Source organism: Methylobacterium terrae (genome assembly GCF_003173755.1).
Taxonomy (GTDB): domain Bacteria; phylum Pseudomonadota; class Alphaproteobacteria; order Rhizobiales; family Beijerinckiaceae; genus Methylobacterium; species Methylobacterium terrae.
Window position 1 is genome coordinate 1512501 of sequence record NZ_CP029553.1, and the last position, 108912, is coordinate 1621412.

Genomic DNA, 108912 nt, shown 5'->3' on the forward strand with positions numbered 1-108912 from the left:
ACCGGCTCGGCCCCGCGCCGAGGGGCAGGTGAACGCGAAAGCAGCTCCCCTCGCCCGGGCGCGACGTCACGTCGAGGCGGCCGCCCATCCGGTCGACGAGCCGCTTGGTGATGGCGAGACCGAGCCCGGTGCCCTCGTGCCGTCGGCTGGCGCTGCCGTCGCCCTGCTCGAATTCCTGAAACAGCACCGGCAGCCGCTCCTCGGGGATGCCCGGACCGGTATCGTGCACGGCGAGGACCAACCCGTCCGCATCCCAGGCCGCCGTGACGCCGACGCCGCCGGACTCCGTAAACTTCACCGCGTTGCCGGCGAGGTTGATCAGGATCTGGCGCACGCGGTCGGCGTCGCCGACCACGGCGGCCGGCAGCGCCTCGATGTCGGCGGCGATCTCCAGGCCCTTGTCCTGGGCGCGTGGGGCGAGCAGCTCGACCACGCTCTCGACCAGGGCCGCCGGATCGAACGGCTCGGCCGCGAGGTCGAGCCGCCCGGCCTCGATCTTCGAGAAGTCGAGGATGCCGTCGATGAGCGACAGGAGCGCCTCGCCGGAGGTCTTCACCGCCTCGGCGTAGGTGCGCTGCTCGGGGCTCAGGGGCGTGTCGAGCATCAGGTCGGCCATGCCCATGATGCCGTTGAGCGGCGTACGGAACTCGTGGCTGACGCTGGCAAGGAAGCGCGACTTCGCCACGCTCGCGGCCTCGGCCCGCAGGCGGGCCTCCTCGAGGGAGCGTGCGGATTCGACCCGCTCGGTGACGTCGCGGCCCGCCCGCAGCACCTCGGCCCGCCCGTCGCGCCCGACCGTGACGGTCTCGACGAAGGCGAACCAGCGCAGCGGCCCACCGCCCACCGGCATGATCGCGACGTCGGCGAGGCGGGCGCCGTCGGCGCGCTCGCGCATCGCCCCGGTCTCGACGACGTCGGCCTCCCGGGTGGTGCCGAGCAGCGCCTCGGGCGTGGTACCGAGCAGGGCGGCGAAGCCGGGATTGGCGAAGGTGATGCGACCGTCGCCGTCGCGCTGCACCACGAGGTCGATCTGGCCCTCGACCAGGCTGCGGTAGCGCTCCTCGCTCTCGGAGGTGCGCCAGACGAGGTCGTGCAGGCGCTCGACCTCGCCCTCGCGCCGGCTCAGGGTCCGGCAATGGCCGCTCCAGCGCCAAGCCAGCCCGGCGAGCGCCGCCAGGGATCCGATCGCCACGCCGAGCCACACCATCCCGCATCCTCCAGCATCCGGACCAGGTTTGCCGGACGAAGCTGAAAGATGAGTGGGGAAAGTCACTTAGCCGACGGTTCGCCCGGTCCGCAGGATTCGACGGGTGGGCATAACGATCCGCTAACCGCAACCCGTCACGCCGCGGCCGGGCGCCGGTCGCTCCGGCTGCGATAGGACAGGGCTTCGGCGAGGTGCAGCCGGCGCACCTGCGCCTCGCCGTCGAGGTCGGCGAGCGTGCGGGCGACGCGCAGGACCCGGTGGAAGCCGCGGGCGGAGAGCCGCATCGCGTCGGCCGCGTCGCGGATCAGGGCCATGCCGTCGGCGTCCGGCCGGGCCGCCTCCTCGATCAGCGTCGCCGGGCAGGAGGCGTTGGTGGTGCCGGGGGGCTGGCCGGCCTCGGCGTAGCGCCGCTCCTGGCGGCTGCGCGCCGCGGCGACACGGGCGGCCGCCTCCGCCGAGCCCTCGTCCGGCGGCGGCAGGATCAGGTCGGCGGCGGTGACCGCCGGCACCTCGATCTGGAGGTCGATGCGGTCGAGGAGCGGGCCGGAGAGCCGGGCCTGGTACTGGGCGACGCAGCGATCGTTGGGCCCGCGCCGGCAGGCGAAGCCCGGCTCCGTCGCCTGGCCGCAGCGGCACGGGTTCATCGCCGCCACCAGCTGGAACCGGGCCGGGTAGGTCACCCGGTGGTTGGCGCGGGCGATCATCACGGTGCCGGTCTCGAGCGGCTGGCGCAGGGAATCGAGCACCTGCCCGTTGAACTCAGGGAGTTCGTCGAGGAACAGCACGCCGCCATGGGCGAGCGAGACCTCCCCGGGCCGGGCGCCGATGCCGCCGCCGACGAGCGCCGCCATCGAGGCGGAGTGGTGCGGGGCCCGGAACGGCCGGCGGTTCGACAGCGCGCCGTCCTTCAGCGTGCCGGCGACCGACTGGATCATCGAGACCTCGAGCAGTTCGCGCGGGCCGAGGGGCGGCAGGATCGAGGGCAGCCGGGCGGCGAGCATCGACTTGCCGGCGCCCGGCGGGCCGTTCATCAGGAGGTTGTGCGCGCCGGCCGCCGCGATCTCGAGCGCCCGCTTGGCGCCCTCCTGGCCCTTGATCTCGCGAAGGTCCGCCAGCGCGCCGGCGGGCGCCGCCACCGCCGGCACGGGGCGGGCCATCACCTGGCTGCCCTTGAAATGGTTGGCGAGCTGGATCAGCGAGCGCGGCGCCAGCACGTCCATGTCGCCGGCGGCCCAGGCAGCCTCCGGGCCGCTCGCCGCCGGGCAGATCAGGCCCAGGCCCCGGGCGTTGGCGGCCATCGCCGCCGGCAGCACGCCCGCGACCGCCGTGAGGCTGCCGTCGAGGGCGAGCTCGCCGAGCACGCAGTAGCCCGACAGAGCGTCCGCCGGCAGCGCCCCGATGGCGCACATCATGCCGAGCGCGATCGGCAGGTCGTAATGCGAGCCTTCCTTCGGCAGGTCGGCCGGGGCGAGGTTGACGGTGATGCGCTTGGCCGGCAGCGCCAGGCCGGAGGCGATGAGCGCCGAGCGCACCCGCTCGCGCGATTCGGCGACCGCCTTGTCGGGCAGGCCGACCACCGTGAAGGCGACGGCCCCGGGCGTGATCTGCACCTGCACGTCGACGGCGCGCGCCTCGATTCCCTCGAAGGCGACGGTGGCGACGCGGGTGACCATGCGGGGGGAGGCCTTCGGGCTGGCTGCCTGCCGCAACGTTAGTTCGCGGGGCGCACCGGCACAACCCGCATCCGCAAAAGACCTTTGCGCATACGAAAAAGCCCGGCGTGGAGCCGGGCCATTTCCTCTCGTCCCGCGGACCTCGAACGCCGTGGCGGCGCGGATCCTGGCGGGCTGGCGCTAGCGCGCAGGCGTCAAGCCTGGGCGGCCTGCAGGCCCTTCACGCGAGCGGCGAGGCGCGAGACCTTCCGCGAGGCGGTGTTCTTGTGCACGATCCCCTTCTGGGAGGCGCGCATGATCTCCGGCTCGGCGCTGCGCAGGGCGGTCAGCGCGGTGCCGTGATCGCCGGACTCGATCGCCTCCTCGACCTTGCGGATGAAGGTGCGCATGCGGCTGCGGCGCGAGCGGTTGACTGCCGTACGCTTGGCAATCTTGCGGGTCATCTTCTTGGCCGACACGGTGTTGGCCATCGGCGTTCCTCATTCAAAAAAGCGAGGCCCGAGCGACCCCGGCGGGATCGTGGCGTCGCGTGTCAGGGCATGGAAGCACGGGCAACCCGCCGGGCGAAAGCCCGCAGGTCCGCGAGCCGCGGTCTATAGACGCGACCGGCCGGAACGTCAACGCCGGAACGCATGCCCGGCTCGGAACGGTATGCCCCGCCAATGGTTGAGGTTCTCAGACAGCCACGGGAGATCCCCATGATCCGTTCCGCTTCCCTCCTCGCCGCCGGCCTCCTCGCGCTGGGCGCGGTCGCGGTGCCGCACCAGGCCGAGGCCAAGGGCTGCATCAAGGGCGCCATCGTCGGCGGCCTCGCCGGCAAGGCGGTGGGCCACGGCAAGGCGGGCGCCGCCGCCGGCTGCGCGGTGGGCCACCACAACGCCAACAAGAAGGCGAGCCAGGCCCAAGGGCAGTAGTGCGCGAGGGCGGTCGCTCGCAAGGCGGTAGGCCGAGCGCCTCGCCGGGCCTATATGGGGGCGGCTCCGACGGGGCCGCCCCTTCCTGTTTCGCGGGAGCCCGCATGACGTCCCCCGACGGTGCCCTGGTGTTGTTCTCCGGCGGGCAGGATTCCGCCACCTGCCTCGCCTGGGCCCTCGACCGCTTCGCCCATGTCGAGACCCTCGGCTTCGATTACGGCCAGCGCCACCGGATCGAGCTCGATTGCCGCGACACCCTGCGGGCCGCGCTGACCCGGATCGTGCCGGCCTTCGCCGGGCGCCTCGGGGAGGACCACACGCTGGACCTCGGGGCGCTCGGCGCGGTCTCCGAGACCGCGCTCACGCGGGAGACCGCCATCGCCATGGAGGCGAACGGTCTTCCCAACACCTTCGTGCCCGGCCGCAACCTCGTCTTCCTCACCTTCGCGGCCGCCCTCGCCTACCGGCGGGGCCTGCGCCACATCGTCGGCGGCATGTGCGAGACGGATTTCTCCGGCTATCCCGATTGCCGCGACGACACCATCAAGGCGCTGCAGGTCGCGCTCAACCTCGGCATGGAGCGCCGCTTCGTGCTGCACACGCCCCTGATGTGGATCGACAAGGCCGAGACCTGGCGGCTCGCCCGCGACCTCGGCGGCGAGGCGCTGGTCGACCTGATCGTGCGCGAGAGCCATACCTGCTACCTCGGCGAGCGCGGCGCGCTGCATCCCTGGGGCCATGGCTGCGGCACCTGCCCGGCCTGTTCGCTGCGGGCCGCCGGCTATGCGCGCTTCCGCGCCGAGGATGCGTGAACCGCGCTTGCGGGACGACCTGCCGTTGCGCAGAGTGCGCCGCAAATACGGGAGGAGAGAACCATGACCGCCTGCATCGTCGGCTGGAGCCACACGCCCTTCGGCAAGCACGACGCCGAGACCGTCGAGAGCCTGATCGTCCGCGTCGCCAACGAGGCGCTGGCCCATGCCGGGATCGGCCCGCAGGACGTCGACGAGATCGTGCTCGGCCACTACAACGCCGGCTTCACGCCCCAGGACTTCACCGCCTCGCTGGTGCTCCAGGCCGATGACGGGTTCCGGTTCAAGCCGGCGACCCGGGTCGAGAATGCCTGCGCCACCGGCTCGGCCGCGGTGCACCAGGGCATCAAGACCATCGAGGCCAAGCGTGCCCGGGTGGTGCTGGTGGTCGGCGTCGAGCAGATGACCCGTACCCCGGGCCCCGAGATCGGCCGTACCCTGCTGAAGGCCTCCTACCTGCCGGAGGACGGCGACAACCCGGCGGGCTTCGCCGGCGTGTTCGGCAACATCGCGGGCGCCTATTTCCAGCGACACGGCGACCAGTCCGACGCGCTGGCGATGATCGCCGCCAAGAACCACCATAACGGCGTGCAAAACCCCTACGCGCAGATGCGCAAGGACCTCGGCTTCGAGTTCTGCCGCACCGAATCGGACAAGAACCCCTTCGTCGCCGGCCCGCTCAAGCGCACCGACTGCTCGCTGGTCTCGGACGGCGCCGCCGCGGTGGTGCTCGCCGACACCGAAACGGCGCTCCGCATGCGCCGCGCCGTCGCCTTCCGGGCGACCGCCCACGCGCAGGACTTCCTGCCGATGTCGAAGCGCGACGTGCTGAAGTTCGAGGGCGCCGCCACCGCCTGGGCGCGCGCCTTGGGCCAGGCCGGCATCACCCTCGACGACCTGTCGCTCGTCGAGACGCACGATTGCTTCACGGTCGCGGAGCTGATCGAGTACGAGGCGATGGGCCTGACCCGGGAGGGCCGCGGCGCCGACGCGATCCGCGAGGGCTGGACCACCAAGGAGGGCAAGCTGCCGGTGAACCCCTCCGGCGGGCTCAAGGCCAAGGGCCACCCGATCGGGGCCACCGGCGTGTCGATGCACGCCCTCTCGGCGATGCAGCTCTGCGGCGATGCCGGCGGCATGCAGATCCCGGACGCGACGCTCGCCGGCGTGTTCAACATGGGCGGCGTCGCCGTAGCGAACTACGTCAGCGTGCTCGAGCGCATCAAGTAACCCTCGAGGGAAGCGGGGCCGTGACGGCGTAACGATGACGGCGTTCCTGGTCCTGCTGCTCGCCTACACGATCAGCCAGTTCGACCGCGGCTTCCTGGCGATGGTCGCGCCCGATCTCGGGCCCGACCTCGGCCTGGTGCCCTCCGACCTCGCGCTCCTCTCGGCGGGCTGGTTCCTGGCCTTCGCGGCCGGCCAGGTGCCGACCGGGCTCCTCCTCGACCGGATCGGCCCGCGGCGCACCGTGGCGGGGTTCATGGTGCTGGCGGCCCTCGGGGCGGCGGTCCTCGGTCTCGCGCGCGATTTCTCCGGCGCGGCCGCCGCGATGGCGCTGATCGGGCTCGGCTGCGCGCCGGCCCTGATGGGCGGGCTCTACCTGTTCGGGCGGGTTTACCCGCCCGAGCGCTTCGCCATGCTGTCCTCCTTGCTGATCGGCCTCGGCACCTCGGGCGACCTCCTCGGCTCGACGCCGCTGGCGCTCGCGAGCCACGCCCTCGGCTGGCGGACGATCCTGTTCGGGCTCGCCCTCGTCACCCTGGCGACGGCCGGGCTGGTCCTGTGGCTGATCGAGGATCCGCCCCGGCTCGCCGATACGCCCGAGAACCCGGTCGGGAACTCGGTCTGGCAGGGCTTCGCCGAGGTCGCGCGGATGCGGGCCCTGTGGTCGATCTTCCCGGTCGTGTTCGTCAGCTACGCCGTGGTCATCGCCACCCGCTCGCTCTGGGTCGGCTCCTACCTCGGGAGCGTCCACGGCCTCGACGCGCTCCAGCGCGGCAACGGCACGCTCGCGATGAGCGCCGCCATGGCGGCCGGCGCCATCGGGTACGGTCCGCTCGAGCGCCTGATCCGCGACCCGAAGCGAACGGCGTTGGCCGGCTGCCTCGTCACCGGCCTGGCGCTCGCGGGCCTCGGGCTGTTCGGCGCGGGCTCGACCGCGCTCGCGGTCGCGGCCCTGGCGCTGATCGGCGCGGCGGGCCTGAGCTACGGCATCCTGATGGCGCATGCCCGGCGGTTCTTCCCCGCCCACCTGCTCGGGCGCGGCGTCGCCTTCATGAACATCGTCTTCATGGGAGGCGCCGCGGCCGTGCAGGGGCTCTCGGCGCTGTTCGCGCTGGAGGCCGGCGGGCTCAGCCCGGACGCGCTCTACGGCCGGCTGTTCCTGGCCTACGGGCTGTCGCTGCTGGCGGCGACGGCGGTGTACGCGTTCGCGCCGCGGGAGCCGGTGGCGGGGGCCCCCGTCGATCCGCGCCGGAACGAGACGGGCGCTACCCCGCCTCCCCGGGCGTCCGCGCCCGCAGGGCCAGGGCGTGCAGGCCGCGCTTGAAGGCATCGTCGAGGAGCGCGTTCACCATGCGGTGGCGCTCGACCCGGCTCTTTCCCTCGAAGGCGGCCGACACCACATCCAGCCGGAAGTGAGTTTCCCCGCCCTCCCGCCAGCCGGAATGGCCGGCATGCTGGTGTGATTCGTCGACGACGCTGAGCGCCGTCGGCGCCAGGCGCTCCTCGAGCGTCGTCCTGATCCAGTCACCCAGGCTCATCGCGCACCCGTCCTTAACCTGCTTCGGCGTGACTGGCCGGAGCGGGCACCGCCCGTCAAGACGTCCGGTTCCGCCTGCGGCATCAGGCCCGGAGCCCTTGTGCCCGTCCTCCCGCCCCTCATAATCGCCCCATCATGGATCTGAACTCGCCCCTGTTCGACCGCATCCGCATCCGGCCCTCCTGCGACGAGCCGAAGAAGGCCGAGGGGCCCGCCTGCGATCGGCCGGGCTGCACCCAGCCCGGGCTGCACAAGGCGCCCAAGGGGCGCAAGCAGGAGGGCCAGTACTGGCGCTTCTGCATGCAGCACGTGCGCGAGTACAACGCCTCCTACAACTACTTCGACGGGATGAACGACGCCGCCGTCCAGGCCTACCAGAAGGACGCGGTGATCGGGCACCGGCCGACCTGGGCGATGGGCGTCAACCCGGGGGCGAAGGCGGGCGCGAAGCCCGAGGCGCCGCAGCGCGACTGGGACTACGTCGACCCCCTCGGCATCCTGCGCGGCGAGGGCGCCGGCCCGGCCTCGCGCCGCGCCCGGGCCGAGCCGCCGCCGCCGCGCTACTCGGCGCCGATCCGCAAGGCCCTCGACGTGCTCGGCCTCGACGAGACCGCCGATTCGGCCGCGATCAAGGCGCAGTACAAGGTGCTGGTGAAGCGCTTCCACCCCGACGCCAACGGCGGCGACCGGTCGTTCGAGGACCGTCTGCGCGACATCATCAAGGCGCACGACACCCTGCGCGCCGCCGGCCTGTGCTGAGCGGCGCGCGACGGGGCGACGGCCCCGCCGGAGGGGCACGGTTCTCGCATCCCTGATCCGCCGCGAGGGGGGCTCGAAACCGGGCGCCTTGCCCATATATCGGGGTCAGGCACGTTTGCGCCGGCTCCCCCCGCAGCTTAAGGACAAGCGGCGCCCGCCGGTCTCTCCCGCGCCGTCGCGACATTCGCAGGCCGCCCATGGCGGGCCGGCCTGCCCCGACGAGGCTCCGTATGCTTGCTGAAGACACGCCACCCGCTCTCCCGGACACGACCGTCTCGGTGCGCAAGGTGTTCGGGATCGATTCGAACCTCGAGGTGCCGGCCTTCTCGTCCACCGACGAGCACGTGCCGGATCTCGATCCGGATTACCTGTTCGACCGCGAGACCACGCTGGCGATCCTGGCGGGCTTCGCCCGCAACCGCCGGGTGATGATCACCGGGTATCACGGCACCGGCAAGTCGACCCACGTCGAGCAGGTCGCCGCCCGGCTGAACTGGCCCTGCATCCGCATCAACCTCGACAGCCACGTCTCGCGCATCGACCTCGTCGGCAAGGACGCGATCGTGCTGAAGGACGGCAAGCAGGTCACCGCCTTCCAGGACGGCATCCTGCCCTGGGCGCTGCAGAACAACGTCGCGCTCGTCTTCGACGAGTACGATGCCGGCCGGCCGGACGTGATGTTCGTGATCCAGCGCGTGCTGGAGGTGTCGGGCCGCCTGACGCTGCTCGACCAGAAGCGGGTGATCCGCCCCCATCCCGGCTTCCGGCTGTTCGCCACCGCCAACACGGTCGGCCTCGGCGACACCTCGGGCCTCTATCACGGCACGCAGCAGATCAACCAGGGCCAGATGGACCGCTGGTCGATCGTCACCACGCTCAACTACCTGCCGCACGACCGCGAGGTCGACATCGTCCTGTCGAAGGCGCAGCACTATCGCGGCGAGGGCGGGCGCGACATCGTCAACAAGATGGTGCGCGTCGCCGACCTCACCCGCAACGCCTTCATCAACGGCGACCTCTCGACCGTGATGAGCCCGCGCACGGTGATCACCTGGGCCGAGAACGCCGACATCTTCAACGACATCGGCTTCGCCTTCCGGGTCACCTTCCTCAACAAGTGCGACGAGCTGGAGCGCGCGCTGGTGGCCGAGTTCTACCAGCGCTCCTTCGGCAAGGAGCTGCCCGAGAGCGCGGTCAACGTCGCGCTGAGCTAGTCCTTCCAGGAGATCGTCCGATGGCGGACCCGGTCTTGAGCGAACCCCGTCCCGACGAGGCACGGCCGTCGCGCGACCGGGTCCGCTACGAGGACGACACCCACGCCTGGGCGCTGGAACAGGCGCGGCTGCTCCGCTCGGGCCGTCTCGACGCGGTCGATGCGGAGCACGTCGCGGAGGAGCTGGAGAGCTTGGGTAGAAGCGAGTTCGCCAAGCTGCGCAGTTCCTTGCGCGTGCTCGTGATGCACATGCTGAAATGGGACCAGCAGCCCGAGCACCGGACGGCGAGCTGGATCTTCTCGATCCGCGAGCAGCGGCGGCGCTACGAGCAGGTCCTGCGTGAGAACCCCAGCCTCACGCCTCGCCGAGCGGCCGCTCTCGCGGAAGCCTACGAGGAGGCCCGGCTCTGGGCCGCCAACGAGACGCATCTGGAGCCGGACGAGTTTCCGGATTCCTGCCCCTACACTTGGGACGATATCGTCGATCGCCCCTTCGACTTCGACTCGCTGAAGAAGTAGCCTCGCCATGTCCATCTCCAACCGCAAGCCCGGCGAGAAGCGCGAGTCCGTCGCCGAGCCGCTGAAGCGCTCGGTGGCCGGGACGCTGCGGGCCATCGCCCGCAAGGCCGAGATCGAGGTCACCTTCGCGACCGACCGGCCGGCGCTGACCGGCGACAAGGCCCGCCTGCCCGAGCCGCCGCGCAAGCTCAGCCCCGGCGACGTCGCGATCCTGCGCGGCCACGCCGATTCGATGGCGCTCCGCCTCGCCTGCCACGACAACGCCGTCCACCGGCGCCTGGCGCCCGAGAACGCCGCCGCCCGCGCGGTCTACGACGCGGTCGAGCAGGCCCGGGTCGAGGCGATCGGCTCGCGGCGGATGGCGGGTGTGGCCGGCAACCTCACGGCGATGCTGGAGGACCGCTACCACCGCGGCGGCAAGTACGAGGAGATCACCGACCGCGCCGACGCGCCTTTGGAAGACGCGGTCGCCCTGATGGTGCGCGAGCGCCTGACCGGCCAGGCCCCGCCGCAGGCCGCGCAACGCATCGTGGGCTTGTGGCGCGAGTTCATCGAGGACCGGGCCGGGCGCAACCTCGACGGTCTGACGGGCAGCATCGAGGACCAGCGCGCCTTCGCCCGCTCGGTGCGCGACCTGCTCTCCTCGCTCGACATGGCGGACGAGGCTCCCCTCGACCCCGACGACGAGGAGAACGACGACGAGAACGAGGCCGAGTCGGACGAGCAGCAGGCCGGCGAGGGCGAGGCCGAGCAGCAGAGCCAGGGCGACCGGGCCGAGATGGAGGTCTCGGACGAGGCTTCCGACGAGATCGAGGATGGCGCCACCGAGGCCGCCGACGCGCCCTCGGGCGAGCTGCCGGAGGATGCCGAGGACGCCGATTCGGAGGAGGCCTCCGAGTCCTGGCGCCCGCCGGGCCCGCGGGCGAACGAGCCCCGGGGCCCGGACTACAAGGTCTTCTCGCAGAAATACGACGAGGTCATCCACGCCGAGGACCTGTGCGACGCCGACGAGCTGGCGCGCCTGCGCTCCTACCTCGACAAGCAGCTCGCCCACCTGCAGGGCGTGGTCGGGCGCCTCGCCAACCGCCTGCAGCGGCGCCTGCTGGCGCAGCAGAACCGCGCCTGGGAGTTCGACCTCGAGGAAGGCCAGCTCGATCCGGCCCGCCTCGTGCGCGTCGTGATCGACCCCTACCAGCCGCTCTCGTTCAAGCACGAGAAGGACACCAACTTCCGCGATACGGTCGTCACCCTGCTCCTCGACAATTCGGGCTCGATGCGCGGCCGGCCGATCACCGTCGCGGCGACCTGCGCCGACATCCTCGCCCGCACGCTGGAGCGCTGCGGCGTCAAGGTCGAGATCCTGGGCTTCACGACGCGGGCCTGGAAGGGCGGGCAGTCGCGCGAGGCGTGGCTGCAATCGGGCAAGCCGCCGACCCCGGGCCGGCTCAACGACCTGCGCCACATCGTCTACAAGTCGGCCGACGCGCCGTGGCGCCGGGCGCGCAAGAATCTCGGCCTGATGATGCGCGAGGGCCTGCTCAAGGAGAACATCGACGGCGAGGCCCTGGACTGGGCCCACAAGCGCCTGCTCGGCCGGCCCGAGCAGCGCCGGATCCTGATGGTGATCTCCGACGGCGCGCCGGTCGACGACTCGACCCTCTCGGTCAATCCGGGCAACTACCTCGAGCGCCACCTGCGCTACGTCATCGACGAGATCGAGACCCGCTCGCCCGTCGAGCTGCTCGCCATCGGCATCGGCCACGACGTGACCCGCTACTACCGCCGCGCGGTCACCATCATCGACGCCGAGGAACTCGGCGGCGTGATGACCGAGAAGCTCGCCGAGTTGTTCGACGAGGACGGCGGCCCGGTGCCGGTGCGCCGCATGGCGGCGGGCGGGCGGCGCTGACGATTAGTGGCAATCCCATTCGCGACCTCATCCTGACGTGTCAGTCGATTGAAAATCGACTGGGAGGGCTCCAGAGGTCCCGGCGAGCGCTGGAGCCCTCCTTCGAGGCTCCCTCCGGTCGCACCTCAGGATGAGGTCCCAGATGGGATGAACGATTTCGTCGGCATGCCACGTGTCCAATACAAAAAGCCCCCGGGCGCCGCTGGCGCATCCGGGGGCTTTTTTCGCAACAGTCCGTAACGAAGGAGGCGCCGGGCGCCTCCGCCGACGACTCAGGCCGCCTCGGCGAGCTTCTTCTCGATCTCGCGCTTCAGCAGGCGGGCGTTCTGCGACAGGTCGGTCTCGCCGGCCTTGATCAGGAACGCGTCGAGACCGCCGCGGTGCTCGACCGAGCGCAGGGCGTTCGCCGAGACGCGCAGGCGCACCGAGCGGCCGAGCGTGTCGGAGAGCAGCGTGACGTTGCACAGGTTCGGCAGGAACCGGCGCTTGGTCTTGTGGTTCGAGTGGCTCACGAGGTGGCCGGTGAGCACCCCCTTACCGGTGAGCTCGCAGCGACGCGACATGGTCTGTATCCTCAACTGGTCTTCGTTCGGCGAGGGACCACGCAACGCGAGAGCCGGGCGTGCTGCGCACCCCGGCATGGACCGGACCCCGCGAAGTCCCTGGAAAGCACGCGCCTATAGAGTCGGAAGGCGGGTCTCGTCAAGGTGCGGGTACCGGCGCGGGCCGGACGGCGCCGGCCTCGGTCCCCGGGTCCGAGACGATCCGTTAACCCTGATCGCGTCACGATAGGGCCGGATTTTCCCCGCTTCATCGGCGACGGTGATCGAGATCGGTTCCACGATGCGTTCCAAGGCTCTCCTCTCGCTCGCCTTCGCGGCGGGGCTCGCCCTCCCGGCCGGCGAGGCGGCGCAGGCCGCGCGGGGCCGCGCCCCGAAGGCCGGCGAGACCGCCGTCACGGTGGATTACGGCATCATGCTCGCGGGCGTTCCGATCGGGACCGCGCAGGTGTCCGGCGCGATCGAGGGCCAGCGCTACACGATGGATGTCAGCGCCCGCCTCACCGGGCTCGTCGGGGCGATCACCGGCGGCTACGGCTCGGGACGGGCGAGCGGGACGGTCGCGGCCAGGCCGGTGCCGGCCGCCTTCGCGCTCTCCTCCCACAGCGCCAGCGCCTCGATCACCGTGCGCATGGCGCTCGCCCGCGGCAACGTGGTGGCCTCCGACATCGCCCCGCCGCTGGTGCCGGATCCCGAGCGGGTGACGGTGAGCGAGGTCCACAAGCGCGGCATCATCGATCCGGTCAGCGCCCTGATGATGCCGGCGCAGGGGCGGGGCGACCTCACCGACCCGCAGAACTGCAACCGCACCATCCCGGTGTTCGACGGCGCCAGCCGGTTCAACGTCGTGCTCAGCTACGGCGAGACCCGCAGCATCCAGAAGCCCGGCTATGCCGGCCCGGTCCTGGTCTGCAACGCCCGCTACCAGCCGATCGCCGGCCACCGGCCGGACCGGCCGGGGGTGAAGTTCATGGAGGACAACACCGAGATGTCGGTGTGGCTCGCCCCCGTCGAGGGCGCGCGGGTGCTGCTCCCTCTGCGCATCGCCGTGCGCACCCAGCTCGGCCTCAACATCATCGAGGCGACGCGCTGGTCGCAGAGCGGCGGCCGGGGCGCCCCGGACGCCACCGTCCAGGCCGCCGCGCAGGCGCCGGAGACGCCGACGGACGGGCGCTGAGCCCCGATGCGCGCCCTCGCCCCCCTGCCCCTCCTCCTGGCGCTCGCAACCCTTCCGGCGCTGGCGCAGGGGCCCGTACCGGACTTCGCGCCGGGGCCCGATTGCGGCGGCGACGCCTATTCCTCGGCGACGATCGGCACCAACCCGCCCGGGCCCCTGACCGCGGTGCCGGACACGCTCTGCCCCGACCTGGACCAGGGCCGGGCGCCGAGCACGCGCATCGAGATCATCGCCCCCGGCCTGGGCCCGCAGGGTCCTTATGGCGATCGCTACGCCCCCGCCCCATATGACGGGAGGCCGCTGCTCGGGCCACGGCCGCGGGGCGGCCGCGATCCGGTGCGCTGAAGGGGTCGCGCGACGATCCCGGCGCCGGCCCCGGGACGGCGCGGCGATCCCTGCCGGAGCCTTCAGCCCCGAGGATGTCTGTCCCGCCCGATGACGCGCCGCTCCCTCTCACCGCAGGCCCGCTTGCACGGCGCCACGGCGGTGCTCGGTCCCACCAATACCGGCAAGACCCACCTCGCCATCGAGCGGATGCTCGGCCACCCGACCGGGATGATCGGGCTGCCGCTGCGGCTGCTCGCCCGTGAGGTCTATCACCGCGTGGTCGAGCGGGTCGGACCGGAGCGGGTCGCCCTCGTCACCGGCGAGGAGAAGATCAAGCCGAACCGGCCGAGCTACTGGATCTGCACCGCCGAGGCGATGCCGCGGGACAACCCCGTGGACTTCGTCGGCATCGACGAGATCCAGCTCGGCGCCGACCGCGACCGCGGCCACACCTTCACCGACCGGCTGCTGCACCAGCGCGGCCGCGAGGAGACGCTGCTGATCGGCTCGGCCACGATGGAACCGCTAGTCAAGTCGCTGATCCCGGGCATCCACGTCACCACCCGGCCGCGCCTGTCGCAGCTGAGCTTCGCCGGCAGCCGCAAGCTCTCCCGCCTGCCCCACCGCAGCGCCATCGTGGCGTTCTCGGCGGAGGAGGTCTACGCCATCGCCGAGTTGCTGCGGCGCCAGCGCGGCGGCGCGGCGGTGGTGCTCGGGGCGCTGTCGCCGCGCACCCGCAACGCCCAGGTCGAACTCTACCAGTCCGGCGAGGTCGACTACCTGGTGGCGACCGACGCCGTCGGCATGGGGCTCAACCTCGACGTCGACCACGTCGCCTTCGCGTCGAACCGCAAGTACGACGGCACGCGCTTTCGCGACCTCTCCCCCTCCGAGATGGCGCAGATCGCGGGACGGGCCGGGCGCCACCTGCGCGACGGCACCTTCGGCACCACCGGCCGCTGCCCGCCGATGGAGGCCGAGATGGTCGAGGCGCTGGAGGGCCACACCTTCGAGCCGCTGCGGGTGCTGCAGTGGCGCAACCCGGACCTCGATTTCGGCTCGATCGAAGGCTTGCGCCGCAGCCTCGCCGAGCATCCGAGCGAGCGCGGCCTGACCCGGGCGCCGACCGGCGACGACGAGGCCGCCCTCGACCTCCTGGCCAAGGAGGACGACATCCGCGACTACGCGACCTCGCGCAGCGCGGTCGAGCGGCTCTGGGCGGTGTGTGGCGTGCCGGATTACCGGAAATCCGCGATCCAGACCCATGCCGACCTCATCTCCCAGCTGTTCCGCTTCCTGATGCGGGGCTTGGCCGGGCGGATCCCGGTCGACTGGTTCGCCCAGCACGTCGCGATGGTCGACCGCACCGACGGCGACATCGACGCGCTGTCGCAGCGCATCGCCCACGTGCGCACGTGGACCTACGTCGCGAACCGTCCCGACTGGCTCGCCGACCCGGAGCATTGGCAGGGCGAGACGCGTCGGGTAGAGGACAGGCTGTCCGACGCCCTGCACGAGCGGCTGGCGAGTCGATTCGTCGATCGGCGCACCAGCGTGCTGATGCGGCGCCTGAGAGAGAATACCATGTTGGAAGCTGAGATCACCGCGGGCGGCGACGTGACGGTCGAGGGACAGCACGTCGGCCACCTGCACGGATTCCAGTTCGTGCCGGATCCCGGCGCCGAGGGCCAGGAAGCCAAGACCCTGCGCAGCGCCGCCGAGAAGGCGCTGGCGAGCGAGATCGAGGCGCGGGCCGACCGGTTCGCCGCCGCGGCGGACGCGGCTCTCGTGCTCTCGAACGACGGCACGATCCGCTGGACCGGCAACCCGGTCGCCAAGCTCGTCCCGGGCGAGAAGCTCTACGCGCCGGGCCTGCGCCTGCTCGCCGACGAGCAGCTCGCGGGTCCCGCCCGCGAGAAGGTCGAGACCCGGCTGAACGCCTGGCTCAAGGCCCACATCGTGCGCCTGCTCGGCCCGGCCCTCGAGCTCGAGACCGCCGCCGACCTGACGGGGCTCGCCCGCGGCATCGGCTTCCAGGTCGCGGAGGCCCTCGGCGTGCTCGAGCGCGCCAAGGTGCTCAACGAGATGCGCAGCCTCGACCAGGAGGGCCGCGGGGCGCTGCGCAAGCACGGCGTGCGCTTCGGCGCCTACCACATCACGATGCCGGCGCTCCTGAAGCCCGCGCCCCGCACGCTCGCGGCGCAGCTCTGGGCGCTGCACAACGGCGGCCTCGACCAGCGCGGCCTCGACGAGATCGCGCATCTCGCCGGCTCCGGCCGCACCTCGATGCCGGTCGATCCCGAGATCGCCAAGGGCCTCTACCGCGCGGCGGGCTTCCGGGTCTGCGGCGGCCGGGCGGTGCGCGTCGACATCCTCGAGCGCCTGGCCGACCTGATCCGACCGGCGATCGCCTACGTGCCCGGCACCACCCCGGGCGAGCCGCCCCCGGGCGCGGCCGACAAGGACGGCTTCGTGCCGACCGTCGGCATGACCTCGCTCGTCGGCTGCTCGGGCGAGGACTTCGCCTCGATCCTGAAATCGCTCGGCTACGTCGTCGACCGCCGGCCCGGCCCGGCGATCACCGTGGCGCTCCGCCCGTCCGCCCCGACGGTACCGGTGCAGCCGAAGACGGCGGAGGGCGCCGAGCCCGAGGCTGCGGCGGACGCCGCGACCGCCGAGGAGGCCCAGGCCGACGCGTCGGCCGAAGCGCTTCCGGCAGAGGCCGAGGACGGTGGCGCCGATCCGGCGGGCACGGAAGCGCCGGCCGGGGAACTCCAGGCCGAAGCGGCCGCGACCGGGGAGACTGCGCCCGAGGAAACTGCGACCGGGGAGACCTCGACCGAGGACGCCCCGGCGGCCGAAGCCGAGGCCGTGCCTGAGCCGGTCCAGGCCGAGGCGGCGGCTCCGGCCGAGGCAAGCACCGGGGCGGCTCCCGAGGAGCAGGCGCCCGCAGAGCAGGCTTCCGTGGACGCGGCCGAGGCCGCGCCGGCGGAACCGGTCGCGGAAGCCGGCACGGACGAGGCCGTCGCGGCCGCGTCCGACGAGGCCGCCGAAGCCGCGGACGCGCCGGGCGAGCCCGCCGCGCCGGCGGAGCCGGTCGTCATCGAGGTGTGGCGGATGCACCGCCACCAGCGCAGCCACGCGCCGCGCCACCAGGGCCGCGGCCGGCCCGAGGGACAGGGACAAGGACAGCGCGACGGCCAGCGCGACCGCTTCCGCGGCGTCCCGCGCCCGGAGGGCGGCGAGGGTGCGCCGGCCGAGCAGCGCGCCCACCGCTCCGGCCCGCGCGAGGGCCAGCGCTGGGGCGACCGGCGTCCCGCCGACAATCGTCCCGCCGGCGAGGGGAGGCCCGAGAACCGCGTCGAGGGCCGTGGCGAGAACCGGGGCGGCGAGGGCCGTCGCGACGGGCGTCCCCCGCGCGGGCCGCATCCGGGCGGGCGCGACGGCGGTCGGCCGCCCCAGGACCGGCGCGACGCCCCGCGCAACGGCGGCATGCACGACGCGCGCCCGCCCCGGCGCGAGCGCGCCCCGGACCCGGATTCGCCCTTCGCGAAGCTCCTCGCCCTCAAGGCGCAGATGGAGTCGCGGGACGGCGACAAGCGCTGACCAGCGATGCGCGCGGACCGTCAGCGCCTCGACAAGTGGCTGTGGTTCGCGCGCTTCGCCAAGACGCGCTCGCTCGCCGCGCGCCTGATCGCGGACGGTTTCGTGCGGGTGAACGGCCAGCGCGCCGACGCCCCCTCGAAGGCGCTCGCGGTCGGCGACGTCGTCACGGTCGCCGCCCAGCACGGGACGGCGGCGGTGCGGGTGGTCGATCTCGGCCTGCGCCGGGGGCCCGCCCCCGAGGCCCGGCTGCTCTACGCCGACCTCTCGGCCGACCTCTCGGCTGATCGCCTGGCCGACGAGGCCGGTCCGCGCTGAAGCGTGACGCGAAGGCGACGCCCGCCCGCAACGCGTGCCCGGCGCGCCTCCACGACCACGGGGCGGCTTGCAAGCCCGCCCTGCCGGGTCTAAGGCCCGCCGACATGCCCGGGCGCCGCTGCCGAGCGCTCATCCTGCCTTCGAGGTTTCACCGGCCCATGACCTACGTCGTCACCGACAACTGCATCAAGTGCAAGTACATGGACTGCGTGGAAGTGTGTCCGGTCGACTGCTTCTACGAGGGCGAGAACATGCTCGTCATCCAGCCGGACGAGTGCATCGATTGCGGCGTGTGCGAGCCCGAATGCCCGGCCGAGGCGATCAAGCCCGACACCGAGCCGGGCCTTGAGAGCTGGCTGAAGCTCAACGCCGACATGGCGAAGAGCTGGCCCAACATCACCCAGAAGAAGGCCGCGCCCGCCGACGCCAAGGAGTGGGACGGCAAGCCCGGCAAGCTCGAGGCCCACTTCTCGGCCAACCCGGGTTCGGGCGACTGAGCGACGGGGCGGGATCGCCGAGGTCCCGCCGCGGCCTCCGTCCGGCGGTCCCTTCCGGGATCGCATGGCGGGTCTGCGAAAGCCTCGCCAAGCTGGTGATATAGGGTGCAAGGTGCCTGCGCAGCCATGCCGGGTGCCTGAATTTTTTTGATTTTCAGGCCTCTTCGTGCTAGGTTCCTGATCGCCGTCGCTTTTCGTCCGACGTGCTGCCTTCGTCCACCGAGCGGGAATTTTTCGATGGGACGAGGCGGCATGCGATCAGCCGAGGTGGATCTTATCCGGTCCGCAGCGCGTTCGGACGTTCCTTAGCTATGGTTTGACAGGGACTGGCGGGCGGCCCTCGGGACGTCCGGCAGGCGCGTATTTTTCGCCGGGCGCCCTGACCCGGATGAACGATCCGGTCGCGGACATTGCCGCGAACGGTGACCTGGAGGCCTCCCCCGCATGACGACCGCCAAGAAGACGACAGCCGCCCGGCAGGGCTTCAAGACCGGCGAAGCGATCGTGTATCCGGCTCACGGCGTCGGCCGCATCACGGCCATCGAGGAGCAGGAGATCGCCGGGTACAAGCTCGAGCTGTTCGTGGTGTCGTTCGAGAAGGACAAGATGGTCCTGCGGGTCCCGACCGCCAAGGCGAACTCGGTCGGCATGCGCAAGCTCGCCGAGCCCGAGCTGGTCAAGAAGGCGCTCGACGTGCTCACCGGCCGCGCCCGGGTGAAGCGCACGATGTGGTCGCGCCGGGCCCAGGAATACGAGGCGAAGATCAATTCCGGCGACCTGATCGCCGTCACCGAGGTGGTGCGCGACCTCTTCCGCTCCGACGCCCAGCCCGAGCAGTCCTACTCCGAGCGTCAGCTCTACGAGGCCGCCCTCGACCGGGTGGTGCGCGAGATCGCGGCGGTCAACCGCATCACCGACACCGAGTCGCTCAAGCTCATCGAGCAGAGCCTCGCCAAGTCGCCGCGCCGCGCCAAGGGCGCCGAGGCCGAAGCCGAGGCCGACGGCGAGGATCTTCAGGACGAGGCCGAGGCCGCCTGAGCCTCCGCCCGCCCCCATCGAGACGAACGAGAGCCCGGCCGTTGCGCCGGGCTTTCGCGTTTTCAGGCTCCGCGCTCCCGAGACGCCGTTCCATGAGGCCCCACCAAGGCTGCCGCCACCGGTTCGGCCAAGGTCCGAATCCCGGTCGTCGTGCCCGCGAGGGGATCGCACCGCCGAGGATTTTTTCGCGGTGCGGGAACCGCGAGGCCGGTCGCGCCGTTGTCGCAGGCCTTGCGGTGTAACGGGCGCGCTCCATGTCGCGCACCGGCCTCATCGCGACACACAGCGCTCACCAAAGCGGCGGAGGCGGGGATGGCGGAAATCGCAGGCATACGTCGGCAGTTCGTACGAGTTGCGATGGATGCCCCCTTCCTCGAGCGGGAAGAAGAGCGCGGCCTCGCGGTGCGCTGGAAGGATTCGCGCGACGAGCAGGCCCTGCACCGCCTGATCTCCGCCCATATGCGCCTCGTGATCGCCCTGGCCGGGCGGTTTCGCCATTACGGCCTGCCGATGGCCGACCTCGTCCAGGAAGGCCATGTCGGCCTGATGGAGGCCGCCGCCCGCTTCGAGCCCGAGCGGGAGGTGCGCTTCTCGACCTACGCGACCTGGTGGATCCGGGCCTCGATCCAGGACTACATCCTGCGCAACTGGTCTATCGTCCGCGGCGGCACCTCGTCCGCCCAGAAGGCGCTGTTCTTCAATCTCCGGCGCCTGCGCGCCCGCCTGATGCAGTCGACCGACGAGCGCGTCGGCGACGAGATCCACCGCCGCATCGCCACCGCCATCGGCGTGTCCCGCGAGGATGTCGCCCTGATGGACGCCCGTCTCTCCGGTCCGGACATGTCCCTCAACGCCCCCGTGGGCGACGACGGCGAGGCCTCGGCCGAGCGGGTCGACTTCCTGGTCGATTCCTCGCCCCTGCCGGACGAGACCGTCTCGGAAGCCGTCGACGGCGAGCGCCGCCTGACCTGGCTGCGCCAGGCCCTCACCGTCCTGTCCGAGCGCGAGCTGCGCATCCTGCACGAACGGCGCCTCGCCGAGGATCAGGCTACCCTGGAGGCCCTGGGCCACCGCCTCGGCATCTCCAAGGAGCGCGTGCGCCAGATCGAGAACCGCGCCCTCGAGAAGCTCCGCCGCGCCCTTGCCGAGCGCTTCCCGCAATCGAATGCCGGCATGAACGCCTACGTCTGAGGCATCGTTCGACCGCCCCACGGCTTCGATCGTCTCCACGTCGCCCTGAGCCTGCGCAACGCGAGCCCGGGACGGACGCGGAGATGATCGAAGCCGTTCGATCGACGGATCGACGAGCAGGACGTCCGTCCGGCCGATCGGGTCCGGTCAGTCCGCGACCACGACCTCCACCACCGCCCTCTCCTCCGCCGCCCAGGCGAAGCGTGCCCCGTCACCCACGGTACGCGACGCGGCACGCAGCGACAGGCCCGCCCGCTTCAGCCGCCACCCCGATCCGTCCGGCATCAACCGGACCGAGTGCGGCTCTGCGACGAGTCCCTCCCCGGTCGCCTTCAGGCAGGCCTCCTTGACGGACCAGAATTCCAGCGCCCGGCGCGGCCGCGTGCCGGCGGGCAGGCCGCGATACTCCGCGAGTTCGGCCGGGTGCAGGAAGACCGGTGCCAGGCCGTCCCAATCGACCGGCCAGGCCGCTCCCTCGACGTCGACACCGATGCGGCCGGAGGTCGACACGCCGACCGCGACCCAGCCGGCGCCGTGGCTGAGATTGAGGTCGAGGCCCGGATGTCCGGGCAGGAACGGCCGGTCGCCGTCGTCCCGCGCGAGCACGATCCCGGCGGGATCGCGGCCGAGGAAGGGCGCGAGCAGGTGACGCAGCAGCCCGTGCGCCGCCTCGCGCTCGCGCCGGTCCTGGACCTGCCGGAAGCGGGCGATGCGGGCGGCCTCGTCAGGCGGCAGCTGCAGGCGCCCGGCCGGCAGGCGGACCACCCGGGCCGCCGGCGCCGCCACCGCCAGCGCGCCGCCCTCGAACGCGAGGGCCGGGAGCTGCGCCGGATGCTCCGCCCACTGGTCCATCGTGCCCGCCCCGCCTGCCGCTCCAACCGAGCTAAACCACGGCCGGGTAGCCGGCGTCACGCCTCCTGCAGCTCGTACAGGGCGGCGAGCTCGGCCTCGTCCAGGGTGACGCCGCGATGCATCAGCTGCTCGGCGAGGTGGCGCGACGCGAAGGCGATGAAGCTGCGGGTCTTGGCCGGGAGCAGCCGCGAGGTCGTCACGATGAAGACCGGGCTCGGGCTGCCCCGCCACTCCGGCAGTACCCGTTCGAGGCGGCCCGCCTCCACGTCCGGCTCGACGTCGATCGCCTGCAGGAGGGCGATGCCGTGCCCCGCGACCGCGAAGCGCCGGGCCATGCCCTGGCTGTTGCTCGACATGGTGCTGCCGACAGCGACCGACACCACCTCGTCGTCCCGCTCCAGCGGCCAGGCGCTCGACGCCGAAGGCTGGCCGACCAGCACCGCCCGGTGCCGCGCCAGGTCGGCCGGGGTCTCAGGTCGTCCGGCCCGGCCGAGGTAGTCGGGCGCCGCGAACAGGCCGTTCTCGAGCTCCGCCACCTTGCGGGTGATCATCGAGGTCTCCCGCGGCGCGCCGACGGCGAGCGCCAGATCGTAGCCGTCCTGGGCCAGGTCGACGAGGTGTGGCCAGAGGTCGAGATGTACCCGCACCTGGGCGTAGCGGGCCGAGAACTCCGCCGTGACGACCGAGAGGTGGTCCACGACCCAAGGATCCGGAGGCGCCGCGACCTTGAGCAGGCCGCTCGGCCCCTTCGCCTGGGCGATCAGCTCGTCGAAGGTGCGTTGCGCCTCCTCCACCAGCCGGGTCGCCTGCTCGTAATAGGCTTCCCCGTGCGGGGTGAGCACCAGCTTGCGGGTCGTCCGGTCGAGCAGGCGCAGGCCGATCGACGTTTCGAACTGGGTGATGCGCCGGGAGAGGGACGAGATCGGGACGTCGAGCGCCACAGCGGCCTGGCTGAAGCTCTTCCGTTTCGCGACCTCGACGAAGAGCGCCATGTCGCGAAGGACTTGCGGGTGGGCCAAGCGGGAACCTCCGGGCGACGGACGGGATGCGCAGCGCCGCGCTTCCCGCATCAGATCCTCTAGATGATAAGGTGCAACTCTAGATAAGGGAACTCCGCGACGTCCCTGCGTCAGCGTCCGCGCGAAAAACAATTTTTTCGAGGGCCCGCAACGCGGCGGCCCCGGTGGGGGAGCGGGCGGCTTGAACAACCCTGGCCTGCACAACCGCTCATACAACCGCCCGCTCCATCCATCGACGCGGCCGTGCCGCGCCCATCGTCTCGCGCCCGCGACCGCCCCGGTTGACGCAGGACGCCTTCGCGGGGCAACACCGCGGCGCCGACGCGGACGACGCGGCGTCGGCGGACCGGAGCCCCGCATGTCTCATCCCGTCTCGCCGCTCGCGCCCAAGCACCAGCCGGCGCTGCCGCCGATCGCCGGCGTGCGCCTCGCCACCGCGCAGGCCGGCATCCGCTATCGCGGCCGCACCGACGTGCTCCTCGTCCTGCTCGATCCGGGCACCCGGGCGGCCGGGGTCTTCACCCGCTCGAAATGCCCCTCGGCCGCGGTCGACTGGTGCCGCGAGACCCTGCGCGGCGGGCGCGAGGCCCGGGCGCTCGTGGTCAATTCCGGCAACGCCAACGCCTTCACGGGCCTGAAAGGACGCGACTCGGTGCGGCTGACCGCCGAGATCGCCGGCAAGGCGGCGGGCTGCGCGCCGGGCGAGGTCTTCATCGCCTCGACGGGCGTGATCGGCGAGCCGCTCGACGCCACCAAGTTCGACGGCGTGCTCGCCGAGTGCGCCGGCCGCACCGGCGCGGCCGCCGAGCGCTGGACCGAGGCCGCCAGCGCCATCATGACCACCGACACCTTCCCGAAGCTCGCCACCCGCCGGGTGCGGCTCGGCGAGGCCGAGGTGACGATCAACGGCATCGCCAAGGGCGCCGGCATGATCGCCCCCGACATGGCGACGATGCTCTCCTTCGTGTTCACCGACGCCGACCTGCCGACGGAGGTGCTGCAGGCGCTGCTCGCGAACGGCGTGGGCAAGAGCTTCAACTGCTGCACCGTCGACGGCGACACCTCGACCTCCGACACCCTGATGCTGTTTGCCACCGCCAAGGCCGGCAACGCCCCGGTGGCCTCCGCCGAGGATCCGGCGCTCGCCGGGTTCGCCGAGGCCCTCGACGACCTTCTGTGCGAACTCGCCCAGCTGGTCGCCCGCGACGGCGAGGGTGCGCGCAAGTTCGTCACCGTCGAGGTCGGCGGTGCGGCCGACGACGCCTCGGCCCACCGGATCGCGATGTCGATCGCCAACTCGCCGCTGGTGAAGACCGCGGTGGCGGGCGAGGACGCCAATTGGGGTCGCGTCGTGATGGCGGTCGGCAAGGCCGGCGAGCCCGCCGACCGCGACCGGCTGGCGATCTGGTTCGGCGACGTGCGCGTCGCGGTCGAGGGCGCCCGCGACGCCGGCTACGACGAGGAGGCGGCCTCGGCGGCGATGCGCGGCGACGCGGTGACGATCCGGGTCGATCTCGGCCTCGGCGCCGGCACCGCGCGGGTGTGGACCTGCGACCTCACCAAGGCCTACGTCGAGATCAACGGGGATTACCGCTCGTGAGGGCGGTCGCGGCAGGCCTTCTCGGGCTGCTCCTGGCGGGGCCCGCGCTTCTCCCGGCGGGGCCGGCCTCGGCGGAGGAAGCGCCCGGGCGGATCTCCGTCGTCGGGCGGGCGAGCCGCGAGGTCGCGCCCGACTTCGCCACCGTCGAGGTCGCGGTCGAGAGCCGCGGGGCGACGCCCGCCGCGGCCCTCGACCAGAACTCGACGGCCGCCCGCAAGGTCGCGGATCTCGCCGGAGAGTTCGGCATCCAGGGGCCGGACCTCGCCACGGCCGCCGTCTCCCTGCGCCCGGCGAGCAAGACCGTGCGCGAGCCCGGCGGCCAGATGAGGGACGTGCCCGACGGCTACCAGGCCACCAACGCGGTGAGCGTGCGGGTGCGCGACCTCAAGCGTCTCGGCGCCCTGATGCGGCGCCTCCTCGACGGCGGCGCCGACCGGATCGGCGGCGTCGCTTTCGGCCTCGCGGATCCCGGCCAGACCGAGAACGCGGTGCGGGCGGATGCGGTACGGGACGCGCGGCGTCAGGCCGAGACCCTGGCGGAGGCCGCCGGCACCCGCCTCGGCCGCCTCGAGAGCCTGGTCTCGCCGCCGCGGGAGGGGGCGCCGGCGCCGATGCACGCCCGCGCCTTCGCGGCCAAGGCCGGCGGCGTCGCCGTCCCGGTCGAGCCCGGCACCCTGACGGTCGAGGCCGCGGTCGAGGCCACCTACCTGGTTGCGCCCTGACGGGCGCGACCACCCTCCCCCAAGCGAGCCGACCCGCATGGCCGATCCCGTCAAGCTCCTCCTCGTGGTGGCGGTCGCCCTCGTCGATCCGGACGGGCGCGTGCTGCTGGCGCAGCGCCCGCCCGGCAAGCAGCTCGAAGGGCTCTGGGAGTTCCCGGGCGGCAAGATCGAGCCCGGCGAGCGGCCGGAGGAGACGCTGATCCGCGAACTGGCTGAAGAGCTCGGCATCGCCGTGAAGGCGGAGTGCCTCGCGCCCCTCACCTTCGCGAGCCATCCTTACGAGACCTTCCACCTCCTGATGCCGCTCTACGTCTGCCGGCGCTGGGAGGGCTTCGTGCAGTCGCGGGAGGGCCAGGCGCTCAAGTGGGTGCGCCCGCGCGACCTCGCGGGCTACCCGATGCCCCCGGCCGACCTGCCGCTTCTGCCGGCGATCGTCGACCTGCTGGGACCGTGACGCTCAGTCCGTGAACTCCTCGATCGCGTCGACCTTGCTCGGGTAGAATGCCAGATAGCCGGCGATCGCCGCGACCTTCGGGAACGGCGCCTCGTAGCTCCAGACCGCGTTCGCCCGCTCGACCCCGCCGGCGGTCAGCGAGTAGTAGCTCGCGTCGCCCTTGTGCGGGCAATGCGTGCGGTGCTCCGTGCGCTCCAGGAGGTCCATCTCGGCATCCTCCCGCGGGATGTACTGCACCGGCGCCATCGCGCCCTCGCGCGGGGTCAGCGCCCGGGTGGTCTCGGCGACGATCGTGCCGCCGAGCATCACGCGGATGCGGTGCGGGTTCGGCGTGATCGTGATGGAGGTGTCCGTCATGACGGCTCCTTGCGTTCGACGGTGCCGAGGGCGTCGGCCAGCCGCGCCTGGGCAGTCCCCGGCCGCAGCGGCTTCTGCTGGCTCTCGTGCGGCACCCAGCCCGAGAGCCAGATCATCTCGAAGGTCGCGCGCAGGCGCCCGTCCGGGTCGGCGAAGCGCTCGGCGTAGAGGCCGGCGGCCCGCATCAGGGTCTCGCGGCGTAGACGTCCGCGCCGCTCCCGCAACGCGTTGGTGAGCCCCATGGCGCGCAGGTCGCGCATCAGCCCGAAGGGATCGCCGTAGCGCACCGTCACGGTCTCGACGTCTGTCACCGGCAGGGCGAAGCCGGCGCGCTGGAGCAGGCCGCCGATGTCGCGCACCTCCGCGAACGGCGCGACCCGGGGACTGGCCCCGCCCTCGACCTCGCTCTCGGCCTGGGTGAGGACCTGACGCAGCTCCGTCAGGGTGCGCCCGCCGAGCAGGCAGCCGACGAACAGCCCGTCGGGCTTCAGCGACCGGCGCACCTGCACCAGGGCGCCCGGCAGGTCGTTGGCGTGCTGGAGCGCCATCAGCGACACCGCGAGGTCGAAACGCCGCTCGCCGAACGGCAGCGCCTCCGGATCGCCGACCGCGACCGCGACGCCGGGGCTTGCCGGCTCCGGAACCGGGGCGAGGCGCGCCACGCGGGCGGCGCGGCCGCTCGTCGCCAGCCAGGACGCGGCCGCCGGCACCGGGGTGCCGAGATCGAGGGCGTCCGGAAACTCCCGCAGCACCGCGCCGAGGCGGTCCGACAGGTCCTCGACCGCCCGCGCGACCAGGAAATCGGCGAAGCCGGCGCGGCGGGCCCGGGCGAGGCGCCGGCGGATCAGGGGGGTGTCGAACAGGAGCGGCGAGGACATCGCCCGCTAGATGGCGCGGCCGCCGCCCGCGCGCCAGAGGCTCCGCGACGATCGCACCTTGCCGAATCGTTCAGCGAATCGGGGTAAGGATGGCCCGTGACCCGCTTCCTTCTCCTCCTCCCCGTCCTGGCCCTCGTCGGCCCGGTTCCGCCCGGCCCGGCCCTCGCCGCCCCGGCGGCGCCCGCGCCCGCGGCCGAGAGCAAGGAGGAGACGGTCGAGCAGGCCCTGTGCCGGCTGATCGAGGGGGCGGCGCAATCCAAGGGGCTGCCGGTCGCCTTCCTGACCCGTCTGATCTGGCGCGAGAGCAGCTTCCGGCCCGGCGTGGTCAGCCGCGCGGGCGCGCAAGGGGTGGCGCAGTTCATGCCCGGCACGGCGCAGGAGCGCGGCCTCGCCGATCCGTTCGATCCCGAGCAAGCGATTCCGGCGGCGGCGCGCTTCCTCATCGACCTGCGCGGGCGCTTCGGCAATCTCGGCCTGGCGGCGGCGGCCTACAACGGCGGGCCGGGCCGGGTCTCCGCCTGGCTCGCCGGCACCGGCGGACTCCCGGCCGAGACCCGCGCCTACGTGGCGGCGATCACCGGGCGCAACGCCGAGGACTGGGCCGCCGCCGCCAGGGCGGAGCCGAGAAGCGACCTCTCCGAGCCGGAGGGGACGCGCTGCCTGCAGGTCACGGCGTCGCTGCGCATCCGCGGGCGCACCGAGACCTTCTTCGCCGAGACCGCCGCGGCCCTGGCACCCTGGGGCGTGCAGCTCGCCGGCAACTTCTCGAAGTCGATCGCGCTGGCGAGCTTCGGCCGCGCCCGCGACCGCTACGCCGCGATCCTCGGCGACGTGCGCCCGATGATCATCGGCACGCGGCTGCGCCATCGCGGCACCCGAGCCTTCTACCGCATCCGCGTGCCCTCGGAGACCCGCGCCAGCGCCGAGGCCCTGTGCACCCGCATCCGCGGCGTCGGCGGCGCCTGCATCGTGCTGAAAACCTGAGGTTGGGCAGCGTCACCCAAATGGGTGATGACAGGGGGCGACAGGCTTTGGATCGTTCACGAAGCGACATGGACGGAGCCATGGCGCGCAGTGGGCGAGCAGGGAGGGAGCCCCCATGACATTCGGCGACGGCGTACCCCGGTGGGCGCGCAGGCGGGTCGAGCGGCACTTGGCGCGTCACGGTGACGGCAAGGTGGTTCGCTGGATGACGTTCGAGACCGGGAACCGGCGCGTCAAGGCCGACGGGACGCCCGCCGAGATCGGCGGGAACGTCGTGCCCTTCGCCCGCAGGGCGCCCGCCACCGCGCCCGCCGACGCCCCTGCCCTCGACGCGACGGGCTCGTGATCCTTACCTTGAGTGAGGATGCGGACCCGGTGCTCCTGCGGGCACCGGGCCCGTCCGGTCAACCGCGCGGCTGGCCGATCCCGTCGAGGAGCGCGGCGAACCACGGCGCGCCCGGGTCGAAGGCCTTGCCCCCGCGGATGCGCGGGAACTCGATCGCCCGCAGCCGGCCTTCCCGCTCCTCGTCGTGGCCGATCACCCCGGAGACGCCGTTCAGGCCGCATTCGACCGCGAGGTCGACCATGCCCTGGATCAGCCGCAGGTCGTCCGGGTTCGGCGCCGCCGAGCGGCAGAAATGGCCCGACTTCAGCACCAGGGTCTTCTCCGCCCCGATCATGGGCGCGAAGCGGTCGGCGAACCACTTGCCGACGTTGATCGTGTCGATCTTGACGTGGCCGAAGGGATCGCGGCCCAGGACCTCGCCGCGGCCCTCGATCTCGGCCACGATCTCGTCGAGGCCCGCCCCCTCGCTCAGGAAGACCGTGACGCAGTCCTTGGCGTCGAGCCGACCTTTGAGCCGCGCGGCCTCCCGCTCGATGTCGAGGGGAAGTTCCGGCAGGTAGACCGCATCCACCTCCTTGTGCGCCCGGTCCGACCCGAATTCCGGCAGGAAGGCGGTGCGGTCGAGGCGCTCGCGGTAGGCGCGCGCCGTCGCGGCGGTGAGCCAGCCGCATTTGCGGCCCATGATCTCGTGGACGATCAGCATGCGCGGGTTGGCGCTCTGCTCGTTGACGATGTTCTCGGCGAAGATCGCGCCCTGCTCGGCGGCCGTCCAGGCGCCCAGCGTCTGGCGGATCGGCACCACGTCGTTGTCGATGGTCTTCGGCAGTCCGACCACCGTCAGCTGGTAGCCGTTGGCCTCGAGATAGGCCGCGAGGTCGGCCGCCGTGGTGTTGGTGTCGTCGCCGCCGATCGTGTGCAGCACCGTGACGCGATCGCGGACGAGCTGGTCGGCCGCCACCTTGAGCGGATCCTGCCCCTCCTTCACCAGGCCGCGCTTGACGCAATCCTCGACGTTGGTGAGCTTGATCCGGCTGTTGCCCAGGACTGAGCCGCCGTGGCGCAGGAGCACGTCCGCGCGGGCCCGCACCTCCGGGGTGACGGTCAGGTGGTCGCCGAGCAGCAGGCCCTTGTAGCCGCTGCGATAGCCGATGATCTCGGCCTCGGGCGCGAGGTCGGTGTAGCGGGCGATCAGCCCGCCGACCGCCGCCGACAGGCACGGCGCGAGGCCGCCGGCGGTGAGCATGGCGATCTTGATCGTGGACATCGTGGGCTCCGCGTTGCGCTGCGAAGCCCATAGTGGGCGGAACGGCCCGCGGGTCCAGCCCCGACCGTCGATCCGGCCCCGGCAGGCTCGGTCCGGCCCCCGGCAGCCTCAATCCTTGTCGAGGCTGAGGTCCGGCGCCTCGGGATTCTTCATGCCGACGACGTGGTAGCCGGCATCGACGTGCAGGATCTCGCCGGTCATGCCGCGCGACATGTCGGAGATCAGGTAGGCGGCGGTCTCGCCGACCTCGTCGATCGTCACGGTGCGCCGCAGGGGAGCGTTGTACTCGTTCCACTTCAGGATGTAGCGGAAATCGCCGATGCCGGAGGCGGCGAGCGTCTTGATCGGGCCGGCGGAGATCGCGTTGACGCGGATCTTCTGGGGGCCGAGATCGGCCGCGAGGTAGCGCACCGAGGCCTCGAGCGCCGCCTTGGCGACGCCCATGACGTTGTAGTGCGGCATCCACTTCTCGGCGCCGTAATAGGTCAGCGTCAGGAGCGAGCCGCCGTTCTTCATCAGCTTCTCGGCCCGCTGGGCGACCGCGGTGAACGAGTAGCAGGAGATCAGCAGCGACTTGGTGAAATTCGCCTCGCTGGTCTCGATGTAGCGGCCGGTCAGCTCGTCCTTGTCCGAGAAGGCGATGCAGTGGACGACGAAGTCGATCCCCTCGGGGAAGTGACGGCCGGTGGCCTCGAAGGCCGCATCGATCGAGGCCGGATCGGTGACGTCGCAATGGCCGACGACCGCGGCGTCGAGCTCGCGGGCCAGCGGCTCGACGCGCTTCCGCAGGGCTTCGCCCTGGTAGGTGAAGGCGAGCTCGGCACCGTGCTGGCGGGCGCTCTTGGCGATGCCCCAGGCGATCGAGCGGTTGTTGGCGACGCCGAGCACGAGGCCGCGCTTGCCGGCGAGAAGCCCGGTCTTCAGGGATGCGGCCTGCCCGTCATCCTGTACCTGTGCCCGGTTCGAGTCAGCCAGGTTCGAGTCAGCCATGAGTCACCCAAAGAACAGCCGCCACGGGGAACGCGCGGCGGCTGGTTGGACCCGGCCGTGCATGGCTCCCCAGCCGCTTCCTTAACCGACGCCCGCGGGAGACGGAAGTGCGCCGGCTCCGGGAATACCGCCCGCAGGGTCCGCCCGGCGCGTCGTCACCTCGCCGTCAGCTCGTGGCGGCGGCGGCGCGGCGCTTGCGGGCGAACTCGGTCAGGGCCTCGTCGGCGGCCGCCGGCAGGGTGACGGCGATGGTGGCGAGCAGGTCGCCGCGGGTGCCGTCCTTCTTCGGCAGGCCCTTGCCGCGCAGGCGGAAGACCCGGCCCGAGCTCGTCATCGGCGGAATCTTCATCTCGACCGCGCCGGTCAGCGTCTGGATCCGGATCGGCCCGCCCAGCACCGCGTCCTCGAGCGGGACCTCGGCGGAGGTGCGCAGGTCCACGCCCTCGACCTGGAAGCGGGGATCGGGCGCGACCCGGATGGTGAGCAGCGCGTCGCCCGGATCGGCGCCGTGGGCGCCCGGATAGCCGAGGCCGCGCAGGCGGATCACCTGCCCGTCGACCACGCCCTTGGGCACCACCGCGTCGACCTCGCGCCCGCTCGGCAGGCTGAGGCGGAGCTTCGCCTCCGAGGCGATCTGCTCGAGGGTGACCGTCAGCTCGGCGGCGACGTCCTCGCCCTTCTGGGGCGCGGCGCGCCCGGGCCCGCCGGCGGAGCGGAACGCCTCGCCGAACAGGTGCGAGAAGATGTCCTCGCCGAAGCCGCCGGCGCCACCGCCGGCCCCGCCCCGGGCGCGGGCCATCGATTCGAAGTCGAAGCCGCCGCCACCGCGGCCGGCGCCGCCGCCGAAGCCCTCGAAGCCGCCGGTGAAGCGGGGCTTGCCCTCGCCGTCGATCGCGCCGCGGTCGAACTGCTCGCGCTTCTTGGCGTCGCCCAGGATCTCGTAGGCCTGGTTGACCTCGGCGAAGCGGTCCTGCGCCTTGGCGTCGTTCTTGTTGCGGTCGGGGTGGTAGGCCTTGGCGAGCTTGCGGAAGGCTTTCTTGATCTCCGCCTCGTCGGCCGAACGGCTCACGCCGAGTACGTCGTAGGGGTTGCGCATGGCGATCCGATGGCGATTCGGGCGGTGGCACCCCGGAGCAGCGCGCTCCCGGGGCGACGTCGCCTCGTGAAAACAGGATGAGCCCTATCTGGCGACCGTGTTGCCGGATTGCAACGCCGGCCGCACCGGGAGACGGCAAAGTTACGTGACTTCCCGCGACGGCGCCACGTCCGCCTCTAACCCGGCTTCGCCGCCGCCTTCAGGCTCTTCAATTCCCAGGCGCCGCCCGACGGCCGGCAGCCGGTGCCGCGCACGAAGCGGTTGCCCGTCGGCCCGATCACCGAGGCGAGGAAGCCGCGGCAGATCTCGTCGTTCTTCACGAAGGGCAGCCCGGTCGGGTTGACCATGCCGCGCATGCCGGAATCCGGGTTGTCCCACTTCACCGGCTGGCCGTTGCCCTGCGGATCCAGGGCGACCCCGAGCGCCGCCTTGGCCCGGCGCCAATCCTCGCCGGAGAGGTCGGAGCCGAAGCTCTTCGGCGCCGCAGGCTCGATGCTGCCGGTGCTCTCGGGCTCCGGCGGGGCCGCGTCCACCTGCGGCGTGAACATGATGAGCGGCTGGCTGCAGCCGCCGATCGCCAGAACGCTCACCAGGGCGCTCGCCGCGAGGGCGAGGCCGAGCGTCACCGAACCGACTTTACACGCACCGCGACGCATTACACCTGTTCTCACGACCGGGCGGCCCGTCGCGACGCATGAGGATGCGACGCCGGCCCGCCCCCGGTTCCGGTTGTCACACTGGCGCATAGCCACTTGGGTAAGGACGATGCCGTGGACGGGTTAACGAAGGATGATTTCACCCAGAACCCGGATCCCTGGGCGCTGTTCCGGCAATGGTTTGCCGAGGCGCAAGCCTCCGAGCCGGAGGATCCGAACGCCATGGCGCTCGCGACCTGTGACGCCGACGGGCTGCCGGACGTGCGCATCGTGCTCCTGAAGGGCGTCGACGAGCGCGGATTCGTGTTCTACACCAACACCCTGTCGATGAAGGGGCTGGAGCTCGCGGACAACCCGCGCGCGGCCATCGTGCTGCACTGGAAGAGCCTGCGCCGCCAGGTGCGGGCCCGCGGCACGGTGACGAAAGTCGATGAGGCGGAAGCCGACGCCTACTACGCGACCCGCGCCCGCGACAGCCGCCTCGGCGCCTGGGCGAGCCGGCAGTCGCAGCCGCTCGACAGCCGCGAGACGCTGATCCGGGCGGTGGAGGAGGTCGGCGGCCGCTTCCCCGGCGAGGCCGTGCCGCGTCCCGCCCACTGGACCGGCTACCGGATCGCGCCCGTCACGATGGAGTTCTGGCAGGACGGCGCCTACCGCCTGCACGACCGGGTGCGCTTCACCCGCCGCGGCGGCGACTGGGAGGGGCAGCGCCTCTATCCGTGAGCGCGGCGGGGCGCGCGAGCTTTGCTGCGGCGCGGCGAGCCCTGGATTTCCGGGCCGCCGAGCCCTAACCTGACGGCTCTTCGCGCCCCTCCAAGACGGCGGCGCTCCGCACCGGACATCCCGAGGAACGGCCGTGGCCCATCCGTCGAACGAACGCCGCCGCGTGATGCTGCTCACCGGCGCGAGCCGGGGCATCGGCCACGCCACCGTGAAGCGCTTCTCGGCGGCGGGCTGGCGCGTCATCACCTGCTCGCGCCACGCCTTCCCGGAGAACTGCCCGTGGGAGATGGGGCCGGAGGACCACCTGCAGGTCGACCTCGCAGACCCCGAGGACACCGTCCGCGCGGTCCAGGAGGTGGCCGGGCGGCTCGAGGCCGAGGGCGGCCTCCTGCACGCGCTCGTCAACAATGCCGGCATCTCGCCGAAAGGATCGGGCGGCGCGCGGCTCGGCGCCATCGACACCCCGTTCTCCGACTGGCAGCGGGTGTTCCAGGTCAATTTCTTCGCCCCCATCCTGCTCGCCCGCGGCCTGTGCGGCGAGCTGACCCGGGCGCGCGGCTCGATCGTCAACGTGACGTCGATCGCGGGCTCGCGCGTCCACCCCTTCGCGGGGGCGGCCTACGCCACCTCGAAGGCGGCGCTCGCCGGCCTCACCCGCGAGATGGCCTCCGATTTCGGGCCGCTCGGCGTGCGGGTGAACGCCATCTCGCCCGGCGAGATCGACACCTCGATCCTGTCGCCCGGCACCGACAAGCTGGTGGCGCAGATCCCGCAGCGGCGGCTCGGCACCCCCGACGAGGTCGCCAAGGCGATCTACTTCCTCTGCACCGAGGCCTCGTCCTACGTGAACGGCGCCGAGCTGCACATCAACGGCGGCCAGCATGTCTGAGCGGGCGGCGCGCGCGCTCGCCCGCGGCTGCCTCGCCGCCCTTCTCGTCGCCTCGCCCGCCGCCGCCGAGCCGCGCGTCACCCTGCTCGACCTGCCGTTCCGGGTGACGCAGCTGCGCGACGCGGGCAGCGAGGCGGCTTTGTCGGTCGCGACCGCCGGCCTGCCGCAGCTGCCCCGCACGCCCGGCCCGATCGCCGTCGCCTGGGGCGAGACCGGTGCGGCCGTGCTCATGCTCTCGGGCGATCGCGTGACGGTCGTCCCGCTCTCCCTCGACGCGATCGAGGGGCTGACCGCCGGCGAGACGCCGAAGGGAGCCCTGCCGGGCTCGCGCCGGGTTCTGTCCGGTCCCGTCAGCGCCTACCTGTCGGGTCCGGCGACCGGGCCGGACGGGCGCCCGGGCGCCGCCGGCGTGACTTTGCGCGAGCGCCAGAAGGTGTCGATGAGCGCCGACCCGAAGCCGGTGCCGGTCGCGACCGCGACGGTGCCGCCGGGCGCCGGTGCGGCCTTCGCCCCCGACACCCTGCGGCCGGTCGAGATCGACGGGTCCCTCGCCCTGCTGGCGCTGAGCGAGCACCCGGAGGGCACGCGCCTCGCGCTGATCGGGCGTCAGGACGGGGCCTGGCGGGTGCGGGCCGAGACCCCGGCCGAACCCGGACGGGCGAGCCTCGCGGCCGAGTGGCCCGGCGCCCGCCCCGGGGCCGTGCTGGTGCGCGGCGACGCGGGCCGGCTCGAACACTGGAGCCTCGCCGGCGGCAAGCTTGCGCAGCAGGCGGCGGGCGGCCGGAGCGCCGACGGCGGGGGCTTCTCCGCCCCCGGCGCCGCCGTGGCGGACGGCGAGGTTGTGCTGGCGACCCGCGACCGCGGCGCCCTCGCCTACGTCTCGCTCAACGACCTCGCCGAGCGTGCGCGGGCGGCCCTGCCGGCGCCCGTCGGCGCCGGCCTCGCGGTCCTCGGATCCGGGCGCGGCGCCCAGGTGGTCGTGGCGCTGGCCGACGGGCGCCTGGCGGTCGTGCATGACGGCGGCGCGCGGCCGTGAGCGGGACCGGGACCGACGATACGGGTCTGCGCCGCCGCTATCCCGTGCGCCCCTTCGTCGCCGCCTCCGCGGCGGTGGTGCGCGACGGACGCGTGCTGCTCGCCGCCCGCGGCCAGGCGCCGATGCGCGGGATCTACACCCTGCCGGGCGGCCAGGTGGAACCGGGCGAGACCCTGGCCGAGGCCGCCCTGCGCGAATTGCACGAGGAGGTCGGGGTGGTGGCCGAGGTGGTCGCGGGCTTGACGCCCCTCGAGGTGATCGAGCGCGACGCGCAGGGCGCGGTGCTGCACCATTTCGTGATCCACCCCCACGCCGCCCGCTGGCTCTCCGGCGAGCCGACGACCGGGCCGGAGGCCCTCGACCTGCGCTGGGTGACGCCCGACGAGGCGCGCGCGCTGCCGACCACCCGGGGCCTGCACGCGGTGATCGCGCAGGCCCTGGCGGCGATGGACCGCAGCGGGGTGGGAGATGTGGTGGGAGATGCCGCGGGCGACGCGACGGGAGGCGAGGCATGAGGCGCGTCGCGATCCTGGCGGCCTGCCTGCTCGCCGCGGCGCCGGCCCTTGCCCAGACCCGGCCGCGGCCCGCCACCCGGGGGGCCGAGACCAAGCCCGCCGAGAGGGAGGCTCCCGCCCCGCCGCCGGACGCGCCCGCGCCCTACGACCGCGACCTCCTGCGCCTGTCGGAGATCATCGGCTCGCTGAGCTTCCTGCGCGAGCTGTGCGGCAATCCCGACGCGCCGGAATGGCCGGCGCGGATGAGGGCCCTGCTCGATTCCGAGGGCACCAGCCCGGGGCGGCGCGACCGCCTCGCCGGGGCCTACAACCGCGGCTACGGCGGCTACGCCGTGACCTACCGCGTCTGCACGCCGTCGGCGGTCGAGGCCGCGACCCGCTACATCGCGGAGGGCGAGCGCCTGTCGGTCACTCTGGCCGGTCGGTTCGGCGGCTGAGGGCGCCGTGTTGCGGGTGCGCCACAGGCTTGGCACCCGCGTCGAGGCGAGGGGCATTCTCGCTTCGCCGTTAACCTCTTCGCAATTCCTTGCTGGCCCGGGGCCGGCCGAAACCCTATGAATCCGTCATCACCCGAGGCCGCTGCGGACCCGAGACCGCCGTTCTCCCCCCAGAGACTCGATCTCAAGGCTGTCGATGACCGATTTCGAAACCCACGACCCCGCGCTCGACTCCGACCAGGAGGCGAAGCGCGTCGCCCTGAGCTACGTCTCGGAGGCCTTCGCGGAAGGTTGCCTGGACGGGATCGACGGCGACTGCATGGCCCAGGCCGCCCTGTTCGCGGCCTTCCAGGAGCTGGTCCAGACTTACGGCGAGGAAGCCACCGCCCGCTACGCCGAGGGCTTCCCCGAGCGCATCCGGAGCGGCACCTACACGGTGCGCCCGCAAGGCCGGCATTGACGATCCGATCGCCCGGTCCCGCCCACCGACGGGCGGGATCGGGCGATCGGGACCCTTGACGCCGCCCGCGCGTTCGCCGGGCATGACCTTTCACGATCCCGCCCCCACTCGCACGGCCCGTCTCTGGCGCCCGCGCCGGGTCGTCATCACCGCGGCGGCGCGGGAGCACGCCCACGGGCGGGCGATCGCCGCGCGCGCCGAGGCGCTGGGCCTCACCGTCGAGGCCCTGCCGGGCAACCGCCTCACCGGCCTGCGCCATCCCGATCCGCGCCGCGCCTACATCGAGGCCAAGAACACCCTCGCGGTGGTGGTGGCGCCGCCGACCAAGCTGAAGCTGCAGCCGATCCCGCCGAGCGCCGACTGGCGCGTCGACCTCGCCGAGGGCTGCCCGGCCCATTGCCAGTACTGCTACCTCGCCGGCTCGCTGTCGGGACCGCCGGTGACCCGGGTCTACGCCAACCTACCCGAGATCCTGGACAACCTCGCGTCCTACCTCGGCCAGGGCGGCGTCACCTCGGCGAGCGCCGAGCGCGCGCACGAGGGCACGACCTTCGAGGCGTCCTGCTACACCGACCCCCTCGGCATCGAGCACCTGACCGGCTCGCTCTCCGCGGCGATCCGGCATTTCGGCGCCTGGGACGCCCCGGTCGCCCTGCGCGCCACCACGAAGTTCGCCGCGGTGGAGCCGCTGCTCGGCTTGGGGCACGGGCGCCGCACCCGCCTGCGCTTCTCGGTCAACGCCGCGGCGGCCGCCCGCTACGAGGGCGGCACCGCGCCGTTGCGCGACCGCCTCGCCGCGATGGGGGCGGTGGCACGCGCCGGCTACCCGGTCGGGCTCACGGTGGCGCCGATCCTCCCCGTGCCGGAGTGGCGCGAGGCCTACGCGGCCCTGTTCGCCGAGGCCGCAGCCGTGCTCGACGGCGTGCGCGACCTCGACCTCACGGCGGAGCTCATCACCCACCGCTTCACCCCCGGCTCGAAGGAGGTGCTGGAGGGCTGGTATCCCGGCTCCGACCTGCCGATGCGGGAGGACGAGCGCAGCCGCAAGCTCACCAAGTTCGGCTCGGTGAAGTACGTGTTTCCCGCCGAACTGATGCGGGAGATGAGGCAGTGCCTGACGCGGGAACTGGCGGAGCGGCTGCCGGCGGCGCGGGTGCTCTACTGGACGTAGAGCACCGAGGCGCGGAGCACGCCTATTCCTGTGGCTCGAACCCCATCGCCGCGCCGTTCATGCAGTAGCGCAGGCCGGTCGGAGCCGGGCCGTCGTCGAAGACGTGGCCGAGATGGCCCTTGCAGCGGGCGCAGTGCACCTCGGTGCGGGTCATGAAGAACGAACGATCGCTCTGCGTCTCCACCGCACCGTCGAGGGGCGCGTAGAAGCTCGGCCAGCCAGAGCCCGACTCGTACTTCGTCTCGGACTCGAACAGCGGCTGGCCGCAGCCGGCGCACACGAAGGTGCCGGCGCGCTTCTCGTGGTTGAGCGGGCTGGTGCCGGGGCGCTCGGTGCCGTGCTCGCGCAGCACGCGGTACTGCTCGGGCGTCAGCTCCCGGCGCCACTCCGTCTCGGTACGGGTCTCGGCAGCGTCGGTCTCGTGTCCGGCCATCGGGGCCTCTCCTGATGATTCCCTGGTTCCCAAGGCCCCAAGATGGTGGTGGGCGCGGCATCTGGCGAGATGCTGCGGCGCTGCGCGCAGCCCGGCGGCTGCGCAGAGCAACACCGCCACGGGCCTTCGCGATCCGGCCCGGGCGCGCCATACTCGGGCCGTGCGGGAGCGAGGCCGGCATGTCAGATCACCAGCACAGCGGCCCGATCGTCGTCTACGACGGGCAATGCGGCTTGTGCTCGCATCTCGTGCGCTTCGTCCTGTGGGCGGATGGCGACGGCAGGCGGCATCGGTTCGCCTCGTCGCAATCGATCACCGGGCGCGCATGCTACGCCGGGCTCCCGGACGGACTCGGCCCGGACGAGACCTTCCTGTACGTTGCCGATGGCGCCGTCCTGACGAAGAGCAGGGCCGTCCTCGCCCTCGCGGCCGGCCTCGGGCAACCCTGGCGCGGGCTCGCCCGCGTGCTCGGGCTCGTGCCCGGCCGCCTCCTCGATGTCTGGTACGACAAGGTCGCCCGCCATCGCTACCGCATCTGGGGCCGGCACGACCATTGCCCGCGCCCCCCGCGGGACCGGGAGACGAGGTTCCTCGCGTGACGTCGCCGCTTCCGGACCCTGCCCCTCCGCCCTATCCCTACGGTCCCGATCCGCTCCTGCCGGCCTGGGGCAGCGTCAAGGCGCGAGCCCTCGCCGTCCTGGCGCTGCTCGGGGCGGGTCTCGGCGGCGGGATCGGCGCCGCCGCCGGGGCGCCGGTGAACGAGATCGCGCTCCTCGCGGTTCTGCCGGGAATCCTGGCCTTCACCCTCGCCTTCGCACCGGAGCCCGCGACGCGGCTCGGTACGATGGCCAAGGACCTCCTCTGCCTCGGCACCGCCGCGGCGCCCCTGTGCGGCACCGGCATCCACTACGCCGTCGCGGCGGTGCCGGTCCTCCTCGCCGTCGCGGTCGTCCTGGACCGGCAGCTGCCGCCGGGCCTGCGGGTTCCCGCCCGCTATCGCCGCATGCGAGGGGGACCCCCGCGATGATCGCGAGCCTGACGGGTCTCGACCTCGCGACCGCCGTCGCCTGGGAGCGCACCGCCCTCCTCCTGCTGCCCGTGCTGCTGGCGGCAGGCCTGACCCTGGGATGTCGGCCGACGCCGCGCGAGGCCTCGGCCGCGATGCTGGCCTTCCTCTGGCAGGTACCGGCCTTGCTCGCCCTCAACCTCCTGGCCCGGGAGGCCGGCTGGTGGTCCTTTCCCGGGACCGACGGCCCCCGGGTGCTCGGCCTGCCCGTCGACATCTGGATCGGCTGGGCGTTCCTGTGGGGACCGGCGGCGGCCCTCATCGAGATGCGCGCCGGCCTTCCCGCCCTGCTGGCCGGGGCGGCCCTTCTCGATGCGGTCACGATGCCGCTCCTCGACAGCGTCGCGCTGTCCGACGGCTGGTACGCGGGGGAGCCCGTCTGCCTGGCCGCCGGCCTGCTGCCGGGACTGCTCCTCGCCCGCTGGACCCGCCGCGATGTCCGTCCGCTCGCCCGCACCCTGGTGCATGCCGGCGGCTGGGGGCTCTACATGCTGTTCGCCTTGCCGGCCGTCGCGCTCACGGTCGAGGGCGGGGACTGGACGGCTGCCCTCCACCTGCCAGCGGGACCGCTCGGGTGGCTCGGCCTCGCGGCGGCGCTGCTCTGCCTCCTGGCGGGTGCCGCGGCGGCGTTCGAGTTCGCGACGGTCGGGCAAGGAACGCCGGTCCCGGTCGATCCGCCGAAGCGGGTGGTGATGTCCGGTCCCTACGCCTACATCGCCAACCCGATGCAGGTGACCTCGGCGGTCGTGATGGCGCTGCAGGCCGCGCAGTACCGCTCGCCGGCGCTCGCCGGCGTGACCGTCGCGTTCCTGCTCTTCGATGCGGTCTACGCGGCGCATTACAACCGGGTCCACATCGCCCGGGCCATGCCGCGGGACTGGGCCGCCTACAAGGCGGCGGTGCCGGATTGGCGCGTCCGATGGCGCCCCTACCGGCCCGGAACCCCGACGGTGATCGCCCGCACCGGCGACGAGGCGCGGCGCAGGATCGCCGCAGGCTTCGCGCTCGATGCCGGGATCGCGCTCCGGCGCCGACGGGCCGGCGGCGCCGGGCGCCTGGTCTTCTCCTGTGCCGAGACCGGCATCCGCGCGCGGGGGATCGCCGCCCTCTCCCGCATCCTCGAGCGGCGCAGCCTGCCCTGGGCCGTCCTGGCCTGGACGATGCGGATGCCGCTCGTCCTGCCGCTGCTCCAGGCCGCGACCTACGCGAGCATCCGGGGGATCGTACTCGTCCGCGGCGGCGCGGCCGCACCGCATCGGCCGTCCTCGCACGCGCGCTGATCCCGCTTCCGAACGGGTTCCTCCGGAAGCGGGATCGGCCGGGCCTTCCATCGGAACCGCGCTGAATGGCACGGCTCCGGCGCGGACTCACGCCGGCGCCCCGACCGTGTCGGCCATCCGCGCCCGGCGGGCGCCCATCGGCTCCTCGGGCCCGGTCGTGGTGTCGCGGGCGGTCTGGTGCTCGAGCTCCGCGTTGATCTCGCCGCCGAGCAGCACGATCGTGGACGAGATCCAGATCCAGGTCATGAAGCCGATCGCGGCGCCGAGCGAGCCGTAGGTCTCGTTGTAGCTGCCGAAATGCGCGACGTACCAGGAGAAGCCGATCGAGGCGACGAGCCACACCACCCCGGCGGTGATGCTGCCGGGGGTGACCCAGCGCCAGCGCGGCAGGTCGCGGCTCGGGCCGTAGCGGTAGAGGAGCGCCAGCACGAGGAGCAGGACCGCGAGCAGGGCCGGCCAGCGCAGGAGCGCGATGTACCAGGCCGTCGGGCTGATCCGGATGCCGAACGTGCCGAGGAAGTTCAGTGCCACCGGCAGCACCACGATGCAGCCGATCGCCACGATGACGAAGACCAGCGCCCCGAAGGTGAACGTGAGCGAGCGCAGGTTGAGCTGGATGAAGCTGCGCTTCTCCTCCTCCTCGTAGACGATGTTGAGCGCGTCGAACATCGCCTTCATGCCGGCATTGGCGCTCCACAGCGAGATCGCGAGGCTGGTGAAGAAGGTGATGCCGAGCGTGGTGCCGCCCTTGGCGGTGATGCGCTTGACCTGGTCGCCGATGATCTCGAGCGCGCCCGACGGCAGCACGCCCTGGAGCAGGGACAGGTGGTCGTTGATGGTGCTCGGATCGGTGAACAGCCCGTAGAGCGAGACCAGAGCCGCCACGGCCGGGAAGATGGCGAGCAGGGTGTAGAAGGTCACGCCGGCCGCCACCGACAGCACCCGGTCCTTCTGGAACTCGAGGTAGACGCGGTAGAGCACGTCCTTCCAGCCCTTGGCCGGGATCTCGGTCGGCGTCTCGGCCTTGCGGCCGCGGTCGCCCTCCGTCTCGGCGACCCACTGGGCCGGGCGGCCGGAATACGACTTGGCGCCGCCGCCGAGATGCCGGGTCGGGTCTGGGGCGGCGTCCTGCACGCCGTCGGGCCGGCGCGCGGTGACGAGGCGCACCAGGGCGAGGCCGAGGAAGACGGTCCACAGGGTCGAGGTCACGCCGGACGAGGCGGGACCGGAGCGGGGTTCGGGCGGCATCACGGCACCGGGGGGAAGGAGGATCGTCGGGGCGCGCCCGCAAGCGTGAGCGCTCCCGATCACAACGTCGCGTCCCGGGGGTCGTTCCGAGTCGATGAAAGCGCCGCAAGGTCAAGGGGTTGACCCGGGTCAGGGTCAGGCCGCCGCGCTCCCCCCCGGCAGGCTGCGGATCAGCTCCGAGAATCGGTCGCCCTGTACCAGCACGTGGGCGCGCAGGCGCTCGCCGGCCAGCGCCTCGTCGCCGGCCAGGATCGCCTCCACCGCCCCCTCGTGCTCGGCGAGCGACTGGCGCAGCCGGTTGCGGACCCGGAGCTGGATGCGCCGGAACGGCGCCAGGCGCCGGCTCAAGCCGAGCGCCTGCTCGTACAGGAAGCCGTTCTGCGAGGCCCGGTAGATCACCGCGTGGAAGACCGCGTTCTCGGCGTAGTACGCCTCGGTGTCGCTCCCGGCGGCGGCCGCCCGGCAGGATTCGAGCGCCGCGATGAGATCGCGCTGGTGCGCGTCGGTGAGCCGTCTCGCGGCCAGGCGCCCGCAGGCGGCCTCGAGCTCCGCCATGGTCTCGAACATCTCGATCAGCCGCGCCGGCTCCGGCGTGCTCACCACCGCCCCGCGGCGCGGCTTGACCTCGATCAGGCCGGTGACGGCGAGCTGCAGCAGCGCCTCGCGGATCGGGGTGCGCGAGACCCCGAACCGGGCCGCGAGCTGGACCTCGTCGAGCCGGTCCCCGGGCCGCAGGACCCCGTCGACGATCTCGTCCTCGATCGTGCGCCGCAACCGCTGGGCGTGGCTCAGGGTGCCTGGTTCGTTGCGCATGGCCATGGCGCCTTCCTCCGCACGGCGCATCCGGTACCGACTTCCGCGGAATATGCACGACGGTTGACAAAATATACAAGATAGGAGTCTTTTCCAAATGAGCCGCGGCGCGCCACGTCCGCCCGCCGCGCTCCAACGACAGAAGCGGAGCCGAACGGCCCCCTCCGGAGGAAACCCCATGGCCTTCACCCGTCGTTCCCGCTTGAGCCGTCGTTCCCTCTTGGGCGCCGGCCTCGCCGCCCCCGCGCTGATCGGCCTCGGGCGCGCCGCGCAGGCCGCCACGGTCCTGAAGCTGTCGCACCAGTTCCCGGGTGGCACGATCGACGAGGGCGATTTCCGCGATCGGATGTGCCGCAAGTTCGCCGCCGCGGTGAAGGAGCGCTCGAAGGGGGCGGTCGAGGTCCAGGTCTATCCCGGCTCGTCGCTGATGAAGACCAACGCCCAGTTCAGCGCGATGCGAAAGGGCGCGCTCGACATGAGCCTCTACCCGCTGCCCTACGCCGGCGGCGAGGTGCCGGAGACCAATATCGGGCTGATGCCGGCGCTCGTGACCTCCTACCCGCAGGCGATGGCCTGGAAGGCGGCCCCGGTCGGCCGCAAGCTCACCGAGATCCTGCTGTCGAAGAACATCGTGCTGGTATCCTGGGTCTGGCAGGCGGGGGGCGTGGCGAGCCGCGAGCGCCCGCTCGTGCGGCCCGAGGACGCCAAGGGCCTGAAGGTCCGCGGCGGCTCGCGCGAGATGGACCTGATGATGAAGGCCGCCGGCGCCGCGACGCTCAGCCTGCCCTCGAACGAATCGTACGCGGCGATGCAGACCGGGGCCTGCGACGCCGTCATCACCTCCTCGACCAGCCTGATCTCGTTCCGGCTCGAGGAATTGTCGAAGTCGCTGACCTCGGGCCGCGGCCGCTCGTACTGGTTCATGCTCGAGCCGATCATGATGTCGAAGACCGTGTTCGACGGCCTGCCGAAGGATCATCGGGACCTGATCATGGCGGTCGGGGCCGAGATCGAATCCTTCGGCCAGGAGGGTGCGCAAGCCGACGACACCCGGGTCGAGCAGATCTTCTCCAAGGCCGGCGCCAAGGTCGAGGGGCTCGACGAGGCGACGCTCGGCCGCTGGCGCGACATCGCCCGCGACTCCGCCTGGAAGGACTACGCGGCGAAGTCGTCGTCCTGCGCCGAGATGCTCAAGCTCGCGGAGGCGGTCGCGTGAGCCACGCCTTCGACGCGGCCTCCGCCGCCGCGGAGCCGGAGCGCGCCGCCGCGAGAGCCCGCCTGCCCGGACCCCTCGCGGCGATCGAGGCCGCGATGGGCGGCCTCAACCGGCTGATCCTGCTCATGGGCGGGCTCGCCCTCGTCGCCGCCTGCCTGGTGCTGAGCTACAGCGTCGTCGTCCGCTACTTCCTGAAGATCCCGACGGAGTGGCAGGACGAGACGGCGGTGTTCCTGATCGTCGGCGCCACCTTCCTGTCGGCGGCGGGCGTGCAGGCGCGGCGCGGCCACGTCGCCATCGAGGCGCTGACCGGGCTCCTGACGCCGCGGGCGAACCGCGCTCGCCTGATCGTCGCCGACGTGGTCAGCCTCGGCTTCGTCGGCTTCTTCGCCTGGAAGAGCTGGACGCTCCTGCACGAGGCCTGGGTCGACGGGCAAATCTCGCAATCGACCTGGGGCCCGCCGCTCTGGATCCCCTACTCGCTGATGGCGCTCGGCATGACGCTGCTCTCCCTGCAGTTCCTGCTCCAGATCGCGGAAGCCGTCGCCCGCGGGCCGCAGGCCGCCGGCTTCGCCGATCCGAAGATCGGCCTCGGGCCCGACCTCGAACGCGCCAAGAAGCAGGACGGCAAGAAGCAGGACGGGAAGGAATCCGCCCGATGAGCACCGCGATCATCGGCACGCTCTACGCGGGCGCGACCCTCGGGGCGATGCTCGCCGGCATTCCGATCGCCTTCGCGCTCGGCGCGGTGGCGCTCGTCTTCATGCTGGCCTTCATGCCCGGCGCCTCCCTCGATACGGTGGCGCAGAACGTCTACGAGGAGATGGCCTCGATCACGCTCCTGTCGATCCCGCTCTTCATCCTGAAGGGCGCGGCGATCGGCCGGTCGAAGGCGGGCCAGGACCTCTACTCGGCGATGCATGCCTGGATGCACAGGATCCCGGGGGGTCTCGGCATCGCCAACGTCTTCGCCTGCGCGCTGTTCGCCGCCATGGCGGGGTCGAGCCCGGCGACCTGCTCGGCGATCGGCTCGGCCGGCATCCCGGAGATGCGAAGGCGCGGCTATTCCGGGGGCTTTGCCGCCGGCATCATCGCGGCGGGCGGCACGCTCGGCATCCTGCTGCCGCCCTCCATCACCATGATCCTCTACGCGGTCGCGGCCGAGCAGTCGCTCGGGCGGCTGTTCCTCGCCGGCATCGGACCGGGGCTGCTGCTGGTCCTGCTGTTCGCCGCCTACGCCGCCTGGCGCTTCCGGCGCGAATTCGCGATGGCGCGCGCGGCCTACGTCACCGGCGGGCCGGAGCACCCGATCCTGGCGCAGGACCGCTACTCGATGGCGGAGCGCTTCTCGACCCTGCCGCGGGTGCTGCCCTTCGTGGTGCTGCTCACCGGCGTGATGGTGGCGCTCTACGGCGGCTACGCCACGCCCTCCGAGACCGCCGGCCTCGGCGGCCTCCTGGCGCTGGCGCTGATCGCGGCGATCTACGGCGTGTGGCGGGCCCGGGACGTGAGCCCGATCCTGGTCGCGACCTTGCGCGAATCCACCATGCTGATGCTGATCATCGGCATGTCGCTGCTCTACGCCTACGTGATGAGCTACCTCCACATCTCGCAGGCGGCGGCCGCCGCGATCGTGGCGATGCATCTCTCGCCCTGGCTCCTGCTGCTGACCATCCTGCTCCTGGTGGTGGGCCTCGGCTTCTTCCTGCCGCCGGTCTCGATCATCCTGATGACGGCGCCGATCATCCTGCCGCCGCTCAGGGAGGCCGGCTTCGATCTCGTCTGGTTCGGCGTCGTGATGACGATCACCATGGAGATGGGGCTGATCCACCCGCCAGTCGGCCTCAACATCTTCGTCATCAAGAACATCGCCCCCGACATCCCCCTCTCCGACATCATCTGGGGCACCCTGCCCTTCGTGATCCTGATGGCCGTGGCGATCCTGGTCCTCTGCGTCGTTCCCGGCATCGCCCTCTGGCTGCCGGATCTGCTCTTGCCCTCGACCAAGTAGAGGCGTCACCATGGCCCGGACGGCTCCCGACCGCGACGCGCGACGGCGCCGCCCCTCCCTCTCCGCTGCCCGGGCGGAGCCCAATTTCCCGAAGGCCGGCGCCGTCCCCGATCCGCGGGGGTTGTCCGGTCATGAGCAGAGCGACAGTGAGCAGGGCCCCATGGCGGCGATCTCGTTCCTCGGCGACCTCCTCCAGAGCATCTCGGACCGGGGCCGCGGGCTGATCGCCTTCGGCCGCGACGATCCGGCCAAGGCGAGCGTCGCCGAGGTGGTGAAGCTCGCCGAGGACCTGATCTCGCGCCGCGGCGAGGCCTCGGGCGTGGCGCTGGCCCGCATCATCCTCGACCGCTACGACAGTTTCGGGCGGGACGACCGGCACGACTTCCTGCGGCGCGTCGCCCTCGAGTTCGGGGCCGATCACGCCGCGGTCGCGAGCGCCATCGCGGCCTACGGCAAGGCGCCGTCCCGGGCCGCGCTCGGGCGCCTGCACGAGGCGGCCGAGCCGCGCTCGCAGGAGCTGATCCGCCGCCTCAACCTCGCCCGCGACGGCACGATCGCCCTGGTGCGGATGCGCGAGGACCTGTTCGCCCTGCGCGACGCCACCCGCAAGGCCGACAAGCCGGACGCGGCGCTGGCGGAGGCGGTCGACAGCCTGGACGCCGATTTCGAGCACCTGTTCGCCTCGTGGTTCAACCGCGGCTTCCTGGTGCTGCGCCGGATCGACTGGACCACGCCGGCCCACATCCTGGAGAAGATCATCCGCTACGAGGCGGTGCACGCGATCTCCGGCTGGGACGACCTGCGCCGGCGCATCGAGCCGCCGGACCGGCGCTGCTTCGCCTTCTTCCACCCGGCGCTCCTCGACGAGCCGCTGATCTTCGTCGAGGTGGCGCTGACCGCCGGCATCGCCGCGGCGATCGCCCCGATCCTGGCCCACGAGCGCCAGCACACCGCGACCCGCGAGGCGACGACCGCGATCTTCTACTCGATCTCGAACTGCCAGAAGGGCCTGGCCGGCATCACCTTCGGCAACTTCCTGATCAAGCAGGTGGTGGAGGACCTCTGCCGCGAGATGCCGGCGCTGAAGACCTTCGTGACGCTCTCGCCGGTGCCGGGCTTCCGCACCTGGCTCGACCGCGAGCGCCGGGCCGACGCGCCGCAGGGCCTCACCCGCGAGGACGTCGAGACCCTGCGCCTCCTCGACCAGCCCGACTGGCACGCCGACAAGGCGAAGGCCGAGGCGGTGAAGAAGGCGCTGCTGCCGGCCGCCGCCTACTACTTCCTGCGGGCGAAGACCCCGCGCGGCAAGCCGGTCGATCCGGTGGCGCGCTTCCACCTCGGCAACGGCGCGCGGCTGGAGCGCCTCAACTTCCTCGGCGACGTCTCGCCGAAGGGCCTGTCGCAGGGCTACGGGTTGATGGTGAACTACCTCTACGACCTCGCCGCGATCGAGAAGAACCACGAGACCTACGCCAATCTCGGCACCGTCTCGGCCTCGCTCACCGTCAACCGCGAACTGCGCCAGAACCTGCCGCCGGCGCGGTCGGTGGCGCTCGCGGAGGCGTGAGCATTCCCCTCTCCCCGCGGGCGGGGAGAGGGCTGTGCTCCCGTCCAGGGAGCACAGCGAGGCGGCAGCCGAGGGTGAGGGGGAGGTGCCGGATGTGGCTCCTCCGGAAATACCCCCTCACCCTCGCCCTTCGGGCTTGCTGCATCTCCTGAACAGAGATGCAGCCCTCTCCCCGCCCGCGGGGAGAGGAGACACCCGCGTTCTTCGAGTGGACGGCGTGGCCGCCATCTCGCCGCTGACTGAAGAGTTTCCTCCATGTCCAACCACTTCTTCGACATCGTCCGCTCCCGCCTCCCCGCCGACCCGGCGGGCAAGGTGTTCCTCGAAACGCCCGAGGGCCTGCGCTGGAGCTACGCGGATCTCATCGCCGAATCCGGCCGCTACGCCGCCGCCCTCGTCGGGCTCGGGGTCGCCCCCGGCGACCGGGTGGCGGTGCAGGTCGAGAAGAGCCCGGCGGTGATCGCGCTCTATCTCGGGTGCGTGCGGGCGGGCGCGGTCTTCCTGCCGCTCAACACCGGCTACACGCCCGCCGAGATCGCCTACTTCCTCGGCGATGCCGAGCCGGCCCTGTTCGTCTGCGATCCGGGCAAGCTCGACGCCCTGAAGCCGGTGGCGGAAGGGGCGAACGTCCGCCAGGTCGGCACCCTCGACGCGAAAGGCGAGGGCACGATGGCGGCCGAGGCGGCGGGCCAGACCGGCGACTTCGCCGACGTGCCCCGCGCCTCCGACGATCTGGCGGCGATCCTCTACACCTCGGGCACCACCGGGCGCTCGAAGGGTGCGATGCTGACCCACGACAACCTGGCGTCGAACGCGCTCACGCTCGTGGATTACTGGCGCTTCACCGACCGGGACGTGCTGATCCACGCGCTTCCGGTGTTCCACACCCACGGCCTGTTCGTCGCCACCAACACGGTGCTGATGTCGGGGGCCGCGATGGTGTTCCTGCCGAAGCTCGACCCGCCGCTGATCCTGTCGCTGATGGGCCGGGCGACCGCGCTGATGGGCGTGCCGACCTTCTACACCCGCCTGCTCAAGGAGCCGGGCCTGACCCGGGAGGCGAGTGCCGGGATGCGCCTGTTCGTCTCCGGCTCGGCGCCGCTGCTGGCCGAGACCCATCGCGAGTGGCAGGAGCGGACCGGCCACGCGATCCTCGAGCGCTACGGCATGACCGAGACCAACATGAGCACCTCGAACCCCTACGACGGCGACCGGGTCGCCGGCACGGTCGGGTTCCCGCTGCCGGGCGTCTCGCTGCGGGTGGTCGACCCCGAGACCGGCCGGGCGCTCGCGCCCGACCAGGTCGGGATGATCGAGGTGCGCGGCCCCAACGTGTTCAAGGGCTACTGGCGCATGCCGGAGAAGACCGCCGCCGAGTTCAAGGCCGACGGCTTCTTCATCACCGGCGACCTCGGCAAGGTCGACGAGCGCGGCTACGTCCACATCGTCGGGCGCGGCAAGGACCTGATCATCACCGGCGGCTTCAACGTCTACCCGAAGGAGGTCGAGACCGAGATCGACGGGCTGCCCGGCGTGCTCGAATCGGCGGTGATCGGGGTGCCGCATCCGGATTTCGGCGAGGGCGTCACGGCGGTGGTGGTCCCGCGCGGAGCCGAGGCGCCGAGCGAGGCCGCGATCCTCTCTGCCCTCGAAGGGCGGCTCGCCAAGTTCAAGCTGCCCAAGCGCGTGATCGTGGTCGACGAGCTGCCGCGCAACACCATGGGCAAGGTGCAGAAGAACCTGCTGCGGGAGACGCACAAGGGGCTGTACGAGGGCTGAGCGGGGATTCCTGTCCCTCCACCGAATTCATGCCCTCCGGGCCATCCCGGGGCCGCGAAAGCGGAGCCCGGGATCCAGAACCGCCGATGGTTCAGAAATCAGCGATGAGTGTTCCGCCCGGTTCCTCTCAACCTGCGTTTCCGGTTTCCGGGCTCCGCTTTCGCGGCCCCGGAATGCCGCAGCGAGCGGCATTGCTGCCCGGGTCAGCCGACTGGCCTGAGGCTCTCGCGACATTTCGTCGAAACCCGGCCTCATCCTGAGTTGCCGGCGCCGGCCGCCCCGGAGATCCACCATGTCCGCCCGCTTCGCCCTGATCGACGTGTTCCACGACGGCGCCTTCACCGGCAATCCGCTCGCCGTGGTGAGCGGGGCCGACCTCGACACCGCGACGATGCAGGCGATGACGCGGTGGTTCAACCTGTCGGAGACGGTGTTCCTGCTGCCGCCGACCGACCGGCGAGCCGATTACCGCGCGCGCATCTTCACCCTCGCGCATGAGCTGCCCTTCGCCGGCCACCCGACGCTGGGTGCCTGCCATGCCTGGCTCGCGCTCGGAGGCCGGCCGCGCCAGGCAGGACGAATCGTGCAGGAATGCGGCGCCGGCCTCGTGCCGATCCGGCAGGACCGGGATCGCCTCGCCTTCGCGGCGCCGAAGCTGCTGCGGGAGGGAGCGGTGGACGAGGCGACGATGCGGGAGGCCGTGGCGGTGCTGCGCATCGCGCCCGAGCAGATCGTCGAGGCGCGCTGGGCCGATAACGGCCCGGGCTGGATCGGGGTGATGCTGCGTTCGGCCGAGGCGGTGCTGGCCGTCGAGCCGGTCCGGCGGCACGAGGGCCGGGTCGATATCGGCCTCGTCGGCGCCCACGCCCCCGGGAGCGAGGTGGCCTGGGAGATCCGCACCCTGTTCAGCGACGGCGCGGGCGCCCTCGTCGAGGATCCGGTCACCGGCAGCTTCAACGCGGCGGTGGCGGGCTGGCTGCGCGAGACCGGTCGCGCCACCGGCCCCTACGTGGCCGCGCAGGGCACCAGGCTCGGGCGCCGCGGCCGGATCTTCGTCGATTACGACGGCGCCGACTGGATCGGCGGGCGCACCCTCACGGTGGCCGAGGGGACCCTGCCCCTCGACCTCGGCCCAGGTCTCAGTTCGCGTAGGTGAAGACGCCGTCGCGCCAGACGTAGAGCACGTAGCCGGGCGCCGTCACGTCGCCCTTCTGGTCGAACCCGACATTGCCGAGCACAAGGTTGAACCGCTCGGAATGCAGCGTCTCGGCGATCGCCTTCGGGTCGGTGGACTTGGCGAAGTTGCCGGCCTCGACGAGCGCCTGGAGCGCGGCGTAGCCGTAGAGGGTGAAGCCGGCGGGGTCGATGCCGTCGGCCTGCAGCGCCTTTACGGCGGCGGCGGCCTCGGGCTTGCGGCGCAGGTCCGGGTTGAAGGTCATCAGCACGCCGTCGCTCGCAGGGCCCGCGAGCGACCCGAATTCCTTGGTGGCGATGCCCGACGTGCCGAACCATTGCGGGCGGTAGCCGGCTTCCGCCGCCTTGCGCACCAGCTTGCCCATCTCCTGGTAGTGGCCGCCGTAATAGACCACCTCGATCCCCGCCCCCTGCAGGCGCTTGATCAAGGCCGCGTCGTCGGTCTGGCCCGGGACGATCGCGGCGAACAGGGTCTCGTTCTGGCCGATCTTGTTGAGGTTGGCCTTGGTCGATTCGGCGAGGTTCCGGGACAGGGGGGTGTCGTCGTACAGGATCGCGATCTTCTTGTCGCGGAACCGCTCGGCCAGGACCGTGGCCGAGAGGCGGCCCTGGTCGTCCTCGCGGCCGGAGACCCGGAAGATGGTGGGCAGGCCGCGGTCGGTCAGGCGCGCGGCGTTGGAGGCCGGGCTGATCATCACCGCGCCGGCCGCCGCGTAGACGTCCGAGGCGGCGAGCGAGGCGCTCGAGCAGACGTGGCCGATCACCAGCCGCACGCCGGCGCGCACGAAGCGCTCGGCCACCGCCATCGCCTGGCTCGGGTCGCAGGCATCGTCCTGCACGTCGAGCACGATCGGCTCCCCGGCGATGCCGCCGCGGGCATTGGCGTCCCGGACGGCGGCCTGCACGCCCTGGAGCACCTGCTCACCGATGCCGGCGACCGCCCCGGTGCGCGGCACCGCGACCCCGATGGTCACGTCGGCGCGGGCGGCGCCCGGCCCGTACAGCAGCGCTCCGATCGCCAGCCACAGGGCGGCGACGGCCCTGGTGCGCGTCATCACCGGCGCTCCCGCATGGTTCGAACCACTCCGTACCTCCGGCCCTGCTTCCCAGGTCTCTCGCCCAGCCTCTTGCCCAGCTTCTTGCCCGGCCTCTCGCCGGCCGCTTACCACGGCCGCCCCTCCCTTGTCCGCGCCGACCTCCGCGAAGGCCCCGCGAGGGCGCCCGCTCTATCGGGCGCGAGCCCGCAGGGGCGCAAGGGGGCGACAGCGCGTAAGAGGGCCGCGGCGCGTCGGGATGCTGGGCTCAGCATAGCACGGTGACCCGGGCTGGAACGCCCGTCCGGGGCCGGATATTGACGGATTTCGAGGGGGATCGTGCGATGAATCAGGCTGACGGCATCCGGGTCGCGGTGCTCGACGACTACCAGGGCGTGGCCGAGGGCCTGGCCGACTGGTCCGGCCTCGGCCGCGACGTGACCGTGGACTTCTTCCGCGAGCCGGTGCCGCAGGCGGAGGCCGCGTCGCGGCTCGCGCCCTATGGCGTGCTCTGCCTGATGCGCGAGCGCATGCCCCTCGACGCCGCGCTGATCGCCGCCCTTCCGAGCCTCCGGCTCGTGGTGTTCACCGGCGGGCGCAACCCCTCGGTCGACGTCGCGGCGCTCAAGGCCCGCGGCATCACCGTGTGCAACACCCGCAACGGCGAGGGCGGCATCGCCACCGCCGAGCTGACGGTCGCCCTGATGCTGGCCTGCGCCCGCAGCCTGCCGCGGGAATTCGCCAACATGGCGGGCGGGCGCTGGCAGGAGACCCTGGGCGAGGGCCTGGAGGGCCGCACCCTCGGGCTCGTCGGCCTCGGGCGGATCGGTGCGCGGGTGGCGGCGGTGGGCCGGGCGCTCGGCATGCGGGTGACGGCCTGGAGCCCGAACCTGACGCCGGAGCGGGCCGAGGCCGGCGGCGCGGTGCTCGCCACCCGCGAGGCCCTGTTCTCGGAGAGCGACGTCGTCAGCCTGCACATGGTGCTGGCGCCCGCGACGCGGGGCATCGTCGGTGCGGCGGAGATCGCCCGGATGCGGAAAGGCGCGATCCTGGTCAACACCTCCCGCGGTCCCCTCGTCGACGAGGCGGCCCTGATCGCGGCCTTGGGCGAAGGCCGCATCCGGGCCGGGCTCGACGTGTTCGACCGCGAGCCGCTACCCGCCGACCATCCCCTGCGCGGCCTGCCGAACGCCGTGCTGACGCCGCATCTCGGCTACGTCACGGAAGGCACGTTCCGGATGTTCTACGAGGACACCGTCGAGGCGATCGCCGCCTGGCGCCGGGGCGCGCCGGTGCGGGTGGTGGAGGCCTGAGGCGGGAGCGGGCGCCCTCTCGGCGCCCGCCCCTGTCAGCGCACGCCGGCGTAGACCGAGGCGCCGGCCGTGACCGGGGCCGTGATGGTCGAGAACACGCCGAGCACCTTCTGGACCTCGGTGAAGGGCGCGTTCGAGACGTAGACGAGGTCGCGGTTGCGCATCCGGAACGCCTGGGAGACGAACAGGCTGTTGGGATCGCGCATGTTGATCCGGTAGACCACCGGCACGAAGTTCGCGGTCAGGAGCGGGCTTCCCGGGCGCAGGCGGCGCACCACCGAGGCCGGCTCGAACCGGAACAGGAACACGCCGGCCGGATCGGCCTGCAGGTCCGACAGGCCCCGGGCCTTGGCGAGCGCCTGGGCGAGGGTGATGCCCTCCGCCGCGAAGGGGATCTCCGCCTGGGCGCCGAGCGCGCCGACCGCCAGGAAGGTTTGCGGATCGCGCACCAGGGTCAGGGTGTCGCCCGGGCGCAGGAAGATGTTCTCGCGCGGGTTGGAGACGATCGCGGTCAGCGGAACCGTCGCGGTGGTCGCGCCGCGCGACAGCCGCACGAAGGTCTCGGAGACCGGAGCGCGCACGCCGCCGGCCCCCGCCACCACGTCGAGCAGCCGGTCGCCCTTGGTGGAGAGCGGCACGCGGGCGCCCGACGTCACCTCGCCGGTCACCGTCACGGCGGTGCTCGTCGGCTGCACCACGGTGACGATCACCTGCGGCTCGATCGCCTTGCCGGCGAGTTCCTGCTCGATCTGCGCCTGCACGTCCTGGACGCGCTTGCCCGCCACCTGGACGCGGCCGGCATACGGCACGGTGATCGAGCCGTCGCGGGTCACGACCTGCGGCGGGATGGTGGCGGATTTCGAGCCGGAGGAGAACCGGTCGATCGACAGGGAACCGGAGAACAGGCCGCCGGTGCTGGCCTCGTAGATCGTCACCGCCACGGTGTCGCCGACGCCGATCACCGGCTCGACGGAGGGGCGGCGGTCGCCGAACGAGGCGAGGAGGCTGTCGAGGGGCCGGCCGCGCAGGGCCTCGACCACGGCGGCATCGACGTCGACGATCTCGTAGCGGGCGAGCAGGCCCTGGTCGGTCGCCACGTCGGCGCCCTTCTCCACCGCGCTCGCCGTGGGACCGGCGGCGGGCAGGAAGTTGGAACAGCCCGAGACCGCGAGCGCGGCGCAGAGGGCGATCGGGAATGCGCGCATCAGGGAGATTGCTCGTCCTTAGCTTGAGAGTGGTCCCTAGCCGAGTCGGGGGCCCGTGTCCGTGGCCCTCGTGTCACAGTGCCGTCGGGAGCCCTCCCCCCGCGCCGCCTTCCCCGCTAGACACAGGGCAGGGGACCGGGGAGTCGGCCGTCACCGTCGTGCCGTCCAAGCACGACAAGGGTTACGAAATCGCGGCTTCAGGATGGCGTGACGCGGAATGACAGGGCAGAGATGACCACACAGATCGGCTTCACGCCGCCCGATCCCGCCGCGCAGGCCCCCGGGCCGGTGCGGCGGCGCCACGTCGTCTACCTGCCGGGCTACGACCCGGAGGCGGGCAAGCGCTACCGGGCGCTGTTCGCCCGCGAGTTCACCCGCTACGCCAAGCGCTTCGACCTGGGGCAGCGAGCGATCAGCCGGGCCGAGACCCGGCCCGACGGCCTGGTCCAGACCTGGACGGTCGAGGCCGGTCGCGGCGGCCTCACGACCCACACCACCTACCAGGTGCTCCTGTGGGACGACGTCGTGCGGGCGGATTTCCGGCGGCCGCTGATCGCCTCGATGGCGCTGCTCACCGCCGGCATCCTGCACAGCCTCCTGACGGGCAAGCTCTTTCGGCTCTACGGCCTGAACTGGAAGTACGGCAACGTCATCCTCTATCCCTTCGGCATGACGGTGATCCTGGCCGCCCTCGCGGCCCTGCTCGGCACCGGCGTCGCCCACCTGCTGGCCGGCTGGCTGCCGGGCTTCGCCGCCGCCGGGCTCGGGGCGCTCGCCGGCATCGGGCTCGTTCTCGCCGCGACCCCGCTCCTCGACCGCATCTTTCTGCGCCAGCTCATCAACGACTGGGTGTTCAACTGGCAGCACAGCAACGGCTGGCGCCGGGACTACGAGGACCGCTTGGGCCTGTTCGCCGACCACGTCGCCGGGATCGTCCGGGCCGGCGCGGTCGACGAGGTGATGATCGTCGGCCATTCCTCGGGCGGGCTCACCGCCGCCGAGGTCGCGGCGCGGGTGCTGGAGCAGGACCTGCCCGACGCCCCGCGCCTGTCGCTCCTGACCCTCGGGGCCGGGCTGCCGCTCGTCACCATCAACCCGCGGGCGCGCCGGGTGCGGGCCGACGTGATGCGCCTCGTGGCGAGCGGCCGGCTGGTCTGGGCCGACTACCAGGCGCCGCAGGACTGGATGAACTTCCCGGGCTTCAACCCCGCCCGCGACCTCGGCGAGACCCCGGCCGGCCCGGTGCGCAACCCGCTGATCCGCTCGACGAAGTTCCGCGAGATCATCGACCCGGCGGTCTACCGCCGGATCTCGTTCCGGCCGTTCCGGATGCACTTCCAGTTCCTGATGGCGAACGACCTGCCGGGCGAGTACGACTTCTTCGCCCTGACGCTCGGCCCGCAGGCCCTTGGCGCGCGGGTGCTGGCGCCCGAGATCGTCGGCCTGAGGCCCGAGACGCCGCCCGAGCCGGTGCCGGTGCACAGGGAAATATGAGGACGCCCCTCCGATGCCCATCTCCCTCGTGGTCACCGACGTCGACGGCACCCTCGTCACCGGCGACAAGCAGCTGACGCCCCGGGCGATCCGCGCCGTCGACGCGTTGCGCGCCCGCGGCATCGCCTTCACGGTGGCCTCGAGCCGCCCGCCGGTCGGCCTGCGCCCGCTCGTCGCGCCGCTCGGGCTCGACCTGCCGATGGGCGCCTTCAACGGCTCGACGGTGGTGCGGCCCGACCTCTCGCTGATCGACGAGACGCTGATCCCCGAGGAGGCCGCCCGGACGGCCGCGGCGCGGTTCTCCGCGGAAGGGATCGACCTCTGGGTCTTCGCGGAAGGAGCCTGGCTCCTGACGGATCCGGACGGCCCCTACACCGACCTCGAGCGCCGCACCCTCCAGGCCGGCCCGCGCGTGGTGGACGACCTCGCGCCCCACCTCGCCCGCGCGGCGAAGCTCGTCGGCGTCTCGCGCGACCACGCGGCGCTCGCCGCCCTCGAACCGCGGCTGGCACGGGAGGTCGGCAAGGGCGCGGCGGTCCACCGCTCGCAGGCCTACTACCTCGACGTCACCCCGCCCCACATCGACAAGGGCCACTTCGTGGCGCGCATCGCCGGAGAGCTCGGCATCCCGCTGTCCCGGGTGGCGGTGCTCGGCGACATGGCGAACGACACCGCGATGTTCGCCAAGGCCGGCCTGTCGATCGCGATGGGCAACGCGAGCGACGCGGTGAAGCGGGCGGCGAGCCATGTGACGGGGACGAACGAGGCGGAAGGGTTCGCGGAGGCGATCGAGCGGTTCGTGCTGGGTTGAGATCGCGAACGACGTCGAGCGAGGCGCGATGTCGCGCGCGCGGGACACCGAACCCGCCGATGTCGTCCCGGGCGCCGCTTTCGCGGTCCCGGATGACGGGGAGGGCGCGAGTGCCGCCGGGGCTGGCGAGACCCGCTCATGGTTCCTCGTCGGGCGCAGGTGCACCCGTGAGACCCCCTCGTCCCGGAGCCGGACCGGCCCGGGCCCTCAGTGAAGCCCGACGTGATAGCGCAGCCGCTGCGCATTCCCCAGGGGATCGACGATCTCGATGATGAACTGATCGTCGTCCGGCCCGCCGGGAGGTGCGCTGTAGAGGATCCGGGTCGCCGGGACCTTGCGCTTGTTGCAGGCCGAGCGCGGATTGTTCGGGGAAAATCCGGGATATTCCGATCCCTGCTCGACCATGACCTGTCCCTTGCCGGGCGGCTCGATCATGTTGACGGCCCAGGGGCCGACCGAGCGGCAGGTCGGATCGAGGGAGACGAACCACCCGATCTTCTGGGTCTGCCCGGGCTTGACGACCTTCTCGACGGTCGGGATCGGTCGCGGCCACGCGAGGGCACCGGTCGTCATCAGGCAAGAGAGAGCGGCGGCCCCAACAATCGTCCGATTGCGCATCGACCATGTCCCACGAGTTGACGGCGTTGCCGGCCGTTCACAGTCGAGAGACACGGAAGAAACATCCGCTCGTCTTTCCACGATCGATCCGGCAGGGCATCGATAGCTCGGGCATCGCCATGCCGCAAGGACAATCGAAGTTACGACGAAGACGTCGCAAGGACCGGAGCGAGCGGCGCAACCGGGGCCGCGCGTCGGCTCAGGCCAGGGCCGCGTCCACCTCCCGCCCGCGTCCCAGGCCGCGCATCAGCTCGACGAGGTGGGGGCGCACCTGCAGCTGCAGGGCGTGCAGGCGGCGCACCGCCTCGCTGAGGCTGCCGCCGTAGCCGAGGGCGTCGTCCGCGAAGGCGATCATGCGGGCGTTGGGCCAGGCCTTCTCGCGCAGATCGTGGACCTTGGCGACGACCGCCTCGGCGTCGAGCTTCGGATGGGCCTGGCCGAGCAGCATCGTCATCGCGGCGGTGGAGCGCGAGATGCCGGCGTGGCAGTGGATCAGGAGGTGCGTCTTGCGCCGCGCGGTCTCGGCCATCAGCTCCTCGCCGAAGCGCAGGATCGCCTCGACGTCCCGGCGCTCGGGCAGGATCTGGCCGTCCGTCGGCTCGATGATGTCGTGGAAGCGCAAGGTGGTACGGTGATGCGCGTCGTAGGTGCCGAAGGCCTCCGGCTCGGGCCAGGCCGGGTCGAGGATCGACAGCACGTGGGTGACGCCGCGGGTCGAGTGGTGGCCCAGCTCCTCGAGGCCGCAGACCGTGTTGAGGGAGATCGGTTCGGGCTTCACGGTCGGGTCGCGCTCCGGCGGATCGGCGGCGGGGACGCCGCCGCGGGGTCGGGCCCGGGATTAGCATAGGCGAAGGACCCGCACGAGGGCCAAGCCTCTCGCGGGCGCCAAGCCTCTCAAGAGGGTTCAAGCCACTCACGCGGTCTTACCTGCGCGGGGGCCTCGCCGGGCGTCGGGCCGGGTGCGCTTTCGCCGGAAGCGCGCTACCTCTTGTCTCCGATACGGGCAAACCGACCCTCCGATGGGGAGAGCATGAAGCGTCGCGACATCCTGACGGCCGGCCTCGGCCTCGCCGGCAGCACCGCCCTGGCGGCCCCGGCCGTGGCGCAAGCAGCGCCCGAGCTGCGCTGGCGCCTGCAATCGGCGTTTCCGCGCAACCTCGACGCGCTCTACGGCGCCGCCGAGCTGTTCTCCCGCCTCGTCGCCGAGGCGACCGACAACCGCTTCCAGATCGAGGTCGCGGCCGCGCCGTCGGGCGAGCCCGCCGCCCTCCTCGACGCGGTCGGGGCCGGCACCCTCGAGATGGCCTACTCGGCGGCCTATTACGAGGTCGGCCGCGACCCGACCTTCGCGCTCGCCACCGCGATCCCGTTCGGCCTCAATGCCCGCCAGCAGAATGCCTGGATGTACCAGGGCGGGGCGCTGGACCTGTTCAACGAGGTCTTCGCCAAGAGCAGGCTCTACGCCCTGCCCGGCGGCAACACCGGCACCCAGATGGGCGGCTGGTTCCGGCGCGAGGTCAAGACGACCGCGGACCTCCAGGGCCTGCGCTTCCGCATCGCCGGGCTCGGCGCCCAGGTGCTGGGGAAGCTCGGCGTCGCGACCCAGACCCTGCCGGGGTCCGACCTCTACGCGGCGCTCGAGGGCAAGACGCTCGACGCCGCCGAGTGGATCGGCCCCTACGACGACGAGAAGCTCGGCCTCAACAAGGTGGCGCCGTTCTACTACTATCCGGGCTTCTGGGAGGGCGGCGCGATGCTGCACTTCTGGTTCAACGCGCAGAAATGGGCCGAGCTGCCGAAGGCCTACCGGGCGATCGCGCAATCGGCGGCCGCCAGCGTCAACGGCGACCTGCAGGCGAAGTACGACGCCCGCAACCCCGCGGCGCTGCGGCGCCTCGTCGGCGGCGGTGCGCAGCTGCGCCCGTTCCCGCAGGAGGTGATGGAGGCGGCGCTCAAGGCCGCGAACGAGATCTACGCCGATCTCGGCGCCAAGAACCCGGACTTCAAGCGCATCTACGACGCCCTGAAGACTTTTCGCAACGAGGAATACCTCTGGTTCCAGGTCGCGGAATATACCTACGACAACTTCATGATCCGGGCCCGGGCGCGGGGCTGATCCGGCGCGTCCCGGGCTTGGGGAGCGGCTACTCGGCGGCCTCCTCGCCCGGCAGGGTGCCGCGCCCCTCCTCGCGCATCAGCGCCCGGACCACGCTCGGCACCGCCTCGAGCGCGCCCGCCAGGGTCTCGTCGGCCACGAACAGGCTCTTGATCTCCGGGCTGGTGATGCAGACGAGACCCTCTCCGCTCTCCTCGACCCGCAGGGTGAATTGCCGCATCGATCGACCGCTCCCTCAACGCTCGGCTCCGATCGTCCCGCGATGCACGAGACGGGCCAGCGCCGGTTCAGCAACGCGGAGCGCGGCCATAAGCTCCACCGGACGCCGGGACAGGCGGAGCGGACCTCCGTCGCGCAGGAGGGGCCAGGAAGACCGATCCAAGAAAAAAGGCCGCCCTTGCGAGCGGCCCGAAGTCTAGGGAGGAAACGCCCAAGAAGGGCAACGGGAGCGCGACGCCATCGCGCTCCCGCACTGCAATAAGATAGGTGTGCGGTGCCAGAGCGCAAGGCGCGATTGTCGGCATGGTTGCCGCTTTTGCGGGCAGCCGCGCCTGATCAGCCAGCGTCGGCGCGCCGCGCTGGACCCGGGCCGGACACGGCCTAGCTTCCAGGGCCCAGGTTTCACGGCCTGACGGGGGCGCGGGATGGCGATTCAGGCGGGACGGATCCGGGTTCTGAAGGAGGTGGCGCCGCGGGAGGGCGCCTACGTGCTCTACCTGATGCAGCAGGGCATGCGCAGCCGCGACAACCCGGCGCTCGAATACGCCGTCGAGGAGGCCAACCGCCTCGGGCTTCCGGTGGTGGCGGGGTTCGGCCTGCTGGATGGCGGCGCCCACTTCCCCGAGGCCAATGCCCGGCACTACGCCTTCCTGCTCCAGGGCCTGGCCGATGCCAAGGCGGGGCTGGAGCGCCGCGGCATCGCCTTCGTGCTCCGCCGCGCCACGCCGGCGAAGGCCGCGCTGACGCTCGGGAGGAAGGCCGCGCTGCTGGTCCTCGACCGAGGCTACCTGACGATCCAGAAGGACTGGTACGCGGAGATCGAACGAGGCTTCGACGGTCGGCTGGTCCAGGTCGAGGGCGACGTGGTGGTGCCGGTCGACGTCGCCTCGGGCAAGCACGAATTCGCCGCCCGCACCCTGCGCCCGAAGCTGCACAAGACCTGGGAGCCCTATCTCGCGCCCCTGCGGGCGCGGAAGGTCAGGCACCCGGCCGGCGAACTGGATCTCGGGAGCGACATCGACGTCTCGGATCCCGAGGCGGCGCTCGCCGCGATGACGCTCGATCGCGCGATCAAGCCGGTGCGGCGTTTCCGCGGCGGCGAGACCGAGGCCTACGCCCGGCTCGAGGCCTACCTCGCCGGGCCCTTCGCCGAGTACGGCACGGTGCGCAACCGGCCCGAGGCCGGGGCCGCCTCGCACTTGAGCCCCTACCTGCATTTCGGCCAGATCTCGCCGGTCGCCGCCGCCCTCAAGGTGCAGGCGGCCCGGAGCGGCGGCCCGGAGGACCGGGCGGCGTTCCTCGAGGAGCTGATCGTCCGGCGCGAGCTGGCGATGAACCACGTCAACACCAATCCGGGCTACGCGGCTTACGAGACCGCCCTGCCGGACTGGTCCCGCAAGGCGCTGGCCGAGCACGCCGGCGACCCCCGCCCGCACCTCTACGACGAGGCGGCGCTGGCGGAAGGCCGCACCCACGACGAGTACTGGAACGCCGCGATGCGCGAGATGCGCGAGACCGGCTACATGCACAACCACCTGCGCATGTACTGGGGCAAGAAGATCCTCGAATGGTCGCCGTCGCCGGAGGAGGCCTTCGCGGTGACGCTTCGCCTCAACAACCGCTACTTCCTCGACGGACGCGACCCGAACTCGTTCACCAACGTCGCCTGGCTGTTCGGCCTTCACGACCGCCCCTGGGGCCGGCGCGAGGTCTTCGGCACCGTGCGCTACCTCGGGCCGAACACGCTCAAGAAGTTCGACGCGAAGGCGTATCTCGTGGCGGTGGACGAACTGTGCCAGGCGGAAGCGGGCTGAGCGCGCCGACCTGTTGACCAGCCCCGCCCGGGGAGGCCATCAACCCGCATGACCTCCCCCACCCCTCCCGCGCGCGGTCCCGTCGATTCCGCCCCTGCCGATCCCTGCCCTGCCGATCCCTGCCCTGCCGATCCCCGCCCTGCCGATCCCTGGCGTGCCACGATCCTGACCCTCTATCCCGAGATGTTTCCCGGCCATCTCGGGCTGTCGCTCGCCGGCGACGCGCTGGCGCGGGGCGCCTGGAGCCTGGAGGCGCGCAACATCCGCGACCACGGCATCGGCCGGCACCGGGCGGTCGACGACACCCCGGCCGGCGGCGGGGCCGGGATGGTGCTGCGCTGCGACGTGCTCGCCGCGGCGATCGACGCCGCGGCGCCCCCCGACGATCCCCGCCCGCGCCTGCTGATGAGCCCGCGCGGCCGGCCGCTCACGCAAGGGCGGGTCCGGGCGCTGGCGGAGGGGCCGGGCGTCATCGTGGTCTGCGGCCGGTTCGAGGGCGTGGACGAGCGGGTGATCGCCGGGCGCGGCCTCGAGGAGGTCTCGATCGGCGACTACGTGCTGTCGGGCGGCGAGCCCGCCGCCCTGGTGGTGCTCGATGCCTGCGTGCGCCTCCTGCCCGGCACGATGGGCAAGCACGCCTCCGGGGTCGAGGAGAGCTTCGAGGGCGGCGCCCTCGAATACCCCCACTACACGCGGCCGCGGGACTGGGAGGGGCACGGGATCCCGGAGGTGCTCACCGGCGGCAACCACGCGGCGATCGCCCGCTGGCGGGCGGCGGAATCCGCCCGCATCACCCGCGAGCGGCGCCCGGACCTGGCGAAGCCGGGCTGAGGTCGGCAATCGGCTCTGAACTCTGCCAGAGTATGCCGAGAAGACAACGCAGGTGAATGTCGCCGGGGACGGCCCTTCCTAGAGCCCTCTCGTCGCCAGGCGCCGTTCGCGCGCCGCCCTACTCGGACGTCCTCCCGCCGCCATGCCCGATTCCGCCCGCTACCTGCTGCACCGGCCCGAGATCCTGGACGCCCTGCGCCGGGGAGAGGCGGCGCTCGACCGGGTGATGGGCGGATCGGGGCGCCTCTACCCGGCCGGGCGCCTGCTGGTGGAACCGGACAGCCCGAACACCACGATCTTCCGGTTGCGCAAGGGCTGGGTCGGCCGCCTGCGCACGCTCGAGGACGGGCGCAGCCAGTTCATCCTGATCTTCCTGCCCGGCGACCTGTTCGCGGTCAAAAGCCTGTTCGTCACCCACAGCCCGGACGCGGTGCAGGCCCTGTCGGAGGTGCTGGTGGAACAGGTCGACCACCGCACCCTGCGCGAGGCCTACGAGCGCGACCCCGACCTCGCCACCCGCTGCATGTGGCAGGTGATCGAGGAGGAGCGCCGGCTGCACAACTGGGTCGTCGGGCTCGGACGCGGCAGCGCCGACGAGCGCCTGGCGATGCTGCTGATCGACTTCCGCGGCCGCCTGATCCTCGCCGGGGTGCTGCCGCCGGACGCGATGGCCTACGACCTGCCGATGACCCAGGAGCAGATCGGCGACCATCTCGGCATCTCGAACGTGCACGTCAACCGGGTGCTGCGGGCGCTGCGGGAGGACGGCGTGGTCACCATGCGCGGGCGCCGGGTGACGATCGGCGACCTCGACGCCCTGGTGGGGATCGCCGGGCCGCTCCTCGACATGTCCGAGCGCGGCCGGCCGGAATTCGTCGGGTCGCGGGAGGCCGGGACCGGGCTCGAGAGGAACGGCGACGATGCCGGCGAGTGAGGGCGGGATGGACCGGAACGGGATGGGGCGCCAGCACGCCGCCGCCGGCCAGGCGGCCCTGATGCTGGTGGAGAGCCTGATGCTCGTCCTCGTCGAGCGCGCGGTGATTCCGGCGGCGGAGCTGATCGAGGCGGTCGAGACCGTGATCGAGACCAAGCGCCGGCTGGCGGAGGACGGGCATGAGCCGGAGGTCGCCGCCCAGGCCGCCGCCATGCTCACCACCCTCGCCAACAGCCTCGCGGCGGCCGGGCCGAGCGCGAGGGACTGAATTCCCGCTGGCGCCGGTTCCGGGACGCCCGTATCGCTGGCCGCGAGCCCCCTGAACGGAGCCCGCCCGTGACCCCCGTGATTCCGCGCCGCCGCGCCCTGCACCGCCTGGCCTTCCTCGGGCTGCTGATCGCCGCGCCCCTCCTCGCCCGGCCCGCCTCCGCGCAGGAGCGGGCGATCACGCTCGCCTCCACCACCTCGACCGAGCAGTCGGGCCTGTTCGGCCACCTGCTGCCGATCTTCCAGCGCGAGACCGGCATCACCGTCCGCGTCGTCGCGGTCGGCACCGGCCAGGCGCTCGCCATCGGGGCCAAGGGCGACGCCGACGCTCTCCTCGTCCACGACCGGCCCGGCGAGGACAAGTTCGTGGCCGACGGCACCGGCATCGACCGGCGCGACGTGATGGCGAACGACTTCGTGATCGTGGGCCCGGCCGCCGACCCGGCCGGCATCAAGGACGGGCGCGACGCCACGGAGGCGCTCGCCCGCATCGCCCGCGCCAAGGCGCCCTTCGCCAGCCGCGGCGACGACAGCGGCACCAACCGCACCGAGCTGCGGCTGTGGAAGAAGGCCGGGATCGAGGCCCGCGGCTTGGGGAGCAGCTACCGCGAGCTCGGCCAGGGCATGGGCCCGACCCTGAACGCCGCCGCCGCGATGGACGCCTACACCCTGACCGACCGGGCGACCTGGGCGAGCTTCAAGAACCGCCAGAACCTCGTGATCCTGGTCCAGGGCGATCCGGCGCTGTTCAACCCCTACGGCTCGATCCTGGTGAACCCGGCCAGGTTCCCGCAGATCCACGCCGCCGACGCCAGGATCTGGCACGAGTGGCTGACCTCCGAGCGCGGCCGGGCGGCGATCGCCTCGTTCAAGGTCGGGGGCGAGCAGCTGTTCTTCCCGGCCGGCACGATGCCGAGCCAGTAGCCCCACGCTCCAGGATCCTATGCCCTCGGCGACGCCGCCACGCGGTTGATCCCGAAGGCGGCGGCGCTCACCAGGAGCGTCAGGCTGACGAGGACGAGCCCGAGGCCGAGCGCGAGCGCGAGGTCGCCGCGGCTCGTCTCCAGCGCGATGCTGGTCGTCATGGTGCGGGTGTAGCCGCGGATGTTGCCCCCCACCATCAGGATCGCGCCGACCTCGGCGATGGCCCGGCCGAACGCCGCCAGGAAGGCGGTGACCAGGGGGGCGGGCGCCATCGCGAGCAGGATCAGGGCCGCGTGGCCCGCGCCCACCCCGTCGACCCGGAGCGAATCGCCGTACTCCGCCCAAAGGGCCTCGCAGGTGCGGTGCGTGAGCGCCGCGACGATCGGCAGGGCGAGGGCCCCTTGCGCGATCACCATCGCGCCCGGCGTGAACAGGAGGCCGAGGCTCCCGAGGGGCCCCGAGCGCGAGACCAGCAGGTAGAGCACGAGGCCCACCACCACCGGCGGCAGGCCGAGCAGCGCGTTGACGAGGACGAGGAGAGCGCCGCGACCGGGAAACCGTGTCGCGGCCAGCAGCGCGCCGAGCGGCGCCCCCAGCACGAAACCGAGGCCGGCGGCGGTGAGGCTCACGCGCAGCGACAGGCCGACGATGGCGACGAGGTCGGCATCCGCCCGCAGGATCATCGCGACCGCCAGCCCCAGGGCGCGCCCGAACTCGTCCATGTCACCCCCGTCCCACCGTCACGTCCCGTCGTATCCGCGCGGGCGCCGGCGTGCCATAGTGCGGAGCCGGTCGGGCCCGGGGCGGTGGATCGCCGCGGACCCCGCTCGACCACCGGCACGCCCGGACGATGCAGGAGAGCACCGCGATGAGTCCGGTCGGCCCGACCGACGAGACGGCGCTCGCGATGGCCCTGCGCCACGTCATCGAAGCCGAGGGCCGGGTGCTGCGCCAGCGCGCCCTGGTCGCGCGCCTCGATCCGGGGGGCGGACGCGTCGTCGAGCTGGCGCAAGCCCTGCTCGCCGACTTCCAGGCCGACCTGGAGGCCCACCGCGCCCATCTCGCGCGCGTCGCCCCGCTGCCGCAGGCTTGACGGCGGAAGACCTGACGGAAGCGGACTTGACGGCAGCAGACTTGACGGGAGGTCCGGCCTGGCGCATCCGGGACGGCGGGACACCTCTCCCCACCGAGAGGCGCCCATCTGGAAGGATGGACACCAAGCATGACGACCCGCCCCGCGGTGCGCCCGCGCGCGCCCTTCTTCTCGTCCGGCCCCTGTGCAAAGCGCCCCGGCTGGACGCCGGACGCCCTCTCCGACGCGGCGCTCGGCCGCTCGCACCGGGCGAAGCTCGGCAAGGCCAAGCTCAAGCAGGCGATCGACCTCACCCGCACGGTGCTGCAGGTGCCGGCCGATTACCGCATCGGCATCGTGCCGGCCTCCGACACCGGCGCCGTCGAGATGGCGATGTGGTCGCTGCTCGGCGCCCGTCCGGTCGACATGCTGGCCTGGGAATCCTTCGGCGAGACCTGGGTCACCGACGCGATCAAGCAGCTCAAGCTCGACGCCCGCGTGATCAAGGCGCCCTACGGCCGCCTGCCCGACCTCTCGACCGTCGACACCCGCACCCGCGACGTGGTGTTCACCTGGAACGGAACGACGTCCGGCGTGCGCGTGCCGGATGCCGACTGGATCGCCGCCGACCGCGAGGGGCTGACGATCTGCGACGCCACTTCGGCGGCCTTCGCGCAGGACCTCGACTGGGGCAAGCTCGATGTCGTGACCTTCTCCTGGCAGAAGGTGCTCGGCGGCGAGGCCGCCCACGGCATGCTGATCCTCTCGCCCCGCGCCGTCGCGCGGCTCGAGAGCCACGTCCCGGCCTGGCCGATGCCGAAGATCTTCCGCATGACCAAGGGGGCCAAGCTGATCGAGGGCATCTTCGAGGGCGAGACCATCAACACGCCCTCGATGCTCGCGGTCGAGGACTACATCGACGCGCTGCTCTGGGCCGAAAAGCTCGGCGGCCTCCCCGCCCTGCGGGCGCGGGCCGACCGCAATGCCGGCGTGATCGCCGACTGGGTCGCCCGCACCCCCTGGATCGCCAACCTCGCCGAGGAGCCGGCGACGGCCTCCAACACCAGCGTCTGCCTGGTGGTGAGCGATCCCGACGTGGTCGGGCGCGGCCCCGAGGCGGTGGCGGCGGTCGCCAAGGGCATCGCCACGACGCTCGACCGCGAGGGCGTCGCCCACGACATCGGCGCCTACCGCGACGCCCCCCCGGGCCTGCGGATCTGGTGCGGCGCGACCGTCGAGGCGTCCGACCTCGAGGCCCTGACGCCGTGGCTCGACTGGGCCTTCGCCGAGGAGAAGGCCCGCCTGACCAAGGCGGCCTGACGCCCCCATCGCCATCATCGGCGCCGGAGCCCTGCAGGAGTCGGCGTCGGCCGAGCGCGTACCGCGACGATCACACATCGCCGAACGAGGCGCGGGTTCTCCTCTCCCCGCGGGCGGGGAGAGGGCCGCGGATCCCTTGTGGGGTCTGCGGCGAGCGCAGGCGAAGCCGAAGCGAGGGTGAGGTGCCGGGTGAGGCTCCTCCGGAAACACCCTCTCACCTTCGGCTACCGCCTCGCCGTGTTGCCTGAACGGGAACACGGCCCTCTCCCCGCCCGCGGGGAGAGGAGGATGCGCTCGACCCGGTGTGACCTCACGAACTCCCGGCCGACCCGCTCCCCAAGCGGGGCGATGGCGCGACCCCGTTCGAGGCCGCCATGCCCACCTCTCCCATTAAAAAAGTCCTGATCTCCGACACCCTCTCCCCCGCCGCCGTCGCGATCTTCCGCGAGCGCGGGATCCAGGCCGATCTCCGCCCGGAGCTCGGCAAGGACAAGGAGGCGCTCGCCGCGGCCATCGGCGACTACGATGGCCTCGCCGTCCGCTCGACCACCCGGGTCACCGGCGCGCTCCTGGAGCGGGCCGGACGCCTCGCGGTGATCGGCCGGGCCGGCATCGGCGTCGACACGATCGACGTGCCGGCCGCCACATCCCGCGGCGTGATCGTGATGAACACGCCCCACGGCAACGCGGTGACGACGGCCGAGCACGCCATCGCGCTGATGCTGTCGCTCGCCCGCCAGATCCCGCAGGCCGACGCCTCGACGCAGGCCGGGCGCTGGGAGAAGAACCGCTTCCTCGGCATCGAGCTGACCGCCAAGACCCTCGGGGTCGTCGGCTGCGGCAACATCGGCGCCATCGTGGCCGATCGCGGCATCGGCCTCAGGATGCGGGTCATCGCATACGACCCGTTCCTGACCCCCGAGCGCGCGATGGCGCTCGGCGTCGAGAAGGTCGAGCTCGACGAGCTCCTGCGCCGGGCCGACGTCATCACCCTGCACGTGCCGCTGACCGACAAGACCCGCAACATCCTCTCGAGCGAGGCGCTGGCGCGGGCAAAGCCGGGGGTCCGGATCGTCAACTGCGCCCGCGGCGGCCTCGTGGACGAGGCGGCCCTGCGGGCGGCGCTCGAATCCGGCCACGTGGCGGGTGCGGCCTTCGACGTGTTCACCGAGGAGCCGGCGAAGGAGAACGTGCTGTTCGGCCATCCGAACATGGTCTGCACGCCGCATCTCGGCGCCTCGACCACCGAGGCGCAGGAGAACGTGGCGCTCCAGGTCGCCGAGCAGATGGCGGATTACCTCCTGCACGGGGCGATCCGCAACGCGGTCAACTTCCCGTCGATCTCCGCCGAGGAGGCGCCGCGCCTGCGGCCCTACGTGACGCTCGCCGAGCAGCTGGGCTCGTTCCTCGGCCAGCTCACCGAGGCGCCGATCCGCGGCATCCGCCTCGTCTACGAGGGCGAGGCGGCGGAGCTGAACACCCGGGCGCTCACGGCGGCCGCGGTGACCGGCGCGCTGCGGCCGTTCCTGGAGGGCGTCAACATGGTCTCGGCGATCGAGGTGGCGCGGGCCCGCGGCATCCAGGTCGAGACCGCGACCCGCACCGCGGTCGAGGGCCCCTACGCCTCGCGCCTCCACGTCACGGTCGAGGCCGAGGACATGCCCCGCGACGCCGCCGGCACGGTGTTCGGCGACGGCCGCCCGCGCTTCGTCGAGATCCGCGGCATCGCGCTCGAGGCCGCGGTGGCCCCCCACATGCTCTACATCCGCAACGCCGACCAGCCCGGCTTCATCGGCCGCTTCGGCACGCTGATGGGCGAGGCCGGCGTCAACGTCGCCACCTTCCACCTCGGCCGCGACCGCCCGGGCGGCGACGCGATCTGCTTTGCCGCCATCGACGAGGCGGTCTCGCCCGACTTGCTCCAAGCGATCGAGGCGATCCCGCAGGTGAAGCGGGCGCGGGCGGTGCGGTTCTGACGGGATCGGGGGCGCCTTCCGTCCCCATCTCTTGCGGTTCTGCGGGGAGCGCGCATATCCAGCGATGGTCTGTTCTGGATCCGGCATCGCGAGGGTCGAGATGGTTGCATTGAAGGTCAAGGCGATCGGCGACACCCTCGCGGTCATGCTCCCCGATGACGTTCGAGACCGCCTGGCCTTGGCGGACGGTTCGACGCTCCATCTCACCGAGACGCCGGACGGCTATCGGATGACATCGCGGGATCCGTCCGCACCAAGCCAGATGGATGTCGCGCGGGACGTCATGCAGCGATACCGCAACGCTTTGCGCGAACTGGCGAAGTAAGCGATGACGATTCCGGTCTGGGTCGAGCGGGACATTGTCCTGGCGATCCATGCCGATCAGATCGCCGAGCACGGTGGCCTGCCCAGCTTGCGCGACCACGCCTTGCTCGATTCGGCCCTCGCCCGCCCCCGGCAGCAGGCCGCATACGGCGCTGTCGATCTTTGCGACCTGGCCGCTGCTTACGCCTTCGGCGTCGCCCGCAACCATCCTTTTCTCGACGGCAACAAGCGCGTGTCCTTCGTGATTGCTGCTGTGTTCTTACAGTTGAACGGCTTGCGTGTCCTTGCATCGGAGCCCGATGTCGTGGCGACGTGGTTGTCCATCGCCGCAGGAGAGATGGAGGAGGTCGATATCGCGGCCTGGCTGCGTGCCCGTACGCGATGAAGGCGCAACGGCACGAGCCTACCCATCCCTGCCTTTCATGCTAAACCCCACCCCATGAAGATCGACGGCCGCCACTACCGCACCATCTTCCCCGCGCCCGACGGCGAGGGGATCCGCGTCATCGACCAGACCCGCCTGCCCTTCGCCTTCGAGATGAAGACGCTCAAGACCGAGGCGGAGGCCGCGGTCGCGATCCGCACCATGATCGTGCGCGGCGCCCCGCTCATCGGCGCCACCGCCGCATACGGCTTGGCGCTGGCGATGCGCGAGGACCCGTCCGACCGCAACCTCGACGGGGCGCGGGCGCGGCTCGCTGCCACGCGGCCGACGGCGATCAACCTGGCTTGGGCCCTCGACCGGGTCGCGGGCGTGCTGGGCCCCTTGAGCCCGACCGAGCGCGAGGCCGCCGCCTTCGCCGAGGCCGCCCGCATCGCCGACGAGGACGTGGCGAGCTGCCGGGCGATCGGCGAGCATGGGGCGGCGGTGATCGCCGGGATCGCGCGCAAGAAGACCGGGCCGGTCAACGTGCTGACCCACTGCAATGCCGGCTGGCTCGCCACCGTCGATTGGGGCACGGCGCTCGCGCCGATCTACGTTGCGCACGATGCCGGCGTGCCTGTCCACGTGTGGGTCGACGAGACCCGGCCGCGCAACCAGGGCGCGGCGCTCACCGCCTTCGAGCTCAACGCCCACGGCGTGCCCCACACCGTGATCGCCGACAATGCCGGCGGGCACCTGATGCAGCACGGACAGGTCGATCTCTGCATCGTCGGCTCGGACCGCACGACGTCGACAGGCGACGTCTGCAACAAGATCGGCACCTACCTGAAGGCGCTCGCCGCCCGCGATTGCGGCGTGCCCTTCTACGCGGCACTGCCCTTCTCGACCATCGACTGGACGCTCACCGACGGCGTCGCCGGCATCCCGATCGAGGAGCGCGATGCCCGCGAGGTGACCCACCTCACCGGCCGCACCGACGACGGCGCCTTCGCGACGGTCGCGGTGGTCTCGCCCGGGAGCCCGGTGGCGAACCCGGCCTTCGACGTGACCCCGGCGCGCCTGGTCACCGGCATCATCACCGAGCGCGGCGTGGCGGAGGCGACGCCCGAGGGTTTGCTCGGGTTGTATCCGGAGCGGCGGGCGGCGGCGTGATGCAGGACTGCGGGATCGGCGGCCTCCATCCGGGCAGACCTGTCGCACGGGCGGCTCCCCCGACGGTTTTCCAACTTGCAACCTCATCCTGAGGTCGCGCAGGGGGGATGATGAAGACGGAGCGAAACCGGCCTCACGCCCCCCGGCTCGGCGCCAGCCACGCTCCTGCGAAGCGAATCACCGGCTCGTCGCGCTGGTTGGTGCCGGTCGCGGTGTGGCTGACGACGCCCCAACCCGGCCGGGTGCGCGAGGGGCGCGCCTCGGTCAGGGTCACGTCGTAGCGGATCGTATCGCCGGCATAGACCGGCCTGAGCCACTGGAGGTCGCGAAAGCCCGGCGAGGGACCGCCCTCGACCACCGGCTCGGCCCGCGCGATCGCCTCCGCCCGGCCGCGGTCGCGGGCCGCCACCATCCGCTTCATCCAGGCCGCCGCGGTGTGCCAGCCCGAGGCGCACAGGCCGCCGAAATGCGTCCGCGCCGCCGCCGCCTCGTCGACGTGGAACGGCTGCGGGTCGAAGGTGCGGGCAAACCGCAGGATGTCGTCGCGGGTGAAGTGGTGCGCCCCGAGGTCGAAGGTGCGGTTCAACGGCATGTCTTCGAGGTAGGCCGGCGGCAGCGCCTCGCCCTCGGGCAGGTCGGCGGGCGTCGGCTCCTCGGGCGGGCGCGGGCGGGGCGGCAGCGGCGGGGTGCCGGCCTTGCCGAACATCGCCCAGAAATCCTGGGTCATCACCGGCTGGCCGGCACCGTTGGCGATCTCGAGCAGGAACCGCACGAAGCCGCGGTCGGGCTTGCTGCCCGAGGGCCGGCTCTCGGTCACGCTCATGCGCATCGACAGGGCGTCGCCGGGACGGACGGGGCGCAGCCAGCGCACCGCCTCGATGCCGGGCGAGCCCATCGAGCTCGATTGCAGGATGAAGCCGTCGGCGACGAGGCGCATGCCCAGCGCGCAGGTGTGCCAGCCGGACGCGATCAGGCCGCCGACGAAGCTGTCCTTGGCCGCCGCCTCGTCGGTGTGGAAGGCTTGCGGGTCGAACTCGCGGGCGAAGCCCACGATGTCGTCGCGGCTCACGTCGAGCGGCCCGAAATCGAGCCGGAACCCTGGCGTGAGGTCCTCGAAGCAGTAGCGGGGCATGGCGTGCGTCCGACGGCGTTGCAGGCCGCCGGGCTAGCACGGCGAAGGTCCGGCGCAAACGGTCTTACACGAAAGCGCCCGCGGCCTTGTGGGCGAGGCGGATCGGCTCCGGCAGGCGGTATTTCGGCGCGCAGGCCAGCACCAGCGCCACGCTCGACGGGATGTCGGCGAGGTGGCCGGGCGAGATGAACAGGGGATGCTTCCCCGTGCGGGTGCGGACCACCGCGCCGATGGTCTCGCCCTTGTCGACGAGCGGCTGATGCGCGCCCTTCTCCTCGTCGAGGGGGGCGTTGCGGCCGCAGAGCCGGGTCTTGCCGACGCCGATCGTCGGGCGCTGGAGCCACAGGCCCATATGGCTGGCGATGCCGATGCGGCGCGGATGCGCCGTGCCCATCCCGTCGAACAGGAAGACGTCCGGCTCGGCCTCGAGCCGGCCGAACGCCTCCTCCAGCACCGGGCCCTCGCGGAAGCTGAGGAGACCCGGCACGTAGGGGAACGGCGTCGGCATGAGTGCCGTCACCGTCTCGACCACCCGGAAATCCGGGAAGGTCGCGACCACGATCGCGGCGTGCGAGCGATCGTTCTTCACGCTGACATCGACGCCGGCGACGAGCCGCACGGCGTCGAGGTCGAGGGCTCGGTCGGCCACGACCTCGGCGGCGAGCCGGCGCTGGAGCGCCACGGCTTGCGTCGGCGTCAGGTCCCAGCCGTGGCGCCGAGCGAGATCCATCAGTTGGCGAAGCGGAAATGCAGCACGTCGCCGTCCTGCACCAGGTACTCCTTGCCCTCGAGCCGGAGCTTGCCGGCCTCGCGGGCCCCGGCCTCGCCCTTCAGCGCCGTATAGTCGGCGTAGGCGATGGTCTCGGCGCGGATGAAGCCCTTCTCGAAGTCGGTGTGGATCACCCCGGCGGCGCCCGGCGCGCGGGTGCCCTTGGTGATGGTCCAGGCCCGGGCCTCCTTCGGCCCGACGGTGAAGTAGGTGATGAGGCCGAGGAGTTCGTAGCCGGCGCGGATCACCCGGTTCAGGCCCGGCTCGGCGAGGCCGACCGCTTCCAGGTACTCGACCTGATCGGCCGGCGGCAGCACCGCGATCTCGCTCTCGATCTTGGCCGAGACGACGACCGCCTTGGCGCCCTCCAGTGCGGCGCGGGCGAAGACGGCGGCCGAGCGGGCGTTGCCGGCATCCGCCGCGCCTTCCTCGACGTTGCAGACGTAGAGAACGGGCTTGGCCGTCATCAGGCCGAGTTGCGAGAACAGGCGCTCCTCCTCGGCCTTGCGCTCCACGAGGCGGGCCGGCTTGCCCTCGCGCAGGAGCGGCAGCGCCCGCTGGACGAGGTCGAGGACTTCCTTGGCCTCCTTGTCGGCGCCCTTGGCCTTCTTCTCGAGCGCGGTGAGGCGCTTCTCGAGGCTGTCGAGGTCGGCCAGCATCAGCTCGGTCTCGATCGTCTCGATGTCGGCGATCGGGTCGACCTTGCCCTCGACATGGGTGACGTCGCCGTCCTCGAAGCAGCGCACGACGTGGGCGATGGCGTCGACCTCGCGGATGTTGGCGAGGAACTGGTTGCCGAGCCCCTCCCCCTTCGAGGCGCCGCGCACCAGGCCGGCGATGTCGACGAAGGTCAGCCGGGTCGGGATGATCTCCTTCGAGGAGGCGATGCGGGCGAGAGCGTCGAGGCGTTCGTCGGGCACCGCCACCTCGCCGACATTCGGCTCGATGGTGCAGAACGGGTAGTTCGCCGCCTGCGCCGCCGCGGTCTGCGTCAGCGCGTTGAAGAGCGTCGACTTGCCGACGTTCGGCAGGCCGACGATGCCGCATTTGAAGCCCATCAGATCAGTCCATTCGATTCACGGTAAGACCGCCGGCCCGCGGTCGTGTCGCGTGGCACTTGCGATGTGGAGCGTGCAGGGTCAAGCCGGCTTCTCGCCGACGCGCTTCACCTCGTCCCAGCCGCGCCCGGCCATGGCGAGGTGGACCTTGTTCTGGAAGCGGGCATCCTCGCCCGCGGCGAGCAGCTCGGCGCCGTCGGCCATCGCGTCGCAGAGGTCCTCGACCCACGGCGTCTCGGCCTTGGCGAAGTCGTTGAGCACGTAGGCGTGGACGAGGGCCTTGTCGCCCGGATGCCCGATGCCGAGGCGGGCGCGCCAGTACTCGTTGCCGCATTGCGCGGTGATCGAGCGCAGGCCGTTATGGCCGGCATTGCCGCCGCCCTTCTTCACCCGGAGCTTGGCGGGCGCGATATCCAGCTCGTCGTGGAACACCACCACGTCCTCCAGCGGGATCTTGTAGAAGCGCTGCGCTTCCGCCACCGCCCGGCCCGATTCGTTCATGAAGGTCAGGGGCTTCAGGAGCAGCACGCGCTCGGGCCCGATCACCGCCTCGGTGCTCTCGCCCTGGAACTTGCGGCGCCACGGCGCGGCGCGGTGCCGGCGGGCGATCGCGTCGAGCGCCATGAAGCCGATATTGTGCCGGTTGCCCGCGTAGCGGGTCCCGGGATTGCCGAGGCCGACGAACAGCCGCATGGCGAAATCAGGCTCCCCGAGAAAAGGGAAACGCCCCGGGTCTCGCGACCGGGGCGTTCCGATGACGGACAGGATCGAGCCGAGGGCGGCTCAGCCCTCCTTGGACTCGTCGTTGGCAGCCTCGTCGGCGGCCTCTTCCGCGGCCTCGGCGGCCGACTCGGCGCGGGCGGCCTCGGCCACCGCGGCCTCCTCGGCCTCGACCTCGGCGCCGAGCACGGTCGGCGGCACGATGGTGGCGACGACGTCGGCCCCGTCGAGGACGATGCTGGCGCCGGCCGGGACGGGCAGGTCGGAGACGTGGATGGTGTCGCCGACGTTCTTGCCGGTGAGGTCAACGGTGATCGCGTCGGGGATCGACTCGGGGGCGACCGAGACCGTCACGGTGTGATGCGTGATGGTGAGCGTGCCGCCGTTCTGCTTGATGCCCGGGGCCGCATCCTCGTTCGAGAAGTGCACCGGCACCTCGACGTCGACCGACTGGCCGGCGACGACGCGCAGGAAGTCGACGTGCAGCGGGACGCCGGTGACCGGGTCGAGCTGGTAGTCGCGCGGGATCGCCCGGACCTTGCGGCCGCCGGCGCTGATCTCGAACACGGTGGTCAGGAAGCCACCGGCGTAGATCAGGGTGCGGGTGCGGATGAGGTCGATGGCGATGGCCTGCGGCGGCTGGTTGCCCCCGTAGACGACGGCCGGCACCTGGCCCTGGCGACGAACGGCCCGGGCGGCCCCCTTGCCGACCCGGTCGCGTGCCACGGCCTCAAGCGGCTTCACGGCGCTCATGGCGTGATCCTTAAAACTGGTGTTGACGGATGGCTCAAACGCCGAAGGCCGCCCCCTCGAGGACGGCCCTGTGAACCGACGTCGCCACGCCCGTTCCCGTGACGGGAATCCGGCCTCCAAGGGTGTCCGGCGGGCGGGGTGCTGCTAGCAGACCAAGAACCCGATGGCAAGGATTGCGGGTTGGCGCGGATTCGGCGCGATCGCCGGAGGGATCCTTAACCGGTCGGCCGCGACTCTGCCGGGCATCGCTGACCGACCTGGAGACGACCCGTGACGCGCCCGATCCTCTGGGCCCTCGGCGTGCTCGCCACCGCCGCCCTCACCGGCGGATCGATGACCGAGCGCTTCGCGAAGCTCGCCCGCGGCGGCCCCGCCCCGGCGGCCGAGGCGGCGCAGGTCGAGCCCGGCTCCGCCTCCAGCGTGAGCCTGTCGCAGGATCTCTCCGGCCACTTCAAGGCCCACCCGCAGGTCGAGGGGCAGGTGCTGCGCATGCTGGTCGATACCGGCGCCACGCTCTGCGTCTTCACGAGCGAGGATGCGGCCCGGATCGGGATCAGGGTCGCGGAGCGCGACTTCACCGCGCGGGTCGGCACCGCGAACGGCACGGTGCCGGCGGCGCCGGTGCGCGTGCGCGAGATGCGGATCGGGGGAATCGCGGTGCGCGACGTCGAGGCCCTGGTCCTGCCGAGCGGGCGCCTCGAGACCAGCCTGCTCGGCATGTCGTTCCTGCGCCGCCTGCGCGGCTTCGAGGTCGCGGCGGGGCGGATGATCCTGCGGGGATGACGGCGGCGGGGGCCTTGCGCGGACGCCCGGGGCGGAACGCCCCCGGGAGGATCGCCCCGGTCTCCGGTCAGGTGGCCGGGCAGGCGCCGCCGTTGCGCATGTCGACGACGGTCGGCAGCACGATCTCCGGGTTGTTGGTGACCCCGACGTTGTAGACCTTGCCGTTGCGCACCGGCCAGATCACCGTCTCGGTCATCGTGCTGAGCTTGAACCGGTCGGCGAGCGTCGCGCCGAAGACCGGCTTGTAGGTCATCGTCAGCTCGACGACGACGTAGCGCACGCCGCCATTCTTGAACGCGTCCGGCACGGTCGGCACCGCGGTCGGGCCGATCGGGGCCGGCGCCCCGGCACTGCCGGCATCCACGGCGTAGGAGCAGACCCGGGCCGAGCCGCTGGCGTCGTAGACGCCGATCGCCTTGGCGGCGATCCGCGCCGTGGCGCCGTCGTAGGGCGCCAGCACCGCCCGCCCGGCCTTCGCAATGGTGGCGAACTGCCCGCTCGAGACGTCGCCCGCCTCCCGCGCCACGAGATCGGCCACGGTGCGGGCGGCGAGCGTCACCTTGCGGAAGTTGCTGATGTAGCCGGCGAGGTCGGTCGTGCCGAGGTAGAGCAGCAGCAGGAGCGGCAGCACCATCGCGAACTCGACCGCGGCGAGGCCGTCCTGCGCCCCCCGGAAGCGGGCGAGCGCGCGGCCTGCCCGTCCGCCGCGGTCCCGGGCCGCGTCCACGACGCTCCGCATCCGCCGGGCGCTCATTGGAACGGCTCCGTGCGGAAAGCCACGGTGCTCTGCAGGACCCGCTTGCCGTTCGCCAGGGTGTTGGGGTTGAGGAAGCTGAAGAAGACCGGGAACTCCACCGCCGCCTGCACGACGACGATCTGGTTCGAGCCCGGGTTCTGGTACTGCGTGCCGAAGGCCGAGGGCGAGCTGCGCCAGGCGCGCGCGCCGGAATCGACGGGGCTCGGCGGCGCGAAGCTGGCATTGTCGGCCATCGTCAGGACCTCGACCTTGACGTCGCCGCAGGCGAAGATCGTGACCCGGCCGTCGCAGATCGCCGCCTTGAACTTCTCCAGCGCGACCTGCTGCGTCGTCTTGTCGGCGGGCGGCGGCGGATCGGAGGACCGGGCGGCCTGGAACTGCCCGGTATAGAGCTGGCGCGCCGCGCTCGACACCGCGTTGTCGAGGACCTGGCCGGCGAAGAAGGCGAGCGCGGTCTCGACGATCGCCGCGATGAGGCACAGGAACGGCAGCGCGATCAGCCCGAACTCCACCGCCGTCGCGCCGTCGCGGGCGGCGGCGAAGCCGGCGATCCGCCGGCGGATCGTCAGGGCCCGCGACGGGCGGGGCGCCGTCGCGGCGGGCCCGGGCGACGGTCCCGCGGCGTGGAGCGGAGGACGACGGGGCATGACCGGTTCGAGCTCGTGCGTGGCCGACGACGCTGGTTTACGAAGCGAGGGGTTTCGGATCCGTTGCGCCGAAAGGCGTACGCTCAGCGCATCGCCGCGGCCGGACCGCCGGCGCCGCCCGCCGTCGCCATCGAGTTGCGCTGGCCGGTCTGCCCGCTCACCTCGGAGAAGTAGCGTTGCGCGTCGCCGAGCTGCACCGCCGGCTGGCAGGCCGGCGTGCAGGAGTAGGATTCGCGCTCGAGCCCGCGCTGCACCGTGACCACCGACGGGCTGCCGGCGCGCACGCTGATCGCCGATTCCGCCAGCATGGTGCCGGCCGAGTCGAGCGCGATGAGGTTGGTGCTGCCGAAGCTCTTGCCGGTCAGGACCACGATGCCGTTCCGCTGCAGCGACACGTCGGCGATGATCGGGTTGCCGACGATCACGGTGGCGGTCCGCTCGGGCAGGCGGATCACCTTGGCGTTGTCGACCGACACGGTCACGGTCGCCCCGTCGCTTCCCTGCGCCCCGGCCGCGGCGGGCACCAGCAGCAGCGCGAGGGCCAGGAGGCCGGCGGCGCGCGGGGCGCGCGGGAGGCGGGGCGGGGTCATCGGCGGTCGGTCTCTCGGGCGCATCGTCTCCCGCCACTCAAGCGCGGGACGGTTGAGAAACCGCTAAGTGCCGTCGAACTGGTGCCGGCAGCGCCTCGAGGGGGCCGGACACGCCCCGCTCCGCCGGACCCAGCGGCAGGCCGTTCGCGGTGCCCGTCGATCGATCGTTAACCAACGCGGGAAGTTCGGCGCGATGGGCCGGTCGCCGCGATCGTTTTAACTCAACCTCAACACGGTTCGACCTACGTTGCCGTCAGTCCCGATCGGCGCCAGTCGATTGTCGACGGACTAACCGAGATCACTGAAGCGGGAACACAGTCATGATCACCAAGCTGAAGCGTTTCGTCAGCGACGAGTCCGGCGCGACCGCGATCGAGTACGGGCTGATCGCCACCCTGATCGCCCTCGCGGTGATCGTCGCCGCCGGCACCGTCGGCAACAACCTGTCGAAGCAGTTCACCAACATCGCCGCGAACCTGAAGTAACGATCGCGAGGCCGACCCGCGACGGCGGGTCGGCGCGCCGCGGACGGCGCGAGACGCGGGCCGCCTTTTTCACGGAGGTCCCGCTCCGCCGCCTGCCGGAGATCCCGGCCTGATCGCCCCCGGCGGTCGGCGAAGCTGATCGATGCGGCCCCTCGCGCCGCCCGCGTGGCGCGCCGCCGCGTTCCCCGACCGCCGTCGCGAGCCCGCATGGCCAGCCTCTGCCTCCTCGTCGTGTTTCCGTTCCTGATGGCCTACGCGGCCGCCAGCGACCTTCTCACGATGACGATCCCCAACCGCATCAGCCTGCTGCTCGTGGGCGCCTTCGGCGTCCTGGCGGTGACCGCCGGGCTCGGCTGGGCGGAACTCGCCGATCATGCCGGCGCCTTCGCGGCGACCCTGGCGGTCGGCTTTTGCCTGTTCTGCACCGGCACGATCGGCGGCGGCGACGCCAAGCTCGCGGCCGCCACCGCCCTGTGGCTCGGCTTCGGGCCGCTCGTCGACTACCTCACGGCCGCCGCCATCCTGGGCGGGATCCTGACCCTCGGGATCCTGAGCGTGCGCCAGCATCCCCTGCCCGGCTTCGCCGCCTCCTGGCCGTTCGCGCTCGACCTGCGCTACGGCGAGAAGGGAGTGCCCTACGGCCTCGCCCTCGCGGGCGCCGCGCTGGTGGTGTGTCCGGCCGCGCCGCTCTGGCGCCTCGTCCTGCCGGCCTGAGGCCGGGCCGCGCCCGTCCCCGATCCACCGTCCCCCCAGGGTCCGGCCCCGAGGTCCGGGCGAGGATCGGCACGCGCATTCCCCGGGACCGTCGTCCCTCCCCCCGCCACGGGCCCGACGCACTCGCCCCGGCGGCCCCACGGTCCGCCGGGGATCGCGGCGTTGCCGTCGCGCGCGCCGCCGCCGCCGTCGCGGTCCGTCCAAACACTAAGGGTGATTAACCTTAATTTGAGGAATGCCTGATGAAGTCAGGGACGGGACGGCACGGCGCCGCCCCCGACCGTGTCCTCTCGTTGGCGCTCCATGAAGTCTTCGCGCTTGCTTCTCATCAGCGTCGCCGTCGTGACCGGCGCAGGGGCGTTCATCGTGATGAGCGGCCGCGAGCCGCCGCCCGCGCCGGTGGTCGCGCCGACGGCCGCGCCGGCCCCGGCGATGGAGACGGTGGAGGTGCTGGTCGCCGCCGCCGAGCTGCCGATGGGTCAGACCGTCAAGGCGCCGGACATGCGCTGGCAGACCTGGCCCCGGGCCGCGGCGGGCGACGCCTTCCTGCAGCGCGCCAACGCGCCGACGGCGCTCGAGGACACGGTGGGCTCGATCGTGCGCAGCCCCTTCCTCTCCGGCGAGCCGATCCGGCGCGAGAAGCTCATCAAGGCCAACGGCAGCGGCTTCCTGTCGGCGATCCTGCCCTCGGGGATGCGCGCCGTGGCGATCTCGATCGACGCGCGCGGCAGCAACACCGCCGGCGGCTTCATCCTGCCGAACGACCGCGTCGACGTGCTGCGCACCTCGCGGGACGACGAGGCCTCCCGCACCGGCGGCAGCGACGTCCAGACCTCCGAGACCATCCTGACCAACATCCGGGTGCTGGCGGTCGGCCAGACCGTGCAGGAGCGCAACGGCGAGCGCGTGGTCACCGGCGATACCGCGACCCTCGAGCTCACCCCGCCCCAGGCCGAGGCCGTCACGCTCGCCCAGAAGGTCGGCCAGCTCTCCCTCGCCCTGCGCAGCCTCGCCGATGCCGGCCAGGCCGCCCCGCAGGCGGCGGCGGAGCCGCAAGCGGAGGGCGGGGTCACGGTCGTGCGCTACGGCGTCGCCAAGCAGATGCCCCGCCGATGAGAGTTGCCCTGCCGATGAGCGCCCGCCCGTCCAGCCCCGAGGGCGGCGCCGCGCCCCGCCCCGCGAGCCCCCGTTCCATGCCGATGTCCGAGACGTTTCCCGCCTCCCTGCGCGCCGTCGCCGCCGGGGCGCTGGCGGCCCTCCTGGCCGCCCTCCCCGCCGCCGCCCAGGGCGGGGCGGGAGCGCGCGGCGGCATCGTGCCGGCGCCGGTGGTGAATGTCGGCCCCAACGAGGCCGACGTGTCGCGGCGCATCGACCTCACCATGGGCCGCTCGCTGGTGATCGACCTGCCCCGGGACGCCAAGGAGGTGTTCGTCGCCAACCCGAAGGTGGCGAACGCCGTGGTGCGCTCGACCCGCAAGGTGTTCATCATCGGCATCGAGAACGGCGCCACGTCGATCTTCGTGATGGACGGCGAGGGGCGCCAGATCGCCGCCCTCGACGTCACCGTGGGGCGCGACCTCAACGTACTGCGCCAGACGCTCGCCGGCAGCATCCCGGGGGCGCGGTTCGACGTGCGCCCGGCCGGCGATTCGGTGCTGCTCACCGGCACCGTCAACTCCGCCGGCGAGGCCCAGCAGGCCGTCGACATCGCCAACGCCTTCGTGGGCGTCGGCGGCGGCGGGGCGGCGGCCCGCGGCGCGGTGATCAACAACCTGACGATCCGCGGCAAGGACCAGGTGATGCTGCGCGTCACCGTGGTCGAGGTGTCGCGCCAGGTGCTCAAGCAGTTCGGCGTCAACCTGAACGCCAACTGGAGCGCGATGAACTTCGTCAACGGCGTGCCCTTCCCGCTGACCGGCGGCTCGTACCCGGCCGGCAACGACATCTCGGCCAAGATCAGCTCGGGCGGGTTCTCGCTGCAGGCGACCCTGCGGGCCTTCGAGCAGGCCGGCGTGTCGCGGGTGCTCGCCGAGCCGACGCTCACGGCGATCTCCGGCGAGGCGGCGAACTTCACCGCGGGCGGCGAGATCCCGGTCCCGACCAGCCAGACCTGCTCGGCGGTCCTGGCGTCGAACAGCTCGAACTGCGCCGTCGGCATCGAGTACAAGCCCTACGGCGTGGCGCTGAACTTCACGCCGGTGGTCCAGTCCGAGAACCGGATCTCGATCCGGATCGGCACCAACGTCACGGAGATCGACACCCAGGCGGCGATCCCGGTCTCGAACGGCAACAACACGATCTCGGTGCCGGGCCTGACGGTGCGCAAGTCGGAGACGACCATCGAGCTGCCCTCGGGCGGGACGATGATGATCGCGGGCCTGATCCAGCAGCGCAACCGCCAGGCGATCAGCGGCCTGCCGGGGATGATCAACCTGCCGATCCTCGGCGCCCTGTTCCGCTCCCGCGACTACCAGCGCCAGGAGACGGAGCTGATGATCATGGTCACGCCGTTCATCGCCAAGCCGATGGATCCGGCCCAGGTCCGCAAGCCCGACGACGGCTTCACCGAGGTGAGCGACAGCCAGTCGATCCTGCTCGGGCGCTTCAACCGCCTCTACGGCGTGGTCGGCGCCGCCCCCCTCGGCGCGGGCTATCGCGGCCGGGTCGGCTTCATCACCGACTGAGCCCGCGGGACGCTCCCGAGACCCCGCCGAGATGTCCGTCCCGAGGACACCCGTCCGCCGAGACCGCGCCGCCGAGACTTCGCCGCCGAGACTTCGCCGCCATGATCCGCACAGCCCTCCGCCTGACGCTCCTCGCCGCCTCGGCCGCCCTTTCCGCCTGCGCCTCCAAGGGCCCGGGTGCGATGGGCCCGGTCACGACCGGCTCGACCTACCCGATGACGGTCGCCGAGCGGCACCCGATCGTCCTGTCGGATTCCCCGCGCAACCTCGACGTGTTCGTCACCGGGACCGGGCACATCGACCCGCGCCAGGCCGACGACGTCGACGGTTTCCTCACCGAGTACCGCCGCTACGGCCGCGGCGTGCTGGTGCTCGAGGTGCCCCGCGGCTCGCAGGTGCCGGGCGGCGCGGTGGAGCGCACCCTCGGGGCCCTGCGCGCCCGGGCGGTGGCCCGGGGGGTCGGCCCGCGCGAGATCGTCGTCGCGCCCTATCCGGTCGCCAACGTCGCGGTGAGCGCGCCGGTCCGCCTGAGCTTCCAGCGCATGCAGGCCAAGGTCGCGGGCGCCTGCGGGCTGTGGCCGCAGGATCTCGGCGCCAGCAACGCGGGCTTCAACAGCCGCAACGAGCCGTACTGGAACCTCGGCTGCGCCACGCAGTCCAACGTCGCGAGCCAGATCGCCGATCCGGTCGACCTCGTGCGCGGCCGCCAGGAGGGCCGGATCGACACGGTGGTCCGGACCCAGAACCTGCTCGACCTGCGCGCCGGAAAGGATCCGTCAACCACTTGGAAGCAGGATGGTCGCGCGAGCGTGAAGAACCAGGTGGCACAGTGATGAGGACGCGCCGGACGACCATCGCCGCCGCGCCCGCGGCGAGGCGCGCCGGCGCCCCCCGGGCCCGGCCGGGCCGGGATCCCATCGCCGCCACCTCCCCGTTCGGCGGGCCGGCCTCCCCCGTGCCGGCCTCCCATGCCCCCGTCCGCGAGGCCCGACGCCATGTCTGAGGCGGATGAATCCAAGGACCGGGTGATCGCCCCGGTCCCCCGCATCACCGTGCAGGCCTTCTGCGAGAGCGGCGATGTCGCGGGCGTGATCGAGGCGGCCGCCGAGGACCGGCGGATGCAGAAGGCGCATACCCGCGTCCAGATGGGCGGCGCCTCCGCCGCCGTCGAGGCCTACCGCAACGCCCCGACCCCGAACGTCATCGTGATCGAGACCGGGGCCGGGCGGGGCGACCCGCTCGCGGCCCTCGACAGCCTGGCGGAGGTCTGCGACGCCGGCACCAAGGTGGTGGTCGTCGGCCACGTCAACGACGTCGTGCTCTACCGCGAGTTCATGCGCCGCGGCGTGAGCGAGTACCTGATCGCCCCGGTCGATCCGATCGCCGTCATCGCGGCGATCTCCGACCTGTTCAGCAATCCTTCCGCCGAGCCCCTCGGCCGGACGGTCGCGGTGGTCGGCGCCAAGGGCGGCGTCGGCGCCTCGACGCTCGCCCACAATCTCGCCTGGTCGGTCGCCCGCGACTGCGGCACCGCGACGGTGCTCGCCGACCTCGACGTCGCCTTCGGCACCGCCGGCCTCAACTTCAACCAGGATCCGCCGCAGGGCGTGGCCGAGGCGGTGTTCGCGCCCGAGCGGGTCGACGCGAACTTCGTCGACCGCCTGCTGTCGAAGTGCACCGACAACCTGAGCCTGCTCGCGGCCCCCGCGACCCTCGACCGACCGACCGACTTCGCGGAGGGCGCCTTCGACGGCGTGATCGACGTGCTGCGGGCGAGCGTGCCCTGCATCGTGCTCGACGTGCCGCACGCCTGGTCGGCCTGGTGCCGGCGGATGCTGATCGGCGCCGACGAGATCGTGGTCGTGGCCGCCCCCGACCTCGCCTCCTTGCGCAACGCCCGCAACCTGTTCGAGGTGCTGCGGCAGGGCCGGCCCCACGACCGCATGCCCCGCCTCGTCCTCAACGGGGTCGGGATGCCCAAGCGCCCCGAGATCGCGGTGGCGGAATTCGCCAAGGCGCTCGACGCCCCGGTCGCCGCGACGGTGCCGTTCGATCCCGCCCTGTTCGGCACCGCGGCCAATAACGGCCAGATGCTGGCGGAGGTGCAGCCCGGATCCAAGGCGACCGAGATCCTGAGCGAGCTCGCCGGCAGCCTCACCGGCCGCGCCGAGACCCGCCGCGGCCGGGCGAACCTCCTCGAGCCGCTGCTGGCCCGGCTCGGCCGCCGCAAGGCGTCGTGAGCCGCGATCCCCCCCTCTGACCGATTCCCGAGAAGGTCGCTGATCCCATGTTCGGCAGGAGACCCGGAGCGACGGCGCAGACGATGCCGGCCGTGCGGCCCGCCGGCCCCGCCGCGGTGCCCCCGGAGGCGGCCGCGCCGGTCTTCCAGGACGGGAGCCGGGCCGAGAGCCCCCCGCCCCCGGTGCTGCGCGAGGCCCCGGCGCCGGTGGAGAACGCCCGCTCGGACGAGTACTACCGCACGAAGAGCATGATCTTCGGCGCGCTGATCGAGGCGATCGACCTCACCCAGCTCGCCCGCCTCGAGCCGGACGCGGCGCGGGAGGAGATCCGCGACATCGTCATCGAGATCATCGGCCTCAAGAACGTCGTGATGTCGATCGCCGAGCAGGAGGAGCTGCTCGACGACATCTGCAACGACGTGCTCGGCTACGGCCCGCTCGAGCCGCTTCTCGCCCGCGACGACATCGCCGACGTGATGGTGAACGGCGCCAACCGGACCTACATCGAGGTCGGCGGCAAGATCCAGCTGACGGGCGTGCGCTTCCGCGACAACCAGCAGTTGATGAACATCTGCCAGCGGATCGTCAGCCAGGTCGGCCGCCGGGTCGACGAGGCCTCGCCGATCTGCGACGCGCGCCTGCCGGACGGCTCGCGCGTCAACGTGATCGCGCCCCCGCTCGCCATCGACGGCCCGGCGCTCACCATCCGCAAGTTCAAGAAGGACAAGCTCACCCTCGACCAGCTCACGCGCTTCGGCTCGATCTCGCCCGAGGGCGCCAAGATCCTGCAGATCATCGGGCGGGTGCGCTGCAACGTGGTGGTGTCGGGCGGCACCGGCTCGGGCAAGACCACGCTTCTCAACTGCCTCACCCGCTACATCGACGACGACGAGCGCATCATCACCTGCGAGGACGCGGCCGAGCTGCAATTGCAGCAGCCGCACGTGGTCCGCCTCGAGACGCGGCCTCCGAACCTCGAGGGCCAGGGCCAGGTCACGATGCGCGACCTGATCAAGAACTGCCTGCGCATGCGGCCCGAGCGGATCATCGTCGGCGAGGTGCGCGGACCGGAGGCCTTCGACCTCCTCCAGGCGATGAATACCGGCCACGACGGCTCGATGGGGACGCTGCACGCCAACTCGCCGCGCGAGTGCCTGTCGCGCATCGAGTCGATGATCGCGATGGGCGGCTTCAGCCTGCCCGCCAAGACCCTGCGCGAGATGATCGCCGGCTCGATCGACGTCGTCGTCCAGGCCGCCCGCCTGCGCGACGGCTCGCGGCGCATCACCCACATCACCGAGGTGATGGGGATGGAGGGCGACGTCATCATCACCCAGGACCTGTTCGTCTACGACATCGTCGGCGAGGACCCGAACGGCAAGCTGATCGGCCGCCACCGCTCGACCGGCATCGGCCGGCCGCGGTTCTGGGACCGGGCCCGGTACTACGGCGAGGACCGGGCGCTCGCCGCCGCCCTCGACGCGGCCGAGGTCCGGGCGGAGGAGACGGCGTGAGCCCCGCCGGCGGAACCGCCCTCGGGTCGGCCTCGTGGCCCGCCGGCCGCGCGGGGAGGCGCCCGTGATGGATCTCGAGGCCGCGCTCGCGGCCGGCCTGCTCGCGGTCAGCGCGGTGTCCCTCGCCTCCGCGGTCGTGGTGCCGCTGCTGCCGAGCGAGGCGCGCGCCGCCAAGCGCCAGCAGGCCCTGATCGGCCAGCGCCAGGCCGCCGAGCGCGTGCAGGCGGTCAGCCGCCGCGACCAGGTCGCCAAGAGCCTCAAGGAGATCGAGGACAAGGAGAAGAAGGCCCGCATCAGCCTCGAACTCCGACTGGCCCAGGCCGGCCTGAGCATCGACAAGCGGCAATTCCACCTGTTCAGCGCGGGCGGGGGCCTGCTGGCGGGCCTCCTCGGCTTCCTGCTGAGCGGCGACGCGCTCCTCGGGCTCGGCCTCGCCTTCGCGGCGGGGCTCGGCCTGCCGCGCTGGCTGCTGTCCTACCTGCGCAAGCGCCGGATCACCCGCTTCATCCTCGAACTGCCCAACGCCATGGACGTGATCGTGCGCGGCATCCGCTCCGGCCTGCCGGTCGGCGACTGCCTGCGCATCATCGCCCGCGAGGCCCAGGAGCCGGTGAAGAGCGAGTTCCGGGCGCTGGTCGAGGCCCAGGCCCTCGGCATCTCATTGGCCGAGGCGGTGGGGCGCCTCTACGAGCGCATGCCGGTGCCGGAGGCGAACTTCTTCGCCATCGTGATCGGCATCCAGCAGAAGTCCGGCGGCAACCTCTCGGAGGCGCTCGGGAACCTCTCGCGGGTGCTGCGCGACCGGCGCAAGATGAGCGAGAAGGTCAAGGCGATGAGCATGGAGGCCAAGGCCTCGGCGGCGATCATCGCCTCGCTGCCCTTCGTCGTCGCTTCGCTCGCCTGGCTCACCAGCCCCGACTACATCTCGCTGCTCTGGACCACCAAGATCGGCCACATCGCGCTCGCCGGGTCCGCCGTCTGGATGCTCGTCGGCGTGACGGTGATGAGCCGGATGATCCGCTTCGACATCTGATACGAGATCCGGAAGATTACTTCCGGATCTCGTATCACCAGCCCGCGCGGCGCTTGAGCGAAGCCGATTTCCGCATCGCGAAGCGATCAGCCGGAAATCGTATGACCTCGACGTCCGACAGGGTCTCCCCTCGCCGGACACCGCCCAAGGAGGCGCCTCGTGCAGTACCTGTCCCAGGCGATCGATCCCTACTTCCTCGGGTCGGTGCTCGCCGCCATCGCGGTGGCCGCCACGGTGTTCACCCTGGCCCAGCCGTTCGTCGAGCCCGACCGGCTCAACGGCCGCATGAAGAGCGTCGGCCGGGAGCGCGACCGCATCCGCGTGCGCGAGCGCGAGCGCCTGAACCAGAAGGCGTCCCTGCGCCAGGAGCCCAAGGCCTACATGAAGCAGGTGGTCGACCGCCTGCGCCTCGACAACTGGCTCGGCACCGAGGACGTCAAGAACAAGCTGATGATGGCCGGCTATCGCGGCCCGCAGGCCGAGATCGCCTTCCTGTTCTTCCGCCTGGTGGTACCGATCGCCTTCTTCGTCCTGGCGGTGGTCTACCTGTTCGTGCTGCAGGTGCTCGACCAGCCGCTGATGGTGCGCCTCGGCATCGTGGTCGTGGCGCTCTATCTCGGCATCAAGGCGCCGGAGGTCTTCCTGCGCAACCAGACCGCCAAGCGCCAGGCGATCATCCAGCGCAACTGGCCGGACACGCTCGACCTGCTGCTGATCTGCGTCGAATCCGGCATGGCGATCGAGGCGGCGTTCCGGCGCGTCGGCGTCGAGATCGCCAACCAGTGCATGACGCTGGCCGAGGAGATGGCGCTCACCACGGCCGAGCTGTCCTATCTCAGCGACCGGCGCATCGCCTACGAGAACCTCGCCAACCGCACCGGCCTCGAATCGGTGAAGAACATCACGACGGCGCTGATCCAGGCCGAGCGCTACGGCACCCCGGTCGGCCAGGCCCTGCGGGTGCTGTCGCAGGAGAGCCGCGACCAGCGCATGAACGAGGCCGAGAAGAAGGCCGCCGCCCTGCCGCCGAAGCTCACCGTGCCGATGATCCTGTTCTTCCTGCCCGTGCTGTTCGTGGTGATCCTCACCCCGGCGATGGTGCAGGTGTTCAACATGAAGTAGGGGCCTCGCGCCCCCTACCCGCCGGCGGCGAAGAACCGGTTCTCCGGCCGGGGCAGGCCGAGATGGTCGCGCAGCGTCGTGCCCTCGTACTCCCGACGGAACAGGCCGCGGGCCTGCAGCTCCGGCACCACCTTGGCGGTGAAGTCCTCGAGCCCCTGCGGCACGTCCGAGACCATGACGTTGAAGCCGTCGCAGGCACCCGCCTCGAGCCAGGCCTGCATCTCGTCCGCGATGGTCGCCGGCGTGCCGACCATCGCGAGGCCGGCATAGCCGCCGAGGCGCTGGGCGAGCTGGCGCACGCTCAGGCCCTCGCGGCGCGCGAGCGCGATCGCCCGTTCGCGCCCGGTCTTCGACTGGTTGGTCTCCGGGATCGCCGGCAGGGGCCCGTCGGGGTCGAAGGCGCCCGCATCGACGCCGAGCGCGATCGACAGGGCGGCGATGGCGCTCGCCTCGTGGACGAGCCCGTCGAGATGGGCGCGCTTCGCCCGCGCCTCCTCGAGCGTGTCGCCGACCACCACGAAGCAGGCCGGCAGGATCTTGAGGTGGTCGGGGTTCCGCCCCACCGCGACCATGCGCCGGCGCACGTCCTCGGCGAACAGGCGCCCGTCCTCCAGGCTGCCGGCGGCGCCGAAGATCACCTCCGCGGTCTCGGCGGCGAGCTGGCGCCCGGCATCGGACGCGCCGGCCTGCACGATCACCGGCCAGCCCTGGACCGGCCGGGCGACGTTGAGGGGCCCGCGCACCGTGAGGTGGGGGCCGTGGTGATCGAGGACGTGCATCCGGTCGGGATCGAAGAAGACCCCGCTCTCGACGTCGCGCAGGAAGGCATCGTCGGAGAACGAATCCCACAGGCCCTTCACCACCTCGACGAATTCGCGGGCGCGGTCGTAGCGGTCGGCGTGATCGGGATGGTGCTCGAGCCCGAAATTCCTCGCCGCGTCGGGGTTCGAGGTCGTCACCACGTTCCAGCCGGCGCGGCCCGCGCTCAGGTGGTCGAGGGAGGCGAAGCGCCGGGCGACGTGGTACGGCTGGTCGTAGGTGGTGGAGGCGGTGGCGATAAGCCCGATCCGCTCGGTCACCATGGCGAGGGCCGGCAGCAGCGTGGCGGGATCGAACGACGTGACGGTGGCCGAGCGCTTGAGCGCCTCGACCGGCATGTTCAGCACCGCCAGGTGGTCGGCCATGAAGAACGCGTCGAACTTCGCCGCCTCCAGCTCCCTCGCGAAGCGGGCGAGGTGGCGGATGTTGAAGTTGGCGTCCGGCAGGCCGCCCGGATAGCGCCACCAGGCGGTGTGGATGCCGACCGGGCGCATGAAGGCGCCGAGGTGAAGCCTGCGGGTGTGGGCCATGTCGGGCTCCTGGTGCCGCTTGCGGGCGGCGCAGGCCGGATCTGGGTTCGCGGCCCTGGTTGGTCAATGAATTCCGTGTACGACTGCCCCGCGTCGAGAGCGGGATCGAGGCGACGAGGGGCTGGATGAGCGGGATCGAACGGCAGGATGCCCTGAAGGCGCGCTACGGCGCGCAGACCGCCCGCGCCGTCGCCGACGGTCCCTGGAACGACGTCATCGCGGGTCTCCTCGCCCACCGCACGGTGCGGGCGTTCCGGCCCGATCCGCTCCCCGAGGGATTACTGGAGACGCTGGTCGCCGCGGCGCAATCGGCGCCGAGCTCATCCAACCTCCAGACCTGGAGCGTCGTCGCGGTCGAGGATCCGGCCGCCAAGCGGCGCCTGTCCGAGGTGGCACGCGGCCAGCGCCACGTCGTCGAGGCGCCGCTGGTGCTGGTCTGGCTCGCCGACCTCGCGCGGCTCGGCGCGATCGGCCGCGACCGGGACCGGCCGACCGACGGGCTCGACTACCTCGAGACGTTGATCGTCGGCGTGGTCGATGCCGCGCTCGCGGCCCAGAACGCCACGGTGGCGCTCGAATCCCTCGGCCTCGGCTCGGTCTATATCGGGGCCCTGCGCAACGATCCCGAGGCGGTGGCCGAGCTGCTCGGCCTGCCGGAGAACGTGGTGGCGGTGTTCGGGCTCAGCGTCGGCTGGCCCGATCCTGAGCGGCCGGCCGCCGTCAAGCCGCGCCTCGGCCAGGACGTGGTGCTGCATCGCGGCCGCTACGATCCCGCCCTCGCGACCGGGGCGATCGCCGCCTACGACGCGGCGATGCAGGAGTTCCAGGCCGGGCAGCGGATGCCGGAGGTCGGCTGGAGCGGGGCCGCCCTGGAGCGGGTGCGCGGCCCGGATTCCTTGAGCGGCCGCGACCGGCTGCGCGGCATCCTGGAACGCCGCGGGTTCGGGCTGAAGTAGCGCGTCATACCCTCGCGCCTTGGCATCGACACGTCGATGCCAAGGCGTCCGGCGCATGAGCGCCGACGCCCGTTCGGGCTTAGCCAGCGCCCTGGACCGGATCCGTTCCAAGGCGCGGCGGTATCATCCGTCTCTTCGAACGATTTTCCGTTGATCGTCCGCATCGTTCTTCATAAAGAACGATGCGCGGCGCGGAGCTTCCGCGCGGCACGAAGCGGGAGGGCGACGGTGGCGGACGAACAGAGGCGCGCGGAGACGATCGCGGCGGCGAACGGCATCGGCACGGACACGGCCTTCGGGGCGGTGACCCCGCCGCTCTACCTCTCGACGACCTACACCTTCGCAGAGTTCGAGAAGGCGCGGGCCTACGACTACGCCCGCCTCGGCAACCCGACCCGCGACCAGCTCGCCGACACGCTGGCGAAGCTCGAGGGCGGGGCCCGCGCGGTGGTGGTGTCGAGCGGGATGGCGGCGCTCGACCTCGCCCTGTCCCCCTTGCGCCCCGGCGACCTGCTGGTGGCGCCGCACGATTGTTACGGCGGCACCCACCGGCTGCTCTCGATGCGCGCCGCGCGGGGCCATTACCGCGTCGCCTTCGTCGACCAGACCGACGAGGCGGCGCTCACCACCGCGCTGGCCGACGGCGCCCGGATCGTCCTCACCGAGACGCCGAGCAACCCGCTGATGCGGATCACCGACCTGCGCCGCGTCGCCGCCCTGGCGAAGGCCGCCGGCGCGCTGTTCGTCGTCGACAACACCTTCCTGTCTCCGGCCCTGCAGCAGCCGCTGGCGCTCGGGGCCGACCTCGTCGTGCACTCCACCACCAAGTTCATCAACGGCCATTCCGACGTGATCGGCGGCGCGGTGATCGCCGCGGATGCGAGCCTCGGCGACGAACTCGCCGCGTGGGCCAACACCGTCGGGGTCACCGGATCGCCCTTCGACGCCTACCTGACCCTGCGCGGCGTGCGCACGCTGTTTCCCCGCATCGAGCGCCAGAGCCGCAACGCCGCCGCGGTCGCGGCCTTCCTCGCCGGGCACCCGGCGGTCGCCCGGGTCTACTATCCCGGCCTGCCCGACCATCCGGGCCACGCGATCGCGAAGGCCCAGCAGCGCGGCTTCGGGGCGATGCTGAGCGCGGAGCTCGCCGGGGGACGCGAGGCGGTGCGCCACCTCGTCGGGGCGCTCAAGGTGTTCAGCCTGGCGGAATCCCTCGGCGGGGTCGAGAGCCTGATCGCCCATCCGGTGACCATGACCCACGCCGCGATGGACCCGGAGGCGCGGGAGCGCGCCGGCGTCGGCGACGCACTCGTGCGCCTGTCGGTCGGTCTCGAGGCGGAGGAGGATCTGCTCTCGGATCTCGGGCGGGCGCTGGAGGCGGTCGCGCGGGGGTGACGGGCGTGAGGTCGGATCCGACCTGACACGATCTCGCAGAGGAGAACACGTCTCCCCGCCCCGGGCGATGCCGGGCTTGGGCGGCATCGCCCGGAGAGGGGAGACGCGCCGATTCATGCCCCGGATAGCCCTGCCGATACGGTGAGGGGGATTCCGCGCCCTCCTGCCAACCCCCGATGCAGGCGCCCCACGCCTCGCACGCCCCGTTTCCACGAATAAAAATAATCTCCCCGGAACCGCGACCCCTTTAGATCACCGATCTCCATCCCACCAAAACAGTAAAACAACGTTCTGGTTGACGTCGCCCCTGTAAAATTCAGATATTCCGGCATCCCGACGGCGCTTTTGCGCGCTCACGACAGCCTGCGAGACCAATCATGACGAAGCGACCCACCCTGCCCACCCGCAGGCAGGCCGCCGCCCTGTTCGCGGGCCTCTCGCTGCTGGCCGCCGCGGCACCGGCGCGGGCGGCCGAGGGGCAGCTGCGGATCGCCAAGCAGTTCGGCGTCGTCTACCTGCTGCTCAACGTCGCCGAGGACCAGGGTCTGATCGAGAAGCACGGCCGGCAGGCCGGGCTCGACATCAAGGTCGAGTACCTGCAGCTCTCGGGCGGCTCGGCGGTCAACGACGCGCTCCTGTCGGGCAGCGTCGACATCGGCAGCGCCGGCGTCGGCCCGCTCTTCACGCTCTGGGACCGCACCCGCGGCCGCCAGAACGTCCGCGGCGTCGCCTCGCTCGGCAACTTCCCGTACTACCTCGTCAGCAACCGCCCCGAGGTGAGGACGATCGCCGACCTGACCGACAAGGACCGGATCGCCCTGCCGGCGGTCGGCGTCTCGGTCCAGGCGCGCATCCTGCAGATGGCCTCGGCCAAGCTGTGGGGCGACAAGGACTTCGCCCGGCTCGACCGCAACAGCGTGGCGTTGCCCCACCCGGAGGCCGCCGCCGCGATCATCAAGGGCGGCACCGAGATCACGGCGCATTTCGGCAACCCGCCGTTCCAGGAACAGGAGCTCGCCGAGAACCCGAACGCCCGGGTGGTGCTCAGCTCCTACGACGTCCAGGGCGGGCCGGCCTCCTCGACCGTGCTCTACGCCACCGAGAAGTTCCATCAAAACAGCCCGAAGACCTACCGGGCCTTCGTCGACGCCCTCGACGAGGCGGCGCGCTTCATCGCCGCCGATCCCGAGCGGGCCGCCGACATCTACCTCAAGGCCAACAACAGCCGCATCGACCGCGCCCTGCTGCTCAAGGTGATCACGAGCCCGGAGGTGAGCTTCAAGGTCGCGCCGCAGAACACGCTCGGGCTGGGCCAGTTCATGCACCGCGTCGGCGCGATCAAGAACGAGCCGAAGGGCCTGGACGACTACTTCTTCGTCGATCCGCGCATCGCGGCGGGCAGCTGAGGGCGGATCCGATGACGCTGGTGATCGAGCGCGACGCGCCCGTGGCGGTGCGCGAGCCGCAACCGCCCGCGGTGCCGCGCGAGGGACCGCGATCCTTGCCCGACCCGCTCCTGCGCATCGCCGGCGTGTCGCTCGAGTACCGCACGCCGGGCCGCGTGGTGCGGGCGGCCCACCGGATCGACCTCGACGTCTACGAGGCCGACCGCTTCGTGCTGCTCGGGCCGTCGGGCTGCGGCAAGTCCACCCTGCTGAAGGCCGTGGCGGGCTTCATCGCCCCCGTCGAGGGCGAGATCACGCTGGCCGGCGTGCGGGTGCGCAAGCCCGGGCCCGACCGGATCGTGGTGTTCCAGGAATTCGACCAGCTTCCGCCCTGGAAGACGGTCGTCGAGAACGTCGCCTTCCCGCTGCGCGCCGCCCGCGGGCTCGACCGTCGCGAGGCGCTGGAGCGGGCGCGCGCCACCATCGACAAGGTCGGGCTCACGGCCTTCGCGGGCAGCTACCCGCACCAGCTCTCCGGCGGCATGAAGCAGCGCGTCGCCATCGCGCGCGCGCTCGCCATGCAGCCGAAGGTGCTGCTGATGGACGAGCCCTTCGCGGCCCTCGACGCGCTGACCCGGCGCAAGATGCAGGAGGAACTGCTGGCCTTGTGGGACGAGGCCCGCATGACGCTGCTCTTCGTCACCCACTCGATCGAGGAGGCGCTCGTCGTCGGCAACCGGGTCGCCCTGCTCTCGCCCCATCCGGGCCGGGTGCGCGGCGAGTACAATTGCCACGAGTTCGACCTGTCGAGCCTCGGCAGCCGGGGCTTCCAGGCCGCGGTGCAGCGGCTGCACGACCGGCTGTTCGAGCCCGCTCCCGAGGCTGCCGCGCGATGACCCACGCCCTCTCCCCGCCGATCCGCCCGGAATACGACCGGGCCCTGCCGCCCTTCGTCGAGGCGCCGGTCGAGCGCTCCCTGCCGCTGCCGACCCGCCTGTGGCAGCAGGGCTGGCTGCGCCGTGGCCTGATCCTGGTCGCCCTGGCGCTGATCTGGGAGGCGCTGGCGCGCTGGCAGGACAACGACCTCCTGCTGCCGGGCGTCGGGGCCACCCTGTCGGCGCTCGTCGACGGGCTCATGACCGGCGAGATCCTGGAGCGGACGCGGATCTCGCTCGCCGTGCTGGCGCAGGGCTACGGCTTAGGCGTCCTCCTCGCCTTCGGGCTGACCTCGCTGGCGGTCTCGACCCAACTCGGCCGCGACCTGCTCTCGACGCTGACCGCCATGTTCAACCCGCTGCCGGCGATCGCGCTCTTGCCGCTGGCGCTGCTGTGGTTCGGGCTCGGGCAGGGCAGCCTGATCTTCGTGCTGGTCCACGCGGTGCTGTGGCCGCTGGCGCTCAACACCTATGCGGGCTTCCAGGCGGTGCCGGATTCGCTGCGCATGACCGGGCGCAACTACGGGCTCGAAGGGCTGGCTTACGTCGGCCAGATCCTGGTCCCGGCGGCGTTGCCGGCGATCCTGTCGGGCCTCAAGATCGGCTGGGCCTTCGCCTGGCGCACGCTCATCGCGGCGGAGCTGGTCTTCGGCGCCTCGTCGGGCCGCGGCGGCCTCGGCTGGTACATCTTCCAGAACCGCAACGAATTGTACACCGACCGGGTCTTCGCCGGCCTCCTCCTCGTCATCGCGATCGGCCTCGTGGTCGAGACGGTGGTGTTCGCGAGCCTGGAGCGGGTGACGGTCCGGCGCTGGGGCCAGGTCCGATAGGTGACAAGTCCGATAGGGGACAAGTCCGTGTGAGAGCGCTGCTCTAGATACGCCGGACCGGTCCCGACTTCCCGAGCGAGACATGACACAGGACACGATGCGCCTCGGCGCCTTCTTCTACGCCACGGGCCACCACGTCGCCGGCTGGCGCCACCCGTCGAGCGAGGCCGATGGCGGGATCAATCTCGACCGCTACGTCGGCTGGGCGAAGCGCGCGGAGGCCGCGAAGTTCGACCTGATCTTCCTCGAGGACGGCACCGGCATCCGCGACGCCGACCTGCGCTCGAGCGAGCGCACCGCCCGCTCGGCGCATTTCGAGCCCGTCACCCTGCTCTCGGCGCTCGCCGCGGTGACGAACCGCATCGGCCTCGTCGCCACCACCTCGACGAGCTTCAACGAGCCCTACAACGTCGCGCGCCGCTTCGCCTCCCTCGACCACCTGAGCGGGGGCCGGGCCGGCTGGAACCTCGTCACCTCGGCGACCGACCTGGAGGCGGCCAATTTCGGCAACGACAGGATCGCCCGCCACGCCGACCGCTACGAGCGGGCGGAGGAATTCGTCGACGTCGTGCTCGGCCTCTGGAACACCTGGGACGACGACGCGGTCGTGATCGACAAGGCGTCGGGCCAGTTCTCGAAGCCGGACGGGTTCCGGCCCCTCGACCATCGCGGCAAGCACTTCGAGGTCCGGGGCCCGCTCAACATCGCGCGCACGCCGCAAGGGCAGCCGGTCCTGGTCCAGGCCGGCTCGTCGGGGCCGGGCAAGGACCTCGCCGCGCGCACCGCCGAGATCGTGTTCACGGCCAACCAGACCCTCGACGAGGCGGTGGAGTTCTCCCGCGACCTGAAAGGGCGGATGGCGCGCTTCGGCCGGTCGCCGGACGACCTCAAGGTCATGCCCGGGCTGTTCCCGGTGGTCGGCCGCACCGAATCCGAGGCGCGGGAGAAGTTCGAGGAGCTGCAGGCGCTGATCGACCCGGTGGTGGGGCTGGCGCTCCTCAGCCGCATGGTCGGCCACGACCTGTCGGGGTTCGATCCCGAAGGGCCAGTGCCGGAACTGCCCGCGACCGAGGGGGCGAAGTCGCGCCAGCAGCTCATGGTCGATCTCGCCCGCCGCGAGGGGCTGACCCTGCGCCGGCTCTACCTGCGCATCGCGGGCGCGCGGGGCCACTCGCAGATCGTCGGCACCCCGGCGCAGATCGTCGACGAGATGGAGGCGCGCTTCCGGGCCGGCGGCGCCGACGGCTTCAACATCATGCCGCCGACCCTGCCGGGCGGCCTCGACGACTTCATCGCACTCGTCCTGCCGGAACTCCGCCGGCGCGGCCTGTTCCGCACCGAGTACGAGGGCCGCACCTTGCGGTCCCATCTCGGCTCGCGCCCGCCCTCCGGCTACGGGCCGGGACGGCGGACGGCCGGCTGATACTCCCAGGGACCTTGGCCGGGTGCCGCTGCGTTCTCCGCCCGGGCGATCGCCCGGACGGAGAGTTCCTTCGATGATGCATCATGCCGGCACCCGCCTCGGGCTCGCCCTGTTCCTGATGGCCGGCGTCGCGCCGGCCGCGGCCCTAGCGCAGGGGACCCCCACTCAGGGAGCCCCCGCTTCGGCCTCCGCCCGCCTCGACAAGGTCGCGAGCTTCTCCCACCAGGTCACCGGCGTCACGGTGGCGCGCGACGGCCGGATCTTCGTCAACTTCCCGCGCTGGAGCGAGGACGCCCCGGTCTCGGTCGCCGAACTCAAAGGTGGCCAGCCGGTGCCCTACCCGGATGCCGGCTGGAATTCCTGGCGCAACGCCAAGAAGGACGAGATCGACCCGAAGACCCACTTCGTCTGCGTGCAGAGCGTGGTGGCGGACGCCCAGGACCGGCTCTGGGTGGTCGATGCCGCGGCCCCCGCGATGGGAGCGGTGGTCAAGGACGGGCCGAAGCTCGTCGGCATCGACCTGAAGACCAACCAGGTGGTCAAGACGATCCCGTTCGACCCCGCGACGGTGCTGCAGGCCTCCTACATCAACGACGTGCGGATCTCGCCGGACGGCAAGACCGCCTACCTCACCGATTCCGGCGCCGAGGGCGCCCTGATCGTCGTCGACCTCGACAGCGGCACGGCCAAGCGCGTGCTGTCGGGCCATCCCTCGACCATGCCGGACAAGAGCGTGACGGTGACCTACGACGGCCAGCCCCTGCGCCGGCCGGACGGACGCGGCGTCGAGTTCTCGGCCGACGGCATCGCGCTCTCGCCCGACGGGCGTACGCTGTACTGGCAGGCGATCAAGGGCAAGACGCTCTACAGCCTGCCGACCGACGCGCTGACCGGCTGGGCCACGTCGTCCGTGGTGCCCGAGATGCTGACCGACCGGACGCTGGGGGGCAAGATCGTCACGGTCGGCGAGAACGGCCCGGCGGACGGCCTGCTGATCGCCCGCAAGGACGGCCGGATGTACGTCACCTCGCCGCAGGACGACGCGGTCAAGGTGCGCGACCTCACCAACAACGGCGCCGGGCTGACGACCCTGGTCCAGGATCCGCGGCTGCGCTGGCCCGACACCTTCAGCGAGGGGCCGGACGGCACGATCTACGTCACGACCTCGCACATCCAGGACTCGGCCGACTACAAGCCCGGCGCACCGATCAGCCTGCCGACGGAGCTGTGGGCGATCCGGACCGGGCCCGCGGCGGGGCCGACGGGAACCGCCCCGGTGAAGTGAGGCGCCCGCGAACCCTTCCCCTCTCGCGGGGGAGGGTTTGCGGGCGGCGGCTCTCACATCGCCCCCTCCTCGCCCGGCGGCGTGATCCGCGGGCGCTCGTGGTAGAGGAGGTACAGCCCCGAGGCCGCCACCACCGCGCCGCCGATCACCGTCCAGCGGTCGGGCAGGTGGCCGAAGATCAGGAAGCCGAGGAGCACCGCCCAGAGCAGGTGCGCGTAGGCGAAGGGCGCCAGCGTCGAGGCGGGCGCCCGGCGATGGGCGAGGATCAGGAGCCAGTGCCCGAGGGCCCCGAAGAAGCCGACCGAGGCGATGCCGATCCAGGTCGCGGTCTCGGTCGGCGTCTCCCACAGGAACGGCAGGACCGGCGCGGTCAGCACCGAGCCGACGAGGCCGGTATAGAACATCGTCGTCTCGGGCGGATCGTGGGCGGCGAGCATCCGCGTCACCACGATGTAGACGCCGTTGACCAGCGCCGTCACCACCGCGAGCAGGGCCGCCGGATGCATGCCCGAGACGCCCGGGCGGCTCACCACCAGCACGCCCGAGAACCCGACCAGCACCGCGATCGTCCGCCGCCAGCCGACCTGCTCGCCGAGCAGCGGCCCGGCGATCAGCGCCACCACCAGGGGCGAGGCGAAGGTGATCGAGGTCACCTGCGCGAGCGGCAGGTAGCGCAGGGCGACGAATGAGCACATCGTCGCCGTCACCAGGCAGAGCGAGCGCAGCACCTGGAGGCCGGGCTTGCGGGTGCGCAGGAGGCCGATCACGTCGCGCCGCGACGCCAGCACCGCCGCCACGATGACGAAGCTGACGACGTAGCGCACGGCGACGATCAGCATCGGGCTCATGGCGCCGGTGAGGAACTTCGCCGAGGCGTCGATCGACGCGAAACCCGCCACCGCGCTCACCATCAGGGCGATGCCGATCAGGGTCTCCCGCTGGCCCGTGCCGCGCATGCCCGACTCCTCTTCCGTCACTCCGTCTTGACTTAGAACGGAACTCGGTTCAAATCCAGAACTGCGTTCCAGATTTGCGGACGCGGAATTCGAGCACGAGAGATGGCCGGCTCCCTGCTGCGGCGCGTCCTGGACCTGGTGGAACTCCTCGCGAACCATCCGCGCGGGCTGCCCCTCCAGACCATCGCCGAGACGCTGGATATCCCCAAGAGCGGCGCCCACCGCCTGCTGGCCGAGCTCGTCGAGCACGCCTACGCCGTGCAGGACGGCGAGACCGGCCGCTACCTGCTCACCACCAAGTTCGCGACGCTCGGCCTCAAGCATCTCGCGCGGACCGGCGTCGTCGACGTCGCCCAATCGGTGCTCAACCGGCTGGCGGACCTGAGCGGCGAGTTGGCGCGCCTCGCGGTGGTCGACTATCCGCGCCTGGTCTGGGTGGCGAAGGCGCAAGGAGCGCGCACCGGCCTGCGCTACGACGGCGACATGGGGACGGAGGCGCGGCTCTCCACCACCTCGACCGGCATCGCGTGGCTCGCCAGCCTCACGGACGAGGAGGCCCTGAGCCTGGTGATGCGCCAGGGCCTCGGCACGCCGGAGGAATGCGGCCCGAACGCGCCGCGCACGGTCGCCGCGCTGATGGCGCTGGTGAACGAGGCCCGTGCCCGCGGCTACGCCTGGGTGCAGGACACCAACACGCCGGGCGCCGCCGCGATGGCGGCCAACATCGTGCATCCGCAGACCGGCCGCGCGGTCGGCAACCTCAGCGTCGCCGGGCCGAGCCTGCGCTTGACCGAGGCGCAGCGCGACGCCGTCGCCCCCGAGCTGCTCTCGGCCGCGTCCGACCTGTCCTCGGTCGGCGCGTTCTCGGACTATCTCGGGGCGCTCGGCGGCAAGGCCGCGGTCCCGTCCTGAACATGGCTCACGCCCCGCCGGGATGATAGTTTCCGCGAGCGCGTCGAACGACCAAGACACCGGGGTCTCAACCCCGCACGACCCGCAAACGCTCCGTCAGGGGCGCCCAGGAGGAGACGATGACCCACGCCGACAGCGAGTTCCTGCAACGGGACCGCTCGATCCACCCGCCGGCCTTCACGCCGGACTACAAGACCAGCGTGCTGCGCTCGCCGCGCCGGGCGATGCTGTCGCTGCAATCCTCGCTGTCGGAGGTCACCGGCCCGACCTTCGGTCACTCGGAACTCGGCCCGCTCGACAACGACCTGATCCTGAACTACGCCCGCGAGGGCGAGCCGATCGGCGAGCGGATCTTCGTCCACGGCCATGTCCGCGACGAGAACGGGCGCGGCATCCCCCACACCCTGGTCGAGTTCTGGCAGGCCAATGCGGGCGGGCGCTACCGCCACCGCAACGACCGCTACCTCGCGCCGATCGACCCGAATTTCGGCGGCTGCGGCCGGACGATCACCGACGAGAACGGCTTCTACTACTTCCGCACGATCAAGCCCGGGCCGTATCCCTGGCGCAATTTCCTCAATTCCTGGCGCCCGGCCCACATCCACTTCTCGGTGTTCGGCACGGGCTTCGCCCAGCGCCTGATCACCCAGATGTACTTCGAGGGCGACCCGCTGATCTGGCACGACCCGATGGTGCTCGGGATCCCCGACCGCTCGGCCGCCGAGCGGCTGATCGCCCCCCTCGACCTCGGCGCCGCGGTGCCGCTCGACATGCTCGCCTACAAGTTCGACATCGTGCTGCGCGGCCGCCAGCAGACGCTGTTCGAGAACAAGCTCCAGGGGAACTGAGCCCATGGTCCAGCCGCTTCCCACCCGCCTGCAGGAAACCCCGTCCCAGACCGCGGGTCCCTACGTCCATATCGGGCTGATCCCGCACCAGGCCGGCTTCGACATCTTCGAGACCAACTTCTCGAACGTGCTCGCCGGCCCGGACACGAGAGGCGAGCGCATCCGGGTCGAGGGCCGGGTCTTCGACGGCGCCGGCTCGCTGGTGCGCGACGCCTTCATCGAGATCTGGCAGGCCAACGCCGCCGGCCGCTACAACCACCCGGCCGACCGCCAGGAGGGCAAGCCCCTCGACGAGAGCTTTCGGGGTTGGGGCCGCACCGGCTCGGATTTCGAGACGGGCGTGTGGCACTTCGAGACGGTGAAGCCCGGCCCGGTTGAGGGCCGCAAGGGGCATCGCCCGATGGCGCCGCACATCAACCTCTGGATCGCCGCCCGCGGCATCAATATCGGCCTGCAGACCCGGCTCTACTTCGCCGACGAGGCCGAGGCGAACGCCAACGACCCGGTGCTGAACCTCGTCGAGCGCGGGCCCTTGCGCGACAGCCTGCTTGCGAAGCGCGAGGAGCGCGACGGGCAGGTCGTGTACGTGTTCGACATCTATCTTCAGGGACCGAACGAGACCGTCTTCTTCGACGTGTGATAAACATCATTCATAAGATTTCCGCTTGAACTGTCCGAACAAAGGTGAGGCGCATCTCCCCTCTCCCGAGTGGGAGAGGGGCCGGGGGTGAGGGTGGAGACGGTGCAGTAAGAAGACTGAACCGTTCCGCTGCCAGCACGACGTTTAGTTCCCAATCCTGAAGCCGAGCCACCCTCACCCCTCCCCCTCTCCCACACGGGAGAGGGATCCAGCGCTTCACTTGGTTTGGAACAGAGCAAGCGGACGTCAGAACACGACAACCATAATCAGGAGACCCCCATGAACCCCGTCGTCATCGCGGTCGCGATCACCGGCTCGGTCCCGCGCAAGAAGGACAACCCGGCGGTGCCCACCACCGTCGCCGAGCAGGTCGAGTCCACCCACCAGGCCTTCGAGGCCGGCGCCACCCTCGTGCACATCCACGTGCGCAACGACGACGAGTCGCCCTCCTCCGACCCGGACAAGTTCGCGGCGGTCCAGGAGGGTGTGCGCAAGCACTGCCCCGGCATGATCGTGCAGTTCTCGACCGGCGGCCGCGGCCGCGACCCGAGCGCGCGCGGGCTCTCGCTGGTGCACCGGCCCGACATGGCCTCGCTCTCGACCGGCTCGGTCAACTTCCCGAGCATCGTCTACGAGAACCACGCGACGCTCGTGAACGACCTCGCCGGCTCGATGCACAAGCATGGCATCCGGCCCGAGATCGAGATCTTCGACCTCTCGCACATCCACGGCGCCAAGCGGCTGATCGAGGAGGGGCTGATGGACGCCCATCCGCACGTTCAGTTCGTGATGGGCGTGAAGAACGCGATGCCGGCCGACGAGCACCTGCTCGACATCCTGCTCGCCGAGACCCGCCGGGTGATCCCGGGCGCGACCTGGACCGCCGCCGGCATCGGCCGCGAGCAGGCCCGCGTGATGGGCTGGGCGCTCGCCCGCGGCGCCGACGCGGTCCGCACCGGGCTGGAGGACAACGTCCGGGTGAGCAAGGACCGGCTGGCGGCGAGCAACGCCGAGCTGGTCTCGCTCGCCGCCGAGATGGTGACGCGGAACAACCGCAAGGTCGCGACCCCGGCCGAGGCCCGCGCCCTCCTCCACCTGAAGCCCGTGGCCTGAACCCGATGACGCTCTCGGCCCTCGACTCCGCCCTGCTCGGGCCCCTCTTCGCCACGGACGCGATGCGCGCCGTCTTCGCCGACGAGGCCCGGGTGGCGGCGATGCTGCGGGCCGAGGCGGCCCTGGCGCGGGCGCAAAGCCAGGCCGGCCTGGTGCCGGCCTCGCTCGCCCCCGCGATAGAGGGGATCGCCCCGAAGGCCCTCGACCCCGCGGCGCTCGGCCGGCGCACCGCGGTCTCGGGCGTGCCGGTGATCCCGTTCGTGAAGGCGGTGCAGGGCGCGCTTCCCCCCGAGCTGGAGCCCGCCTTCCACAAGGCCACCACCACCCAGGACATCGCCGACACCGCCCTGGTGCTCCAGGTCCGCGACGCCCTCGACCTCGTCGCGGCCGACCTCCGGGCGATCCTCGACGGGCTGTCGGCCATCGCCCGCCAGCACCGCGAGACCCCGTGCGTCGGGCGCACCTACGGCCAGCACGCCGCTCCCGTCACCTTCGGCTTCAAGGCGGCGATCTGGGCGCTCGGCATCGCCGAGGTGGCGGCCCTGCTCCCCGCCCTGCGCGAGCGGGTGCTCACCGCCTCGCTCGGCGGCCCCGTCGGCACGCTCGCCGGCCTCGGCGAGAAGGCCGAGGCCGTCGGCGACGGCTTCGCCGCAGCCCTCGGCCTGCACCCGGACCTCGCGCCCTGGCACACGCGGCGCGCCCGCATCGCCGAGACCGGTGCCTTCCTCGCCCTGCTGACGGGGGCGCTCGCCAAGTTCGCGACCGACGTGGCGCATCTCGCCACCACCGAAGTGGCCGAGGTGGCCGAGCCCTACGTGCCGGGTCGCGGCGGCTCCTCGGCGATGCCGCACAAGCGCAACCCCGTCTCCTCGACGGTGATCCTGTCCGCCTTCGGCGCCGCCAAGGGCGCGAGCCTGACGCTGCTCGACGGCATGGCGGCGGCGCACGAGCGCCCGGCCGGCGCCTGGCACGCCGAATGGCACGCCCTGCCGACGCTGTTCGGCCTCGCCTCGGGCGCGTTACGCGAGGCGCGCAGCCTCGCGCAGGGGCTGGTGCCCGACCCCGAGCGGATGCGCCGCAACCTCGACGTGACGCAGGGGCTGCTCTTCGCCGACGCCGCGGCGAGCCGGCTCGGCCCGGTCCTCGGCGCCAAGGCCGCCCACGCCCTGGTGGAAGAGGCGGCGGGTGCCGTGCGCGACGGCCGGGGCTCGCTCCAGGAGGTCTTGCGCGCCCGGCCCGAGACGGCGGGCGCCGACCTCGACGCCGCCTTCGACTTGAGCCCCGCCATCCGCGCCGGGGCCCGCACCGCCGACCGGGCGCTGGCGGAGGTCTCGCGCCTCGCGGCCTTCCTGCACGCTGCCTGACCCTTCCCCGCCGACACCCTCCCGCTGACCGAGGATCCCATGCCCCAGATCGAGGCCAACGGTACCCTTCTGAACTACGAGCTCTCCGGCCCGAGCGGCGCACCGGTGGTGGCGTTCTCCAACTCGCTCGGCACCTCGCTGGCGATGTGGGACCCGCTGGTGCCCTACCTGCGGGGCCGCTACCGGATCCTGCGCTACGACACCCGCGGGCACGGCGCCTCGGGGGTGCGCGACCAGCGCGCCGAGGTCGAGGATCTCGCCGACGACCTCGTCGGCCTGCTCGACGCGCTCGACATCCGCCGCGCCCACGTCGTCGGCCTGTCGCTCGGCGGCATGACCGGCCAGGCGGCGGCGAGCCGCCATCCGGGCCGGGTGATCAGCCTGACCCTGATGGCCACCGCCGCCTTCATGCCGAGCGAGGCGTCGTGGAACGAGCGCGCCGAGCTGGTGCGGCAGAAGGGCACGGCGGCGATCGTCGAGGCGACGATGACTCGCTGGTTCACGCCCGACTTCCCCGCCTCGAACCCGGACGCGGTCGCCCCCGTGCGCGAGCAGTTCACCGGCACCGATGCGGCCGGCTACGCGGTGTGCTGCAACGCCATCGGCCGCATGGACCTGCGCCCGGTCCTCGACCGCATCACGGCGCCGACCCTGGTGATCGCCGGGCGCGACGACCCGGCGACGCCGCCCGCCATGGCGGAGGAGATCTGCGCCGGCATCCCGCAGGCCGAATTGGTGATCCTGCCGAAGGCCGCGCACCTGCTGTCCGTCGAGCAGCCGGCGGCGACCGCCGCCCACCTCCTCGGCTTCCTCGACCGGCACCGCGAGGCGTCCGACACCGCCACCGGCGCGGTCGCGTTCGAGGCGGGCCTCACGAACCGCAAGAGCGTGCTCGGCGAGGCCCATGTCGAGCGCTCGCTGAAGGGCGCCGGGGACTTCGCCGGGCCGTGGCAGGACTTCATCACCCGCACCGCCTGGGGCGAGGTCTGGGGCGACCCGCGCATCCCGTGGAAGACCCGCTCCTTCGTGACCCTCGCCATGATGGTGGCGCTCGGCCGCGAGGAGGAGTTCAAGCTCCACGTCCGGCCGGCCCTGCGCAACGGCGTCACGGTCTCCGAACTGCAGGCGCTGCTGATCCAGACCGCGATCTATGCCGGCGTGCCGGCGGCGAACGGCGCCTTCCGCTGGGCCCGCGAGGTGCTGGGCGACGAACTCGCCTGATCCTGATCCGCCTTCGCGTGGGCGGATGCGCCGGGGCGGCCGGGATGGTAGAGCGGGCGCCATCCCGGTCGCCACCCTGCCCGTCGAACTGTTCGATCATGGACGCCGTCACGCCCCGCGCCTCCTCCCGCACCAAGGATCCCGAGCGGACCCGGGCCGACATCCTGGCGGTCGCGACCGAGGAGTTCTCCGCCTTCGGGCTCAGCGGCGCCCGGGTCGACGCGATCGCGGAGCGCACCCGCACGTCGAAGCGGATGATCTACTACTATTTCGGCAGCAAGGAGGGCCTGTACCTCGCGGTGCTGGAGAAGGCCTATGCCGACATCCGCCAGGTCGAGGCCGACCTCGACCTCGGCAACCTCTGCCCCGCCGAGGCGATCCGCCGGCTCGTCGAGTTCACCTTCGAGTACGACGAGGCCCATCCGGACTTCATCCGCCTCGTCGCGATCGAGAACATCCACCGCGCCGAGCACCTGTCGGGCTCCGAGACGATCCGCGGCCTCAATCTCGGGGTGATCCAGACCATCACCGACATCGTCGCCCGCGGGCAGGCAGAGGGGGTGTTTCGCGCCGACGTCGATCCCCTCGACGTCCACCTGATGATCAGCGCGCTCTGCTTCTTCCGGGTCTCGAACCGCCACACCTTCGGGGCGATCTTCTCGGTCGACCTCGACGCGCCGGACCTGCGCTCTCGACACAAGCGGATGGTCGGCGACGCGGTGATCGGGATGCTGGCGCTGCGCTGAGGAAATCGGGAACCGGACTTGCCCTCGGGCCATTTCTCCTCACGACACCACGACGTCTTCGAGGGAGAGCCCGATGACCAGGGGCACCAGCCGTCTCATCCTGCTCGCCGTCCTGGCCGCCTCGCCGGTGCTGGCGCACATCAACCAGGGACAAGTCCACCCGGGACAAGCTCACCGCGAGCAATACGCGCAGGCCGCCGACAAGCCGCTGGCCGACAGCCCGCAGCGCAGCCGCGAGCAGGCCCCCCACCATGCCGCCCGCCCACGAGACCCTGCCCGAGCGCGTCCGCCCCGGCGACACCGATTCGACCGGCACCGTGCGGCCGAGCACCCCGGCGCCCGATCCGAAGACCACGGACGGGGTGCTGCGGCCCCAGCGCGGGTAGCGAGGGCGCGTCAGCGGCCGGCGGCGTCCAGATCCCGCCGCAGGGTCGGCAAGCCGATGCCGGCGGCGTCGAAGCCGCCATCCACCGCGAGCGTCTGGCCGGTGACGTAGCTCGCCCGCGGTCCGCACAGGTACACGATGGCGTCGGCGATCTCGCGCTCGAGGCCGTAGCGGTTGAGCGGCACGGCGTCGTGATAGTCGGCCCGGATCGCCGGGCTGTGGACCTTCTTCGCCATCGCGGTATCGACCGGGCCCGGCGCCACCGCGTTGACGCGGATCCCGAGATGCGCGAGCTCGACCGCCTGCTGCTTCGTCAGGTGCTTGAGCGCCGCCTTGCTGGTGCCGTAGGCGACCCGCAGGGTCGAGGCGCGCTGGCCCGAGATCGACGTGATGTTGACGACGGCGCCGCCGCCGCTCCGCGCCATCACGGGCGCGGCCGCCTGCACGCACAGGAACGGGCCGGTCAGGTTTACGGCGAGCACCCGGGCCCACTCGGCGTGGGTCGTGTCGAGTAGCGGCTTGAACACCGCGGTGCCAGCATTGTTGACGAGGGCGTCGAGCCGGCCGAACCGGGCCTCCACGGACGCGACCGCTCCGGCCACCGCCTCGGGGTCGGCGACGTCGGCGGCGAGCGCCATCGCGTCGTCGGGCCGGTCGAGTTCCGCCGCCGCGCGCGCCTGCGCGTCGCCGTCGATGTCGAGGAGCGCGACGCGCCAGCCCTCCTCCAGGAAGAGCTTGGCTGCGGCGAGCCCGATGCCCCGCGCCGCCCCGGTGACCAGGGCGACCTTGCCTGCCCCCGCCGCGTCGCCTGATGCCGTGTTCCCTGCTGCCGTGTTCCCTGCTGCCATGTCGCGTCCTCCCGTTGTTATGCCCCGTGCATCGCGGCCGGGGCCCGGGAGGTCAAGCCGGATCGGGGCCGCCGGCCGGATCGGGCTCGGCGTTGCGGGCCATGAAGCTCGCGGGCGAGCCGGTCGCCGGATCGACGAAGATCACGTCGGTCGGCGCGCGCCGCGGCGTGTCGACGGAGAGGAACACCACCGGCTCCTCGGTGAGCGTCGGCAGGGCGTGGACGACGCCGCGCTCGAAGAACAGGAGCTGGCCGGGACCGAACTCCGCCTCGTCGGAAGGCTCGCCGATCCAGAACGTGCCCCGGCCGGAGAGCACGTAGAGGTACTCGTCGCAGCCCTCGTGGTAATGGGCCGGCGTCGGGCGGTAGACCCGGAAGACCCGGGCGCTCGCCGCCGGCCGGTCGGTCAGGTAGGTGTCGACCAGCATCGTGGTCGCGCTCTCGGGCAGCGCCGCCGCGATCGCCCCGATGTCGAAGCGCCCGCGTCGCGCCGTCGCCGGATCCCCGTCGGCCATCGCATCCTCCCGTCACCAGTCCTCGCAACCGATCAAGCTAGCGCGGCCGGGGCCCGAGCGGGAGGGGCAGGCGTGCGGGGCCCGGGTGCATCGGTCGCGGGCAATTTTTTAGAAGCCCCTTAATCCAGGATCTTGACGCAACACCGGTGCCGGCTACCCTCACGGGCAATTCGCCGCCAAAAGGCGAAGCTGATCCAAGAGGGAGGATAGTGGATGCGGGCATCCCTGCCGCTCGTCGATGCCATCACGGCCACGCCATGCCGTTGATGACGCGATCGTTTTATTTCCCGAATCGGGCCGCAAGCGCGGCCGTTGCCTTGTTTCTCGGCTGTGTCCCGGCGCTCGCCGGCGACATCGACGTCCTGCACGCCTCCGTCGCTCCGACCGAGAAGGTCGGTTCCGACGTCCCGCTCCACCTGACGGTGATGAACCGCGCCCCCGAGGCCGATTCGCTCGTGCGCTTCCGCTGCCCCTTCGCGAATTTCAGCGAGCGGGTCACGGTGGACAAGGGCGGCGAGGGCCCGCCCTCGAAGCGCCCGGTCCAGACCATTCCCGTCAAGGCCTCGGGCGAGACCGCGCTGACCCCGGAGGGCATGCACGTGATGCTGCTTCAGACCCGCCAGCCCCTGGCCGCGGGCGACCGCTTCACCTGCCAGGCGAGCTTCCGCAAGGCCGGCGCCCTGGAGGTGCCGGTCGAGGTCCGCGCCTCGAACTAGGACTTCCATACCCATAAACGCCCGGCCGCGAGGCGGCCCGCGCCGAGGCGACGCTACCCAACGAGGGCGCCTGGAGGAGACCACCATGACGCAGTCCCGCACCGCCCGGCGCATCCTCGCCGCGACCTCGCTCGCCGCCCTCGCGGCCGGCGCCCTGTCCGCCCTTCCGGCGCTCGCCGCCGATGGCGGCGTCACGCAGGAGCGCCTGCTGAACGCCGACAAGGAGGAGGGCAACTGGATCCAGCACCACAAGAACTACGCCGGCCACCGCTACTCGACGCTGAACCAGATCAACAAGGGCAACGTCAAGAATCTCAAGGTCGCCTGGACCCTCGCCCTCGGCGGCATCGAGGGCGGCGGCATCTGGAGCCATGGCGGGCTCGAGGGCACGCCGATCGTCGAGAACGGCATGATGTACGTCACCGACGGGTGGGGCTCGGTCTACAAGATCGACACCCGCGGCGGCGAGGGCAAGCTCCTCTGGAAGATGGACCCGAAGACCGACCGCGAATGGGCCGGCGCGGTCGCGTGCTGCGGCGTCAACAACCGCGGCGTCGCGCTCTGGGGCGACCTCGTGGTCAGCCACACCCTCGACGGGCGCCTGATCGCCACCAACAAGGAGACCGGCCAGGTCGCCTGGCAGCGCCAGGTCGCCGATCCCGACAAGGGCGAGACCATCACCGGCGCGCCGCTCATCGTGAAGGGCCTGGCGATCTCCGGCGTCGGCGGCGCCGAGTACGGCATCCGCGGCTGGATCGCCGCCACCGACCTGAAGACCGAGAAGGAGACTTGGCGCACCCACACCATCCCGGGGAAGGGCGAGCCCGGCTACGAGACCTGGAAGGGCAACAACAACGCCGCGGTGAGCGGCGGCGGCTCGACCTGGGTCACCGGCACCTACGACCCCGACACCGACACGATCGTGTGGGGCACCGGCAATCCGGGCCCGGACTGGGACAACGCCTACCGCCCGGGCGACAACCTCTACACCGACTCGACGCTCGCCCTCGACGCGACGACCGGCAAGATCAAGTGGCACTTCCAGCACACGCCGAACGACCCCTACGACTACGACAGCGTGTCGGAGAATCTCCTGGTCGATGTCGGCGGCCGCAAGCTCGCCATCGAGGCCGACCGCAACGGCCACGCCTACGCGGTCGACCGCACCAACGGCCAGTTCGTCTGGGCGACGCCGTTCGTCAAGAAGGTGACCTGGACCAAGGGCATCAACCCCGATACCGGCAAGCCGTTCGAGTACGACCCGAACAAGGACGTGCAGCGCTACAACCCGGCGGCGACCCCCTCGGCCGAGAACAAGAACGCCGATTTCTGCCCGGGCAACATGGGCGGCAAGAACTGGCCGCCGACCGCCTACAACCCGAACCTGCAATACTGGTACATCCCGGTCATCGAGAGCTGCAACCGCGTCACCCACGAGGCGATGACGCAGGCGAACCTGAAACCCCGGGAGTTCTTCACCGGCGGCGGCCCGACCAACCCGTTCCGGATCACCGGCAGCGTGACGGCGATCGACGTGAAGACCGGCAAGGTCGCCGGCAAGCACGAGACCCAGTTCCCGCTGCTCGGCGGCATGCTGGCGACGCCGGACCTCGTCTTCACCGGCGAGCCCGGCGGCGGGGTGATGGCGATGGACGCCAAGAGCCTCGAGAAGCTGTGGGAGTTCCGCACCGGCGGCGGCGTCAACGCGCCTCCGATGACCTTCACGGTCGACGGCAAGCAGTACATGGCGATCCTGGTCGGCCTCGGCGGCGCCTGGGACAAGTGGTTCATCGATTCGACCCCGGAGCTGAAGAACATCCAGACCGGATCGATGCTCTACGTCTTCGCGCTCTGAGCCGGTTTCCTTCAGGAGGCGGGGCGCGGCGAGCGCCCCGCCGGTCACGGGGTTGATGCGGATGCGGACAATGGTGGTGCCGGCTTTGCTCGCCGGCCTCGCGCTCGCCGGCTCGCCGGCCTGGGCGCAGGGCGCCCGGGGCGCCGGGGGCGAGGGCGATCTCGCGGTGTTCAAGAAGGCCTGCTCGGGCTGCCACAAGTGGCATGGCGGCGGCGGCGGGGGTTACGGCGGCGAGGCCCTGTCGCTGCGCAAGACGCAGCTCGACAAGGACCAGGTCGCCGAGGTGGTGCGCTGCGGCCGGCCCGGGACCGGCATGCCCTATCACCTGCGCGGCGCCTACGACTCGGTGAAGTGCTACGATTCGCTGAAAGGCGACATGGGCACCAGCATGCCGCCCGAGACGGCGGTGTTCCTGCGGCCGGCGGAGATCGACGCGGTGGCCGCTTACGTCGTCACCCAGCTCAAGGGCAAGGGCGAGCCGACGATCGAGGAATGCACCGCCTTCTTCGGCACGACCTCCCGCGCCTGCGACATCTACCGCAAGAAGGAGGGCACCGATGCCCCGGCCGCTTCGCACTGACTTCGCGGCGCTCGCCGCCCTCCTCTGCGCCGGCCCGGCGCTCGCCGCCGGTCCCGAGGTCGCGGACCTGCGCGACCTGCGCGTGGGGATGCCGGTCTCGGAGATCTCGCCCACCGGCTACGGCGACCTCGCCTGCCGCGAGGGCCCGGCCCGCACCCTGTCGGGCTTCGGCGACTGGCGCGCCTGCCCGGCGGATGCCAGGGGCCTGCACGCCATCGGCTTCTCCTACGCCGACGGCACGACCCGCAACGGCACCCGGGTCGGCGGCCACCCGGCCCGCCTGACGCTGCTCGTCGGCGACGACGCCCG

Annotated in this window: 114 protein-coding genes (2 of these 114 running past the window's edge); 80 read left to right on the plus strand and 34 right to left on the minus strand. The window is 72.0% G+C overall.

Features of this window, described 5'->3' with window-relative positions:
• The 3 genes from DK419_RS06755 to rpsT form a co-directional block, all read right to left on the minus strand.
• Positions 1 to 1207, minus strand: the 5' portion of a protein-coding gene (locus DK419_RS06755; RefSeq protein WP_109958401.1) for an ATP-binding protein. The gene continues 821 nt to the left of window position 1, outside the view; 1207 of the gene's 2028 nt are visible here — the first part of the coding sequence; its start codon is at positions 1205 to 1207; the stop codon falls past the left edge of the window.
• A 134-nt stretch (positions 1208 to 1341) separates the two neighbouring features.
• A complete protein-coding gene (locus tag DK419_RS06760) occupies positions 1342 to 2880 on the minus strand; it encodes a YifB family Mg chelatase-like AAA ATPase (protein ID WP_109958402.1) in 1539 nt (512 codons plus the stop codon).
• A 194-nt stretch (positions 2881 to 3074) separates the two neighbouring features.
• Positions 3075 to 3350, minus strand: coding sequence for a 30S ribosomal protein S20 (gene rpsT / locus DK419_RS06765; protein WP_109958403.1), 276 nt, complete (start codon positions 3348 to 3350; stop codon positions 3075 to 3077).
• 228 nt (positions 3351 to 3578) lie between these two features.
• Between rpsT and DK419_RS06770 the strand changes: the two genes are divergently transcribed.
• The 4 genes from DK419_RS06770 (at position 3579) to DK419_RS06785 (ending at position 7157) form a co-directional block, all read left to right on the plus strand.
• Entirely contained in the window at positions 3579 to 3794 is a 216-nt protein-coding gene (locus DK419_RS06770) for a hypothetical protein (RefSeq protein ID WP_060848832.1), read from the plus strand.
• Positions 3795 to 3898: 104 nt separating this feature from the next.
• Positions 3899 to 4606: a 7-cyano-7-deazaguanine synthase QueC gene (gene queC / locus DK419_RS06775; RefSeq protein WP_109958404.1), complete on the plus strand. Its 708-nt coding sequence runs from the start codon at positions 3899 to 3901 to the stop codon at positions 4604 to 4606.
• 63 nt (positions 4607 to 4669) lie between these two features.
• Positions 4670 to 5836: an acetyl-CoA acetyltransferase gene (locus DK419_RS06780; RefSeq protein WP_109958405.1), complete on the plus strand. Its 1167-nt coding sequence runs from the start codon at positions 4670 to 4672 to the stop codon at positions 5834 to 5836.
• 34 nt (positions 5837 to 5870) lie between these two features.
• The gene (locus tag DK419_RS06785) at positions 5871 to 7157 is read left to right on the plus strand and encodes an MFS transporter (RefSeq protein ID WP_109958406.1); all 1287 of its coding nucleotides are present in this window, start codon (positions 5871 to 5873) and stop codon (positions 7155 to 7157) included.
• Here the strand turns inward: DK419_RS06785 and DK419_RS06790 are convergent.
• Positions 7099 to 7371, minus strand: coding sequence for a BolA family protein (locus DK419_RS06790; protein WP_048452134.1), 273 nt, complete (start codon positions 7369 to 7371; stop codon positions 7099 to 7101). The two genes, DK419_RS06785 and DK419_RS06790, sit on opposite strands and share 59 nt — an antisense overlap.
• A gap of 134 nt (positions 7372 to 7505) precedes the next feature.
• Here DK419_RS06790 and DK419_RS06795 point away from each other — a divergent pair, with 134 nt between their 5' ends.
• From DK419_RS06795 to cobT, 4 genes are all read left to right on the plus strand, one after another.
• Positions 7506 to 8129, plus strand: a complete 624-nt coding sequence (locus tag DK419_RS06795; RefSeq protein WP_109958407.1) for a J domain-containing protein — start codon at positions 7506 to 7508, stop codon at positions 8127 to 8129.
• Positions 8130 to 8359: 230 nt separating this feature from the next.
• The gene (cobS, locus tag DK419_RS06800; RefSeq protein WP_109958408.1) at positions 8360 to 9343 is read left to right on the plus strand and encodes a cobaltochelatase subunit CobS; all 984 of its coding nucleotides are present in this window, start codon (positions 8360 to 8362) and stop codon (positions 9341 to 9343) included.
• A 20-nt stretch (positions 9344 to 9363) separates the two neighbouring features.
• The gene (locus DK419_RS06805) at positions 9364 to 9861 is read left to right on the plus strand and encodes a DUF29 domain-containing protein (RefSeq protein ID WP_109958409.1); all 498 of its coding nucleotides are present in this window, start codon (positions 9364 to 9366) and stop codon (positions 9859 to 9861) included.
• A gap of 7 nt (positions 9862 to 9868) precedes the next feature.
• On the plus strand, positions 9869 to 11770 hold the full coding sequence (gene cobT / locus DK419_RS06810) for a cobaltochelatase subunit CobT (RefSeq protein WP_109958410.1): 1902 nt from the start codon (positions 9869 to 9871) through the stop codon (positions 11768 to 11770).
• A 272-nt stretch (positions 11771 to 12042) separates the two neighbouring features.
• On the opposite strand, the gene rpmB is transcribed toward cobT, so the two are convergent.
• The gene (gene rpmB, locus DK419_RS06815) at positions 12043 to 12333 is read right to left on the minus strand and encodes a 50S ribosomal protein L28 (protein ID WP_109958411.1); all 291 of its coding nucleotides are present in this window, start codon (positions 12331 to 12333) and stop codon (positions 12043 to 12045) included.
• Positions 12334 to 12613: 280 nt separating this feature from the next.
• Between rpmB and DK419_RS06820 the strand changes: the two genes are divergently transcribed.
• The 7 genes from DK419_RS06820 (at position 12614) to DK419_RS06850 (ending at position 20481) form a co-directional block, all read left to right on the plus strand.
• A complete protein-coding gene (locus tag DK419_RS06820; RefSeq protein ID WP_109962164.1) occupies positions 12614 to 13507 on the plus strand; it encodes a DUF3108 domain-containing protein in 894 nt (297 codons plus the stop codon).
• A gap of 6 nt (positions 13508 to 13513) precedes the next feature.
• Positions 13514 to 13852, plus strand: a complete 339-nt coding sequence (locus DK419_RS06825; protein ID WP_208642293.1) for a hypothetical protein — start codon at positions 13514 to 13516, stop codon at positions 13850 to 13852.
• Between the two features lie 90 nt (positions 13853 to 13942).
• Positions 13943 to 17440 carry a helicase-related protein gene (locus DK419_RS06830; RefSeq protein ID WP_109958412.1) on the plus strand — a complete coding sequence of 1166 codons (3498 nt, stop codon included), beginning with the start codon at positions 13943 to 13945 and terminating at the stop codon, positions 17438 to 17440.
• Positions 17441 to 17446: 6 nt separating this feature from the next.
• The gene (locus tag DK419_RS06835; protein WP_109958413.1) at positions 17447 to 17755 is read left to right on the plus strand and encodes an RNA-binding S4 domain-containing protein; all 309 of its coding nucleotides are present in this window, start codon (positions 17447 to 17449) and stop codon (positions 17753 to 17755) included.
• A gap of 158 nt (positions 17756 to 17913) precedes the next feature.
• On the plus strand, positions 17914 to 18252 hold the full coding sequence (gene fdxA / locus DK419_RS06840) for a ferredoxin FdxA (RefSeq protein WP_093567572.1): 339 nt from the start codon (positions 17914 to 17916) through the stop codon (positions 18250 to 18252).
• Positions 18253 to 18696: 444 nt separating this feature from the next.
• Positions 18697 to 19290, plus strand: coding sequence for a CarD family transcriptional regulator (locus DK419_RS06845; RefSeq protein ID WP_109958414.1), 594 nt, complete (start codon positions 18697 to 18699; stop codon positions 19288 to 19290).
• Positions 19291 to 19602: 312 nt separating this feature from the next.
• A complete protein-coding gene (locus tag DK419_RS06850; protein ID WP_109958415.1) occupies positions 19603 to 20481 on the plus strand; it encodes an RNA polymerase factor sigma-32 in 879 nt (292 codons plus the stop codon).
• A 147-nt stretch (positions 20482 to 20628) separates the two neighbouring features.
• Here DK419_RS06850 and DK419_RS06855 read toward each other — a convergent pair whose 3' ends face one another.
• Together DK419_RS06855 and DK419_RS06860 are read right to left on the minus strand one after the other, a co-directional pair.
• Entirely contained in the window at positions 20629 to 21333 is a 705-nt protein-coding gene (locus tag DK419_RS06855; protein ID WP_109958416.1) for a 4'-phosphopantetheinyl transferase family protein, read from the minus strand.
• 56 nt (positions 21334 to 21389) lie between these two features.
• Positions 21390 to 22352 (minus strand): LysR family transcriptional regulator, encoded by a 963-nt coding sequence (locus DK419_RS06860; protein ID WP_109958417.1) that lies wholly within the window; start codon positions 22350 to 22352, stop codon positions 21390 to 21392.
• A 358-nt stretch (positions 22353 to 22710) separates the two neighbouring features.
• Between DK419_RS06860 and argJ the strand changes: the two genes are divergently transcribed.
• Genes argJ through DK419_RS06875 form a run of 3 tightly spaced genes read left to right on the plus strand, consistent with a single transcriptional unit; the run spans position 22711 to position 25128 of the window.
• Positions 22711 to 23952, plus strand: a complete 1242-nt coding sequence (gene argJ / locus DK419_RS06865) for a bifunctional glutamate N-acetyltransferase/amino-acid acetyltransferase ArgJ (protein ID WP_109958418.1) — start codon at positions 22711 to 22713, stop codon at positions 23950 to 23952.
• Complete coding sequence (locus tag DK419_RS06870) at positions 23949 to 24674, plus strand: SIMPL domain-containing protein (protein ID WP_208642294.1); 726 nt, start codon at positions 23949 to 23951, stop codon at positions 24672 to 24674. Before argJ ends, DK419_RS06870 begins: the two co-directional genes overlap by 4 nt.
• A 37-nt stretch (positions 24675 to 24711) precedes the next feature.
• Positions 24712 to 25128, plus strand: a complete 417-nt coding sequence (locus DK419_RS06875; RefSeq protein WP_109958419.1) for a (deoxy)nucleoside triphosphate pyrophosphohydrolase — start codon at positions 24712 to 24714, stop codon at positions 25126 to 25128.
• Between the two features lie 3 nt (positions 25129 to 25131).
• On the opposite strand, the gene DK419_RS06880 is transcribed toward DK419_RS06875, so the two are convergent.
• Complete coding sequence (locus tag DK419_RS06880; RefSeq protein ID WP_109958420.1) at positions 25132 to 25485, minus strand: DUF427 domain-containing protein; 354 nt, start codon at positions 25483 to 25485, stop codon at positions 25132 to 25134.
• Positions 25482 to 26363, minus strand: coding sequence for a methyltransferase domain-containing protein (locus DK419_RS06885; protein WP_109958421.1), 882 nt, complete (start codon positions 26361 to 26363; stop codon positions 25482 to 25484). Before DK419_RS06885 ends, DK419_RS06880 begins: the two co-directional genes overlap by 4 nt.
• Positions 26364 to 26459: 96 nt before the next feature.
• Here DK419_RS06885 and DK419_RS06890 point away from each other — a divergent pair, with 96 nt between their 5' ends.
• Together DK419_RS06890 and DK419_RS28540 are read left to right on the plus strand one after the other, a co-directional pair.
• Entirely contained in the window at positions 26460 to 27347 is an 888-nt protein-coding gene (locus tag DK419_RS06890) for a lytic transglycosylase domain-containing protein (RefSeq protein ID WP_109958422.1), read from the plus strand.
• A 205-nt stretch (positions 27348 to 27552) separates the two neighbouring features.
• Positions 27553 to 27693 (plus strand): hypothetical protein, encoded by a 141-nt coding sequence (locus tag DK419_RS28540; protein WP_162561163.1) that lies wholly within the window; start codon positions 27553 to 27555, stop codon positions 27691 to 27693.
• Positions 27694 to 27751: 58 nt separating this feature from the next.
• Here the strand turns inward: DK419_RS28540 and DK419_RS06900 are convergent, their stop codons facing one another.
• From DK419_RS06900 to DK419_RS06915, 4 genes are all read right to left on the minus strand, one after another.
• Entirely contained in the window at positions 27752 to 28957 is a 1206-nt protein-coding gene (locus tag DK419_RS06900; protein ID WP_109958424.1) for a pyrophosphate--fructose-6-phosphate 1-phosphotransferase, read from the minus strand.
• A gap of 108 nt (positions 28958 to 29065) precedes the next feature.
• A complete protein-coding gene (gene fabI / locus DK419_RS06905) occupies positions 29066 to 29932 on the minus strand; it encodes an enoyl-ACP reductase FabI (protein ID WP_109962166.1) in 867 nt (288 codons plus the stop codon).
• 181 nt (positions 29933 to 30113) lie between these two features.
• Complete coding sequence (locus DK419_RS06910; RefSeq protein WP_109958425.1) at positions 30114 to 31043, minus strand: DnaJ C-terminal domain-containing protein; 930 nt, start codon at positions 31041 to 31043, stop codon at positions 30114 to 30116.
• Positions 31044 to 31219: 176 nt separating this feature from the next.
• On the minus strand, positions 31220 to 31699 hold the full coding sequence (locus DK419_RS06915; protein WP_109958426.1) for an RT0821/Lpp0805 family surface protein: 480 nt from the start codon (positions 31697 to 31699) through the stop codon (positions 31220 to 31222).
• 114 nt (positions 31700 to 31813) lie between these two features.
• Between DK419_RS06915 and pdxH the strand changes: the two genes are divergently transcribed.
• From pdxH to DK419_RS06950, 7 genes are all read left to right on the plus strand, one after another.
• A complete protein-coding gene (gene pdxH, locus DK419_RS06920) occupies positions 31814 to 32422 on the plus strand; it encodes a pyridoxamine 5'-phosphate oxidase (RefSeq protein ID WP_109958427.1) in 609 nt (202 codons plus the stop codon).
• Positions 32423 to 32588: 166 nt separating this feature from the next.
• Positions 32589 to 33311 (plus strand): SDR family NAD(P)-dependent oxidoreductase, encoded by a 723-nt coding sequence (locus tag DK419_RS06925; protein WP_109962167.1) that lies wholly within the window; start codon positions 32589 to 32591, stop codon positions 33309 to 33311.
• On the plus strand, positions 33304 to 34347 hold the full coding sequence (locus tag DK419_RS06930; protein WP_109958428.1) for a hypothetical protein: 1044 nt from the start codon (positions 33304 to 33306) through the stop codon (positions 34345 to 34347). Before DK419_RS06925 ends, DK419_RS06930 begins: the two co-directional genes overlap by 8 nt.
• On the plus strand, positions 34344 to 34862 hold the full coding sequence (locus DK419_RS06935) for an NUDIX hydrolase (RefSeq protein ID WP_245442859.1): 519 nt from the start codon (positions 34344 to 34346) through the stop codon (positions 34860 to 34862). The genes DK419_RS06930 and DK419_RS06935 overlap by 4 nt, the downstream gene beginning before the upstream one ends.
• Complete coding sequence (locus DK419_RS06940; protein WP_109958429.1) at positions 34859 to 35299, plus strand: TIGR02301 family protein; 441 nt, start codon at positions 34859 to 34861, stop codon at positions 35297 to 35299. Before DK419_RS06935 ends, DK419_RS06940 begins: the two co-directional genes overlap by 4 nt.
• Before the next feature lie 196 nt (positions 35300 to 35495).
• Positions 35496 to 35759: a hypothetical protein gene (locus DK419_RS06945; RefSeq protein ID WP_109958430.1), complete on the plus strand. Its 264-nt coding sequence runs from the start codon at positions 35496 to 35498 to the stop codon at positions 35757 to 35759.
• 82 nt (positions 35760 to 35841) lie between these two features.
• The gene (locus tag DK419_RS06950; protein ID WP_109958431.1) at positions 35842 to 36930 is read left to right on the plus strand and encodes an SPL family radical SAM protein; all 1089 of its coding nucleotides are present in this window, start codon (positions 35842 to 35844) and stop codon (positions 36928 to 36930) included.
• A gap of 22 nt (positions 36931 to 36952) precedes the next feature.
• Here the strand turns inward: DK419_RS06950 and msrB are convergent, their stop codons facing one another.
• The gene (gene msrB / locus DK419_RS06955) at positions 36953 to 37363 is read right to left on the minus strand and encodes a peptide-methionine (R)-S-oxide reductase MsrB (RefSeq protein WP_109958432.1); all 411 of its coding nucleotides are present in this window, start codon (positions 37361 to 37363) and stop codon (positions 36953 to 36955) included.
• A gap of 179 nt (positions 37364 to 37542) precedes the next feature.
• On the opposite strand from msrB, the gene DK419_RS06960 reads away from it, so the two are divergent.
• From DK419_RS06960 to DK419_RS06970, 3 genes are read left to right on the plus strand one after another with little or no spacing between them, the layout of a single operon-like run.
• Positions 37543 to 37962: a thiol-disulfide oxidoreductase DCC family protein gene (locus tag DK419_RS06960; RefSeq protein WP_162561164.1), complete on the plus strand. Its 420-nt coding sequence runs from the start codon at positions 37543 to 37545 to the stop codon at positions 37960 to 37962.
• Positions 37959 to 38390 (plus strand): hypothetical protein, encoded by a 432-nt coding sequence (locus tag DK419_RS06965; RefSeq protein WP_109958434.1) that lies wholly within the window; start codon positions 37959 to 37961, stop codon positions 38388 to 38390. Before DK419_RS06960 ends, DK419_RS06965 begins: the two co-directional genes overlap by 4 nt.
• Positions 38387 to 39709 carry a hypothetical protein gene (locus DK419_RS06970; protein ID WP_109958435.1) on the plus strand — a complete coding sequence of 441 codons (1323 nt, stop codon included), beginning with the start codon at positions 38387 to 38389 and terminating at the stop codon, positions 39707 to 39709. The genes DK419_RS06965 and DK419_RS06970 overlap by 4 nt, the downstream gene beginning before the upstream one ends.
• A gap of 87 nt (positions 39710 to 39796) precedes the next feature.
• Here DK419_RS06970 and DK419_RS06975 read toward each other — a convergent pair whose 3' ends face one another.
• Positions 39797 to 40957 carry a YihY/virulence factor BrkB family protein gene (locus DK419_RS06975; protein ID WP_109958436.1) on the minus strand — a complete coding sequence of 387 codons (1161 nt, stop codon included), beginning with the start codon at positions 40955 to 40957 and terminating at the stop codon, positions 39797 to 39799.
• A 135-nt stretch (positions 40958 to 41092) separates the two neighbouring features.
• Positions 41093 to 41749 carry a GntR family transcriptional regulator gene (locus DK419_RS06980; protein ID WP_109962169.1) on the minus strand — a complete coding sequence of 219 codons (657 nt, stop codon included), beginning with the start codon at positions 41747 to 41749 and terminating at the stop codon, positions 41093 to 41095.
• A gap of 199 nt (positions 41750 to 41948) precedes the next feature.
• Between DK419_RS06980 and dctP the strand changes: the two genes are divergently transcribed.
• The 6 genes from dctP (at position 41949) to DK419_RS07010 (ending at position 49499) form a co-directional block, all read left to right on the plus strand.
• Entirely contained in the window at positions 41949 to 42986 is a 1038-nt protein-coding gene (gene dctP, locus DK419_RS06985) for a TRAP transporter substrate-binding protein DctP (RefSeq protein ID WP_109958437.1), read from the plus strand.
• The gene (locus DK419_RS06990) at positions 42983 to 43648 is read left to right on the plus strand and encodes a TRAP transporter small permease (protein ID WP_109958438.1); all 666 of its coding nucleotides are present in this window, start codon (positions 42983 to 42985) and stop codon (positions 43646 to 43648) included. The genes dctP and DK419_RS06990 overlap by 4 nt, the downstream gene beginning before the upstream one ends.
• Positions 43645 to 44997, plus strand: coding sequence for a TRAP transporter large permease (locus DK419_RS06995; RefSeq protein ID WP_109958439.1), 1353 nt, complete (start codon positions 43645 to 43647; stop codon positions 44995 to 44997). Before DK419_RS06990 ends, DK419_RS06995 begins: the two co-directional genes overlap by 4 nt.
• 160 nt (positions 44998 to 45157) lie before the next feature.
• Complete coding sequence (locus tag DK419_RS07000) at positions 45158 to 46564, plus strand: malonyl-CoA decarboxylase (protein WP_109958440.1); 1407 nt, start codon at positions 45158 to 45160, stop codon at positions 46562 to 46564.
• Positions 46565 to 46819: 255 nt separating this feature from the next.
• A complete protein-coding gene (locus tag DK419_RS07005; protein ID WP_109958441.1) occupies positions 46820 to 48343 on the plus strand; it encodes a malonate--CoA ligase in 1524 nt (507 codons plus the stop codon).
• Between the two features lie 292 nt (positions 48344 to 48635).
• Entirely contained in the window at positions 48636 to 49499 is an 864-nt protein-coding gene (locus DK419_RS07010) for a PhzF family phenazine biosynthesis protein (RefSeq protein ID WP_109958442.1), read from the plus strand.
• Here the strand turns inward: DK419_RS07010 and DK419_RS07015 are convergent.
• Positions 49483 to 50592, minus strand: coding sequence for a branched-chain amino acid ABC transporter substrate-binding protein (locus DK419_RS07015; RefSeq protein ID WP_167450830.1), 1110 nt, complete (start codon positions 50590 to 50592; stop codon positions 49483 to 49485). The genes DK419_RS07010 and DK419_RS07015 overlap by 17 nt on opposite strands.
• A 323-nt stretch (positions 50593 to 50915) precedes the next feature.
• Here DK419_RS07015 and DK419_RS07020 point away from each other — a divergent pair, with 323 nt between their 5' ends.
• Entirely contained in the window at positions 50916 to 51884 is a 969-nt protein-coding gene (locus DK419_RS07020) for a D-2-hydroxyacid dehydrogenase family protein (protein ID WP_109958443.1), read from the plus strand.
• 35 nt (positions 51885 to 51919) lie between these two features.
• Here DK419_RS07020 and DK419_RS07025 read toward each other — a convergent pair whose 3' ends face one another.
• The gene (locus tag DK419_RS07025; protein WP_109958444.1) at positions 51920 to 53089 is read right to left on the minus strand and encodes a polysaccharide biosynthesis/export family protein; all 1170 of its coding nucleotides are present in this window, start codon (positions 53087 to 53089) and stop codon (positions 51920 to 51922) included.
• A gap of 231 nt (positions 53090 to 53320) precedes the next feature.
• Between DK419_RS07025 and DK419_RS07030 the strand changes: the two genes are divergently transcribed.
• Positions 53321 to 54583, plus strand: a complete 1263-nt coding sequence (locus DK419_RS07030; protein ID WP_109958445.1) for a lipase family protein — start codon at positions 53321 to 53323, stop codon at positions 54581 to 54583.
• Between the two features lie 13 nt (positions 54584 to 54596).
• The gene (locus DK419_RS07035; protein WP_109958446.1) at positions 54597 to 55394 is read left to right on the plus strand and encodes a Cof-type HAD-IIB family hydrolase; all 798 of its coding nucleotides are present in this window, start codon (positions 54597 to 54599) and stop codon (positions 55392 to 55394) included.
• A gap of 207 nt (positions 55395 to 55601) precedes the next feature.
• Here the strand turns inward: DK419_RS07035 and DK419_RS07040 are convergent, their stop codons facing one another.
• Both DK419_RS07040 and DK419_RS07045 read right to left on the minus strand, forming a co-directional pair.
• A complete protein-coding gene (locus tag DK419_RS07040; RefSeq protein ID WP_162561165.1) occupies positions 55602 to 56012 on the minus strand; it encodes a hypothetical protein in 411 nt (136 codons plus the stop codon).
• Between the two features lie 199 nt (positions 56013 to 56211).
• Positions 56212 to 56790 (minus strand): tyrosine phosphatase family protein, encoded by a 579-nt coding sequence (locus DK419_RS07045; RefSeq protein WP_109958448.1) that lies wholly within the window; start codon positions 56788 to 56790, stop codon positions 56212 to 56214.
• Between the two features lie 252 nt (positions 56791 to 57042).
• On the opposite strand from DK419_RS07045, the gene DK419_RS07050 reads away from it, so the two are divergent.
• Positions 57043 to 58128, plus strand: a complete 1086-nt coding sequence (locus DK419_RS07050) for a TRAP transporter substrate-binding protein (RefSeq protein WP_109958449.1) — start codon at positions 57043 to 57045, stop codon at positions 58126 to 58128.
• A gap of 28 nt (positions 58129 to 58156) precedes the next feature.
• Here the strand turns inward: DK419_RS07050 and DK419_RS07055 are convergent, their stop codons facing one another.
• A complete protein-coding gene (locus DK419_RS07055) occupies positions 58157 to 58348 on the minus strand; it encodes a hypothetical protein (protein ID WP_048429329.1) in 192 nt (63 codons plus the stop codon).
• Positions 58349 to 58772: 424 nt separating this feature from the next.
• Between DK419_RS07055 and DK419_RS07060 the strand changes: the two genes are divergently transcribed.
• From DK419_RS07060 to DK419_RS07080, 5 genes are all read left to right on the plus strand, one after another.
• Positions 58773 to 60161 carry a deoxyribodipyrimidine photo-lyase gene (locus DK419_RS07060; RefSeq protein ID WP_109958450.1) on the plus strand — a complete coding sequence of 463 codons (1389 nt, stop codon included), beginning with the start codon at positions 58773 to 58775 and terminating at the stop codon, positions 60159 to 60161.
• Between the two features lie 183 nt (positions 60162 to 60344).
• Positions 60345 to 60992 (plus strand): tRNA (guanosine(37)-N1)-methyltransferase TrmD, encoded by a 648-nt coding sequence (gene trmD, locus DK419_RS07065; RefSeq protein WP_245442995.1) that lies wholly within the window; start codon positions 60345 to 60347, stop codon positions 60990 to 60992.
• Between the two features lie 142 nt (positions 60993 to 61134).
• A complete protein-coding gene (locus tag DK419_RS07070) occupies positions 61135 to 61926 on the plus strand; it encodes a Crp/Fnr family transcriptional regulator (protein WP_109958452.1) in 792 nt (263 codons plus the stop codon).
• A complete protein-coding gene (locus DK419_RS07075) occupies positions 61913 to 62194 on the plus strand; it encodes a hypothetical protein (RefSeq protein WP_162561166.1) in 282 nt (93 codons plus the stop codon). Before DK419_RS07070 ends, DK419_RS07075 begins: the two co-directional genes overlap by 14 nt.
• A gap of 77 nt (positions 62195 to 62271) precedes the next feature.
• Positions 62272 to 63117 (plus strand): ABC transporter substrate-binding protein, encoded by an 846-nt coding sequence (locus DK419_RS07080; RefSeq protein ID WP_425352662.1) that lies wholly within the window; start codon positions 62272 to 62274, stop codon positions 63115 to 63117.
• A gap of 17 nt (positions 63118 to 63134) precedes the next feature.
• Here DK419_RS07080 and DK419_RS07085 read toward each other — a convergent pair whose 3' ends face one another.
• Complete coding sequence (locus tag DK419_RS07085; protein WP_109958454.1) at positions 63135 to 63839, minus strand: ABC transporter permease; 705 nt, start codon at positions 63837 to 63839, stop codon at positions 63135 to 63137.
• Between the two features lie 146 nt (positions 63840 to 63985).
• On the opposite strand from DK419_RS07085, the gene DK419_RS07090 reads away from it, so the two are divergent.
• The 6 genes from DK419_RS07090 (at position 63986) to mtnA (ending at position 69346) form a co-directional block, all read left to right on the plus strand.
• Positions 63986 to 64210, plus strand: a complete 225-nt coding sequence (locus DK419_RS07090) for a hypothetical protein (RefSeq protein WP_109958455.1) — start codon at positions 63986 to 63988, stop codon at positions 64208 to 64210.
• A gap of 129 nt (positions 64211 to 64339) precedes the next feature.
• Positions 64340 to 65509 carry a phosphoserine transaminase gene (locus DK419_RS07095; protein ID WP_109958456.1) on the plus strand — a complete coding sequence of 390 codons (1170 nt, stop codon included), beginning with the start codon at positions 64340 to 64342 and terminating at the stop codon, positions 65507 to 65509.
• Between the two features lie 374 nt (positions 65510 to 65883).
• Positions 65884 to 67485, plus strand: a complete 1602-nt coding sequence (gene serA / locus DK419_RS07100) for a phosphoglycerate dehydrogenase (RefSeq protein WP_109958457.1) — start codon at positions 65884 to 65886, stop codon at positions 67483 to 67485.
• Positions 67486 to 67585: 100 nt separating this feature from the next.
• Positions 67586 to 67810: an AbrB/MazE/SpoVT family DNA-binding domain-containing protein gene (locus DK419_RS07105; protein WP_109962172.1), complete on the plus strand. Its 225-nt coding sequence runs from the start codon at positions 67586 to 67588 to the stop codon at positions 67808 to 67810.
• A gap of 3 nt (positions 67811 to 67813) precedes the next feature.
• Complete coding sequence (locus DK419_RS07110; RefSeq protein ID WP_109958458.1) at positions 67814 to 68194, plus strand: type II toxin-antitoxin system death-on-curing family toxin; 381 nt, start codon at positions 67814 to 67816, stop codon at positions 68192 to 68194.
• 54 nt (positions 68195 to 68248) lie between these two features.
• Positions 68249 to 69346, plus strand: coding sequence for an S-methyl-5-thioribose-1-phosphate isomerase (gene mtnA / locus DK419_RS07115; RefSeq protein ID WP_109958459.1), 1098 nt, complete (start codon positions 68249 to 68251; stop codon positions 69344 to 69346).
• Between the two features lie 133 nt (positions 69347 to 69479).
• On the opposite strand, the gene DK419_RS07120 is transcribed toward mtnA, so the two are convergent.
• The 5 genes from DK419_RS07120 to DK419_RS07140 form a co-directional block, all read right to left on the minus strand.
• The gene (locus DK419_RS07120; protein WP_109958460.1) at positions 69480 to 70478 is read right to left on the minus strand and encodes a MaoC family dehydratase; all 999 of its coding nucleotides are present in this window, start codon (positions 70476 to 70478) and stop codon (positions 69480 to 69482) included.
• A 64-nt stretch (positions 70479 to 70542) separates the two neighbouring features.
• A complete protein-coding gene (nfi, locus tag DK419_RS07125; RefSeq protein WP_109958461.1) occupies positions 70543 to 71208 on the minus strand; it encodes a deoxyribonuclease V in 666 nt (221 codons plus the stop codon).
• Entirely contained in the window at positions 71208 to 72305 is a 1098-nt protein-coding gene (gene ychF, locus DK419_RS07130) for a redox-regulated ATPase YchF (RefSeq protein ID WP_109958462.1), read from the minus strand. Before ychF ends, nfi begins: the two co-directional genes overlap by 1 nt.
• Before the next feature lie 81 nt (positions 72306 to 72386).
• On the minus strand, positions 72387 to 72998 hold the full coding sequence (pth, locus tag DK419_RS07135; RefSeq protein WP_109958463.1) for an aminoacyl-tRNA hydrolase: 612 nt from the start codon (positions 72996 to 72998) through the stop codon (positions 72387 to 72389).
• Positions 72999 to 73088: 90 nt separating this feature from the next.
• Entirely contained in the window at positions 73089 to 73778 is a 690-nt protein-coding gene (locus DK419_RS07140; protein ID WP_109958464.1) for a 50S ribosomal protein L25/general stress protein Ctc, read from the minus strand.
• A gap of 270 nt (positions 73779 to 74048) precedes the next feature.
• Here DK419_RS07140 and DK419_RS07145 point away from each other — a divergent pair, with 270 nt between their 5' ends.
• Complete coding sequence (locus DK419_RS07145; protein ID WP_109958465.1) at positions 74049 to 74561, plus strand: retropepsin-like aspartic protease family protein; 513 nt, start codon at positions 74049 to 74051, stop codon at positions 74559 to 74561.
• Between the two features lie 67 nt (positions 74562 to 74628).
• On the opposite strand, the gene DK419_RS07150 is transcribed toward DK419_RS07145, so the two are convergent.
• From DK419_RS07150 to DK419_RS07160, 3 genes are all read right to left on the minus strand, one after another.
• Complete coding sequence (locus DK419_RS07150; protein WP_109962173.1) at positions 74629 to 75300, minus strand: TadE/TadG family type IV pilus assembly protein; 672 nt, start codon at positions 75298 to 75300, stop codon at positions 74629 to 74631.
• 11 nt (positions 75301 to 75311) lie between these two features.
• The gene (locus DK419_RS07155) at positions 75312 to 75965 is read right to left on the minus strand and encodes a TadE/TadG family type IV pilus assembly protein (protein ID WP_109958466.1); all 654 of its coding nucleotides are present in this window, start codon (positions 75963 to 75965) and stop codon (positions 75312 to 75314) included.
• A gap of 83 nt (positions 75966 to 76048) precedes the next feature.
• Positions 76049 to 76555, minus strand: coding sequence for a pilus assembly protein N-terminal domain-containing protein (locus tag DK419_RS07160; RefSeq protein ID WP_109958467.1), 507 nt, complete (start codon positions 76553 to 76555; stop codon positions 76049 to 76051).
• Between the two features lie 320 nt (positions 76556 to 76875).
• Between DK419_RS07160 and DK419_RS07165 the strand changes: the two genes are divergently transcribed.
• The 9 genes from DK419_RS07165 (at position 76876) to DK419_RS07205 (ending at position 86347) form a co-directional block, all read left to right on the plus strand.
• The gene (locus DK419_RS07165; protein WP_109958468.1) at positions 76876 to 77040 is read left to right on the plus strand and encodes a Flp family type IVb pilin; all 165 of its coding nucleotides are present in this window, start codon (positions 76876 to 76878) and stop codon (positions 77038 to 77040) included.
• A gap of 207 nt (positions 77041 to 77247) precedes the next feature.
• Positions 77248 to 77754: an A24 family peptidase gene (locus DK419_RS07170; protein ID WP_109958469.1), complete on the plus strand. Its 507-nt coding sequence runs from the start codon at positions 77248 to 77250 to the stop codon at positions 77752 to 77754.
• Positions 77755 to 78057: 303 nt separating this feature from the next.
• Positions 78058 to 78870: a Flp pilus assembly protein CpaB gene (gene cpaB / locus DK419_RS07175; RefSeq protein ID WP_109958470.1), complete on the plus strand. Its 813-nt coding sequence runs from the start codon at positions 78058 to 78060 to the stop codon at positions 78868 to 78870.
• Positions 78871 to 78947: 77 nt separating this feature from the next.
• Positions 78948 to 80438 carry a type II and III secretion system protein family protein gene (locus DK419_RS07180; RefSeq protein WP_109958471.1) on the plus strand — a complete coding sequence of 497 codons (1491 nt, stop codon included), beginning with the start codon at positions 78948 to 78950 and terminating at the stop codon, positions 80436 to 80438.
• A 101-nt stretch (positions 80439 to 80539) separates the two neighbouring features.
• Positions 80540 to 81271, plus strand: a complete 732-nt coding sequence (locus tag DK419_RS07185) for a CpaD family pilus assembly protein (protein ID WP_109958472.1) — start codon at positions 80540 to 80542, stop codon at positions 81269 to 81271.
• A gap of 162 nt (positions 81272 to 81433) precedes the next feature.
• Positions 81434 to 82678 (plus strand): CpaE/TadZ family protein, encoded by a 1245-nt coding sequence (locus DK419_RS07190; protein WP_109958473.1) that lies wholly within the window; start codon positions 81434 to 81436, stop codon positions 82676 to 82678.
• A 47-nt stretch (positions 82679 to 82725) separates the two neighbouring features.
• Positions 82726 to 84192 carry a TadA family conjugal transfer-associated ATPase gene (locus tag DK419_RS07195; RefSeq protein WP_109958474.1) on the plus strand — a complete coding sequence of 489 codons (1467 nt, stop codon included), beginning with the start codon at positions 82726 to 82728 and terminating at the stop codon, positions 84190 to 84192.
• A 67-nt stretch (positions 84193 to 84259) separates the two neighbouring features.
• The gene (locus DK419_RS07200) at positions 84260 to 85225 is read left to right on the plus strand and encodes a type II secretion system F family protein (RefSeq protein ID WP_109958475.1); all 966 of its coding nucleotides are present in this window, start codon (positions 84260 to 84262) and stop codon (positions 85223 to 85225) included.
• Positions 85226 to 85384: 159 nt separating this feature from the next.
• Complete coding sequence (locus DK419_RS07205; RefSeq protein WP_109958476.1) at positions 85385 to 86347, plus strand: type II secretion system F family protein; 963 nt, start codon at positions 85385 to 85387, stop codon at positions 86345 to 86347.
• Between the two features lie 14 nt (positions 86348 to 86361).
• Here the strand turns inward: DK419_RS07205 and DK419_RS07210 are convergent, their stop codons facing one another.
• Entirely contained in the window at positions 86362 to 87696 is a 1335-nt protein-coding gene (locus DK419_RS07210) for an LLM class flavin-dependent oxidoreductase (protein WP_109958477.1), read from the minus strand.
• A gap of 125 nt (positions 87697 to 87821) precedes the next feature.
• Between DK419_RS07210 and DK419_RS07215 the strand changes: the two genes are divergently transcribed.
• The 7 genes from DK419_RS07215 to DK419_RS07245 all read left to right on the plus strand — a co-directional run bounded on the left by DK419_RS07215 (position 87822) and on the right by DK419_RS07245 (position 95905).
• Positions 87822 to 88652: an NADPH-dependent oxidoreductase gene (locus DK419_RS07215; protein ID WP_109958478.1), complete on the plus strand. Its 831-nt coding sequence runs from the start codon at positions 87822 to 87824 to the stop codon at positions 88650 to 88652.
• A 228-nt stretch (positions 88653 to 88880) separates the two neighbouring features.
• On the plus strand, positions 88881 to 90047 hold the full coding sequence (gene metB, locus DK419_RS07220; protein ID WP_109958479.1) for a cystathionine gamma-synthase: 1167 nt from the start codon (positions 88881 to 88883) through the stop codon (positions 90045 to 90047).
• Between the two features lie 377 nt (positions 90048 to 90424).
• Entirely contained in the window at positions 90425 to 91453 is a 1029-nt protein-coding gene (locus DK419_RS07225) for an ABC transporter substrate-binding protein (protein WP_109958480.1), read from the plus strand.
• Positions 91454 to 91464: 11 nt separating this feature from the next.
• On the plus strand, positions 91465 to 92328 hold the full coding sequence (locus DK419_RS07230) for an ABC transporter ATP-binding protein (protein ID WP_109958481.1): 864 nt from the start codon (positions 91465 to 91467) through the stop codon (positions 92326 to 92328).
• A complete protein-coding gene (locus tag DK419_RS07235) occupies positions 92325 to 93197 on the plus strand; it encodes an ABC transporter permease (protein WP_109958482.1) in 873 nt (290 codons plus the stop codon). The genes DK419_RS07230 and DK419_RS07235 overlap by 4 nt, the downstream gene beginning before the upstream one ends.
• An 82-nt stretch (positions 93198 to 93279) precedes the next feature.
• Positions 93280 to 94620, plus strand: a complete 1341-nt coding sequence (locus DK419_RS07240) for an LLM class flavin-dependent oxidoreductase (protein WP_109958483.1) — start codon at positions 93280 to 93282, stop codon at positions 94618 to 94620.
• A gap of 73 nt (positions 94621 to 94693) precedes the next feature.
• Complete coding sequence (locus DK419_RS07245; RefSeq protein ID WP_109958484.1) at positions 94694 to 95905, plus strand: L-dopachrome tautomerase-related protein; 1212 nt, start codon at positions 94694 to 94696, stop codon at positions 95903 to 95905.
• Between the two features lie 53 nt (positions 95906 to 95958).
• Here the strand turns inward: DK419_RS07245 and DK419_RS07250 are convergent, their stop codons facing one another.
• A complete protein-coding gene (locus DK419_RS07250; RefSeq protein WP_109958485.1) occupies positions 95959 to 96861 on the minus strand; it encodes a DMT family transporter in 903 nt (300 codons plus the stop codon).
• Between the two features lie 102 nt (positions 96862 to 96963).
• Here DK419_RS07250 and DK419_RS07255 point away from each other — a divergent pair, with 102 nt between their 5' ends.
• The 8 genes from DK419_RS07255 to DK419_RS29785 all read left to right on the plus strand — a co-directional run bounded on the left by DK419_RS07255 (position 96964) and on the right by DK419_RS29785 (position 104091).
• Positions 96964 to 97773 carry an IclR family transcriptional regulator gene (locus DK419_RS07255; protein WP_109958486.1) on the plus strand — a complete coding sequence of 270 codons (810 nt, stop codon included), beginning with the start codon at positions 96964 to 96966 and terminating at the stop codon, positions 97771 to 97773.
• Positions 97774 to 97892: 119 nt separating this feature from the next.
• Positions 97893 to 98621 (plus strand): protocatechuate 3,4-dioxygenase subunit beta, encoded by a 729-nt coding sequence (pcaH, locus tag DK419_RS07260; RefSeq protein WP_109958487.1) that lies wholly within the window; start codon positions 97893 to 97895, stop codon positions 98619 to 98621.
• Positions 98622 to 98625: 4 nt separating this feature from the next.
• Positions 98626 to 99261 (plus strand): protocatechuate 3,4-dioxygenase subunit alpha, encoded by a 636-nt coding sequence (pcaG, locus tag DK419_RS07265; RefSeq protein ID WP_109958488.1) that lies wholly within the window; start codon positions 98626 to 98628, stop codon positions 99259 to 99261.
• Positions 99262 to 99540: 279 nt separating this feature from the next.
• On the plus strand, positions 99541 to 100374 hold the full coding sequence (locus DK419_RS07270) for a 3-oxoadipate:acetyl-CoA acetyltransferase (RefSeq protein WP_109958489.1): 834 nt from the start codon (positions 99541 to 99543) through the stop codon (positions 100372 to 100374).
• A gap of 5 nt (positions 100375 to 100379) precedes the next feature.
• A complete protein-coding gene (locus DK419_RS07275) occupies positions 100380 to 101738 on the plus strand; it encodes a class-II fumarase/aspartase family protein (protein ID WP_109958490.1) in 1359 nt (452 codons plus the stop codon).
• Positions 101739 to 101777: 39 nt separating this feature from the next.
• A complete protein-coding gene (pcaDC, locus tag DK419_RS07280; RefSeq protein WP_109958491.1) occupies positions 101778 to 102959 on the plus strand; it encodes a bifunctional 3-oxoadipate enol-lactonase/4-carboxymuconolactone decarboxylase PcaDC in 1182 nt (393 codons plus the stop codon).
• Between the two features lie 98 nt (positions 102960 to 103057).
• Positions 103058 to 103705 (plus strand): TetR/AcrR family transcriptional regulator, encoded by a 648-nt coding sequence (locus tag DK419_RS07285; RefSeq protein WP_109958492.1) that lies wholly within the window; start codon positions 103058 to 103060, stop codon positions 103703 to 103705.
• A gap of 251 nt (positions 103706 to 103956) precedes the next feature.
• Positions 103957 to 104091 carry a hypothetical protein gene (locus tag DK419_RS29785; RefSeq protein WP_280953929.1) on the plus strand — a complete coding sequence of 45 codons (135 nt, stop codon included), beginning with the start codon at positions 103957 to 103959 and terminating at the stop codon, positions 104089 to 104091.
• Between the two features lie 10 nt (positions 104092 to 104101).
• On the opposite strand, the gene DK419_RS07290 is transcribed toward DK419_RS29785, so the two are convergent.
• Together DK419_RS07290 and DK419_RS07295 are read right to left on the minus strand one after the other, a co-directional pair.
• Complete coding sequence (locus tag DK419_RS07290) at positions 104102 to 104938, minus strand: SDR family NAD(P)-dependent oxidoreductase (RefSeq protein WP_109958493.1); 837 nt, start codon at positions 104936 to 104938, stop codon at positions 104102 to 104104.
• Between the two features lie 52 nt (positions 104939 to 104990).
• Entirely contained in the window at positions 104991 to 105452 is a 462-nt protein-coding gene (locus DK419_RS07295) for a cupin domain-containing protein (protein ID WP_109958494.1), read from the minus strand.
• Positions 105453 to 105769: 317 nt separating this feature from the next.
• Here DK419_RS07295 and DK419_RS07300 point away from each other — a divergent pair, with 317 nt between their 5' ends.
• From DK419_RS07300 to DK419_RS07315, 4 genes are all read left to right on the plus strand, one after another.
• Complete coding sequence (locus DK419_RS07300; RefSeq protein ID WP_162561167.1) at positions 105770 to 106168, plus strand: copper chaperone PCu(A)C; 399 nt, start codon at positions 105770 to 105772, stop codon at positions 106166 to 106168.
• Between the two features lie 85 nt (positions 106169 to 106253).
• Positions 106254 to 108023, plus strand: coding sequence for a PQQ-dependent dehydrogenase, methanol/ethanol family (locus DK419_RS07305; protein WP_109958496.1), 1770 nt, complete (start codon positions 106254 to 106256; stop codon positions 108021 to 108023).
• Between the two features lie 55 nt (positions 108024 to 108078).
• Entirely contained in the window at positions 108079 to 108603 is a 525-nt protein-coding gene (locus DK419_RS07310) for a c-type cytochrome (protein WP_245442861.1), read from the plus strand.
• Positions 108581 to 108912, plus strand: the 5' portion of a protein-coding gene (locus DK419_RS07315; RefSeq protein WP_109958498.1) for a hypothetical protein. It continues 295 nt past the right edge of the window; only the first 332 of its 627 coding nucleotides appear in the window; it begins with the start codon at positions 108581 to 108583; the stop codon falls past the right edge of the window. The genes DK419_RS07310 and DK419_RS07315 overlap by 23 nt, the downstream gene beginning before the upstream one ends.

What these genes read in the sequence shown, in the direction of transcription:
- DK419_RS06760 (WP_109958402.1), bottom strand. Translation starts at nt 2,880, where the DNA reads ATGGTCACCCGCGTCGCCACCGTCGCCTTCGAGGGAATCGAGGCGCGC.
- rpsT (WP_109958403.1), bottom strand. Translation starts at nt 3,350, where the DNA reads ATGGCCAACACCGTGTCGGCCAAGAAGATGACCCGCAAGATTGCCAAG.
- DK419_RS06770 (WP_060848832.1), top strand. Translation starts at nt 3,579, where the DNA reads ATGATCCGTTCCGCTTCCCTCCTCGCCGCCGGCCTCCTCGCGCTGGGC.
- queC (WP_109958404.1), top strand. Translation starts at nt 3,899, where the DNA reads ATGACGTCCCCCGACGGTGCCCTGGTGTTGTTCTCCGGCGGGCAGGAT.
- DK419_RS06780 (WP_109958405.1), top strand. Translation starts at nt 4,670, where the DNA reads ATGACCGCCTGCATCGTCGGCTGGAGCCACACGCCCTTCGGCAAGCAC.
- DK419_RS06785 (WP_109958406.1), top strand. Translation starts at nt 5,871, where the DNA reads ATGACGGCGTTCCTGGTCCTGCTGCTCGCCTACACGATCAGCCAGTTC.
- DK419_RS06790 (WP_048452134.1), bottom strand. Translation starts at nt 7,371, where the DNA reads ATGAGCCTGGGTGACTGGATCAGGACGACGCTCGAGGAGCGCCTGGCG.
- DK419_RS06795 (WP_109958407.1), top strand. Translation starts at nt 7,506, where the DNA reads ATGGATCTGAACTCGCCCCTGTTCGACCGCATCCGCATCCGGCCCTCC.
- cobS (WP_109958408.1), top strand. Translation starts at nt 8,360, where the DNA reads ATGCTTGCTGAAGACACGCCACCCGCTCTCCCGGACACGACCGTCTCG.
- DK419_RS06805 (WP_109958409.1), top strand. Translation starts at nt 9,364, where the DNA reads ATGGCGGACCCGGTCTTGAGCGAACCCCGTCCCGACGAGGCACGGCCG.
- cobT (WP_109958410.1), top strand. Translation starts at nt 9,869, where the DNA reads ATGTCCATCTCCAACCGCAAGCCCGGCGAGAAGCGCGAGTCCGTCGCC.
- rpmB (WP_109958411.1), bottom strand. Translation starts at nt 12,333, where the DNA reads ATGTCGCGTCGCTGCGAGCTCACCGGTAAGGGGGTGCTCACCGGCCAC.
- DK419_RS06820 (WP_109962164.1), top strand. Translation starts at nt 12,614, where the DNA reads ATGCGTTCCAAGGCTCTCCTCTCGCTCGCCTTCGCGGCGGGGCTCGCC.
- DK419_RS06825 (WP_208642293.1), top strand. Translation starts at nt 13,514, where the DNA reads ATGCGCGCCCTCGCCCCCCTGCCCCTCCTCCTGGCGCTCGCAACCCTT.
- DK419_RS06830 (WP_109958412.1), top strand. Translation starts at nt 13,943, where the DNA reads ATGACGCGCCGCTCCCTCTCACCGCAGGCCCGCTTGCACGGCGCCACG.
- DK419_RS06835 (WP_109958413.1), top strand. Translation starts at nt 17,447, where the DNA reads ATGCGCGCGGACCGTCAGCGCCTCGACAAGTGGCTGTGGTTCGCGCGC.
- fdxA (WP_093567572.1), top strand. Translation starts at nt 17,914, where the DNA reads ATGACCTACGTCGTCACCGACAACTGCATCAAGTGCAAGTACATGGAC.
- DK419_RS06845 (WP_109958414.1), top strand. Translation starts at nt 18,697, where the DNA reads ATGACGACCGCCAAGAAGACGACAGCCGCCCGGCAGGGCTTCAAGACC.
- DK419_RS06850 (WP_109958415.1), top strand. Translation starts at nt 19,603, where the DNA reads ATGGCGGAAATCGCAGGCATACGTCGGCAGTTCGTACGAGTTGCGATG.
- DK419_RS06855 (WP_109958416.1), bottom strand. Translation starts at nt 21,333, where the DNA reads ATGGACCAGTGGGCGGAGCATCCGGCGCAGCTCCCGGCCCTCGCGTTC.
- argJ (WP_109958418.1), top strand. Translation starts at nt 22,711, where the DNA reads ATGTCTCATCCCGTCTCGCCGCTCGCGCCCAAGCACCAGCCGGCGCTG.
- DK419_RS06875 (WP_109958419.1), top strand. Translation starts at nt 24,712, where the DNA reads ATGGCCGATCCCGTCAAGCTCCTCCTCGTGGTGGCGGTCGCCCTCGTC.
- DK419_RS06880 (WP_109958420.1), bottom strand. Translation starts at nt 25,485, where the DNA reads ATGACGGACACCTCCATCACGATCACGCCGAACCCGCACCGCATCCGC.
- DK419_RS06885 (WP_109958421.1), bottom strand. Translation starts at nt 26,363, where the DNA reads ATGTCCTCGCCGCTCCTGTTCGACACCCCCCTGATCCGCCGGCGCCTC.
- DK419_RS28540 (WP_162561163.1), top strand. Translation starts at nt 27,553, where the DNA reads ATGACGTTCGAGACCGGGAACCGGCGCGTCAAGGCCGACGGGACGCCC.
- DK419_RS06900 (WP_109958424.1), bottom strand. Translation starts at nt 28,957, where the DNA reads ATGTCCACGATCAAGATCGCCATGCTCACCGCCGGCGGCCTCGCGCCG.
- DK419_RS06910 (WP_109958425.1), bottom strand. Translation starts at nt 31,043, where the DNA reads ATGCGCAACCCCTACGACGTACTCGGCGTGAGCCGTTCGGCCGACGAG.
- DK419_RS06915 (WP_109958426.1), bottom strand. Translation starts at nt 31,699, where the DNA reads ATGCGTCGCGGTGCGTGTAAAGTCGGTTCGGTGACGCTCGGCCTCGCC.
- DK419_RS06925 (WP_109962167.1), top strand. Translation starts at nt 32,589, where the DNA reads ATGCTGCTCACCGGCGCGAGCCGGGGCATCGGCCACGCCACCGTGAAG.
- DK419_RS06930 (WP_109958428.1), top strand. Translation starts at nt 33,304, where the DNA reads ATGTCTGAGCGGGCGGCGCGCGCGCTCGCCCGCGGCTGCCTCGCCGCC.
- DK419_RS06940 (WP_109958429.1), top strand. Translation starts at nt 34,859, where the DNA reads ATGAGGCGCGTCGCGATCCTGGCGGCCTGCCTGCTCGCCGCGGCGCCG.
- DK419_RS06945 (WP_109958430.1), top strand. Translation starts at nt 35,496, where the DNA reads ATGACCGATTTCGAAACCCACGACCCCGCGCTCGACTCCGACCAGGAG.
- DK419_RS06950 (WP_109958431.1), top strand. Translation starts at nt 35,842, where the DNA reads ATGACCTTTCACGATCCCGCCCCCACTCGCACGGCCCGTCTCTGGCGC.
- msrB (WP_109958432.1), bottom strand. Translation starts at nt 37,363, where the DNA reads ATGGCCGGACACGAGACCGACGCTGCCGAGACCCGTACCGAGACGGAG.
- DK419_RS06960 (WP_162561164.1), top strand. Translation starts at nt 37,543, where the DNA reads ATGTCAGATCACCAGCACAGCGGCCCGATCGTCGTCTACGACGGGCAA.
- DK419_RS06970 (WP_109958435.1), top strand. Translation starts at nt 38,387, where the DNA reads ATGATCGCGAGCCTGACGGGTCTCGACCTCGCGACCGCCGTCGCCTGG.
- DK419_RS06975 (WP_109958436.1), bottom strand. Translation starts at nt 40,957, where the DNA reads ATGCCGCCCGAACCCCGCTCCGGTCCCGCCTCGTCCGGCGTGACCTCG.
- dctP (WP_109958437.1), top strand. Translation starts at nt 41,949, where the DNA reads ATGGCCTTCACCCGTCGTTCCCGCTTGAGCCGTCGTTCCCTCTTGGGC.
- DK419_RS06995 (WP_109958439.1), top strand. Translation starts at nt 43,645, where the DNA reads ATGAGCACCGCGATCATCGGCACGCTCTACGCGGGCGCGACCCTCGGG.
- DK419_RS07000 (WP_109958440.1), top strand. Translation starts at nt 45,158, where the DNA reads ATGGCGGCGATCTCGTTCCTCGGCGACCTCCTCCAGAGCATCTCGGAC.
- DK419_RS07005 (WP_109958441.1), top strand. Translation starts at nt 46,820, where the DNA reads ATGTCCAACCACTTCTTCGACATCGTCCGCTCCCGCCTCCCCGCCGAC.
- DK419_RS07010 (WP_109958442.1), top strand. Translation starts at nt 48,636, where the DNA reads ATGTCCGCCCGCTTCGCCCTGATCGACGTGTTCCACGACGGCGCCTTC.
- DK419_RS07015 (WP_167450830.1), bottom strand. Translation starts at nt 50,592, where the DNA reads ATGACGCGCACCAGGGCCGTCGCCGCCCTGTGGCTGGCGATCGGAGCG.
- DK419_RS07020 (WP_109958443.1), top strand. Translation starts at nt 50,916, where the DNA reads ATGAATCAGGCTGACGGCATCCGGGTCGCGGTGCTCGACGACTACCAG.
- DK419_RS07025 (WP_109958444.1), bottom strand. Translation starts at nt 53,089, where the DNA reads ATGCGCGCATTCCCGATCGCCCTCTGCGCCGCGCTCGCGGTCTCGGGC.
- DK419_RS07030 (WP_109958445.1), top strand. Translation starts at nt 53,321, where the DNA reads ATGACCACACAGATCGGCTTCACGCCGCCCGATCCCGCCGCGCAGGCC.
- DK419_RS07035 (WP_109958446.1), top strand. Translation starts at nt 54,597, where the DNA reads ATGCCCATCTCCCTCGTGGTCACCGACGTCGACGGCACCCTCGTCACC.
- DK419_RS07040 (WP_162561165.1), bottom strand. Translation starts at nt 56,012, where the DNA reads ATGCGCAATCGGACGATTGTTGGGGCCGCCGCTCTCTCTTGCCTGATG.
- DK419_RS07050 (WP_109958449.1), top strand. Translation starts at nt 57,043, where the DNA reads ATGAAGCGTCGCGACATCCTGACGGCCGGCCTCGGCCTCGCCGGCAGC.
- DK419_RS07055 (WP_048429329.1), bottom strand. Translation starts at nt 58,348, where the DNA reads ATGCGGCAATTCACCCTGCGGGTCGAGGAGAGCGGAGAGGGTCTCGTC.
- DK419_RS07060 (WP_109958450.1), top strand. Translation starts at nt 58,773, where the DNA reads ATGGCGATTCAGGCGGGACGGATCCGGGTTCTGAAGGAGGTGGCGCCG.
- trmD (WP_245442995.1), top strand. Translation starts at nt 60,345, where the DNA reads ATGTTTCCCGGCCATCTCGGGCTGTCGCTCGCCGGCGACGCGCTGGCG.
- DK419_RS07070 (WP_109958452.1), top strand. Translation starts at nt 61,135, where the DNA reads ATGCCCGATTCCGCCCGCTACCTGCTGCACCGGCCCGAGATCCTGGAC.
- DK419_RS07075 (WP_162561166.1), top strand. Translation starts at nt 61,913, where the DNA reads ATGCCGGCGAGTGAGGGCGGGATGGACCGGAACGGGATGGGGCGCCAG.
- DK419_RS07085 (WP_109958454.1), bottom strand. Translation starts at nt 63,839, where the DNA reads ATGGACGAGTTCGGGCGCGCCCTGGGGCTGGCGGTCGCGATGATCCTG.
- DK419_RS07090 (WP_109958455.1), top strand. Translation starts at nt 63,986, where the DNA reads ATGAGTCCGGTCGGCCCGACCGACGAGACGGCGCTCGCGATGGCCCTG.
- DK419_RS07095 (WP_109958456.1), top strand. Translation starts at nt 64,340, where the DNA reads ATGACGACCCGCCCCGCGGTGCGCCCGCGCGCGCCCTTCTTCTCGTCC.
- serA (WP_109958457.1), top strand. Translation starts at nt 65,884, where the DNA reads ATGCCCACCTCTCCCATTAAAAAAGTCCTGATCTCCGACACCCTCTCC.
- DK419_RS07105 (WP_109962172.1), top strand. Translation starts at nt 67,586, where the DNA reads ATGGTTGCATTGAAGGTCAAGGCGATCGGCGACACCCTCGCGGTCATG.
- DK419_RS07110 (WP_109958458.1), top strand. Translation starts at nt 67,814, where the DNA reads ATGACGATTCCGGTCTGGGTCGAGCGGGACATTGTCCTGGCGATCCAT.
- mtnA (WP_109958459.1), top strand. Translation starts at nt 68,249, where the DNA reads ATGAAGATCGACGGCCGCCACTACCGCACCATCTTCCCCGCGCCCGAC.
- DK419_RS07120 (WP_109958460.1), bottom strand. Translation starts at nt 70,478, where the DNA reads ATGCCCCGCTACTGCTTCGAGGACCTCACGCCAGGGTTCCGGCTCGAT.
- nfi (WP_109958461.1), bottom strand. Translation starts at nt 71,208, where the DNA reads ATGGATCTCGCTCGGCGCCACGGCTGGGACCTGACGCCGACGCAAGCC.
- ychF (WP_109958462.1), bottom strand. Translation starts at nt 72,305, where the DNA reads ATGGGCTTCAAATGCGGCATCGTCGGCCTGCCGAACGTCGGCAAGTCG.
- pth (WP_109958463.1), bottom strand. Translation starts at nt 72,998, where the DNA reads ATGCGGCTGTTCGTCGGCCTCGGCAATCCCGGGACCCGCTACGCGGGC.
- DK419_RS07140 (WP_109958464.1), bottom strand. Translation starts at nt 73,778, where the DNA reads ATGAGCGCCGTGAAGCCGCTTGAGGCCGTGGCACGCGACCGGGTCGGC.
- DK419_RS07150 (WP_109962173.1), bottom strand. Translation starts at nt 75,300, where the DNA reads ATGCGGAGCGTCGTGGACGCGGCCCGGGACCGCGGCGGACGGGCAGGC.
- DK419_RS07155 (WP_109958466.1), bottom strand. Translation starts at nt 75,965, where the DNA reads ATGCCCCGTCGTCCTCCGCTCCACGCCGCGGGACCGTCGCCCGGGCCC.
- DK419_RS07160 (WP_109958467.1), bottom strand. Translation starts at nt 76,555, where the DNA reads ATGACCCCGCCCCGCCTCCCGCGCGCCCCGCGCGCCGCCGGCCTCCTG.
- DK419_RS07165 (WP_109958468.1), top strand. Translation starts at nt 76,876, where the DNA reads ATGATCACCAAGCTGAAGCGTTTCGTCAGCGACGAGTCCGGCGCGACC.
- DK419_RS07170 (WP_109958469.1), top strand. Translation starts at nt 77,248, where the DNA reads ATGGCCAGCCTCTGCCTCCTCGTCGTGTTTCCGTTCCTGATGGCCTAC.
- cpaB (WP_109958470.1), top strand. Translation starts at nt 78,058, where the DNA reads ATGAAGTCTTCGCGCTTGCTTCTCATCAGCGTCGCCGTCGTGACCGGC.
- DK419_RS07180 (WP_109958471.1), top strand. Translation starts at nt 78,948, where the DNA reads ATGCCGATGTCCGAGACGTTTCCCGCCTCCCTGCGCGCCGTCGCCGCC.
- DK419_RS07185 (WP_109958472.1), top strand. Translation starts at nt 80,540, where the DNA reads ATGATCCGCACAGCCCTCCGCCTGACGCTCCTCGCCGCCTCGGCCGCC.
- DK419_RS07190 (WP_109958473.1), top strand. Translation starts at nt 81,434, where the DNA reads ATGTCTGAGGCGGATGAATCCAAGGACCGGGTGATCGCCCCGGTCCCC.
- DK419_RS07195 (WP_109958474.1), top strand. Translation starts at nt 82,726, where the DNA reads ATGTTCGGCAGGAGACCCGGAGCGACGGCGCAGACGATGCCGGCCGTG.
- DK419_RS07200 (WP_109958475.1), top strand. Translation starts at nt 84,260, where the DNA reads ATGGATCTCGAGGCCGCGCTCGCGGCCGGCCTGCTCGCGGTCAGCGCG.
- DK419_RS07210 (WP_109958477.1), bottom strand. Translation starts at nt 87,696, where the DNA reads ATGGCCCACACCCGCAGGCTTCACCTCGGCGCCTTCATGCGCCCGGTC.
- DK419_RS07215 (WP_109958478.1), top strand. Translation starts at nt 87,822, where the DNA reads ATGAGCGGGATCGAACGGCAGGATGCCCTGAAGGCGCGCTACGGCGCG.
- DK419_RS07225 (WP_109958480.1), top strand. Translation starts at nt 90,425, where the DNA reads ATGACGAAGCGACCCACCCTGCCCACCCGCAGGCAGGCCGCCGCCCTG.
- DK419_RS07230 (WP_109958481.1), top strand. Translation starts at nt 91,465, where the DNA reads ATGACGCTGGTGATCGAGCGCGACGCGCCCGTGGCGGTGCGCGAGCCG.
- DK419_RS07235 (WP_109958482.1), top strand. Translation starts at nt 92,325, where the DNA reads ATGACCCACGCCCTCTCCCCGCCGATCCGCCCGGAATACGACCGGGCC.
- DK419_RS07240 (WP_109958483.1), top strand. Translation starts at nt 93,280, where the DNA reads ATGACACAGGACACGATGCGCCTCGGCGCCTTCTTCTACGCCACGGGC.
- DK419_RS07245 (WP_109958484.1), top strand. Translation starts at nt 94,694, where the DNA reads ATGATGCATCATGCCGGCACCCGCCTCGGGCTCGCCCTGTTCCTGATG.
- DK419_RS07250 (WP_109958485.1), bottom strand. Translation starts at nt 96,861, where the DNA reads ATGCGCGGCACGGGCCAGCGGGAGACCCTGATCGGCATCGCCCTGATG.
- DK419_RS07255 (WP_109958486.1), top strand. Translation starts at nt 96,964, where the DNA reads ATGGCCGGCTCCCTGCTGCGGCGCGTCCTGGACCTGGTGGAACTCCTC.
- pcaH (WP_109958487.1), top strand. Translation starts at nt 97,893, where the DNA reads ATGACCCACGCCGACAGCGAGTTCCTGCAACGGGACCGCTCGATCCAC.
- pcaG (WP_109958488.1), top strand. Translation starts at nt 98,626, where the DNA reads ATGGTCCAGCCGCTTCCCACCCGCCTGCAGGAAACCCCGTCCCAGACC.
- DK419_RS07270 (WP_109958489.1), top strand. Translation starts at nt 99,541, where the DNA reads ATGAACCCCGTCGTCATCGCGGTCGCGATCACCGGCTCGGTCCCGCGC.
- DK419_RS07275 (WP_109958490.1), top strand. Translation starts at nt 100,380, where the DNA reads ATGACGCTCTCGGCCCTCGACTCCGCCCTGCTCGGGCCCCTCTTCGCC.
- pcaDC (WP_109958491.1), top strand. Translation starts at nt 101,778, where the DNA reads ATGCCCCAGATCGAGGCCAACGGTACCCTTCTGAACTACGAGCTCTCC.
- DK419_RS07285 (WP_109958492.1), top strand. Translation starts at nt 103,058, where the DNA reads ATGGACGCCGTCACGCCCCGCGCCTCCTCCCGCACCAAGGATCCCGAG.
- DK419_RS29785 (WP_280953929.1), top strand. Translation starts at nt 103,957, where the DNA reads ATGCCGCCCGCCCACGAGACCCTGCCCGAGCGCGTCCGCCCCGGCGAC.
- DK419_RS07290 (WP_109958493.1), bottom strand. Translation starts at nt 104,938, where the DNA reads ATGGCAGCAGGGAACACGGCAGCAGGGAACACGGCATCAGGCGACGCG.
- DK419_RS07295 (WP_109958494.1), bottom strand. Translation starts at nt 105,452, where the DNA reads ATGGCCGACGGGGATCCGGCGACGGCGCGACGCGGGCGCTTCGACATC.
- DK419_RS07305 (WP_109958496.1), top strand. Translation starts at nt 106,254, where the DNA reads ATGACGCAGTCCCGCACCGCCCGGCGCATCCTCGCCGCGACCTCGCTC.
- DK419_RS07310 (WP_245442861.1), top strand. Translation starts at nt 108,079, where the DNA reads ATGCGGATGCGGACAATGGTGGTGCCGGCTTTGCTCGCCGGCCTCGCG.